The sequence below is a fragment of the Marinobacter salsuginis genome, assembly GCF_009617755.1.
Taxonomy (GTDB): domain Bacteria; phylum Pseudomonadota; class Gammaproteobacteria; order Pseudomonadales; family Oleiphilaceae; genus Marinobacter; species Marinobacter salsuginis.
Genome location: NZ_BGZH01000001.1, coordinates 1,481,119 through 1,595,979, shown reverse-complemented (window position 1 = coordinate 1,595,979; position 114,861 = coordinate 1,481,119). Strand labels below are relative to the sequence as shown.

Annotated in this window: 105 protein-coding genes (2 of these 105 cut by a window edge); 44 read left to right on the top strand and 61 right to left on the bottom strand. The window is 59.3% G+C overall.

The window, feature by feature from the left end; translation table 11 throughout:
* Together GJU83_RS07385 and GJU83_RS07380 are read right to left on the bottom strand one after the other, a co-directional pair.
* Positions 1–694, bottom strand: the 5' portion of a protein-coding gene (locus GJU83_RS07385) for an ABC transporter permease (RefSeq protein ID WP_069182102.1). The gene continues 341 nt to the left of window position 1, outside the view; 694 of the gene's 1,035 nt are visible here — the first part of the coding sequence; its start codon is at positions 692–694; the stop codon falls past the left edge of the window.
* A 96-nt stretch (positions 695–790) separates the two neighbouring features.
* Complete coding sequence (locus GJU83_RS07380; protein WP_069182101.1) at positions 791–1,756, bottom strand: ABC transporter substrate-binding protein; 966 nt, start codon at positions 1,754–1,756, stop codon at positions 791–793.
* Positions 1,757–2,055: 299 nt separating this feature from the next.
* Here GJU83_RS07380 and GJU83_RS07375 point away from each other — a divergent pair, with 299 nt between their 5' ends.
* From GJU83_RS07375 to GJU83_RS07325, 11 genes are all read left to right on the top strand, one after another.
* A complete protein-coding gene (locus GJU83_RS07375) occupies positions 2,056–3,156 on the top strand; it encodes a M14 family zinc carboxypeptidase (RefSeq protein WP_069182100.1) in 1,101 nt (366 codons plus the stop codon).
* A gap of 41 nt (positions 3,157–3,197) precedes the next feature.
* Positions 3,198–3,932: an alpha/beta fold hydrolase gene (locus GJU83_RS07370; protein WP_069182099.1), complete on the top strand. Its 735-nt coding sequence runs from the start codon at positions 3,198–3,200 to the stop codon at positions 3,930–3,932.
* A gap of 91 nt (positions 3,933–4,023) precedes the next feature.
* Complete coding sequence (locus tag GJU83_RS07365; protein WP_069182098.1) at positions 4,024–4,641, top strand: glutathione S-transferase family protein; 618 nt, start codon at positions 4,024–4,026, stop codon at positions 4,639–4,641.
* A gap of 36 nt (positions 4,642–4,677) precedes the next feature.
* Complete coding sequence (locus tag GJU83_RS07360; protein ID WP_069182097.1) at positions 4,678–5,316, top strand: DUF4202 domain-containing protein; 639 nt, start codon at positions 4,678–4,680, stop codon at positions 5,314–5,316.
* 93 nt (positions 5,317–5,409) lie between these two features.
* Positions 5,410–6,114: a response regulator transcription factor gene (locus GJU83_RS07355; protein WP_153633983.1), complete on the top strand. Its 705-nt coding sequence runs from the start codon at positions 5,410–5,412 to the stop codon at positions 6,112–6,114.
* A complete protein-coding gene (locus tag GJU83_RS07350) occupies positions 6,111–7,463 on the top strand; it encodes a sensor histidine kinase (protein WP_069182095.1) in 1,353 nt (450 codons plus the stop codon). The genes GJU83_RS07355 and GJU83_RS07350 overlap by 4 nt, the downstream gene beginning before the upstream one ends.
* Positions 7,464–7,559: 96 nt before the next feature.
* Positions 7,560–9,545, top strand: coding sequence for a TonB-dependent receptor domain-containing protein (locus GJU83_RS07345; RefSeq protein WP_217352214.1), 1,986 nt, complete (start codon positions 7,560–7,562; stop codon positions 9,543–9,545).
* A 7-nt stretch (positions 9,546–9,552) separates the two neighbouring features.
* Positions 9,553–10,701 (top strand): ABC transporter substrate-binding protein, encoded by a 1,149-nt coding sequence (locus GJU83_RS07340; protein WP_069182799.1) that lies wholly within the window; start codon positions 9,553–9,555, stop codon positions 10,699–10,701.
* Positions 10,698–11,789, top strand: coding sequence for a FecCD family ABC transporter permease (locus GJU83_RS07335; RefSeq protein ID WP_069182093.1), 1,092 nt, complete (start codon positions 10,698–10,700; stop codon positions 11,787–11,789). The genes GJU83_RS07340 and GJU83_RS07335 overlap by 4 nt, the downstream gene beginning before the upstream one ends.
* Positions 11,786–12,577 carry an ABC transporter ATP-binding protein gene (locus tag GJU83_RS07330; RefSeq protein ID WP_069182092.1) on the top strand — a complete coding sequence of 264 codons (792 nt, stop codon included), beginning with the start codon at positions 11,786–11,788 and terminating at the stop codon, positions 12,575–12,577. Before GJU83_RS07335 ends, GJU83_RS07330 begins: the two co-directional genes overlap by 4 nt.
* 35 nt (positions 12,578–12,612) lie before the next feature.
* The gene (locus GJU83_RS07325; RefSeq protein ID WP_069182091.1) at positions 12,613–12,903 is read left to right on the top strand and encodes a DUF2218 domain-containing protein; all 291 of its coding nucleotides are present in this window, start codon (positions 12,613–12,615) and stop codon (positions 12,901–12,903) included.
* On the opposite strand, the gene GJU83_RS07320 is transcribed toward GJU83_RS07325, so the two are convergent.
* The 13 genes from GJU83_RS07320 to rpe form a co-directional block, all read right to left on the bottom strand.
* Positions 12,879–13,748: a sugar phosphate isomerase/epimerase family protein gene (locus tag GJU83_RS07320; RefSeq protein WP_069182090.1), complete on the bottom strand. Its 870-nt coding sequence runs from the start codon at positions 13,746–13,748 to the stop codon at positions 12,879–12,881. The two genes, GJU83_RS07325 and GJU83_RS07320, sit on opposite strands and share 25 nt — an antisense overlap.
* Positions 13,745–14,761, bottom strand: a complete 1,017-nt coding sequence (locus GJU83_RS07315) for a DUF6005 family protein (RefSeq protein WP_069182089.1) — start codon at positions 14,759–14,761, stop codon at positions 13,745–13,747. The genes GJU83_RS07320 and GJU83_RS07315 overlap by 4 nt, the downstream gene beginning before the upstream one ends.
* On the bottom strand, positions 14,758–15,018 hold the full coding sequence (locus GJU83_RS07310) for a phosphopantetheine-binding protein (protein ID WP_069182088.1): 261 nt from the start codon (positions 15,016–15,018) through the stop codon (positions 14,758–14,760). Before GJU83_RS07310 ends, GJU83_RS07315 begins: the two co-directional genes overlap by 4 nt.
* Positions 15,015–16,319 (bottom strand): AMP-binding protein, encoded by a 1,305-nt coding sequence (locus tag GJU83_RS07305; protein WP_069182087.1) that lies wholly within the window; start codon positions 16,317–16,319, stop codon positions 15,015–15,017. The genes GJU83_RS07310 and GJU83_RS07305 overlap by 4 nt, the downstream gene beginning before the upstream one ends.
* The gene (locus GJU83_RS07300; RefSeq protein WP_069182086.1) at positions 16,316–18,151 is read right to left on the bottom strand and encodes an IucA/IucC family protein; all 1,836 of its coding nucleotides are present in this window, start codon (positions 18,149–18,151) and stop codon (positions 16,316–16,318) included. The genes GJU83_RS07305 and GJU83_RS07300 overlap by 4 nt, the downstream gene beginning before the upstream one ends.
* On the bottom strand, positions 18,138–19,988 hold the full coding sequence (locus GJU83_RS07295) for an IucA/IucC family protein (RefSeq protein ID WP_069182085.1): 1,851 nt from the start codon (positions 19,986–19,988) through the stop codon (positions 18,138–18,140). Before GJU83_RS07295 ends, GJU83_RS07300 begins: the two co-directional genes overlap by 14 nt.
* 80 nt (positions 19,989–20,068) lie before the next feature.
* Positions 20,069–21,436 carry an MATE family efflux transporter gene (locus GJU83_RS07290; RefSeq protein WP_069182084.1) on the bottom strand — a complete coding sequence of 456 codons (1,368 nt, stop codon included), beginning with the start codon at positions 21,434–21,436 and terminating at the stop codon, positions 20,069–20,071.
* Positions 21,437–21,463: 27 nt separating this feature from the next.
* Entirely contained in the window at positions 21,464–22,276 is an 813-nt protein-coding gene (trpC, locus tag GJU83_RS07285; RefSeq protein ID WP_069182083.1) for an indole-3-glycerol phosphate synthase TrpC, read from the bottom strand.
* Positions 22,277–22,440: 164 nt separating this feature from the next.
* A complete protein-coding gene (gene trpD, locus GJU83_RS07280; protein ID WP_153633982.1) occupies positions 22,441–23,469 on the bottom strand; it encodes an anthranilate phosphoribosyltransferase in 1,029 nt (342 codons plus the stop codon).
* Positions 23,470–23,480: 11 nt separating this feature from the next.
* Positions 23,481–24,062, bottom strand: a complete 582-nt coding sequence (locus GJU83_RS07275) for an aminodeoxychorismate/anthranilate synthase component II (RefSeq protein ID WP_136630036.1) — start codon at positions 24,060–24,062, stop codon at positions 23,481–23,483.
* Positions 24,063–24,078: 16 nt separating this feature from the next.
* Positions 24,079–25,566: an anthranilate synthase component I gene (gene trpE, locus GJU83_RS07270; protein WP_153633981.1), complete on the bottom strand. Its 1,488-nt coding sequence runs from the start codon at positions 25,564–25,566 to the stop codon at positions 24,079–24,081.
* Positions 25,567–25,798: 232 nt separating this feature from the next.
* Positions 25,799–26,488, bottom strand: coding sequence for a phosphoglycolate phosphatase (locus GJU83_RS07265; protein WP_069182080.1), 690 nt, complete (start codon positions 26,486–26,488; stop codon positions 25,799–25,801).
* Positions 26,485–27,171, bottom strand: a complete 687-nt coding sequence (gene rpe / locus GJU83_RS07260) for a ribulose-phosphate 3-epimerase (RefSeq protein WP_153633980.1) — start codon at positions 27,169–27,171, stop codon at positions 26,485–26,487. The genes GJU83_RS07265 and rpe overlap by 4 nt, the downstream gene beginning before the upstream one ends.
* Before the next feature lie 117 nt (positions 27,172–27,288).
* Between rpe and GJU83_RS07255 the strand changes: the two genes are divergently transcribed.
* Positions 27,289–28,242 (top strand): DUF3530 family protein, encoded by a 954-nt coding sequence (locus GJU83_RS07255; RefSeq protein WP_153633979.1) that lies wholly within the window; start codon positions 27,289–27,291, stop codon positions 28,240–28,242.
* Between the two features lie 7 nt (positions 28,243–28,249).
* Here GJU83_RS07255 and GJU83_RS07250 read toward each other — a convergent pair whose 3' ends face one another.
* The 3 genes from GJU83_RS07250 to GJU83_RS07240 are packed head-to-tail and all read right to left on the bottom strand — an operon-like array spanning position 28,250 to position 30,742.
* Positions 28,250–29,002 carry a DnaJ domain-containing protein gene (locus GJU83_RS07250; RefSeq protein ID WP_153633978.1) on the bottom strand — a complete coding sequence of 251 codons (753 nt, stop codon included), beginning with the start codon at positions 29,000–29,002 and terminating at the stop codon, positions 28,250–28,252.
* Positions 28,989–29,687 carry an N-acetylmuramate alpha-1-phosphate uridylyltransferase MurU gene (murU, locus tag GJU83_RS07245; protein ID WP_153633977.1) on the bottom strand — a complete coding sequence of 233 codons (699 nt, stop codon included), beginning with the start codon at positions 29,685–29,687 and terminating at the stop codon, positions 28,989–28,991. Before murU ends, GJU83_RS07250 begins: the two co-directional genes overlap by 14 nt.
* Positions 29,684–30,742 carry an aminoglycoside phosphotransferase family protein gene (locus GJU83_RS07240; protein WP_153633976.1) on the bottom strand — a complete coding sequence of 353 codons (1,059 nt, stop codon included), beginning with the start codon at positions 30,740–30,742 and terminating at the stop codon, positions 29,684–29,686. The genes murU and GJU83_RS07240 overlap by 4 nt, the downstream gene beginning before the upstream one ends.
* A 244-nt stretch (positions 30,743–30,986) precedes the next feature.
* Between GJU83_RS07240 and GJU83_RS07235 the strand changes: the two genes are divergently transcribed.
* From GJU83_RS07235 to slmA, 9 genes are all read left to right on the top strand, one after another.
* Complete coding sequence (locus GJU83_RS07235; protein ID WP_153634416.1) at positions 30,987–33,308, top strand: LPS-assembly protein LptD; 2,322 nt, start codon at positions 30,987–30,989, stop codon at positions 33,306–33,308.
* A gap of 64 nt (positions 33,309–33,372) precedes the next feature.
* Entirely contained in the window at positions 33,373–34,713 is a 1,341-nt protein-coding gene (locus tag GJU83_RS07230; RefSeq protein WP_136630043.1) for a peptidylprolyl isomerase, read from the top strand.
* Entirely contained in the window at positions 34,713–35,723 is a 1,011-nt protein-coding gene (gene pdxA, locus GJU83_RS07225) for a 4-hydroxythreonine-4-phosphate dehydrogenase PdxA (protein ID WP_153633975.1), read from the top strand. Before GJU83_RS07230 ends, pdxA begins: the two co-directional genes overlap by 1 nt.
* On the top strand, positions 35,720–36,550 hold the full coding sequence (rsmA, locus tag GJU83_RS07220) for a 16S rRNA (adenine(1518)-N(6)/adenine(1519)-N(6))-dimethyltransferase RsmA (protein ID WP_069182072.1): 831 nt from the start codon (positions 35,720–35,722) through the stop codon (positions 36,548–36,550). The genes pdxA and rsmA overlap by 4 nt, the downstream gene beginning before the upstream one ends.
* Positions 36,543–37,343 (top strand): symmetrical bis(5'-nucleosyl)-tetraphosphatase, encoded by an 801-nt coding sequence (locus GJU83_RS07215; protein ID WP_069182071.1) that lies wholly within the window; start codon positions 36,543–36,545, stop codon positions 37,341–37,343. The genes rsmA and GJU83_RS07215 overlap by 8 nt, the downstream gene beginning before the upstream one ends.
* A gap of 76 nt (positions 37,344–37,419) precedes the next feature.
* The gene (locus GJU83_RS07210; RefSeq protein WP_153634415.1) at positions 37,420–37,746 is read left to right on the top strand and encodes a DUF423 domain-containing protein; all 327 of its coding nucleotides are present in this window, start codon (positions 37,420–37,422) and stop codon (positions 37,744–37,746) included.
* 25 nt (positions 37,747–37,771) lie between these two features.
* Complete coding sequence (gene thiS / locus GJU83_RS07205) at positions 37,772–37,972, top strand: sulfur carrier protein ThiS (protein ID WP_153633974.1); 201 nt, start codon at positions 37,772–37,774, stop codon at positions 37,970–37,972.
* A 71-nt stretch (positions 37,973–38,043) separates the two neighbouring features.
* On the top strand, positions 38,044–38,853 hold the full coding sequence (locus GJU83_RS07200) for a thiazole synthase (protein WP_069182068.1): 810 nt from the start codon (positions 38,044–38,046) through the stop codon (positions 38,851–38,853).
* A gap of 90 nt (positions 38,854–38,943) precedes the next feature.
* On the top strand, positions 38,944–39,531 hold the full coding sequence (gene slmA / locus GJU83_RS07195) for a nucleoid occlusion factor SlmA (protein ID WP_069182067.1): 588 nt from the start codon (positions 38,944–38,946) through the stop codon (positions 39,529–39,531).
* A 203-nt stretch (positions 39,532–39,734) separates the two neighbouring features.
* Here the strand turns inward: slmA and GJU83_RS07190 are convergent, their stop codons facing one another.
* The 3 genes from GJU83_RS07190 to GJU83_RS07180 all read right to left on the bottom strand — a co-directional run bounded on the left by GJU83_RS07190 (position 39,735) and on the right by GJU83_RS07180 (position 43,321).
* Positions 39,735–40,559 carry an inositol monophosphatase family protein gene (locus GJU83_RS07190; protein ID WP_069182066.1) on the bottom strand — a complete coding sequence of 275 codons (825 nt, stop codon included), beginning with the start codon at positions 40,557–40,559 and terminating at the stop codon, positions 39,735–39,737.
* Positions 40,560–40,613: 54 nt separating this feature from the next.
* Positions 40,614–41,909 (bottom strand): pyridoxal phosphate-dependent aminotransferase, encoded by a 1,296-nt coding sequence (locus GJU83_RS07185; protein ID WP_069182065.1) that lies wholly within the window; start codon positions 41,907–41,909, stop codon positions 40,614–40,616.
* 113 nt (positions 41,910–42,022) lie between these two features.
* Positions 42,023–43,321, bottom strand: coding sequence for a substrate-binding domain-containing protein (locus GJU83_RS07180; protein ID WP_227514418.1), 1,299 nt, complete (start codon positions 43,319–43,321; stop codon positions 42,023–42,025).
* A gap of 228 nt (positions 43,322–43,549) precedes the next feature.
* Between GJU83_RS07180 and GJU83_RS07175 the strand changes: the two genes are divergently transcribed.
* Positions 43,550–44,209: a response regulator transcription factor gene (locus GJU83_RS07175; RefSeq protein ID WP_069182063.1), complete on the top strand. Its 660-nt coding sequence runs from the start codon at positions 43,550–43,552 to the stop codon at positions 44,207–44,209.
* Here the strand turns inward: GJU83_RS07175 and GJU83_RS07170 are convergent.
* From GJU83_RS07170 to GJU83_RS07150, 5 genes are all read right to left on the bottom strand, one after another.
* Positions 44,142–45,575: a sensor histidine kinase gene (locus GJU83_RS07170; RefSeq protein WP_228715156.1), complete on the bottom strand. Its 1,434-nt coding sequence runs from the start codon at positions 45,573–45,575 to the stop codon at positions 44,142–44,144. The two genes, GJU83_RS07175 and GJU83_RS07170, sit on opposite strands and share 68 nt — an antisense overlap.
* 27 nt (positions 45,576–45,602) lie before the next feature.
* Complete coding sequence (locus tag GJU83_RS07165; RefSeq protein WP_069182061.1) at positions 45,603–46,706, bottom strand: lipase secretion chaperone; 1,104 nt, start codon at positions 46,704–46,706, stop codon at positions 45,603–45,605.
* 7 nt (positions 46,707–46,713) lie between these two features.
* A complete protein-coding gene (locus tag GJU83_RS07160; protein WP_069182060.1) occupies positions 46,714–47,640 on the bottom strand; it encodes an esterase/lipase family protein in 927 nt (308 codons plus the stop codon).
* 129 nt (positions 47,641–47,769) lie between these two features.
* Positions 47,770–48,084: a DUF3301 domain-containing protein gene (locus GJU83_RS07155; RefSeq protein ID WP_069182059.1), complete on the bottom strand. Its 315-nt coding sequence runs from the start codon at positions 48,082–48,084 to the stop codon at positions 47,770–47,772.
* A 50-nt stretch (positions 48,085–48,134) separates the two neighbouring features.
* The gene (locus GJU83_RS07150; protein WP_069182058.1) at positions 48,135–49,766 is read right to left on the bottom strand and encodes a methyl-accepting chemotaxis protein; all 1,632 of its coding nucleotides are present in this window, start codon (positions 49,764–49,766) and stop codon (positions 48,135–48,137) included.
* A 236-nt stretch (positions 49,767–50,002) separates the two neighbouring features.
* Between GJU83_RS07150 and GJU83_RS07145 the strand changes: the two genes are divergently transcribed.
* Together GJU83_RS07145 and GJU83_RS07140 are read left to right on the top strand one after the other, a co-directional pair.
* A complete protein-coding gene (locus GJU83_RS07145; protein ID WP_069182057.1) occupies positions 50,003–51,682 on the top strand; it encodes a putative bifunctional diguanylate cyclase/phosphodiesterase in 1,680 nt (559 codons plus the stop codon).
* Positions 51,683–51,779: 97 nt separating this feature from the next.
* A complete protein-coding gene (locus GJU83_RS07140; RefSeq protein ID WP_069182056.1) occupies positions 51,780–52,757 on the top strand; it encodes an AraC family transcriptional regulator in 978 nt (325 codons plus the stop codon).
* Between the two features lie 61 nt (positions 52,758–52,818).
* On the opposite strand, the gene GJU83_RS07135 is transcribed toward GJU83_RS07140, so the two are convergent.
* Together GJU83_RS07135 and GJU83_RS07130 are read right to left on the bottom strand one after the other, a co-directional pair.
* Positions 52,819–55,908, bottom strand: coding sequence for an efflux RND transporter permease subunit (locus tag GJU83_RS07135; protein WP_069182055.1), 3,090 nt, complete (start codon positions 55,906–55,908; stop codon positions 52,819–52,821).
* On the bottom strand, positions 55,908–57,008 hold the full coding sequence (locus tag GJU83_RS07130; RefSeq protein ID WP_069182054.1) for an efflux RND transporter periplasmic adaptor subunit: 1,101 nt from the start codon (positions 57,006–57,008) through the stop codon (positions 55,908–55,910). The genes GJU83_RS07135 and GJU83_RS07130 overlap by 1 nt, the downstream gene beginning before the upstream one ends.
* Positions 57,009–57,243: 235 nt before the next feature.
* Between GJU83_RS07130 and GJU83_RS07125 the strand changes: the two genes are divergently transcribed.
* Positions 57,244–57,750: a DnaJ domain-containing protein gene (locus GJU83_RS07125; protein WP_069182053.1), complete on the top strand. Its 507-nt coding sequence runs from the start codon at positions 57,244–57,246 to the stop codon at positions 57,748–57,750.
* 1 nt (position 57,751) lies between these two features.
* Here the strand turns inward: GJU83_RS07125 and GJU83_RS07120 are convergent, their stop codons facing one another.
* Positions 57,752–58,540 carry a secretin N-terminal domain-containing protein gene (locus GJU83_RS07120; RefSeq protein ID WP_069182052.1) on the bottom strand — a complete coding sequence of 263 codons (789 nt, stop codon included), beginning with the start codon at positions 58,538–58,540 and terminating at the stop codon, positions 57,752–57,754.
* 357 nt (positions 58,541–58,897) lie between these two features.
* Here GJU83_RS07120 and GJU83_RS07115 point away from each other — a divergent pair, with 357 nt between their 5' ends.
* A complete protein-coding gene (locus GJU83_RS07115; RefSeq protein WP_069182051.1) occupies positions 58,898–59,950 on the top strand; it encodes a 3-deoxy-7-phosphoheptulonate synthase in 1,053 nt (350 codons plus the stop codon).
* Here GJU83_RS07115 and GJU83_RS07110 read toward each other — a convergent pair.
* Positions 59,895–60,566 carry a LysE family translocator gene (locus GJU83_RS07110; protein ID WP_069182050.1) on the bottom strand — a complete coding sequence of 224 codons (672 nt, stop codon included), beginning with the start codon at positions 60,564–60,566 and terminating at the stop codon, positions 59,895–59,897. The genes GJU83_RS07115 and GJU83_RS07110 overlap by 56 nt on opposite strands.
* Positions 60,567–60,739: 173 nt before the next feature.
* Between GJU83_RS07110 and GJU83_RS07105 the strand changes: the two genes are divergently transcribed.
* Entirely contained in the window at positions 60,740–62,182 is a 1,443-nt protein-coding gene (locus GJU83_RS07105; protein WP_069182049.1) for a dihydrolipoyl dehydrogenase, read from the top strand.
* 18 nt (positions 62,183–62,200) lie between these two features.
* Here the strand turns inward: GJU83_RS07105 and GJU83_RS07100 are convergent, their stop codons facing one another.
* Positions 62,201–62,476, bottom strand: coding sequence for a DUF2061 domain-containing protein (locus GJU83_RS07100; protein ID WP_069182048.1), 276 nt, complete (start codon positions 62,474–62,476; stop codon positions 62,201–62,203).
* A gap of 229 nt (positions 62,477–62,705) precedes the next feature.
* Here GJU83_RS07100 and GJU83_RS07095 point away from each other — a divergent pair, with 229 nt between their 5' ends.
* The gene (locus GJU83_RS07095) at positions 62,706–63,179 is read left to right on the top strand and encodes a Dps family protein (protein ID WP_069182047.1); all 474 of its coding nucleotides are present in this window, start codon (positions 62,706–62,708) and stop codon (positions 63,177–63,179) included.
* Positions 63,180–63,339: 160 nt separating this feature from the next.
* Complete coding sequence (locus tag GJU83_RS07090) at positions 63,340–65,010, top strand: choice-of-anchor I family protein (protein ID WP_069182046.1); 1,671 nt, start codon at positions 63,340–63,342, stop codon at positions 65,008–65,010.
* 65 nt (positions 65,011–65,075) lie between these two features.
* On the opposite strand, the gene GJU83_RS07085 is transcribed toward GJU83_RS07090, so the two are convergent.
* From GJU83_RS07085 to GJU83_RS07060, 6 genes are all read right to left on the bottom strand, one after another.
* Complete coding sequence (locus GJU83_RS07085) at positions 65,076–66,200, bottom strand: NAD(P)/FAD-dependent oxidoreductase (protein WP_069182045.1); 1,125 nt, start codon at positions 66,198–66,200, stop codon at positions 65,076–65,078.
* Positions 66,200–67,513 carry an SAM-dependent methyltransferase gene (locus GJU83_RS07080; RefSeq protein WP_069182044.1) on the bottom strand — a complete coding sequence of 438 codons (1,314 nt, stop codon included), beginning with the start codon at positions 67,511–67,513 and terminating at the stop codon, positions 66,200–66,202. The genes GJU83_RS07085 and GJU83_RS07080 overlap by 1 nt, the downstream gene beginning before the upstream one ends.
* 227 nt (positions 67,514–67,740) lie before the next feature.
* A complete protein-coding gene (locus GJU83_RS07075; RefSeq protein WP_069182043.1) occupies positions 67,741–69,036 on the bottom strand; it encodes a TRAP transporter large permease in 1,296 nt (431 codons plus the stop codon).
* Entirely contained in the window at positions 69,033–69,578 is a 546-nt protein-coding gene (locus tag GJU83_RS07070) for a TRAP transporter small permease subunit (protein WP_069182042.1), read from the bottom strand. The genes GJU83_RS07075 and GJU83_RS07070 overlap by 4 nt, the downstream gene beginning before the upstream one ends.
* Positions 69,579–69,679: 101 nt before the next feature.
* Complete coding sequence (locus tag GJU83_RS07065) at positions 69,680–70,756, bottom strand: TRAP transporter substrate-binding protein (protein ID WP_069182041.1); 1,077 nt, start codon at positions 70,754–70,756, stop codon at positions 69,680–69,682.
* A gap of 146 nt (positions 70,757–70,902) precedes the next feature.
* Positions 70,903–71,367, bottom strand: coding sequence for an ATPase (locus GJU83_RS07060; protein WP_069182040.1), 465 nt, complete (start codon positions 71,365–71,367; stop codon positions 70,903–70,905).
* 117 nt (positions 71,368–71,484) lie between these two features.
* Between GJU83_RS07060 and GJU83_RS07055 the strand changes: the two genes are divergently transcribed.
* On the top strand, positions 71,485–72,552 hold the full coding sequence (locus GJU83_RS07055; protein ID WP_069182039.1) for a beta-N-acetylglucosaminidase domain-containing protein: 1,068 nt from the start codon (positions 71,485–71,487) through the stop codon (positions 72,550–72,552).
* A gap of 9 nt (positions 72,553–72,561) precedes the next feature.
* Here the strand turns inward: GJU83_RS07055 and GJU83_RS07050 are convergent, their stop codons facing one another.
* Positions 72,562–73,272 carry an SIMPL domain-containing protein gene (locus tag GJU83_RS07050; RefSeq protein WP_069182038.1) on the bottom strand — a complete coding sequence of 237 codons (711 nt, stop codon included), beginning with the start codon at positions 73,270–73,272 and terminating at the stop codon, positions 72,562–72,564.
* A gap of 126 nt (positions 73,273–73,398) precedes the next feature.
* Between GJU83_RS07050 and GJU83_RS07045 the strand changes: the two genes are divergently transcribed.
* Positions 73,399–73,932, top strand: a complete 534-nt coding sequence (locus tag GJU83_RS07045; RefSeq protein WP_069182037.1) for a macro domain-containing protein — start codon at positions 73,399–73,401, stop codon at positions 73,930–73,932.
* Positions 73,933–73,940: 8 nt separating this feature from the next.
* Here the strand turns inward: GJU83_RS07045 and GJU83_RS07040 are convergent, their stop codons facing one another.
* Complete coding sequence (locus tag GJU83_RS07040; RefSeq protein ID WP_083231725.1) at positions 73,941–74,948, bottom strand: ChaN family lipoprotein; 1,008 nt, start codon at positions 74,946–74,948, stop codon at positions 73,941–73,943.
* A 25-nt stretch (positions 74,949–74,973) separates the two neighbouring features.
* On the bottom strand, positions 74,974–75,153 hold the full coding sequence (locus GJU83_RS07035; RefSeq protein WP_069182795.1) for a ribbon-helix-helix protein: 180 nt from the start codon (positions 75,151–75,153) through the stop codon (positions 74,974–74,976).
* Positions 75,154–75,265: 112 nt separating this feature from the next.
* On the opposite strand from GJU83_RS07035, the gene dauA reads away from it, so the two are divergent.
* Both dauA and GJU83_RS07025 read left to right on the top strand, forming a co-directional pair.
* Positions 75,266–77,017: a C4-dicarboxylic acid transporter DauA gene (gene dauA, locus GJU83_RS07030; protein WP_069182036.1), complete on the top strand. Its 1,752-nt coding sequence runs from the start codon at positions 75,266–75,268 to the stop codon at positions 77,015–77,017.
* Between the two features lie 71 nt (positions 77,018–77,088).
* Positions 77,089–79,035 (top strand): CASTOR/POLLUX-related putative ion channel, encoded by a 1,947-nt coding sequence (locus GJU83_RS07025; RefSeq protein WP_069182035.1) that lies wholly within the window; start codon positions 77,089–77,091, stop codon positions 79,033–79,035.
* A gap of 6 nt (positions 79,036–79,041) precedes the next feature.
* Here GJU83_RS07025 and GJU83_RS07020 read toward each other — a convergent pair whose 3' ends face one another.
* From GJU83_RS07020 to GJU83_RS07010, 3 genes are read right to left on the bottom strand one after another with little or no spacing between them, the layout of a single operon-like run.
* Positions 79,042–79,431: a CBS domain-containing protein gene (locus GJU83_RS07020; RefSeq protein ID WP_069182034.1), complete on the bottom strand. Its 390-nt coding sequence runs from the start codon at positions 79,429–79,431 to the stop codon at positions 79,042–79,044.
* Positions 79,432–79,444: 13 nt separating this feature from the next.
* Complete coding sequence (locus GJU83_RS07015; protein ID WP_069182033.1) at positions 79,445–79,795, bottom strand: transcriptional regulator; 351 nt, start codon at positions 79,793–79,795, stop codon at positions 79,445–79,447.
* Positions 79,792–81,285 (bottom strand): DUF1538 domain-containing protein, encoded by a 1,494-nt coding sequence (locus GJU83_RS07010; RefSeq protein ID WP_069182032.1) that lies wholly within the window; start codon positions 81,283–81,285, stop codon positions 79,792–79,794. The genes GJU83_RS07015 and GJU83_RS07010 overlap by 4 nt, the downstream gene beginning before the upstream one ends.
* A 278-nt stretch (positions 81,286–81,563) precedes the next feature.
* Between GJU83_RS07010 and GJU83_RS07005 the strand changes: the two genes are divergently transcribed.
* The 5 genes from GJU83_RS07005 (at position 81,564) to GJU83_RS06985 (ending at position 86,140) form a co-directional block, all read left to right on the top strand.
* Positions 81,564–83,156 carry an isocitrate lyase gene (locus GJU83_RS07005; RefSeq protein ID WP_069182031.1) on the top strand — a complete coding sequence of 531 codons (1,593 nt, stop codon included), beginning with the start codon at positions 81,564–81,566 and terminating at the stop codon, positions 83,154–83,156.
* Between the two features lie 375 nt (positions 83,157–83,531).
* Positions 83,532–84,533, top strand: coding sequence for a hypothetical protein (locus tag GJU83_RS07000; RefSeq protein ID WP_069182030.1), 1,002 nt, complete (start codon positions 83,532–83,534; stop codon positions 84,531–84,533).
* 54 nt (positions 84,534–84,587) lie between these two features.
* Positions 84,588–84,938 (top strand): hypothetical protein, encoded by a 351-nt coding sequence (locus tag GJU83_RS06995; protein ID WP_069182029.1) that lies wholly within the window; start codon positions 84,588–84,590, stop codon positions 84,936–84,938.
* Positions 84,939–84,950: 12 nt separating this feature from the next.
* Positions 84,951–85,643 (top strand): C39 family peptidase, encoded by a 693-nt coding sequence (locus GJU83_RS06990; RefSeq protein ID WP_083231724.1) that lies wholly within the window; start codon positions 84,951–84,953, stop codon positions 85,641–85,643.
* A gap of 5 nt (positions 85,644–85,648) precedes the next feature.
* A complete protein-coding gene (locus GJU83_RS06985; RefSeq protein WP_227514417.1) occupies positions 85,649–86,140 on the top strand; it encodes a hypothetical protein in 492 nt (163 codons plus the stop codon).
* A gap of 18 nt (positions 86,141–86,158) precedes the next feature.
* Here GJU83_RS06985 and GJU83_RS06980 read toward each other — a convergent pair whose 3' ends face one another.
* Positions 86,159–87,232, bottom strand: coding sequence for a transporter family protein (locus GJU83_RS06980; RefSeq protein WP_069182028.1), 1,074 nt, complete (start codon positions 87,230–87,232; stop codon positions 86,159–86,161).
* Between the two features lie 11 nt (positions 87,233–87,243).
* A complete protein-coding gene (locus GJU83_RS06975; protein WP_153633973.1) occupies positions 87,244–88,620 on the bottom strand; it encodes a sigma-54 dependent transcriptional regulator in 1,377 nt (458 codons plus the stop codon).
* 286 nt (positions 88,621–88,906) lie between these two features.
* Between GJU83_RS06975 and GJU83_RS06970 the strand changes: the two genes are divergently transcribed.
* Both GJU83_RS06970 and senA read left to right on the top strand, forming a co-directional pair.
* Entirely contained in the window at positions 88,907–90,721 is a 1,815-nt protein-coding gene (locus tag GJU83_RS06970) for an SLC13 family permease (protein WP_153633972.1), read from the top strand.
* 68 nt (positions 90,722–90,789) lie between these two features.
* Complete coding sequence (senA, locus tag GJU83_RS06965) at positions 90,790–92,157, top strand: selenoneine synthase SenA (RefSeq protein ID WP_153633971.1); 1,368 nt, start codon at positions 90,790–90,792, stop codon at positions 92,155–92,157.
* Positions 92,158–92,182: 25 nt separating this feature from the next.
* Here senA and GJU83_RS06960 read toward each other — a convergent pair whose 3' ends face one another.
* From GJU83_RS06960 to GJU83_RS06905, 12 genes are all read right to left on the bottom strand, one after another.
* Entirely contained in the window at positions 92,183–93,757 is a 1,575-nt protein-coding gene (locus GJU83_RS06960; RefSeq protein WP_069182024.1) for a cation:proton antiporter domain-containing protein, read from the bottom strand.
* A gap of 109 nt (positions 93,758–93,866) precedes the next feature.
* The gene (locus tag GJU83_RS06955; RefSeq protein ID WP_153633970.1) at positions 93,867–94,805 is read right to left on the bottom strand and encodes an alpha/beta fold hydrolase; all 939 of its coding nucleotides are present in this window, start codon (positions 94,803–94,805) and stop codon (positions 93,867–93,869) included.
* Positions 94,806–94,919: 114 nt separating this feature from the next.
* On the bottom strand, positions 94,920–96,206 hold the full coding sequence (gene purD / locus GJU83_RS06950) for a phosphoribosylamine--glycine ligase (RefSeq protein WP_153633969.1): 1,287 nt from the start codon (positions 96,204–96,206) through the stop codon (positions 94,920–94,922).
* A gap of 12 nt (positions 96,207–96,218) precedes the next feature.
* Positions 96,219–97,799: a bifunctional phosphoribosylaminoimidazolecarboxamide formyltransferase/IMP cyclohydrolase gene (gene purH, locus GJU83_RS06945; RefSeq protein WP_136631362.1), complete on the bottom strand. Its 1,581-nt coding sequence runs from the start codon at positions 97,797–97,799 to the stop codon at positions 96,219–96,221.
* A gap of 84 nt (positions 97,800–97,883) precedes the next feature.
* A complete protein-coding gene (gene fis, locus GJU83_RS06940; protein ID WP_008170934.1) occupies positions 97,884–98,201 on the bottom strand; it encodes a DNA-binding transcriptional regulator Fis in 318 nt (105 codons plus the stop codon).
* Complete coding sequence (gene dusB, locus GJU83_RS06935; protein ID WP_069182020.1) at positions 98,198–99,196, bottom strand: tRNA dihydrouridine synthase DusB; 999 nt, start codon at positions 99,194–99,196, stop codon at positions 98,198–98,200. Before dusB ends, fis begins: the two co-directional genes overlap by 4 nt.
* Positions 99,197–99,420: 224 nt before the next feature.
* Positions 99,421–100,668: a DUF3426 domain-containing protein gene (locus tag GJU83_RS06930; RefSeq protein ID WP_069182019.1), complete on the bottom strand. Its 1,248-nt coding sequence runs from the start codon at positions 100,666–100,668 to the stop codon at positions 99,421–99,423.
* Between the two features lie 61 nt (positions 100,669–100,729).
* Positions 100,730–101,626, bottom strand: a complete 897-nt coding sequence (prmA, locus tag GJU83_RS06925; RefSeq protein ID WP_069182018.1) for a 50S ribosomal protein L11 methyltransferase — start codon at positions 101,624–101,626, stop codon at positions 100,730–100,732.
* A gap of 2 nt (positions 101,627–101,628) precedes the next feature.
* A complete protein-coding gene (gene accC, locus GJU83_RS06920; protein ID WP_069182017.1) occupies positions 101,629–102,975 on the bottom strand; it encodes an acetyl-CoA carboxylase biotin carboxylase subunit in 1,347 nt (448 codons plus the stop codon).
* An 18-nt stretch (positions 102,976–102,993) separates the two neighbouring features.
* Positions 102,994–103,461, bottom strand: coding sequence for an acetyl-CoA carboxylase biotin carboxyl carrier protein (accB, locus tag GJU83_RS06915; protein ID WP_069182016.1), 468 nt, complete (start codon positions 103,459–103,461; stop codon positions 102,994–102,996).
* A gap of 27 nt (positions 103,462–103,488) precedes the next feature.
* On the bottom strand, positions 103,489–103,929 hold the full coding sequence (gene aroQ / locus GJU83_RS06910; protein WP_069182015.1) for a type II 3-dehydroquinate dehydratase: 441 nt from the start codon (positions 103,927–103,929) through the stop codon (positions 103,489–103,491).
* Positions 103,930–104,246: 317 nt separating this feature from the next.
* Complete coding sequence (locus GJU83_RS06905) at positions 104,247–105,860, bottom strand: diguanylate cyclase (RefSeq protein ID WP_069182014.1); 1,614 nt, start codon at positions 105,858–105,860, stop codon at positions 104,247–104,249.
* Between the two features lie 198 nt (positions 105,861–106,058).
* Between GJU83_RS06905 and GJU83_RS06900 the strand changes: the two genes are divergently transcribed.
* Positions 106,059–108,059, top strand: coding sequence for a bifunctional diguanylate cyclase/phosphodiesterase (locus GJU83_RS06900; RefSeq protein ID WP_069182013.1), 2,001 nt, complete (start codon positions 106,059–106,061; stop codon positions 108,057–108,059).
* A 7-nt stretch (positions 108,060–108,066) separates the two neighbouring features.
* Positions 108,067–109,119 carry a DUF2333 family protein gene (locus GJU83_RS06895; protein ID WP_069182012.1) on the top strand — a complete coding sequence of 351 codons (1,053 nt, stop codon included), beginning with the start codon at positions 108,067–108,069 and terminating at the stop codon, positions 109,117–109,119.
* Between the two features lie 75 nt (positions 109,120–109,194).
* On the opposite strand, the gene ppa is transcribed toward GJU83_RS06895, so the two are convergent.
* From ppa to rpiA, 3 genes are all read right to left on the bottom strand, one after another.
* Entirely contained in the window at positions 109,195–109,722 is a 528-nt protein-coding gene (ppa, locus tag GJU83_RS06890; RefSeq protein WP_069182011.1) for an inorganic diphosphatase, read from the bottom strand.
* A gap of 503 nt (positions 109,723–110,225) precedes the next feature.
* Positions 110,226–111,365, bottom strand: a complete 1,140-nt coding sequence (locus GJU83_RS06885; protein WP_069182010.1) for an acyl-CoA dehydrogenase family protein — start codon at positions 111,363–111,365, stop codon at positions 110,226–110,228.
* A 146-nt stretch (positions 111,366–111,511) separates the two neighbouring features.
* Positions 111,512–112,192, bottom strand: coding sequence for a ribose-5-phosphate isomerase RpiA (gene rpiA / locus GJU83_RS06880; RefSeq protein ID WP_069182009.1), 681 nt, complete (start codon positions 112,190–112,192; stop codon positions 111,512–111,514).
* 147 nt (positions 112,193–112,339) lie between these two features.
* On the opposite strand from rpiA, the gene ilvA reads away from it, so the two are divergent.
* Positions 112,340–113,875, top strand: coding sequence for a threonine ammonia-lyase, biosynthetic (gene ilvA, locus GJU83_RS06875; protein ID WP_069182008.1), 1,536 nt, complete (start codon positions 112,340–112,342; stop codon positions 113,873–113,875).
* A gap of 351 nt (positions 113,876–114,226) precedes the next feature.
* Positions 114,227–114,388, top strand: coding sequence for a hypothetical protein (locus GJU83_RS18960; protein ID WP_008170953.1), 162 nt, complete (start codon positions 114,227–114,229; stop codon positions 114,386–114,388).
* On the opposite strand, the gene GJU83_RS06870 is transcribed toward GJU83_RS18960, so the two are convergent.
* Positions 114,370–114,861, bottom strand: partial view of a 5-formyltetrahydrofolate cyclo-ligase gene (locus tag GJU83_RS06870; RefSeq protein WP_153633968.1) — the 3' portion only. It continues 144 nt past the right edge of the window; only the last 492 of its 636 coding nucleotides appear in the window; the start codon falls outside the window, past its right edge — the gene reads right to left on this strand; the stop codon is at positions 114,370–114,372. The genes GJU83_RS18960 and GJU83_RS06870 overlap by 19 nt on opposite strands.

Here is a 114,861-nt window from a genome sequence, read left to right as displayed (position 1 = left end):
GCCGGATTACCGGAACTATGGCGTAGAGGATGATGGCGATACCGTACAGCTTCGATTCGGTGACACTGAACAGGAAGATAAGCGGGATCAGGTACACGAAAGGTGGCAGTGTCTGCAGCATGTCCAGAATCGGCACGATCATGCGCTGCAAGGTGTTGCTTCGTGCCATGGCAATGCCTATGGGAACACCCAGTAATACGCACAGGAAGGCGCATACAAAGATGATCGCGAGGGTTTGCATGGCGTAATCATAATGGTCGATAAACGCCAGCAACACGATACTGCCGCCGACGAAGAGCATCAATTTCCAGGATTTTGTGACCAGGTAAACAACCGCCAGTAACAGTGGAATCACGATCCACCAGGGCGTGTTCAGCATGGCGTAAAGCGCCCCGTCCAGGAACCAGCTGAGTGGCTGGGTTATTGGATCTAGAACCAGGCTCAGACTGTCCTTTACGGCCAGAAATCCCTGCTCCAGACCCTTGGTGAGTTCCCGGGACTGGGGAAAAGCGGCACAGGATTCGTTCAGTGCGTCCATGGATGGAAACGGGAGTTCCCATATTGAGGCCGGCTCGGCGCTCTCTCCCTTGTTTTTATTCAGCAAATCGGCCATCGACATAGGGCCGCTGCTCTGGCCTTCCGAACACCACTGCTCGAGGCCCAGTGATGAAAAAAGTGAATCGTAGGTTGCCATGGGCAGTCAGTCTCTCCTGCGCGCGTCTGCAATCAGAACGGTTGTCGGGAAACGGCCCGGGACATCCCAGCGGGTGTCCCGGGCGGGGCAGGTCGATCAGTTAAGAACGTTGGCCAACCGCTCTCTCGCAGAGTCGTTGAGCCAGGTTGACCACTCGTCGCTGTTATTGGTGAGGTAGTAAACTGCAGCTTCTTCGCCGGAGGCGTTGTTCGCGTCCATCCAGGCCAGAATGCCGCTCATGGTCTCGGTTTTGAAGGTCAGCTTGCTGAGCATCTCGGCCACTTCCGGCTCGCGGTCTTTGAAGTCAGTGGTTACTGACGTCAGGATTGTGGCCGCAGGGAAGTCTGAAACACCCGGGTTATCGACATCCGGTGTCTGGTTTTTCTGGTGCACGTCCGGTTTGATCTCGCCCAGGTCAACCCGGGTCATGTCGTACTTGCCGAGAGGAACGGTGGGGCCCCAGTAGTAGCCGAACCAGGGTTCCTCATTCTGGACAGCAGACGCCATGGAGGATGCGAGGGTCTCGCCGGAACCATGGTTGAATACCTCAATGCCGGACTCTTCCAGATCCAGGGCGCGGATCAGGTTGTCGCTGACAACACGGCAGCCCCAGCCGTCCGGGCAGTTGTTGAAACGGCCGCCAACGAGCTCGGGGTTGGCCATCACGCCTTCGATGGTTTTCAGTTCCGGGTGCTCTTCCGCAAGGTAAGTCGGAATCCACCAGCCTTCAACGCCGCCCGGATCCAGGACTTTGCCGAGGCGCTCGACCTTGCCCTGCTCTTCAAGGCGCAGGTAGGCCTCGCCCGCGGAGTTGAGCCACAGCTCGGTGACGATGTCGGGCTCGCCATTCTCGGCAACCGAGGTGACAGCCGGGACGGTATCGGAAGGGACAATGGTGACGTCACAACCGTAACCCTGCTCCATGATAAAGGTGGCCACGTTGGTGACGACCGTGTTGGATGCCCAGCCCATTTCGGTGATGGATACTTCGCCGCAATCAGCCTGGGCGGCGACGGGTACGGATAGCGCGCAAAGCAGTGCAGCAGACTTTAGCTTTCGCATAGTCACTTCTCCTTCTTCAGGGTTTGTGATTTTTGAAGGGTGTGGTCGGTGTTAGTTCCGATACAGGGGTGCCGCGATCCGGACGGAACGGGAGAACAGCCGTTTTATGGTCGCTGTTATGGTCGAACAAATCAGAACATCTCGGTTAATACCTAATATTAGGATAACGAACCTCAGCTTAGTTACAAGGGCGTATTCCAAATGTATCTATAAAACAGACAGATTATGCGCTCCGATAGCTGTCAATAAGCTGTAGCAATCAGCGGCTACACTCCGCGGATCTGATACCGGAGATTGCCATGACAGAGCTGCGCGACCTGACGCCTCACACGTCGATTACCCAGGAGCAGGGCAGCCGTGATGGTCGCCAGCGGAGACTGTTACGAACCTTTCTCCCGGAGCTGATCGGCCTTGAACGTCTGCTGGCAGAGGCACCGGAACTCGTAACCACGCAAGTGCTTGATTGCATTGCCCTGAAGGATTTGTCGCTACCCATCTACCGGGTCGACATCGGCTCATCCCGAGCGGATGTGCCGGCGGTATTGATTGTGGGGGGCGTGCATGGGCTGGAGCGAATTGGCAGTCAGGTGGTGATGGCGTGGCTGAAGTCGCTGCTCGCCCGGGTAACCTGGGACGAGCATCTGGCCGGATTGCTGCAGAAAGTACGCATTACCCTTTTGCCGATTCTCAATCCGGGCGGCATGTACCTGAACCAGCGCAGTAATCCCAATGGTGTGGATCTGATGCGCAACGCGCCGATTACTGCCCAGGACCGCAGTGCGTTCCTGATCGGGGGGCAGCGCATCTCCCCCCGCCTGCCGTGGTACACCGGCGATCCGGAGCAGGGCATGGAGCCTGAAAACCAGGCGCTGGAGGCCGTGATAGAGGAATTATTGCCCGGCCGACCGTTTAGCGTGGCGCTGGACTGTCATTCCGGTTTCGGTATGCAGGACCAGATCTGGTTTCCTTATGCCTACCGGCGGCGACCGATGCGCCGGATTGCTTCGGTCATGGCGCTGAAACTGATCTGGGAGCAGGCTTATCCCAACCACGATTACCGGTTTGAGCCCCAGTCCCGGCATTACCTGACACACGGTGATTTATGGGACTACTTCTACAAGCAGGTCAATCGTGAAAATGCCGGGGTTTTTCTGCCTCTCACCCTGGAAATGGGGTCCTGGCGATGGATCCGCAAGCGCCCGCGCCAGTTGCTTCGACTGGATGGCTTTTTCAACCCCCTGGTTCCCCATCGCCACAAGCGGGTTTTACGCAGCCACCTGGCCTGGATGGATTTTCTGGTTAACGCCGCGGCCAGCCATGAGAACTGGTTGCCGGTTCGCGAAGAGGAGTCCATGCTGAGGGAAGCCGCGATCATGCACTGGTATCGCGATTCGAATTAGCGATTCGGTGGGCCCGGGCACTCATCAAACGGAACACTTGTATGCACTGGATTCTGTTGCGGGGGCTGACGCGGGAACACGCGCACTGGGGAAACTTTCCGTCCCGTCTGCGTGAGGCGTTTCCCGATCAACTTTTCCATACGGTCGATCTGCCCGGAACGGGAGTGCACTATCTGGAAAACAGCCCGTCAACCGTGGCCGCCATCCGGCAGAAGGTCTCCAGGCAGGTCAGCCATATTCCCGGTCCATTCAGTATCCTGGCACTCTCGATGGGCGGCATGGTGGCCCTTGATTGGGCCCAGCATGTCCCAGAGGGTCAGATTCAGAACCTGGTGCTGATCAATACCAGTTCGGGTTTTAGTCCACCCTGGCAGCGCATGCGGCCGGGCGCCTGGCCTCGGGTGCTACGACTCCTGGGGCGCAGAGAGCTGTTTGATCGCGAGCGGGACATCCTCAGACTTACTTCCAATCGAGAGGTCCCCTTGTCGCTGGCAAAGCAGTGGTACAGCATTCAGCGACGACGCCCTGTCAATCCCAGGAACGCCCTCAACCAGTTGACGGCGGCCGCCCGCTACAAGCCTGATGAAAAACGACCGATGCCAGACGCTCTTTTGCTGGCCAGTCGGGGTGATCGCATTGTTCACTGGCGCTGCAGTGCCGCGCTGGAAGAACGCTGGCAATGGACCATGAAACTGCATCCTGATGCCGGGCATGATCTTCCGCTGGACGACCCGGAGTGGATTATCCAGCAGCTCCGCAACTGGCTGCCCCGGTAACGCCGGTTGCTTGACGCAACTCTTCTTTCCCGTCAGTCTTCTCGTTTTGAACCACCAAAGCCGTCATTGATAAGGAACGGAGCCCATAATAATGAAAATCTTCGAAACCAAAACCGCCCCCAACCCGCGTCGTGTCCGTATGTTCATGGCTGAGAAGGGGTTGCTGGACAAGGCCGAATTCATCGAAATCGACCTGCAGAAGGGTGAAAACCTGACCCCCGAATTTGTTGCTCGAAACCCGATGAAGAAAGTGCCGGTAATGGAGCTCGATGACGGCACCTGCATCGCCGAGACCATGGCCATCTGCCGTTATTTCGAGGAAAGCTACCCGGATACACCGAGCCTTCTCGGTGATACTCCGCTCGAAAAGGCGCAGCTTGAGCAATGGCTGCGGTGGATTGAGCTGTTCTTCTTCATGCCTACCGGCATGTGCTTCCAGCACACCACCGGCTACTTCAAGGACCGGATGAACCCGATCAAGGAGTGGGGCGAAGAGTGCGGCAAGAGCGTCGAGAAGTTCATGCATTTCCTCGACAAGCAGCTCGAGGGTAAAGAGTACATCTGCTGCGATCGGTTCACGGCCGCCGACATCAATGCCTTTACCACTGTGGCCTTTGCCCGCGTCGTCGGTATCCGCATCCAGCCCGAGCAGACCAACCTACAGGCCTGGTATGACCGCATCAAGGCCCGTCCGTCTGCCCAGGCCTGAGGCCGGGGCTATCCGGTAACCGCAAGAGAGAGATTAATGACCACAACGGATTCAAGACTCCAGTGCGCGCTGGCGGCGATCGACGCGGCGAACCAGGCCGATCCCAACCTGGAACCTTTTGGCGACGAACGCCTGCCCAAGGAATACGCCTACAGCCTGCACATGACCCGCTGGCTGTTCGAGCTTGAATCCGACCCTTCCGAACGCATGCAGATCGCCTGCCGCGCCCAGCACATCGAGCGCTGGACCATGCCCCGCAAGGACTATCCGGAGGGCCGAAAAGCCTATTACCAGTGGCGCCAGGCCTGTGGCCGGATGCACGGCCGCCGGGCCGCCGAGATCATGGCGAGCTGTGGCTATCCGCCGGCGGAGTGCGAGCGGGTGGAGACCATCCTGACCAAACGTGAATTGCGCAAGGATGCCGACACTCAGCTCCTGGAGGACGTGGCCTGCATGGTCTTCCTGGAGAAGTACTTTGCGGATTTCTATGAAGAGAAAGCCGAGTACGACCGGGATAAATGGCTGCGCATCGTGCGCCGGACCTGGGGCAAGATGTCGCCCCGCGCCCACGAAGCCGCGCTGAGATTGGCCGAAGGCATGCCCGCACATTTGCTGGCCCTGTTGCAGGAGGCTCTGGCCGGCGGCAGCGAAAGCGCCTCGGGTTCGACCGCCTGAGCCGTTTTTCGGGCCTACCGGGAATAACCGGGGGTTGCTGTCATGATTACTCTTTTCATATGATAACGATTCTCATATGAAAAGAGCAGCGCAATGCGTGTCAGTGACCGAAACAAACCCCGGGTTCTGATTGTCGAAGACGATCCCACCCTCAATCACCAGATCACCAGCCTCCTGGTATCCAGAGGGTACAGTGCCCACCCCTGCTACGAGGGCGAGGGCGGGCTGATGTCGGCGCTCAGCCAGCGCTTTGATCTGATCCTGCTGGATGTTCTTCTGCCCCGGCTTGATGGTTTCGAGGTTCTCAATCGCCTGCGCAAAACCCATCAGACGCCGGTGATCATGTTGACTGCCTGCGGCGCCGAGGAGGAACGTATTCTCGGCTACAGCAGCGGTGCCGATGACTATGTGCCCAAGCCCTTCAGCTTCACCGAGCTGATGCTGCGAATTGAGGCCCTGCTCAAACGCACGATGGGCAACAGGGACCAGCGCGCAGACCCGGATACCCTCACCATGGGGCCGCTGACATTGAATCGCCCGGCCCTGTCGGTGCATTTTGGCCAGACCCCGGTGACGCTCACCCAGATCCAGTTCCGCCTGCTGTGGATCCTGCTCCGGCATCAGGGTGAGACCCTCAGCAAACCCTATCTGTACCAGGTTGTGCTCGAGCGGGAATTCAGCCGGTACGATCGCAGCCTGGACATGCATCTGAGCCGGGTGCGGCGCAAGCTGGTGGAAGCCGGAATGCAGCCTGACCGCCTGCAAACCCAGCACGGCAAAGGATACTGCTTCCAGTGAACCGCCGCCTGTTGTGGAAGCTCTGCGCCACGGTTGCCCTGGGAACCCTGGCTTTGTTCTGGACCATTTCGTTCCTGGGCGCCGAGACGGAACAGAAGATGAGTTTCATCGCCGAGGAGCACCAGCAAACCATTGAGTCCTGGGGCCGGACCGCCGAGCGGCTCTATCAGTCCGGGGACGAACAGGCGCTTTCGCGTTGGCTGGAAGAACTTCAGACGCAGGAACAGACCTGGGCCGCGGTGGTTCGCTCGGATATCCAGCCCCTGGCCGGGAGCCGCCTGACCGATCGCTTCCGGGAGGGGTTCCGGCTAGGGCGGAGCGTGGAGTGGAAAATCCACCTGTACTTCTCCGAAAACCCCATCATGGAAGTGACCTTCGCCGACCCGGCTATCCACTTCCTGGTGTTATTGCCGGACCGGATGCGTCCGGGGACCTACCTGCCGCAAGTCAAGCTGATGCTTAAGGTGGCCCTGCCGCTGGCGGTGCTGGTGATCCTTTGCCTGGTGATCTATCGACACCTGATGTCGCCCCTGCGCCAGCTTGAAATCGCCACCCGCCAGTTTACCGAGGGTAACCTGGGCGTGCGGGTGAGGGCGCTGCTGGGCAACCGCAATGATGAACTCGCGGCGCTGGCAGAGACCTTCGACCGCATGGCCGAGCGTACCGGTAATCTGATTCTGACCCAACGACGGTTGATCGCCGATCTTTCCCACGAGCTGCGTACACCGCTTGCCCGGATCGAAATGGCGGTGAGTTGCGTGCAGGAAGGCATCGACACCCAGCATCTCTTACCGCGTATCCAGCGGGAGTGCGGCATCATGCGCAATCTGGTTGAGGATACCCTCACGCTGGCCTGGCTGGAGAACGAAAAACCCAGTCTGGGTGAAGAGACCCTGGACCTGACGGACCTTCTGGACAGCATCCTGGACGATGCCCGATACGAATTTCCGGACCATACCCTGGTGGCCGAGCTGCCGGACAAAGCCGAGCTCCGGGGCAGCAGCCATCGTGCCCTGGCCCAGGCCATAGAAAACGTAGTCCGCAACGCCTGCAATTACACGCCCGTGGGCGGCACAGTCCGAATCACTCTGCGGGCCGACCAACGAGGCTACACCCTGGAGGTGGCAGACCAGGGGCCCGGTGTGTCCGCTGACCAGCTGGAACTCATTTTCAAACCTTTTTTCCGTGCGGTGAAGGCGCGGGGCTATCGGCCGTCCGGGCACGGTCTCGGCCTTTCGCTGGCAAGACGTCAGGTTGAGGCCACCGGTGGCTGGATCCAGGCCGAGAATCGTGCCGCTGGTGGGCTGCTGATGCGGCTTTGGTTACCTATGAATAGAATTGAGAATTAGTAACAAATGTAAAAGTTCTTCACATTAACAAAGCTTCAAACAAGAATGTGCGCCAAATAGGAATTAATCGCATTATCTGCATTGAACGGAGCGCACATGAGCACCCAGAAAACCCTGACCAAGGCCCGTCCCGACGTCCGCTGCAAGCCCCTCTGCCTGGCGATCGCTGCCCTGATGGCGAGCCCCCTGGCGCTGGCCCAGAGTGAGGCCGAGTCCCTCAAGCCGATCGAAGTGACCGCCGAACGCACGTCTGACAGTGATGCGGTGGTCACTGAAGAGCGAATCGAGCAGTACCAGGCCAGCGATCTGGAGGATGTATTTGCCGGTCAGCCCGAGGTAGCGGTTGGTGGCTCCGTCGGCATCGCCCAGAAAGTCTATGTTCGGGGTATCGAGGATCCGCTGTTGAACGTCACCATCGACGGTGCGACCCAGGCCGGCGCCCTGTTCCATCACACCGGCCGTCTGGCAGTGGAGCCGGAACTGCTCAAGCGGGTTGAGGTGGAAGCCGGCGCGGGCCGGGCCACCTCCGGCGCCGGAGCTCTAGGGGGTGCCATCCGGTTTGTCACCAAGGATCCGGAAGACCTGCTGCGCCCGGGCGAGCAGGTAGGCGCCCTGGTGAAGCTTGGTTCCTTCTCGAACACCGACGGTTACCGGGCCAGCACCACGCTGTTTGGTCGCCTGAGTGACCGCTGGAGCACCCTGGTGTCACTTAACCAGAGTGATCACGAGCGCTTCGAGGACGGCGACGGCAATGAAATTCCGGGCACCGATGCCCGTCAGCAGCTCGGCTTCGCCAAGATCGTCGGCCAGCTCCCGGGCGACCAGACACTGAAACTGAGTCATGAGGTTCGCACCGATGAGGGCGAGCGACCGCAGCGCCCCCAGTGGCAGATCAGTGGGTTCAACCCGCTGTATGACCTGGACGGTCGCCGCGACACCACCACCGTGAACTATGGCTTTGCACCGGCGGCCAACCCGCTCGTGGACCTGGGCCTGACCGTGTACTACACCGAGTCCGAGCTGGAGCAGAACGTGGTCAATCGCTGGGGGCGCTATTTTGGCTTTACCCGCAGCATCGGTGGGGATCTTCGCAACAGCTCCGAGCTGGGCAGCCATACTCTGACCTACGGGGTGGACTATCGCGAGGACAGGGTCAATGCTGGCGGTGCCGACAATCGTCGGGCCGAGGAAGAGAACGGAACCGTTACTGGCGTTTACCTGCAGGATGATTACCGAGTCACTGACCATCTTCTGCTGAGCGCCGGCGTGCGATACGACGACTACCAGCTCGACGACAACAACGACCAGAGTTTCAGTGAAAACGACGTCAGCCCCAACGCCAACGTTGCCTGGGAAGTGATCGATGGCCTGACCCTGAAGGCCGGCTATGCGGAAGCCTTCCGAGGCCCGAGCACCCACGACACCTTCAAGATCGATCGCGCCCAGAACGATCCGGACCTAAAGGGCGAGAAGGCGAAGAACCGGGAAGTGGGTTTTGATTACATCTACCGCAACTTTACGCTCTCCGGCGAGGTCTATCGCTCGGAAATCCAGGATGCCATTGCCGATCCACTTTTCGGGCCGGTGATCTACCAGAACATCGGTGACCTGGAATCCGATGGCTACCGCATCGGCACCACCTATCACTGGCAGGGTCTGCAGGCCGGGCTGAGCTTTCACAGCAACGAGGCCGAGGTCAACGGCGAGCCGCTGACCGTCTATGTGCACAACCTGCTGGGCAACAGCATTGGCGACACCTGGGTGGCGGATCTGTCCTACCGCTGGGACCGCAACCTGGAGTTCGGCTGGCAGGGCCGCTTTGTCCAGAGTATCGACGATCTTGAAACCTCCGTCGGCACCATCGACAAGCCCGGTTATGGCGTTCACGACCTGTTCGTGCACTGGCTGCCCACCGGCAACGAAGACCTGCGCCTGACACTGACCGTCAAGAACGTGGGCGACAAGCAGTACATCGACCACGCCAGCAACGCGGACTACGAAAGCATTCCCGGCTACGAGGGCGTGATTGGCCTGCCCGAACCCGGCCGGGATATCCGGCTTGGTCTGGCCCTGCGGTTCTGAGGTCCCGATGCTTCTGAACCCATTGCATGCCGCCCTGTTGGGCGGCGCTTTGCTGTTGTCTGCATCCCTGGCCCAGGCGGCGAGAACGGTGATCGACCTGGCCGGACGCTCGGTCACCGTGCCCGATCAGGTCCAGCGGTTGGTGCTGGGAGAAAGTCGATACATACCGGCGCTGGCGATTCTCGAGGGCGATCAGGTGGTGGATCGCCTGGCTGGCCTGCTGCCGGATTTTGAAAAAACCGATCCCGCCGGCTATGCCCAGTATCTCGACCGTTTTCCGGCCCTGGCCGAGGTGCCAAGGGTGGGTCATGCCTCGGCCGACAGCTTCAGCCTGGAGAGTGTCCTTGCCATGGGCGCAGATCTGGCCATCTTCAGTATTGAGGGCCATGGCCCGGGTGCGCACAACCGGGCGCTGATCGACCGGCTGGAGCGGGCCGGTGTGGCAGTGGTGTTCGTGGACTTTCGACAGGATCCGCTGGTGAATACCCCCAAAAGCATGAGAGTGCTGGGCGAGGTTCTGGGCCGGGAGGCTGAAGCACGGCGCTTTAACGTTTTCTACCAACGCGAGCTGGCGCTGGTTACCGACGTGGTGAAAACGATTTCCCGAGACCAATGGCCGACGGTGTTCCTGCACAGCCGCGTGGGCCTGCATGACAGCTGCTGCGAAACCATGGTCCACGGCATGATGGGTTTATTTCTGGAAGCTGCTGGCGGCCGGAATGTCGCCGCCGACCGAATCCCCGGTGTCAGCGGCGTGTTGAACCTGGAATACCTGATCGCCGATCAACCGGATCGCTACGTGGCGACTGCCATCGGATCCGGTGGTCTGGCCACACCGATCAGTCAGCAGCCCTACGTGGTATTGGGCGCCGGCGTGTCGGAAACCACTGCCCGGCAATCCCTGCAACGCATCACCAACCGCCCGGGATTGTCGGTGCTCGAGGCGGTGCAGGAGCAGCGGGCCTTTGCGATCTGGCATCATTTCTACAACACCCCGTTGAATGTAGTGGCCGTGCAGGCCCTGGCGCGCTGGTTCCACCCGGAGCAGCTGGGCCACCTGGCACCGGAGCAGACCCTGGCGGCATTCTACGAGCAGTTTCAGCCCGTGCCCCTGAACGGCACCTATTGGGTAGACGCCGAGGGAGAGCCGCAATGACAACGGTCTCCAGGGCGGAATATCCGCCAGCCGCGGGCGATCCCGGTGAGGGCCTCGCTGATCAGTATCGTCGTTTTGTCGTGCGCCGGGTGATCTGTCTACTGGCTTTGGCCCTCGCTTGTCTGGTGGCGCTGCTGGTGGATGTGGCATCCGGCCCGGCCATGCTTGGCCTGGTGGATGTGGTTCATGGCCTCCTGAACCCGGATGCGCTGGATGCCGGTACCCGGGTGATTATCCAGGATATCCGCCTGCCCTATGCCCTGATGGCGGTGGTAGTCGGGGCCTGCCTGGGTCTGGCCGGCGCCGAAATGCAGACAGTCCTCAACAACCCGCTGGCCAGTCCCTACACCCTGGGCGTGGGCGCCGCGGCGACTCTCGGGGCGTCGCTGGTGATCGTGTTCAACCTGTCGCTATTCGGGCTGGCCGCTCATATCCTGCTACCCCTGTCGGCGTTTGTCTTCGCCGCGGCCGCCTCGCTGCTGATTCTGCTGCTGTCGAAAACCCTGGGCGCCTCTGTACACGCGGTGGTGCTGTTCGGTATCGCCCTTCTGTTCGGGATTAACGCCATCGTGGGCCTGATCCAGTTTGTCGCCGATGCCGAATCGGTGCAGCAGATCGTGTTCTGGACCATGGGCAGCCTGGCCCGGGCGTCCCTGGACAAGGTGATGATTGTCGCTGTTGTTCTGGCCGCCTGCCTGCCGTTTTCCCTGCGCAATGCCTGGGCCATGACCCTGCTGCGCAGCGGCGAGGAGCAGGCCCGCAGTCTGGGCATCCGGGTGGAGCGGATGCGACTGCTAGTGTTGCTGCGGGTCAGTCTGCTGACCGCCGCGGCCATGGCGTTTGTGGGGGAAATCGGCTTCATCGGCCTGGTGGCGCCCCACATTGCCCGGCTGATGCTGGGGGAGGATCACCGCTTCCTGCTGCCGGGCAGCGCCCTGGCCGGGGCGTTGCTGCTGTCACTGTCCTCCATTGCCAGCAAGCTGCTGGTGCCCGGTGTGGTGTTGCCGGTGGGCATTGTCACCGCCCTGGTGGGTATTCCCCTGTTCATTGCCCTGATTGTCGGGCGCAGCCGGAGACTGGCCCTGTGAGCCTGAAGCTGACAAACGTGACCGCCGGTTATCGCCGCCACCCGGTCTACCGTGACCTCTCGCTGCCGGCCATCGCGCCCGGTTCCCTGGTCGCGGTCGTCGGGCCGAACGCGGTGGGTAAATCCACCCTGCTCAAATCCCTGGCCGGCGTTCTGCCGGCCCGCGGTTCGATTGCCCTGGGCGGACAGGAACTGGACTGCCAGAGCCCCGGCGACCGGGTCCGCCAGATTGGCTACCTGCCACAACCGCTGCCCCAGGCCATTCCCCTGGTGGCCTACGAAACCGTATTCAGCGCCTGCCGGTCGGCCCGGAGTGACTGGAACCGGCGGGAAACCGAGCGAGCCATTGAGGCAGTCTTTGACACCCTGGGTATACGCGAACTGGCGCTGAAGCGCCTGTCGGAGATGTCGGGCGGCCAGCGCCAGATGGTGGGGTTGGCCCAGGTGCTGGTGCGCCAGACGCCACTGTTGCTGCTGGACGAGCCAACAAGCGCCCTGGACCTGCACTGGCAGCTCAATGTGTTGAACGCGGTCCGCGCGGCAACTACGGATGACCGGGCGATTGCCCTGGTAGCCAGTCACGACCTGAACCTCGCCCTGCGCTTTTGCGACCAGGTTCTGGTGCTGTCGCCCGGGGGCCGGGCGGAGCTCGGAGCGCCAGAGCGGGTCCTGACCCCGGGGCTGCTGGCGGCCACTTACGGCATCGAAGCCCGTATCGAGCGCTGCTCACGGGGTCACCCCATTGTCCTGGCAGACAATCCGCTCTCTGCCGCCCGCCCATCCGTTTGAGGTTTTGAAAAACCATCCAAGCAAAGGAGTTCGCCATGCCAGCCATGAATGCCTGCGTGACCAGTGCCAATCCCGGTCGCCTGATCAACCGTTTGGGCAAGCATTTCCGCCACAAGATCGAGGCGGAGTGGACCGAAACGGACGGCGTCCTGACGTTTTCGATCGGCGTGTGCCGGTTGACGGCGATGGATAACGAGTTGCAGTTGGCGTGTCAGTCGAACACGGACAACGAGCTGAAAGAGCTGGGTCAGGTCGTGGCCTCCCACCTCATCCGTTTTTCCGGGGATGAGGTGGTGGAGGTTTACTGGCAGGCGGTGAGCGCCTGAGATCGGCGAGCGTCGCCGAGCCGATGCCGCAACCGGCGAAGGTCGGTTGCCAGTACCTGGTAACTGTCCGGACCGAACCATTCCAGGGAAACATCCAGCGGATCGGTCCCTGACCGGCGTCGCCAGTTGGCCAGGGCGGTGAGCAGCGGCCGATAGTCGCAGGCGCCTTCCAGAACCGGCACCATGCCCTCGCGACAGCCGGCCGGTGAATAGACGTTGGCGGGCGCGAACACGTCCAGCTGCTGAAAGTGGCTGATATTCTTGAAGTGACAGTGCCGCACCCAGGGCGCCAGCTGGTCCAGGGCCGTGCAGGGGTCAGCGCCGGATTCCCATACGTGCAGGACATCGAAGTTGATGCCGAGGGCCGGATGGTCGGCATCGGCCAGCAGTGCCAGCGTGGAATCCACGGTGTCCGCGAGGGTCCCGGGATGGGTCTCCAGCATCAGGGAAAGGCCCTCGTCGGCCACGCATTGGGCCAGCACCCCAAGTCGCCGGGTCACCTTGCGGCGCTGGTCTTCCGACATCCCGGCGCTGGCCTGTTGTCCGGCAAAGGTCCGTACCTTGGGAGCGCGCCAGTGCCTGGCCAGTCGGCACAGGTCCCGGGTGTGGCGGATCGCATCGGCTTCGTTGCCCTCCAGGGGCAGGTAGTCACTGATCATGGGCACCGTCAGCCCCCGGGCCTGAAGCCACTGTCCATCCAGTGACGGCTGGTCGGCAAGGTGGCGGGCATGCACGCCCCACAGCTCAATGCCGTCGAACCCCTGGGCACCGGCCCAGCCGGCGAGCTCCGGCAGCGACACCAAATGGTGGCGAAAGGAAATGGTGCACAGGTGCAAGCGGATCATGGCAACACCTCTGCGGTCATCCCATGGCCCGCTACAGCGCCTGCGCCGGGCTGTGCCTGGCGCTGCCAGTCCCGGAACAGATTCAGCAGCTGCGCCTTGATGGCGAACTCCCGTTCATCCTGCTCATCCAGCAACTGCTCCACACCGGCGATCAGCGCTGCGTTTCCGGAAATCGCCAGTTTCAGGGCCCGGTACTGGATCTGGGTGTAGGTTTTCACCAGCCGATCAATGTCCTCGCACACGTCCTCGAACCAGGGGTCGCCTTCAGCGGTCTGACCCTGGTCCTCAAGCAGCCAGGCAAAGGCATGTTCGTAGGCGTACTTGCGAATCGCCATCACCGGGATTTCCCGGAACGCATCGGGCAACTGATCAAGCGGGCGGATCGCCCCGGTGCCGGCGTGGGCCCGGAGGATCTGGCGAAGGGCGTCGGTAAACGGGTTAGTGTCCGGCTTCATGCACTGGGCAAAGTAGGCGGCCACGGTTTCCGCCGGGGTGTGGCGAATGTCCAGCCCGTCGAACCAGAACCCGCCGGCCGCGGCCGGCGAACGCACCGAATCCAGGATCCGGTCCTTCGGCAGGGCGCCCTCCCAGCGGAAGTCGGGGTCGGACATGAACCACTGGTCCGGGTCGTCGGTGGCCTCCAGCAGCACGTAGTGGGGGAAGGGGTTCTGGTGAAACTTGTTCTCCCGCTCCGGTAAACGGTACAGGTCCAGCATCACCATCACCTGACGATCCGCGGGTCGGTTCTCCACCAGCGACACCAGTTGCCGGATGTTGGCCTCCTTGGATTGGTCATGGTCGTACCAGGGCTCGATGCGGACGCCGTACAGCAGGCGATACCATTCCCGGAACTGGTCATGGCGGGTATGGGGCGAGTGGTAGGACAGCACGAACTGGCTGTCGACGGAAAAGTCGGCATCCCAGACGCCAAAGTAGAAGGGGCGATGATCCACCCCCGGGGTGCGTTTGATCAGCTCGCAAACGCAACTGACGAAACAGTGGACCTTGATCATCGAGACACCTCCATGTTGTCGCAGCGTACCAGCAGGGCTTCCAGGTCTGTCACTGTCTCCGGCGGGCTGGCCAGCAACGCCTCCTCGGGAAGAGAGAGGCCGTGGTCCAGTTCCAGATGCACAATCAGTTGCAGCAGCATGATCGAGTCCAGGGCCAGGTCGGCGTTCAGCCGGGCGCTGTCGTTGAACGCCGAGAGTCGGGCGCCGGGCAGGTGTTTTTCGATGGCGGTCTTGATCGCGTCGCGGGCAGTCGTCACGCCGGTACCTCCTGAGTGCGCTCTGCCGGTTGCCCGGTTTTGCTCAGCAACCGGCGGCTGACCTTGCCGTTGGCAAGGCGGGGAATAGCCTCTACCTGTTCCAGCAGCGCCGGCACCTGGTGGGGCGCCAGTCGATCCCGGCACCACTGCCGCAGGTGATCGATGTCCAACTCCGCTTCTGCCACGAACCGCAGGCAAACCCGCTCCCCGGCAAAGCTGTCAGGCTGCTTGAACGCCACCGCGTCGGTGATGCCCGGGTAGGTGAGAAAGACGTCCTCGACGGCACCGGGGTAGACGTTGATGCCGGCAACGTTGATGGTGTCGTCGGTGCGGGCCAGGAAATGCAGGTCCCCCCGAGTATCGAAATACCCAAGGTCATGGCTGTGAATCTCCTGTCCGGTGGCTTCCACCGTGATCCGGATTTCGTCCGGGCACTGGGCGGAAATCCCCGCCTGCACCGCCAGGTGTCGCAGCGGCTGGCCCAGCTGGCCGGGTTCGTGCAACTCCGTTGCCAGGGCGACACAACCGGCTTCCGAGCATCCGTACTGTTGGCACAGGCGCTGGCAGCGGCTTTGAACCCGGCGCAGCAGCGGCGCCGGCAGCGGCGCTCCGGAGAGCATGACGGTATGCAGCCGCTCGGATTCGGGCAGCATCTGAATCAGCAGGCTCACCAGTGTGGGGGAGGCGTACAGCAGGTGCTCCGGCGCCGCTTTCAGCCCGGCCAGGATGAAGCGGGGATTCAGGCTGGTGACCACGCGGGGTGCTGAATCCCTCGCGAGGCCCGCCAGAACACCACAGATCAGGCCGTAGGAATGGGTGACCGGGCAGGCTACCACGGGTGTTAATCCCTGGGCTTCGGTGAACTGGGTGACGTAGGCGTCCACCTCCCGGTCTATGTCCGACCAGGAGCGGGCAATGGCCTTGGGCTTGCCGGTGGTGCCGGAGCTGAGCTGAATCAGCTCTCCGCCGTCGGCGGATCTCATCGAACTGGCACCGGCAATGTCTTCAACACGGGCGTTTTGCAGGCTGTCTGTGAACAGCAGGTGGTTGCAGCCGGTGTCCCGGGCAAGCGCTCGGGCAGCCTCTTGTGGAGTACCGGGATGGATGGGCAACACGCTCGCACCATGACGTTTCAACCACAGACAAAGCGCCAGCCATTCAGCCGTGTTTTGCATACAGACAGCGAGGCGGATTGCGGCGGGCTCCCGGAGCAGTGCCGAGTTCGCCAGGGGTTGGACCAGCCGGTCGCAGTCCGACCGGCGATACGGGGTGTTGTCCACATAGAACAGGGGCGCAGTCACGATAACCTCTCCTGATGGTGATCAATGGTGGGTTTGGGCGATAACGAGGCGCCGGCCAGCAGCGCATTGGGCACAAGGTGGCCGGTCGAGGCCGCGTCGGCTTGCAGCTTTTGCCGCAGCAACGATTCAGTCCGAATCCAGGGCTGGTCCCAGGCAAGCTGCGTCAGTCGTGATTGGAGCTCCGGGTGGTGCGCGCCGTAGCCACCAAGAAGCCGGCGGACCTCTCGCCAGAACCGGCGCTCCTCAAAGCCATAGGCTTCTTCCAGAACAAGCGCCAGCTCGCTGAGGTTGTAGATAAACAGGGTGTCCATCACCAGCTCCCGAAGCGCCTCCGGCCCGGACATCCGGTAGAACTGATTGTCCGGGGCTTGCTCGTACAGCGTTCGGCGCGGGCCGAAGTCCGGCTCCGGCGTGGTCAGAGGCAGAAAGCTCCGGGCGTATTCCACGCTGTCATGGAAATCCCGCAACATCAGCGCCTGGGGCCAGCCATTGCGGACTACCAGCAGACTGTTCTGGCCGTGGGCCTCAAGGCCGACGCCGTGGGCTGCCAGCATGTGCCAGACTGGCAGAATCACAGTGCCCAGTGTCGCCTGAAGCCAGGGCAGCAACCCGTAGTGCTCAACCCAGGGGTGGATGAAGGGCAGTCCGTCCGGCTCCCACAGTGCCAGTGCATTGAGCGGTATGGCCTGTTCACCCTCGACCAGCCGCGCGGCAATGGCGGAGCGCCAGATGGCTGCCAGTTCGCCTTCGAGGGCATGCATCTCTGGTGTGAACGGTTCGCCCGCGGAGAAGGCCAGGCTGGCATACTCCGGCAGCAGCCTGAGCGGGTAGGCCCGGGCAAATCGTGAGTCGGCATCGACCACAGACTGCAGCCATCGGGTGATGACCGGCGCCGAGGGCACGGAATGGGGCTCGAGGTGCCGGCGGGCTGAGGTGTTGCGGATGCCGAGGGGGAGCTTCAGGCACGCTCGGGCTGAATGACTTATGTTGAACAGTGATCGCAAGGACTGGCCAGGCCGGTAACGATCCCCCATCGCTCCCAGACTCTGTATATCGAGATGCGTCAGCAGGGATGCCAGTCGGCCCTGAAGGAGGGACTGCCAGTGCCACGGGTGGGCGGGCAGTGGCGCATAGTGTTGCCAGTCCAGTCCCGCCCGATGGAAGGCCGCTCGCAACAGGTAGGCGCTCTCGTGGCCCAGCTCGGCCTGCCAGAAGTCCATCTCCGGCACGGAGAAATGGCGATTCAGATGACCCCGTGGCACTGCGAGCCAGTGTAGCCGAAAGCCGGTGCTGGTCTCGGGGCTGTAACGAAGCAGGTCGTTCTCGTCTTGATGCAGCCCCAGACGGCTCTTGTAGCAGGGGTGGTACGGGTGCCCCTCGTGGAGGGCCCGATCCAGCTCCTCGCCGTGCAACTGGCGCCGATCCGGCGAGCGACAGGACTGGCGCATGGCGTCAAGCCGCTGGGTGTTGGCGACCGTAGCCAGCAGCTCCTGCAGCAGGGCGTTACGCCGGTCCCGGGAGGTCGGGAGGTGATCAACCAGGGTCGGCAGGTCCGTGGCCACCCGGCGGCCGCCCATCGTCAGGATCAGCGTCGCCAGATCCAGACGCAGGCGACCAAACCCCCGGACGCGACCCAGGCAGCGCCCCTCCAGCTGGCCCACCCTGAAGCTCAGCCACTGCCAGCCGGAAGCACCTCGTCTGGCCAGGCCACCGCCAATGACACCCTCGAACATCAAGGCCTCCAGCAGCTGGCGCGTGACTCGCTGGCCGGGTGATTCGCTCAGGGCCACCACCGGACCCAGCCCGGCAGTGTCGGCATCAGGCGACACCATGTCCCACCTCGGCCATGGTGCCCGCTTCCGTCATTGCGCTCGCTAGATTGGGCAACTGTTCCGTCTGGTCCAGCCGGTAGAGCGGATTGGCGATGCTGGTGTAAACCGCCATTTCAAGGTCGGCATTGAGCTCATCAACATCGTGCACACGGGTCAGAAGATTGCCCTTGTAAGGCAGACGGCTGTCCTCCAGCACCATGCTGACCAGGGCCAGGGCCGGTCCGCTGAGCGTGGCTCGCAGCGAGCGTAGGAAGTTACGGAGCTGCCGAAGCAGTTGGGCCTCCGGGAGCGCGCCGTCAACGCCGAGCCGCGCAACGACCGAAAACAGCTGGTTCACGACAAGGTAGTAACAGAAGCGATCCCGGATCATGGCATCCCGGTAAAACAGCTCCGGGGTCTCCCGCAGATCCGGGCACAGAGATAGCAGTTCCTCCCGCCGGCATTCCGACAGGTAGTACCCCTGGTTGTCCCGGTAAAAACAGCGCCGGGGGTAGCCTGCGCTGATATCCAGAAGGCTGTTTTGTTGATGGGCCTCCAGGGCGATGCCGTGGTCGTCATACAGTCTCAGGGCCGGGGCCACCGCGCAGGTGAGGTACTGCTGGAACCAGTCCCGGGCCACCGCGGAGAGGCTGCGGTTCTCGTTCAGGGCCATGCCCTCGATCAGCCCGAGAAGCCGGGAGTGACGGCCGGGCAGCGGATCCTGGGTCAACGCCGCCAGGCTGACAATGCCGCCATCCTGGCTCGGGGGGAACGGGTTGTTCCGGAAAATCATCTCGAAGCCGCTCTCACGCTGTCCTGGCAGGTTCACGGTCAGGTACGCCGGGTCTTCGATGATCCGAAACCTTGATTCGCTGTCGGCAAAGCCGGTTCTGCGGATCAGCCGGCTCATAGCCACGCCGGCTTTCAACTCGTGGCGTTTGCTCACCCGCAGCGAATTGGTGACTTTCACCGGAATCGAGAATTTCAGCATCCATTCTGACTGTTCGCTGTAGAGAGTGCGGACCGAGGACGTTGCGGAGAACGCCGGCCCCAGTGCACCCAGGGGCTGGATTAACCCCTGGGCGATCGCTGCCATGACCGCCGGCTGGGTTTGAAGGTATTGCGCCTGCAGCGGGTGAGCGGGAACCAGGTAATGGTCTGGTGGCAGGTTCAGCGAACCGTGCCCATCGCTGAGCAGGGTTTCTGCCATGGCGTGGGCGGCAAGCGGGCCGTCAGAGTCCTCGTCCACGCCGTCGCTGCGGACCAGGAAATAGTGAAGCCGGAAACGCCCGGCCAGTTCTGGCGCATAGGCTTCCTGCTGCCAGGCCGACATGCCCTGGCGGCTCTTCGGCGTGGGGTGGGTGGCATGGCCAAACAGCAGTGACTGTTCCGAGGCGATAAACCGGTTGTCGCTGAGTGCCGGGTCGGCCCGTCGATGTTCCACGCAACGGGTCATGACACCGTAGCTGTCGGTCAGACGGTGCAGAAACTCCAGTTCCCGCAGTTTCCGAAGCTCGGGCACCATACCGACAGAGCGTGAATAGAGTTCCCGCACCATCAGGCAAAGTGCCTGGAAGGGTTCGATATCGGACCAGCAGTGACGCGCCGCCAGCCACTGCCGGACCCGGCCGTACCGATGCCGGCCCACGGCGGACCGGTACAGCACATCAACGGCCAGCCGCGAGCTCTGGCTTCCGAGGTCAAGCTCACAGACCCAGGGTCCGACGAAGCGCCCGGCTACGTCACCGGTTCGGACGCGTTCCGCCTGCCACTGCCCGGAATCCACTTCGTGCAGATAACAGTGCAGGAAGGCCTGAAAACTGGCGTGTTCGGCAATGGCCCGGGCAGACGGTCCCATGTCTTCTCTCCAAATCCGATCTTTGGAGAGAATCTAAATGAGAATCGAATGCATGTGAAACGGTTTTACATTTTTTACATTCAGGCGCTGGCGGCCACCACGCGATGCGGACGAAAACGCAGGAACAGTGTCATGGCCAGGCCGAAGGTGAGCCATTCCGCCAGGGGCAGCGCCAGCAGCAGAGGCCAGTCCGGTGCGAAATGGGCAATGGCCACCAGCAACAGCGCCGGGAGCACCAGGCTCCGGGAAAAGGCGACCATCGCCGAGGGCAGGGCCTTGTGCATGGCGGTCAGGTAGACCGACAGCAGTACATTCATGCCGTTGACCAGGAACAGTGGCCAGAGAATGCCGAGAAACTGGTCGGCCAGCCGGGCCGTGGCCGGGTCGGCAGTGGTATCCAGGAACAGCCGGACCACCTGGTTGCCGAACAGCCAGGCAATTAGCACCAGGCTGATCGCAAGACCGAGGATGACGGTAGCACCGCGCTCCATGAAGCCGCGGATCCGCCCGGCATTGCCGGCACCCAGGTTGTGGCTGATCAGTACGTGCATGGCATCGGAGATGCCGTAGAACATCATCAGGCTCAGGAAAATCAGATAGTTCACGACGGTGAACGCAGCGACTCCGGCCACACCCTGAGTGGTCATGAGCAGCCAGTTGATCAGGAGCATCACCAGGCCCACCGAGAGCTCGTTGATCCACTCCGAGACGCCATTGCCAAAGGCCCTCGGGACTTCACGCCAGTTGGTCTGGCGAAGCCCGAACACCAGTTTGCGACTGGCCTTGCGGAAATAGCGGGCCAGAACAGCGAACTGGAGTATCTGCGCCAGGCCCGTGGCCACGGCAGCACCGCGAAGCCCGTAATCGAGATAACCCACCAGCAGGGCATCCAGCAGGATGTTCGCACCGGCCCCGACCACCAGTGCCGTGGTCGCCAACCCTGGGAAGCCGTCCACCCGCACAAAGTAATACAGCACCATGGTCACAAGCTGGGGCACCAGCACCCAGATGATGACCAGGAAATACTCGGACATCAGTGAATAGAGGTCGGGAGAAGCACCCAGCAGGCGGTAGATGGCCTCATGGAACAGCAACCCGGCCACGGCCCCGATCAGCGACAGGGCCAGGGTGGCCAGCAGGCATTTGCTGAACATCGACGACGCAGCGTCGGGCCGGCCTTCACCCAGATACCGGCCGGCGCGCACGGTGCCGCCAATGGCCAGCGCCAGGGCAATGCCGAAGAGGAAGGTAAACCAGGGAATGAGCAGGTTCAGGGCCGCCAAGGCATCCGCTCCGGCGAAATTGCCGATGAAGATGCCATCGACAATATTGGCCGTGGTCAGTGCCAGCAGCCCGGCCACCGAGGGCAGGGCATACCGGAAAAACACCGGCCAATAGGGGCCGATCAGAATAGGGTTATCGGATTCCCTGCTGCTGACATCATCCATGAAACATCTGCCTGTTGTCGCCCAGAATCAGTAAAACAGTTCCCTGAGTTTTTCCCCGGGCTCCGGCGCCCGCATGAACGACTCACCCACCAGGAATCCGAAGATGCCACGGCCGGTCATGGCCTCAACATCGCTGCGTGTCATGATGCCGCTCTCGGTGATGGTCAGTCGATCCTCTGAAATCCGCTCGTGCAGGTCAAAGGTGGTGTCCAGTGACACTTCGAAGGTGTGCAGATTGCGGTTGTTGATGCCCACCAGAGGCGTCGTCAGCGTCAACGCATCATCCAGTTCCTCACCATCATGCACTTCGACTAACACATCCAGGCCAATCTCATGGGCAATGCCTTCTAACTCCTGCATCTGGTCTTTGGTCAGGCAGGCTGCAATCAGGAGGATGCAGTCGGCGCCTATGGCCCGGCTTTCGTAGACCTGGTAGGGCGCCACCATGAAATCCTTGCGGATTACCGGCAGACTGCAGGCATTGCGGGCGGCAACCAGATAATCCTCATGCCCTTGGAAGAAGTCGTGATCGGTGAGCACGGACAGGCAGGCCGCTCCGCCGTTTTCATAGCTCTCGGCGATCACTGCCGGCTCGAACGGATCCCGCAAAATACCTTTGCTTGGTGAGGCTTTCTTGATCTCGGCGATAACAGCGGGAGTCTGCTGTTCAATCCGGCTGCGCAAAGCGTTGGCAAAACCTCTGGCTGCCGGTTGATCCCCAGCCATGGCCTTAAGGTCAGCAAGCGAAACTTTTGGTTTCCGCTCGTCAATTTCTTCCCACTTACGGTCAACGATCTTGCGAAGAATGGTGGGAGTCTTGTCCAAATGTCGTTCAGTCATAACGGGCCTGTACAAAGTTAGCGAGAGTCGGAGCGGAGGGAGCTTCCAAAACTGTCTGCAGCCATGGATGGCTGCAGCCAAGCCCTACATGGACGTATTCACGGGCGTGTTTTGGAAGCTCCCTCCGCTCCGGCTCGTCCGGCTGCGAAGTCAGCAGACCAGGATCAAAAGCACTGAGAAAAATCAGCCAGCTCCGACATCTTGCCGGCAGCGAGGCCAGAGCCCATGGCGTCCAGGGCCATATCGACACCTTCTTTCGGCGTCTTGGCCAAGCCAGCGACGTAGATGGCTGCGCCGGCGTTCAGGGCAATCAGGTCCCGGGCTTTCTCGGCCATTTCATCGTGGCCACGACCGAAAGCTGCCTTGATCAGCTTTAAGGAATCGTCGGCGGTGTCCACGGTCAGGCCCACCAGAGCCTGGCTCTTGATGCCAAGATCCTCCGGGGTGATGTCGTATTCGGTGACCTTGCCGTCTTTCAGTTCCGCCACGTGGGTGGCGCTGGCCAGGCTGATCTCATCCAGGCCGTCTCTGGAGCAAACCACCATGATGTGCTCGGCCCCAAGGCGATGCAGCACCTCCGCCATGGGGCGGCAGAGTTCCCGGTTGAACACGCCCACCAGTTGGCGCTTGACGCCCGCCGGGTTGGTCATGGGTCCCAGGATGTTGAAAATGGTCCGGCAACCCAACTCTTTGCGGGGGCCGATGGCGTGTTTCATGGCGCCGTGGTGAGCCGGAGCGAACATGAAGCCGACACCGATTTCCTCGACACAGCGGGCCACCTCTTCCGGTTTCATGCTCAGGTTGATACCCAGCTTCTCCAGCAAGTCGGCACTGCCGCTCTTGGACGAGACCGCCCGGTTACCATGCTTGGCCACAAAGCCGCCGGCAGCGGCTACCACAAACGAGGCGGCGGAAGACACGTTGAACAGGTTGGCGCCGTCGCCGCCGGTGCCGACGATATCGATCAGCGGCTCAGCCTTCACCGTTACTCCGGTGGCCAGCTCGCGCATCACCTCGGTGGCGCCAGTGATTTCATCAATGGTTTCGCTCTTCAGGCGCAACCCCATGAGAAACGCGCCAATCTGGGCGTCGGTGGCCTCGCCCTTCATGACGATGCGCATCACGTCCTTCATTTCCTCCCGGGACAGGTCCAGGTTGGAGGCAATGCGGTTGAGAGCTTCTTTCATGTCCATGTGTCGGCCTCTTATTGTGATCTCAGAAAGTTGCGCAGCAGTTCGTGCCCCTGTTCCGTCATAATAGACTCCGGATGGAACTGCACCCCTTCAATCGGCAGTGTCTTGTGGCGAACCCCCATGATTTCCTCGATGGAGCCGTCGTCGTTGCGGGTCCAGGCGGTCACTTCCAGGCAGTCCGGCAGGGTGGTCTTGTCGATGACCAGGCTGTGGTAGCGGGTGGCCTGCAGCGGGTTGCTCAAGCCCCGAAATACGCCGGTGTCCTTGTGGAAGACCGGGGACACCTTCCCGTGCATGACCCGGCCGGCCCGGATAACGTCACCGCCGTAGACCTGGCCGATAGCCTGGTGGCCCAGGCAAATGCCCAGGATCGGCAGCTTGCCGGCGAAATGCCGGATGGCCTCCATGGAGATGCCGGCCTCGTTCGGAGTACAGGGGCCAGGGGAAATCACCAGCCGTTCCGGGTTCAGTTCCTCGATCTGTTCTATGGTAATTTCATCGTTCCGGTACACCTGCACATCGGCGCCCAACTCGGCCAGATACTGCACCACGTTGTAGGTGAAGGAATCGTAGTTATCGATCATCAGCAACATAATCCGTTCCTCCGCCTCAGTGGTCGAAATCGTTGTAAGTCATGGCCACTGCCCGGAAAATGGCGCGGCCCTTGTTCATGGTTTCCTTCCACTCGAGGCGGGGTACCGAATCGGCCACTACGCCGGCGCCGGCCTGGATGTGCAGGGTGTTGTCCTTGATTACGGCGGTACGGATGGCAATGGCCGTATCCATGTTGCCGTTGAACGACAGGTAACCCACGGCGCCACCGTAGACCCCACGCTTGACCGGCTCCAGTTCATCGATGATTTCCATGGCCCGGATCTTGGGCGCGCCACTGAGGGTGCCGGCGGGCAGGGTGGCCCGAAGCACGTCCAGGCAGCTGGTGTTGTCTTTCAGCCGGCCGGTGACGTTCGAAACAATGTGCATCACGTGGGAGTAACGCTCGACAATCATTTTATCGGTGAGCCGGACCGTGCCAGTTTCCGATACCCGGCCGGCGTCGTTGCGGCCCAGGTCGATCAGCATCAGGTGCTCGGCAATCTCTTTCGGGTCGGCCAGCAGTTCCGCTTCCAGGGCCTTGTCCTCGGCGTCGGTGGCGCCGCGCTTGCGGGTGCCGGCAATGGGCCTAACGGTGACTTCCTCGTCCTCCACACGGGCCAGGATTTCCGGGGAGGAGCCAACGATGTGGAAGTCCTCCAGATCCAGGAAGTACATGTACGGTGACGGGTTCAGCACCCGAAGTGAGCGGTACAGGTTGAGCGGCGGTGCTTCGAAGGGAATCGACATGCGCTGGGAAATCACCGTCTGCATGACATCGCCGTCGAGCACGTAGCCCTTGATCTTGTCCACGGCCGCTTCGAATTTGTCCTGGGTAAAGCCGGAGATGAAGTCGCTCTCGTCCACGGCTTTGCCGCGAAGGTGTAGAGGCGTGCGCGGCGCGTCGGCGGTTTGCCGATGCAGGTGCTTCTCCAGCTCATCAATGCGGCTGTGTGCCTTCTCGAAGGCGCCCTCAACGGCCGGGTCAGCATGGACAATCAGGTGCAGTTTGCCACGCAGGTTGTCGAACACGACGATCTCGTTGGACACCATCAGCAGAATGTCCGGCGTGCCGATCTTGTCCGGTGGACAACTTTGGCGCAGGCGCTTTTCGATGTAGCGCACGGTGTCGTAGCCGAAGTAGCCCACCAGGCCACCGTTGAACCTGGGTAGTTCGTCTAGGTCGGGCGCGTGGAAGCGCTCCTGGTAGGCCTCGACAAACGCCAGAGGGTCTTCGACTTCTTCGGTTTCGACGATCTCGCCGCCGCGGCTGATCTCCACCCGGTGGTCAAAAACCTTTAGCACTTCATGACTGGGCAGGCCGATGATGGAATAACGGCCCCATTTCTCGCCGCCCTGAACGGACTCGAACAGATAGGAATACGGCCCGCTGGCGAGCTTGAGGTAGGTGCTCAGAGGCGTATCGAGGTCGGCCAGCACCTCGCGGTACACAGGGATGCGGTTAAAGCCGGCGTTGGCGAGCTCGGAGAATTGCTCGGGTTTCATGGTACGGTTTCCTGAAATCTGATCTGCATTGTGGACGGAAGCCAGTGCTTCCATCAGGTGCTGCGGGCTCGACGGGCAGGAGCCGGTCGGCCGCCGGGCTTGCTCAGCCGGTGCGCCATCGCCACCATCGTGTTGCGCGGGTTGTCAGGATGCCTCGCGCTGCAGTCAGATTCAGTCCCTGCACGGCAGGAATCTCCCGTAAAGAAGTGCTCAATGTAAGTTCCTTATGAGATTACAAAAGCTCGGCCAGCGAATCAACAACCGCATCGGCGCCCAGGGTATCTACGGCTGGCCCATAATTGTAGCCGTAGCGGACCGCCACGCAGGGAATGCCCGCTGCCAGTGCGGCGTTAATATCCGCCCCGGAGTCGCCCACCATTACCGTGGTTCCCCGGGTACCCCCCAGCGTCTCCATGGCATGAAGCAGGGGCGTCGGGTCTGGTTTCTTGACCGGCAGGGTGTCACCACCCACGGTCAGATCAAACCAGTGGTCCAGCCCCATCTGTTCAAGCAGCGGCGCCACAAACTGTTCCGGCTTGTTCGTGACAATGCCCAGCCGGCAGCCCTGGTTTTTCAGATGTGTGAGACAGGCCTCGACGCCGGCATAGACCACCGAATGCCGGCCATTGATGGTGCCATAGGCGTGATAGAAGATTGCCAGGGCATCGTTGAACAGGGCGTCGTCTTTCGGCCGCGCCGGTTCCCAGTCCACCTGGCCAGCCAGCGCCCGGCGGACCAGAACGCTGGCGCCGTTGCCGACCCAATTCCGCACCCGGTCAATCCCGGCGGGGGAGCGGCCAAGATGCTCGAGCATCTGATCAATCGCTGCCGCAAGATCCGGCGCGCTGTCCACCAGGGTGCCGTCCAGATCGAACAGGGCAACCCCTGGCCAGCGGGCGTTGAACAAACCCGCCAGGCTCATTGGCTGATCACCCTGCGGGCCTGCTCTAGCTCTTCGCGCATGGCGTCGATGGTGGCCTTGTAGTCGTCCGTATTGAAGATGGCGGAACCGGCCACGAAGGTGTCGGCACCGGCCTCGGCGATTTCCCGAATGTTCTCGGTCTTCACGCCGCCGTCGATTTCCAGGCGGATGTTGTAGTTGCTGGCATCGATGCGTTTGCGGGCTTCCCGGAGCTTGTCGAGGGTGCCCGGTATAAACTTCTGGCCGCCGAAACCGGGGTTCACGGACATCAGCAGTACCATGTCCAGCTTGTCCATCACATGATCCATGTAATGCAGGGGCGTGGCCGGGTTGAACACCAGGCCGGCCTGGCAGCCACCATCGCGGATCAGTTGCAGTGACCGGTCAATGTGGTTGGTCGCTTCCGGATGAAAGGTAATGTAACTGGCGCCGGCGTCGATAAACATACGGATCAGGTCGTCCACCGGCGATACCATCAGGTGGACATCGATGGGGGCGGTCACGCCATGCTTGCGCAGGGCCTCGCAGACCATGGGGCCAATGGTGAGATTGGGCACGTAGTGATTGTCCATGACATCGAAGTGCACAACATCCGCGCCAGCGGCCAGCACGTTGTCGACTTCCTCGCCAAGGCGGGCAAAATCGGCGGACAGGATGGATGGGGCAATCAGGTAAGGGTTCATGACGGCTCTCTCACAACAATGGATAATGGCGTGGTCAGCGGTCCCTGCCGCACATTCAGGATGGCTGCTAGTCTAACAGCTCAGTCGCGTTTTTTCGCAGTCAAAGGATCAGTATCTGTGCAGAGATTCGAGTTTTACCGGCCGGTCGTGTTCCGGTCTCTCATCCTGGCCCTGATGTTTACCGTGCCCTCGGCTGTCTTCGGCCAGGAAGAGGGTGATCAGGCCGCCGAGCCTGGAGATTCGGCGGCGCCGGCTGCGGAGTCTGCAAGCCGGGCCCTGGTCTGGACGGGCACCGGGGAGCGCTCCCTTAACCAGAGCTTTCCCGAGGCGGCGGTATGGCTGGAGCTTGAGGAGGGCGACCGGGCGCTGGGGCTGTTCTATCCGGAAGCCCGGTTACCGGCCCGCGGCGCCGTGCTGGTTCTGTCGGACGAGGGCGAAACCGCCGCCTCCGGCGTGACCGGAGCGCTGGCGGCGGGGCTGGCTTCGCGGGGATGGGCCGTGCTCACGCTGGGCCTGGAATCGCCTTCACCGGTACTGAGTGAGATCCTGATGCAGCCGGTGTCAGAGAAACCGGCGGCTGAAGCGGATGCAGAGGAGCAGCAAGCATCAGAATCGGTCATGATTGACGTCATGGCCTCAGAGAGCGCCGACGATCTCGAGGCGCGCTACAGAAGTCGAATCAACCAGATGCTCGCGGCCGGACTGGCTCTTCTGGTGGAGCGGGGCTATGAGGCTCCGGCTGTTCTGGGAGTCGGGCGGGCCAGCATACACGTGACCAACCAGGTGTTGGAGGGTGGCAATGCTTCTGCGCTTGTCTGGGTGGCTCCGCAGTTTTACCCGGTCGACAGGCCAGATCTGCCGGAACGTCTCGAGTCGCTGGGCACGGAATTGCTGGAGTTGTATCCCTCCGGAGACGTTGATGATCGATCAGGTTGGAGTGTTGGCATGAGGTTGCGTCGGGCCGGGATGAGTGGCTTTGAGCGACAGCCGGTGCCCTGGCTCACACCCGCACCCGGAACTCTGGGCGATACGGTCGCCAGCCGCGTTGCCGCCTGGCTTGAGTCCCGCTAGGCGTGGCCTAGGTGTTGTGACGCTTGATCAGCTCCCAGGCCTGCTGATAGTAGAGCAGACGTTCTTTGGCGAGGTTCTGGTCACGGGCGCTTATCTGCTGCTGGGCCAGTTTGTCCGGATGGCACTCGGATACCTTCTTGCGGTAGGCCCGTTTTATCACCTCCAGAGAATCCCGTCGGGTAACCCCTAGAATCTCACAGGCTTGCTGATAACTGGTAGGTCTGGAGAGATTCTCGCTGTGCCGGGTCCAGACTTTGCTGGCATAGCTGTCAAAGATGTCTTCGGTGACGCTGACCGGCAGACCAATCTGATCAATAGCATCTTCGCAGCGGTAGCGTCTGGGCTTGCCGGGCCGACCGTTAAGCTGACTGGCGTGGCACAGGCAGATGGCGGTTTTCAGGGCCGGTGCTGGCCACAGGCGGCGGGACAGGCGCATGGCCAGGCCGCGGATGAAGGGCAGTTGCCCGGCTGACTTGCCGTCCTGGAACCAGCCAATGGCGCGTCGTCGTTGACGCTTCGACAGCTTCATGGCCTTTATCAGGGATTCGGCATAACCGATGTCGGCTTCGGTCACACGACCCTCTGATTTGGCGATGTAGCCCAGAAAGAAAAACAGGGGGCGTCTGCACCAGCGGGGCAGGCGGGCGCGCTCGATCAGCGCTGGAGCCTGGTGGCCGCACGCCGAGAGTTCCCGCATCAGGCTGGAAAACTCGGCTTCCATCCGGGCCGGCAACACCGGTTGTCTGTTACTGCCTGCCATGGCTTTCGGATTCCGTTCTGCCAAGTTGGCTGTCCAGCGCTTGCAGGCGTTCCGGGGTGCCCACGTCTACCCATCGTCCCGGATGGTAAAGGCCTCTCACACGGCCATCGCTCATGGCGTTGCGCAGCAACGGCCCTAGCTTTCCCGCCCGGTCTGTCAGGCCTTTGAACAGGCACCGGCGCAGCAGGCTGATGCCAGTGAAGGTCACCTTGTCCGGCCCGTTGTCCATGAGCAATCCCTGGTCGGTCAGGTGAAAGTCTCCCTCGGGATGGTGTGGCGGGTTGTGGGTAACCACCAGCAGCGCGTCGGCGTCGGCCGGCGGTATCAGTTGGGCCAGGTCGAAATCGCTCCAGATGTCGCCATTGATCACCAGGAACCAGTCTGATTCATCATCGGCCAGCAGGGGCAGGGCGCGCACTATGCCGCCGGCAGTCTCCAGGGGCTCGCCCTCGCGGGAGTATTGAATTGACAGGCCGAACTGATCGCCATTGCCCAGCGTTTCCTCAATCTGGTCGCCCAGCCACGCGTGGTTGATGACCACCTCGCGGAATCCCGCTCGCCGCAGGTGGTCCAGGTGATAGCTGATCAGAGGCTTGCCGGCGGCCTTGAGCAGGGGCTTTGGTGTGGCCAGGGTCAGCGGCCGCATGCGTTCACCTTTGCCGGCGGCGAGAATCATGGCTTTCACTGGTGCGAATGCTCCTGGCCGGGGGTCGGGCCAATGCTCGCCTCGATGCGCGGCATAACCGTATCGCTGAGCCATTCGTGGAAATGGCGCAGGGCCGGCTGCCGGCTGCTGGCAACGATCAGGTACTGCACGGTGCGCGGAATGTCCTTGAGGTAACCGTGTTTGCCATCGCGGATCGACAGCCGGGCGAAAATCCCGGCGGCCTTCAGGTGGCGCTGCATGCCCATCAGTTCAAACCACTGACGGAAGGTTTCCGGATCGGCCCGATGCAGCCCTGCGTCCCGGCTGCTCTGTCGAAACACCTCCAGCCAGTCGCAGATCCGTGCCTCCGGCCACTGGATGTAGCAATCTTTCAGCAGGGACACGACGTCGTAGGTGACCGGCCCGGTGACGGCATCCTGGAAATCGATGACACCGGGGCGTGGTTCGCCGGGGCGGACCAGCAGGTTGCGGGAATGGTAGTCCCGGTGAACCGTTACTTCCGGTTGCGCCAGCGCACTTTCCCGAAGCATGGAAAACGTGGTGTCCAGCAGCGCCCGCTCACTGTTTTCCAGCTGCATGCCCAGATGCTGTTCCAGTAGCCAGTCCGGAAACAGCGCCATCTCTCGCTCCAGGAGGGTGGCGTCGTAGGGAGGCAGTGGGTACGCCTCGGGAGAGGGCTGGCGGGCAATGAGAGTGAGTTCCTCAAGGGCGTTCCGGTACAGCCGGTCGGCGGACTCCTCGTTCAGTTCGCCAAGCATCAGCTGGTCGCCAAAATCTTCCAGCAACAGGAAGCCCTGTTCCAGATCAGCCTGGATGATTTCGGGCACGGCAATGCCCTGCTGATGCCAGTGCCGTGCGATGGCCACGAAGGGCTCGCAGTCTTCGTGTTCCGGGGGCGCATCCATAACAATAAACGGAACATCGCCGCCGTTGGTCTTCGCCTGACCGGCGTGCTGCCAGACCCGAAAATAGCGGCGAAAACTGGCATCGCCGGAGACCGGTTCGGCTTCGCTCTGTTCGAAGCCGGGGAACTGTCTGACCCAGTTGGTCAGCAACTGCAGGCGGGTATCCATAACTCGGGTTGCGATCCTGAAAATAAGTTGTCGCTGACAGCGAAAGTTAGCAGAGGAGTATAAAGAGGGTAAATCGGTTTTGCAGCGGAGTTTCCGTTAACAACCCCGGAGGGCACGTGTAAACTAGTCGGCGGTTATTATCGCCCGTCCTCCAATTCACCCGGAACAGGATCCAGCCACCGTGCCATGTCCCGAACGCCCACTGCAATCACCGCAAAGCCGGTGGCAGAGCCGGTATGGCCATTTGCTGCTGGCCGCGTTTCTGGGGGGTGGAAGTTCCGCAGGTTATGCCCAGGCAGCGCCGTCGGCGGCGGAAATTGACTGGCGCCCCAGGGCGGAACTGCCAGATGAGGTTCGGTCTTCGCTGCCTTTGTTCTGCGAAGGGGGCTACTTGCCTTCTGGTGGTGCCGACGGCGTTGGCGGTGCGTTTGCCAATGGCAGCGATGCCGAACAACCGCTGGAAGCCAGTGGCCTGAATGCGCGGTATGAGATCGATCGAGAGCTGTTTCTCCAGGGCGATGTCCGGATTCGCCAGGGAGGCTTCCAGGTAACCGGTTCGGAAGCCCGCTACAGTCAGGAGCGCGGCGCTGTCTCGGTCCAGGGGCCTCTGGTCAGTCGCGGTGAAGGCTTTTTACTGACTGGTGAGGACGCCAATTATGATGTGGAAACCGGTCGCCTAGACATCAATACGGCGACCTTTCTGCTGCATGGGCCGGAAATGCGTGGCAATGCCGGCAGCCTGTCGCGTATCAGCGAGGAGCAGGTGGTCATTCAAGGTGGTTTGCTCACCACCTGCGGCCCCAGACAGAATGACTGGGCCATCGTCGCCTCGGACATTCGCCTGGATCGGGCGGAGGGGTTTGGCACTGCCAAGCATGTTCGGCTGGAAGTCCTGGATGTACCGGTTTTTTACTGGCCCTGGGCCAGCTTCCCCATTGATGATCGCCGCAAATCCGGCTTCCTGTACCCTCAGTTCGGCTCCTCCAGTGCTGGCAGTGGCGCTTTCATCGCTGTTCCCTACTACTTCAATCTGGCACCCCACTACGATGCAACCCTGACGCCCCAGTACATTCATGGCCGGGGTCTGTTCAACGAAGTTGAAGGTCGGTACCTCAGTTCGCTCGGGGAAACCACCCTGCAGCTTGGATATATCGGCAATGATTCGGCGTTCGAGGAGGAGAATCCCGGTGAGTCCGGAGAGCGCTGGGCCCTGGATGCCACCACCCGGGCTGCCTTTGGCGGTGGCTGGCGAGGCTACGGGGATTTTTCCGTGGTAAGCGACGAGGACTATCTCAGCGACCTCAACCGCAGCCTGGAGATCAACCAGGCCACCCACCTGCAGAGAAAGGGCGGGGTGACTTTCCGGAGCGACCAGCAGTACTTTGACGCCTACCTCAATGACTACCAGACCATCAGCGACCGCATCGCCGATGTTGACAAGCCCTATGCCCAGCTGCCTGAAATTATCTATGCGGGGCAGACCGATGCCGGTGTTGTGGAAGCCAGTGTGGAAAGCCAGTACACGGTCTTCTATCGGGATAACGAGGCCCTGACCGGTCTCGATCGTGCCAACGGCCAGCGCTTCCGGGCGCGACCGGAGCTGGCGTTGCCGATGCGGGCCTTGTGGGGATTCAGCCGGCCCTCGGTGAGCCTGGATTACACTCGCTACGATCTGGATGACTACACCCTGGGCGATGGCGCCTTCGATCGCACCGTGCCAGTTGCCGAATGGGATAACGGGTTGTATTTCGACCGGCAGAGCAGCCTGTTCGATGTGCCCTATAACCAGACCCTTGAGCCCCGCCTTTATTACGCCTGGGCCGATGCCGATCCGGACCAGAACGACATCCCGGATTTCGACACCGACCTCCAGACCTTTCGCTTCGAGCAGTTGTTTCGTCCGGACCGTTTCACCGGCGGTGACCGCGTCGGTGATGCCAATCAGTTGACCGTTGCCCTGACCAGCCGTTTCAATGATCTGCTTACCGGCGCCGAGCGCGCCCGGTTCAGTATTGGCCAGGTTCAGTATTTTGAGGATCGGGAGGTGACCCTGTTTGGTGAGGGTGCCGGTACCCGGAGTCGTTCTCCCCTGGCGGGCGAGGTGGTGCTAAACCCGCTGGATACCCTCGAGATCCGTTCTTCCGGGCTGTGGGATCCGGATACGGGTAACACGGAGGAAGGCCGGAGTCAGTTGCTCTTTCACTCCAGTGATTATCGCTACCTGGCCAGTGTGGGGCACACCTACAGCCGGGACGAACTGGAACAGTCGGACATTGCGGCGGTTTTCCCGGTATCGGACCGTGTTAGTCTGATCGGCCGCTGGGTCTATGATTCCGACCTTGACCGGACCGTCGGATCCCTGGCCGGACTGGAATACAATAACTGCTGCTGGAGTGTTCAGGTTGTTCACCAGAACTATCTGACCGACGACCGGGAGCTCGATAGCCGTATACTGTTCCAGATCCAGCTGAAGGGCCTTGGTGGCAGTGATGGGGCTTCATCGAGTATTTCCGAGGCCATTTACGGTTTCGATGAAAGGGAGCGTCGTCGTTTTGGAACTCCCTGAGTGGATCCCGGACTAAGGCCCCCAAAACGCCAGAAAAGCTCAAATTCTATTTGCAGAGGTGATTATGAAGGCGACCCTTCGCCATGGTGTACAAGCGTTACTGGTTCTTCTTGCCGTTCTGGCTCCGCTGTCTGTTCAGGCCGAGCGCAAGCTGCTGGATCAGGTGGTGGCCATTGTCGACGAGGATGTCATCCTGCAGACCGAGCTGGAAGCGCGAATCAGTACCATCACCAGTCGTCTCAGCGCCCAGGGCACGGCGTTGCCGCCGCGGCAGATCCTGGAAGAGCGGGTGCTTGATCAACTGATCACCGAATCTATCCAGATGCAGATGGCGGATCGCGCAGGTATGCGTATCAGCGATAACGAGCTGAACGAAACCATGGCCAACATTGCCGAGCGCAACGGCATGAGCCTGGCCCAGTTTGAAAACCAGCTGGCGGCCGAAGGCGTGAGCTACAACCAGGCCCGCGAGCAGATTCGAAGGGAGATGCTGACCAGCCGCGTTCAGCAGCGCCAGGTTGGCAACCGGGTGCGGGTAACCGACAGGGAAGTGGAAAACTATCTGGAGAGCCTGGAGGCCCGTGGTGGCAATAACGCCCAGTACCGGCTGGCGTATATTTTTGTCAGCGTTGATGATCCGTCCGACGAGGCGGAGGTCGATGCGGCCCGGGAAAAGGCCCAGCGTCTGCGCAATGAGATTGCCAGCGGCCGTGATTTCCGCGAGGTGGCTGTTGCCGAGTCCGATGCCAGTAACGCCCTGGAAGGCGGCGATATGGGCTGGCGTGCCGAAGGCCAGCTGCCATCTCTCGTTGCCCCGGTGGTGCCGGAGCTGCCGGTGGGTCAACCGTCGGAAGTTCTTGAAAACAACAGCGGCTTCCATCTGGTGATGGTCATGGATAAACGCGGGGGCGAGCAGCAGCAATTGATCCAGCAGCATCGCGTTCGCCATATTCTGGTGCGGCCTTCCGAAGCAACCACCGACAGCCAGGCGGAAACCATGATCCGGGATCTATATCAGCAACTGCAGAATGGTGCCAGCTTCAGTGCCCTGGCCAAGGAGTATTCGGATGACCCGGTGTCCGGTTCCGATGGCGGCAATCTGGGCTGGGTGAGTCCCGGTCAGATGGTGCCCGCGTTCGAGCAGGCCATGCTGAATGCAGATATCGGTGAGTTCCAAGGGCCGTTCCGCTCCCAGTTTGGCTGGCACATCCTGCAGGTTCAGGAGCGCCGTCAGAAAGACATCAGCGGTGATGTGCGCGACGCCGAGGCGCGCCAGGCCATCTACCGGCGCAAGTTCGAGACCGAATTGCAAAACTGGCTTCAGGAGATCCGCGACGAGGCCTTTATCGAGTTCAAGGGCGAGTACGCGAAGGACGAACCTGCAGAACAAGAGCCGGTCTCCTGATGAGTAATCCTGTGGTTCTGGCGCTCACCGCCGGCGAGCCTGCCGGAATTGGTCCGGAGTTGTGCCTCCAGCTGGCGCTGGAGTCCAGAACCTGTGGTGTCGTGGTGGTTGCCAGCAGGCCGCTGCTGGAGGCCCGCGCGAAGCAAATGAATCTGGCGGTTGAACTGCGTCCCTGGCAGCCCGGAGAGGCGCCGGAAATGAAGGCGGGCCTGCTGTCGGTGCTGCACGTGGAAGGTTGCGCCAATGACCAGCCTGGCTCGCTGGATACCGGCAGCAGTGCCTATGTGGTCAGGACGCTGGAGGTTGCCGCCAATGGCTGCCTGGATGGCGAGTTTGATGGCATGGTAACGGCGCCTGTCCACAAAGGCGTGATCAATGATGCCGGCATTTTGTTCAGCGGCCACACCGAATTCCTGCAGGAGCTCTGCGGCGTGGAGCGAGTGGTTATGATGCTGGCGACCGAAGAGCTGCGCGTTGCGCTGGTAACCACCCACTTACCGCTCAAGGATGTTTCCGCCGCCATTACCCCCGAGCGCCTGACTCAGGTGACGCGGATTCTCGATACCGATCTGAAAAAGTTCTTTGGCATTGCGCGGCCCCGAATTCTGGTGGCCGGCCTGAATCCCCATGCCGGGGAAGGCGGCCACCTTGGCAGGGAAGAGATCGACACCATCGAGCCCACCCTGGAGAGTCTGCGCACGGAAGGCCTTTCGCTGACCGGACCGTTGCCGGCCGACACCCTCTTCACGCCGCACTGGCTGGACCAGGCCGACGCGGTTCTGGCCATGTACCATGATCAGGGACTGCCGGTACTGAAGTTTCAGGGCTTCGGGCGCGCCGTAAACATTACCCTGGGCCTGCCCATTGTCCGAACCTCGGTGGACCATGGCACGGCCCTGGATCTCGCTGGCACCGGCCGGGCTGATGCCGGCAGCCTGCATACGGCCTTGAAGGTGGGCGAGCAAATGGCTCGTTGTCGTAAATCTGCAATTGAAGAGACCCGTTTGTGAGCAACAAAGCCGGCCACCAGGCCAGAAAACGGTTTGGCCAGAATTTCCTCCATGATCCAGGGACCATCGAGCGGATCATCCGCGCGATCAATCCGAAACCCGATGACGCCATCGTGGAAATTGGTCCCGGTCTGGGCGCGCTGACCGAAGAGATACTGGCCGTGAATCCAAGGCTGCAGGTAGTGGAGCTGGATCGCGACCTGATTCCGGTGCTGCGCACCAAGTTCTTCAACTATCCCGAGTTCCGGATTCACGAAGCGGACGCGCTCAAGTTCGATTTCAGCCAGCTCATGGTGGATCGTCCCCTGCGGATCGTCGGTAACCTGCCGTACAATATATCCACGCCCCTGATTTTCCACCTGCTGTCCCAGGCCGGCGTGGTGCAGGACATGCACTTCATGCTGCAAAAAGAAGTGGTTCAGAGGATGGCCGCGGTGCCCGGCGACAACAATTACGGTCGCCTTGGTATCATGACCCAGTATTTTTGCAGGGTGCAGCCGCTGTTCGAGGTGGGACCCGGCGCGTTCCGCCCGGCGCCGAAAGTGGATTCTGCCATCGTCCGGCTGGTGCCTCATAAAACATTGCCCCATCCCGCGAAGGATCTGGCGACGCTCCAGGCAGTGGTTCGCACGGCCTTTAACGCGCGCCGTAAAACCCTGCGCAAGGCCCTGGGCGGTATGGTCTCGGTTGAACAGCTCCAGAGCCTGGGAATCAATGACGGTCTGCGCCCGGAGAATCTGGGGTTGGCCGATTACGTGGCCATCGCGGATCTGCTTTTTGAAGAGAAGGGGGCCGCCAGCCCCGCAAACGAGGTAAGTGATGACTGATTACGCCATTGGCGATATTCAGGGCTGTTACGAACGCCTGAGAGACGTCCTGGACAAGGTGGATTTCTCCCCCTCCCGAGACCGTTTGTGGGTGGCCGGCGACCTGATCAACCGTGGCCCGTCCTCACTGGCAACTCTCAGGTATATCGAGAGCCTCGGGGATTCTGCGGTTGTGGTGCTTGGCAACCACGATTTGCATCTGCTTGCGGTGTCGATGGGCGGCCACCAGACCCGTCGCAAAGACACCTTGTCGGATATCCTCGACGCGCCCGATCACGACCGGCTTGTTTATTGGCTAAGGCAACAGAAACTCTGTGTTCACGATGCGGCCCGGAATCTGGTGATGACCCACGCCGGTTTGCCCCATGTCTGGTCGGTCAGTCAGGCCATGGACTGCGCCCGTGAAGTGGAAGCTGTGATCCAGGGCGATGCCGCCGAGGAATACTTCACCCATATGTACGGCAACCAACCCGAGCGCTGGGACGATAGGTTGCAGGGTATGGATCGCTGGCGTGTTATTACCAACTATTTTACCCGCATGCGCTTCATTGCCGAGGACGGCACCCTGGAGCTGGCGGCCAAGGAAACCGTTGACAGTGCCCCGGAAGGCTTCGAGCCCTGGTTTTATTTTCCGCGCAATGACGATGTCCGAGTGGTGTTTGGCCACTGGGCAGCCCTGGAAGGAAAAACTGGCAGCGACCGGTTTATCGGCCTGGATACCGGCTGTGTCTGGGGCGGTGCCTTGACCATGATGAATCTGGATACCGGAGAAAAGATCCACTGTGACTGCTGAGCCCGTACATCAAACCCCGGGGCGGGTCCTTGTATGGCCCCTGGTCGCGGGAGCTTTTCTGGCGCTTCTGGCGGTAATGGCAGGCGCCTTCGGCGCACACGGCCTGCGCGGCCTGGTCAGTGACCGGGGACTTGAAGTTTTCCAGACCGCCGTCACATACCAGATGTATCATTCCATTGCGCTGGTTCTGTTGGCTTTGCTCAGCGGGCAGGGGCTTCCCCGGAAATGGCTTGGTTGGTCGGCAGGATTTTTCCTCGTCGGCATTCTGCTGTTCAGTGGCAGTCTTTACCTGTTGGTGCTTACGGACATCCGCTGGATCGGCCCGATTACGCCTCTGGGCGGCATGTCTTTCATGGTGGGCTGGGCGCTGTTAATAACCTCCGGTCTCCGCCGGAACAAGTGATGAATACAGAGGTGCAAGAGTCACGATGCAGGTTCAGGTAAATGGCGAAGCAATGGAGCTGCCGAAAGGCGCAACCGTTGCCACGCTGATTGAAAAGATGGCTCTCGCGGGCAAGCGGCTGGCGGTCGAGGTAAACGAGGACATCGTGCCACGCAGCCAACACCCGGAATTTACCCTGAGCGATGGCGACCGTGTGGAAGTCGTTCACGCGATTGGCGGCGGTTAAACTGGCCGGTCCACCCGACTCGGCAACCACAGCGGTTCCATCCTCCCGTATTCAAATTATTCAGGAACTTTATGACAGAGACATCCGAAATCCAGCTTCCAGAAGACAGACCGCTAGAAATTGCCGGGCGGGTTTACCAGTCCCGTCTGCTCGTTGGCACCGGCAAATACCGTGACATGATGGAAACCGGTCATGCCATCGAGTCGAGCGGTGCAGAAATTGTTACCGTTGCCGTTCGCCGCACCAACCTCGGCCAGAATCCGGATGAGCCGAACCTGCTGGATGTGGTTTCCCCGGATCATTACACCATTTTGCCGAACACCGCCGGTTGCTACACCGCCAAGGATGCCGTGCGCACCTGTAAGCTGGCCCGGGAGCTCCTGGATGGCCATGATCTGGTGAAACTGGAAGTCCTCGGCGAGGAGAAGACCCTCTACCCGAACATGACCGAAACGCTGGTGGCCGCTGAGGAGCTGATCAAGGATGGCTTCAAGGTGATGGTCTACTGCTCGGACGACCCGCTGCTGGCCAAGCGCCTGGAAGATATGGGTTGCGTGGCCATCATGCCGCTGGGCGCGCCCATCGGTTCCGGACTGGGTATCCAGAACCGGTACAACATCCGGTTGATCGTGGAAAACGCGAAGGTACCCGTACTGGTCGACGCCGGCGTCGGCACTGCGTCAGATGCCACCATCGCTATGGAGCTGGGTTGCGACGGCGTATTGATGAATACCGCCATCGCCCAGGCCAAAGACCCGATCAAGATGGCCAATGCCATGCGCCTCGCCATCGAGGCTGGCCGGGAAGCCTACCTGGCAGGCCGAATGCCGAAGAAACTCTATGCCAGTGCGTCCTCGCCCATTGATGGCACCTTCTTCTGATCTCGGGCACAATCCTGACTAACGATAACTGAGGGCCGGCGCTGAACGACCGGCCCCGACAACGATAAATCAGAGCGCTGCTGTCCTGCCATGACTGATCAGAAACCCAGTCGCCGCGAGGCGATTCTTCATGCCCTTGTGGAACTCCTGGAGACGGATCCTGGAGCCCGCATCACCACCGCCGGCCTTGCCAAATCTGTTGGCGTTACCGAGGCGGCCCTGTACCGACACTTCCCCAGCAAGCGGAAGATGTTCGAGGCGCTCATTGAGTTCGCCGAGGAGGCAGTGTTCTCCCGCTGCCAGGTAATCCTGCAGGGGCAGGAGGATGTGCGGGTTCGCCTTCAACAGCTAGTACATCTGGTGCTGGTTTTCGCAGAACGTAATCCCGGCCTGTGCTGCGTGCTGACCGGAGACGCCCTGATGGGCGAAAACGACACTTTGCGCAAGCGTGCCTCCCAGTTCTTCGAACGCCTGGAAACCCAGGTGCGCCAAACCCTCAAGGAGGGTGAGATCCGCCAGGGGCTTCGGCCCCGTACGACGTCTGCTCGTGGCGCGGACTATGTTCTGGTGTTCGTTGAGGGCCGGATTCAGCGGTTTATCCGCTCCTCGTTCTCGCGGTTGCCTTCTACTGACTTCGACGAGAGTTGGGGTTTGGTTGCTGAGGGTGTTTGGGGCTGAATTTTTCGTTCGCCTCTTCAAGATTCCTAGCCTGCTTGGTCTGGAGTTTAGGCGAGGGCAGGAAGGGCTTTCCCGAAACCGCTACGAGCACGTCCATGTGCGCTTGGCGTCGGCCATCCATGGCCGCCGACATTTCGGGAAAGCCCTTCCTGCCCCCGCCTATCAGACTCTTGAGATATATCTCCTCAATCCTACCTGCACACTCAGTCGTACCCAGAGGCAGACCGGAGAATAGACCGAACAGGCTCCCAGACAGCCGGCGCCGAGATCAGGATATCGCGGCCCCAGAGGTCAGCAGGATAGCCTTCAGGCACCTCGCCGAAGTGGCCAGCTGTGGCGCCTGCTTCCAGGGCGATCAGGCGGGCGGCGGCGAAGTCCCAGGGGCTGACGTTCTCGTAGTAGATATCCAGTCGGCCACAGGCCACCCAGCAGATATCCAGGGCCGCCGAGCCAATACGGCGCAGGTCGCGGCATTGGTGAATCATCGCATCCAGGCGTTTGACCAACGGCTCGAGGGCGTCCTTGGTATAGGGAAAGCCGGTGGCGAACAGGGAGTCACGCGGAACGGTTGCTCCGCTGTGCCGGATGGGGCGGCCATTCAGCGTCGCGCCTTCTGAGCGGGTCGCCCGGAAGGTTTCGCCGGGGAAAGGCGCATGCACGACACCCACCTGAACGCGACCTTTTTCGGCGTAGGCAATTGAGACGGCTACCTGGGGATGGCCGTAGGCATAGTTCACTGTGCCGTCGATGGGGTCGACTATCCAGAGCGGAGTGTCCAGTTCTTCCGCCTGGCTCAGGTCCGGCATGGTTTCTTCGGAGAGGATTCGATGGTCTGGGAAACGCTTGCGGATGGCGCCGGTAATGAATTCGTCGGCCATCACGTCGGCGTGGGTGACCAGTTCGGTCTGGTGTTTGTAGTCGGTTCGCAGGGCGTTGTTGTCCCGCTCGCGGCGAATCAGCTCGCCGGCTTCGCGGGCCAGGTTTTCGGCAAAGTCGGTAATCTCGAGCAGAGAAACAGAATCAGACATGGCGCCCCCGTTGATATCCCCTAGGAATGAGGACGCCAGTCTAACACGGCAGAATCAGAGGCTGTTCAGCCACTGCTCCATCTTGTCCATGGCCAGAACCAGTCTTGGACACGCCTGCTTGACGAAATCGTCGCCCAGCTCCTGTTCGGCATAGTCACTGCCGGCGAGGTGCAGGGATTCGGTTCCATCGAAGTCAACAAAGGCCAGTCGGGCCCCAAGATGATCCGGCACAAAGCCGAAGTCGCTGGCGGGCAGGATGGCGACGCCGGTGTTTTCCAGCAGGGCCTGGCAGAAGGCCTGGCTGGTCTTTATGTCTTTCCTGGAAAGTTGCTCCCGGAACCCGGAGAAGTCGGGGAACAGGTAGAACGCACCTTCCGGTTTCTGGACCACGGCGCCCATCTCGGTCAGGCGGCGATGCATGTACTCGCCCACAACCTTCAACACACGGCGGGACTGTTTCAGGTATTCATCAATGTCCTCACCGCCGTTGAACGCCGCTATCGCTGCGTGCTGGATTGGTGCGCTGGTGGCGGTATAGGTCTCGCTGGCGATGATCGCCATGGCGTCCTGCAGCGGCCTCAGTTCCCGGGGGAAAATAAATGTGCCCAGGCGCCAGCCACCGGCACCGGCCCACTTGCTCAGACCCGTACTGATGATGGTGCCTTCGGGGTAATAGCGGGCGATGGATTTGTGCTTGCCCTCGAAATGCACTTCGCCGTAGATTTCGTCCGACAGCAGAATCAGCTTGTATTTGCGGGCCACGTTGGCGATGGCCAGCAGCTGGTCGTCGGTGTAGGTGCAACCCGTGGGGTTGGACGGGTAGTTCAGGATCAGGATCCGGGGCCGCGAGGGATCATCGCGACAGATGATATCCAGCTCTTCGGCGGTCAGTTGCCAGTTGTTTTCGGCATGGGTCGGCAGCCAGTGTACGGAGCGCCCGATGATCCGGGCTTGCGGCGCATAAGAAACCCAGCTCGGGCGGGGGATCAGGAGGTCCCCGTAGTAGGCCAGCTGGAGCATGAACAGCAGCTCCTTGGAACCCGGGCCGATGAGCACGTCCTCCCAGGTACAGTGCATGCGTTCGCTCCGGCGGATGTAACCGGCGATGGCCTCACGCAGGCCTTTGAGGCCCTTGACCGGCAGGTAGTCCTTTTCGTGGGCGTGCTCTTTCAGCGCCTCCACCACGCGATCGGGCACCGGGAAGGGGGATTGCCCCAGCCCGAGTTTGATAATGTCCTTGCCTTCGGATTTGAGGTGATTGCTCAGCTCATTGATGCGAAGGGTGGCTGAGGGCTGAATGCCCCGAACGTTCAGGTTGATCGCGTAACGGTGGTCGTTTTGGATGTCCATTGTCCCTGTCTGTTGGTTGGAAATGACCTCGTTAGTATAGAAAACCCAAACATAGGTGTGATGCCGCAGCGGATAGGTGATTGCCGCAGCTTGGCATCAGACTTTGGTCGCGGCTAACGGGATTTGATCCAGACTTCCACGCGCCCGTTGCGAGAGTTGCCGCTGCCGCCCACTGGCATGTACTGGCCATAACCCGTGTAGGCAACATCCGGCACGTTCACTTCCTGCAGGGCCTTGCGGACCGACAGGGCCCGAAGCTCGGAGATCATCTGGGCTCGCAGCTCGTGGCTCTGGGTGTCGGCAAACCCGATCAATAACAGGTCATCAGCGGATCGACCGTTCTGGAGCAGGTACTGCTGAACCCGCAGCAGGTCGCGGCGCGCCTTGTTATCGAGCTTGGTTCGGCCTTCGGAGAAGCGGAAATTGACGGTCAGACGATGGTAATTACCGGTCAGTCGGCGAAAGCTTTCGGGCGTCGAGTCGTCGAACTCCGGCTTCACCGCGATGGGGTTCTGTGAAATGAACCCGGATTCGGCCACCAGTGCCTGCCCCTGCTGGCCGAGGGCGAATCCGATCAGGCCGGCGGAGAGCGGCGGGACATCACTTCCCGGCGTGTACATGAACAATCGACGTGACAGCGGGTAGTCCTCACTGGCGACGGTGAGCTGATTGGGGCGCAGAGCTGGCGCATTGCCTTCCGAGATGGCCAGCAGTTTGCTGTCTCGAACAGAGGCCAGGCCGGAGAAGCCGATGCCGGAGGGGTCCCGGCTAACGTCATCGGATAGCTGGTCGTTGGATTCGTAGCGCCTGGCGTTGTTGTCCAGTTCGAACTCTTTCCCCAGTACCAGGGATTTGAAGGTGTCCCAGGTCCCGGAACGGTCGTCCCTGGCATAGAGTTGAATGGGGCGATCCGGGCCGCCCAGCTCCGACCAGTTCCGGATCTGTCCGGAGAATACCCGGCCCAGGGTCTCGATACTCATTTTACTGATGGGGTTGGACGGATGAACCAGAATCGCCAGTCCATCGATGGCAATGACGTGCTCGCTCTCTGGCGCATTGAGGTCGGCCCTGGCACGAAATTGCTCGGCTTCCTGTGGTTTTACCGGCCGGGAAGAGGCCCAGATGTTGGCTTTGCCGGCGGCCAGGGCCTTGAAGCCGGTGCTTGAACCGTGCGCTGCCACCAGCACCTCCGTCGCCCGGTTGTTCACCGGTGCGCGTAGAACTTTTTCGTTCTCCACGCCCGTGCCCCTGGACGTAACCTGCCCGCCGCCGTGCTCTTCCAGGTAGCCGGTGACCAGCATGGGTGCCAGGGTAGCGCCGACGGTATTGGAACCATGAATTTCCAGATCATAGGCCTGGGCCTGGAACGCCATTATCGTTGGCAGTAGCAGCCCCGGCAGTTTTGAAGTCATCCGTGTAAATCGCGGCATTTTGATAAAAGCCTTTACCAGTCAGTTGGTTGGAGCCGAGAAGGATGCTTCAGGAATATGACAGTTGTGTTTCATTGGTCCCACACAATGGAGGTACCCGGGCGGGGGTTGTAGAAAAATGTTAAGCAGTACGCGGAGAGCAAGGGCGCGCTGGCCTATAGTGAGTCATCCGCCGTAACAAAAATAAACACAGCGGGCAGAGGCTCATCCATGGATGCCATCACATCAGAAACGGGGCAGTCTGTTGCCTGTCCCACTCAGCCGCTTCCTCTGAACAAGGTGTTGCTGGTTGATGATCATGCCCTGTTTGCCCAGGGGTTGGCCGGTTTAATCCGGCAGGAGGGGCTGGCCGAATCTGTTATAACGGCCAGCTCGGTTGAGGTTGCCTCAAGTCTCCTGGCCCGCCAGGACGATTTTCAGCTTATCCTGCTCGATATTGCACTCCAGGGCGAGACGGGGCTGGCCTTGTTACCGAGACTGGCAGTCCACCGGGACCCACCTCCGGTGGTTATCATTTCAAGTAGTGAAGATGAGGCGACGGTGCGGGCAGCAAGGGCGGCCGGTGCCAGTGGTTTTCTGGCGAAATCTGCCGGTCGGTCGGCTCTGGTGAGTATGGTTCGGTCTGTGAGTCGTGGTGAGGGTTATTTCCCGGGCGGTGTTCAACCGTTGGCTCAGGATCTGGCGTTAACACCGCGGCAAATGGAGGTGCTTCTCCTCCTGGCGCAGGGCTTCCCCAATAAACGCATCTGCCAGAGTCTGAACCTGACGGAACACACGGTAAAAACCCACCTCAAGGCCATCTTCACCCAGCTTGGTGTTCATAACCGGACGGAGTGCGTGAATCTGGCTCGTGCACGCGGTTGGCTGTGAGGGCCGCCGGTAGCCGCACCCAAAACACAGACCCCCGTCCGGTCCCTGTTTCGACGCCACAGGTTCCCTGCATCAGGACAACGAATTCCTTTACGATAGTCAGGCCCAGACCCAGGCCGGGGTAGTCTGTCTGGCCCTGGCCCCTGACGTAGGGTGAGAACAGGGAATCGTTCAGCTCGGGGGGCACGCCGGTTCCGTTATCCGAGACCTCCAACAGAACTTGCGTACCCACGCTGCGTGCAGACAGGTGAATACGATTGCCACCGCTATGTTGCACCGCATTGAACAGCAGATTCTGGAGGACCCGGGACAGCAGGGACGGATCGGCCATGACCTTGAGGTTGCCAGTGCCCTGGTCGATTTTCACTGTCACGTCACTGTTGCCCGATGAATCAGCCATCAGATCATTCAGATCCCGGAAAATCGGCGCCAGTGAGGTGGGCCGGATATCAGCCTGCACCATGCCCTCATTCAGTCTGGCGCTGTCAAAGACGGTGCCGAGAAGGCGGCGAAGATGTCGGACCATATCCTTCAACTGCCGGGTGGTGGAGCCGTCCTGGCCAGGCGAAAGGTTCTCCAGCGTTATGTCGATCACGTTCAGGGGCTGGCGAAGGTCATGGCTGGCCGCGGTGATCAGTTCGGTTTTTCGCCGGCTTTCATCCCTGGTTGCCTGGTGCAGTCGATCCAGCAGTTGACGATCCAGGAAGTGTGCACGGTGACGGTACTCGCTGGTCCAGGCGCCCACCATGCCAATGATGTTGGCCGTGGTCAGAAAGAACAGATTGGTGGCCAGGGCGGCGCCGGACATGCCGTTTAACAGCTCGATCATCAGGTAGCTGATCACCAGCACCAGTGACACCAGGGACGCGCTGAAAAACGGCAGCCCCATGGCGAAGTATCCGAACATGAGCATCAGGATCATGCCCTCGTAGGGCAGTGGATACCCGGCCTGCCGCGCCGCCGCGATGATCGCCACCACGCTCAGGCCGCCCATGAGATAGGCGAGGGTATAGATGCGTTCGAAGTTGATGTCGGAAGGAACTGGACGGTAGGCGAGCCAGATCACAATGGCAATTACAGGGCAGGTAATCGCGAGCCGGATGGACACCGTGACCTGGGCCAGCTCGGCAGGGAGGGTCAGTGCATCCATCACCGCGTAGATCAAAAACAGGATCAGCCCGGCGATCGAGACTGGCCTGGCCCGATGCCTGATCAGGCCGGCCCGTGATCGCCGGAAGGCCTCTTCGAGGTCTGGCGTGAAGCGCAGGTTGCGGAATCCGGCGGCCTGCTGCTGTTCGATCTGCTCGGTCGTCATGGCCGTGTCCAGTATCGCGTAGGTCTCCGGATTGTATCTGGCACGGCCCACGTGTTCGGGAACCCGAGCACATTCTGGTCAGCCGTTGCCCAGCATTTTCAGTCGTGCCCAGGTTCTGTCTTGCGGCTGCGGGAAATGTCGCTCCAGTAATGCCTCCCGCTGTTTCTCCAGATCAGCTTCGGCCAGTCCTGACGAGGCCTCCCGGTCTACCGCTTCCCGGAAGTCTTCGAAACGCTGGTCAAAGTGTTCCCGCTGCTTCAGGTAATTCACGACGCTCTCGACGCCTTGCTGGTTCACGCCCAGCTCGGCCAGTTGCCGTCCGGCTTCCTCGGGCGAAGACGCCGATTCGATGGCTGCAGTTCGGGCCTGCTGCTGCCGGGTGCTGGCATGCAGGTGTTGTTCCGTCGTTCTCAGTTGCTCCGGCAGCTGGTTGCGGTGCCATTGGACGAGCGCCTGTTTGCCCTGCTCGCTGAGGTCCGTGCGTTGCTGAATGGCAAGGGTCGCCAGGGTGTATTCACTGTAGGCCTCTTCGAGCCCGAAGAAAGCCCGGTGGGCCTCGGAACTGAAGGTGGCAGACCGCAGCTGCTTGAGCTGTGCCAGAGCGTCGCCCAGCGCAGCCAGCTGATAGGCCGGCTCGCCTGCCCGGGCAGGATCGAGGCGCGTCTGCATGACCTGAAGGGATGCCTGCTTATAGGCGAGGTATTCGTCCAGCAACGCCATTGCCTGAGCAGATGCGGGCTCTGGCAAGTGAGTCCTGGCCATCGTCTCGATCTGTTGAATGGCTGTCTCCGGAGCGACTTCGCCGACTGTGCTCAGGAAGTAATCGAAGAAGTCGCGGACCTGGAGGTTGATGACAAGCTCACCGTTGTCATCGGCGGTCAGCGCACCGTCGATTTCCGTGCCTGACAGTGAGGCGGCAAAGGGTTGCGGTCCGAGCGAATCGGGCGTCGTGGCAGGCCCGGACTCCTGGGCGAGGTTTTCTAAGCCCCGTTGCTCGCCAGACTCCTGCGAAGGTCTTGTTGAGTCGGCCAGGATGGCGGATTGCGTTGGCTTTGAAACCGCGCTGCTGGCTTGTGATGGTGCGTTATCGGTGAGGCCGTACCAGAGACCACTGCCGGCCAGAATGGCCGACAGGGCACCGGGAAACAGCCATCGACGGGCTTCGATGGATGTTCGTTTCATGGTTACCTCACAGACCGCGGTTTTTAAGCCGGTTGGCCTGGGTGCGGTAAAGGGTGACCGGGTTGGTCCACAGAGAACGCGCACCCAGGAGGTGGTTGATGGCATCCACATGGTTCATGTCGTAGTGGGTGCCGATCACCCGGCCCATCATGGTGGAGCAGACGCCCACAAGACCGTCGTTGGGCTCGCTACCGAAAGCCAGGGCGGTCACGCCCAGGAAGGGGTCGGTAATGTCGAACACATTGGTCCACACGCCCCGTCCGGTCCAGGAAAAGAACTTGATGCGGTTGCCGTCGATCCAGACATCTTCACTGGTGCCGGCGCAGCTATTCCTGTTGACGCCTTTCCAGCCAAGGGCGTCGTTGAGGCTGGTTGTTCCGGGTGTGGTGAGGGTTTCCAGAGCTGCCAGCCCGTTCTGCGGATTGTCCGCACCGGACAATGCATTCACCAGGTCCCCCAGGGCGTTGGCTATGGCATTGGCGCCGCCCTCGACGTAGCTGCCGGGTGGCAGGATGCCCCGAACCACATCGGCTACTTTGGAGCCCTTGTTGACGCCATCGATGGAGGTGATCGAGGCAATACGGTGAGGAATCAGGGCTGCGGTTACCCGGGAGGTTGGCGCGCCCTGGCTGTGGGCCATCAGGTTGACTTTTGAATGCCCGAGGCTGTTCACGTAGTTCGCCAGTTGCTGGCCGCGCTGTTCACTGCTGTTGACGAAAGAAACGCTGGCGGAATAGACCCGTGCGCCACTGCGCTCAAGATTCCAGGGGATGGTATGGAAATAGTTTACAAGACCGCCAATGGTGTTGAACCCGGTGACACCATGAACCAGAACGATCGGATGGCGGGTCTGGGTATAGCCGGCGAAGCTTGTGAACGAGGCGGACAGCAAGGCCAGCCCCAGCAGAACTGCTGTGGTAAATCGAATACGCATGTGTGACTCCTGTTGTTTTTGTTGACGGCTGCATCAGGCAGCCGACGGTCGTCGATGCGTTGTCGATTATTGGTGTCTAAGGAACGATCAGGAATCGCCCAAATGGGTGAGGACAGGGAGGCTGCGTATTCAGGAAAACCGGTGGGGTTCCAGTTCCATATGCTGGATGCGTTGGCCCAGCATGATGATACGCCCGGTGTAGCGTTCCTCGCCGGTAGACGTGAAATCGAACAGGAAACGGCGCCACACGCGGATCTTTCCCTGGTCGTCGCGCTTGAACCAGAGACCACGGAGGAATACCGCATCATCCAGCAGCATCACGTCCATGCTTTTGCAGTAGCGATGCGCCGCCTGCAGCACGAAATCCTTGATGGCTTTGGCGCGCCACCAGTACCAGACAGCGAATCCGGCCACGAACAGCCAGAACAGGGTTCCAAGGGTCACGGTTGCAGCGATCTTCCACGGTTGGTCAGAGGGTTGATCGCCAGCCTACCCTATTGTGTCGGCTCGGGGAATCGCTTACCGCTTTCAGACACGGGTGCCGGTAACAGTCGATCGACCAGCATCTGCAGGAAATGGCTGGTAAGTAGCTGGGCCTGATCCACGTTATTGCCCAGGTTTTCGGATTCTTCCCGGGCGTTTTCACTGCTCTGGACCGAGCGGTTACCCAGCTCCAGCAGTCGTGCCGCCTGGCGTTCCACCTGAACGCTCAACGCGGCCTGTTGCTCGGTGGCACCCGCCACTTCGTGGGTGCAGGTGGTTATGACATCGACATCTTTCAGTGTTGCCTCCAGGGTTTCACTGGCTTCACTGGCGATGCCCGCCGTCTGCTGGCAGCAGTGGGTGCCGCTGTTGATCACCTCGACCACTTCGTGGGTTTCGGTTTGCAGGGCGCCGATCATCTCTTCGATCTTTCGGGTGGATTCGTGGGTTCTCTGGGCCAGGCCTCGCACCTCATCGGCAACGACGGCAAAGCCGCGTCCTGACTCGCCAGCGCGGGCGGCCTCGATGGCGGCATTCAATGCCAGCAGATTGGTTTGCTCGGCGATGTCCGAGATGACGTCCAGAACCATGCCGATGGCGTCGCTTTTTTCAGACAGCGTCTTCATGCGTCCATTGGCAACGGTGAGCTGTTCCTTCAAATCCGACAATGACTGGTTCATGGAGGTCATCTGACCACGACACTGGCCCGCTGACTGGTGTGCATCGTCTGTTGCCTCGTGAGTACGGGCGGTCAGCTCACTGACCCGACGAACGCTCTCTGCCAGTTCCTCGAAGGCCCGGGTTATGTCCTGGATATCATCCTGCTGGCTGCGAATGCTGGCCACCGAGTTGGCAACCCACTCGACGGTGCGCTGTTTCCGGCCATGGAGCTTGCCGACGTTGGCATGCATGCGGGCGGAAACCGCCCTGAGTACCGCGTCCCGTTTCTGACGATCGAATTCGATCCATGCGCCTTCATCCCGACGGCCGGTATAGACCCAGGGCATGGCCGGATGCGCTTCGCAGCAGGCCGCCCTGGCACTGCGCATCATCGGTAGCGCCAGCCAGAAAAAGACAATGAATACCGACAACACGAGCCCTTGCAACAACAGCAGGTGAGGCAGCGTCAGCTCGGACAGGCCAAACCAGGCAAGCGCGAAAGCGAGCAGTCCATAGAGACAGCCGATTTTCAGTGACAACGGCGGGCTGATCGCCAGGTATCGGCGTGGCACCTTGCCCCGGTTCCAGGCTGCGTACAGTTTTTCGGCCCGGGCAATCTGGTCTGGCCGGGGACGGGTGCGAACCGACTGGAATTCAACAATTTCACCGTCTTTGCGGATCGGGGTGACAAAGGCGTCCACCCAGTAATGATCGCCATTCTTGCAGCGGTTTTTAACCATACCCCGCCAGGATTCACCGGATTTTATGGTCTGCCAGAGATTCTTGAAGGCGCCCGGTGGCATGTCCGGATGCCGTATCAGGTTGTGGGGCTGGCCGACCAGTTCGTCCACTGTGTAGCCGGCCACTTCGGCGAACTCTTCATTGGCGGCGGTGATCTTGCCGCGAAGGTCGGTGGTGGTGATCAGGTGATAGTGGTCCGGGTATCCCCGTTCTTTTTGGCTGACGGGTTCGTTGATTCGCATGAAGTATTCTTGCCTCGGTATCGGTTCTCGTGACGTTGACTAACTATCGGCCGCCTTCTGTCTGTTCGATATCCGGTTATTGCAAAAATTGAACGTTTCTTCATGTTTTCTCCTGCTTTGGTCGTAGCAATTGTGTTTTTGCAATATGTGGCTAGGTTGGCGACAGATACTGATTATGCTGGTGACTGCAACTGGTCTGACCAGGTTCAGGGCTGCACGAAGGGAGTGAGCAGTGCATGCAGGTATTACAACAACAAGATTTCAGGGCGCTGGTGGATAACCACCCCAGGGCAATCATGCTGTCGACGACGGAGCCCAGAATTGCCTATGTGAATCGGATGTTCCGGTCTGTAACCGGGTACCAGGCGGAGGAGGTGGTTGGTCAGGCGCCGTCCATGCTCAGCTCCGGGCTTCATTCGCCGGAGTTCTATCAGGCCATGTGGAAAAGCCTGAGTGATTACGGGCGTTGGGAAGGGGTGATCTGGAATCGTCGCAAGAATGGCGAGACTTACCCCCAATGGTTGACGATTTATCCTGTGATCCGCGACGGGCGACAGTTCTTTGCCGGTGTCTTTACCGATGTTGGCGACATTGCTGCCGGCGATGAACGTCTAGCCTCGCTGGCCTATTACGATCCGCTGACGGAGCTGCCCAACCGTTCGCTGTTCCAGGAGTTTCTCAAAGCTCGTGTGGCTCAGCGGGAGCGTGACGGCGGATGTTTTGCGGTGCTGTACGTCGATCTCGATTTCTTCAAGTCTATTAACGACTTGCACGGACATGAATGTGGCGATCAGGTGCTGCAGCAAGCTGCCCAGTGTATAAAGAGCGTTCTGCGAAAGGGCGATGTGGTTGCACGGCTTTCCGGCGATGAGTTCGCGGTTATCATCGAACTGCAGAATGATGAGGACCTGGAGAGTGTATGTCAGCGCATGACGCAGATTTTCCAGGCGCCGATCATCGTAGGTGCGCGGGAGTACTTTCTGTCGGCATCGGTTGGCGCTGCCGTCTACCCGGGTCATGGCCGAACCGGTGCTGAGCTGTTGCAAAATGCAGATCGGGCAATGTACTCGGCCAAGATGGCGGGGCGGTCCTGCTACCGGATTTACAGTGCTGTGGATACCGAAAGGGGGCGGTACAGGCAGCGTCTTTCCGAGGCGTTGATCGCATCGGTGAAGACCGCCCCGGAGGAATTCAGTGTGGTCTATCAACCCCAGTACCACCTCGCGACTGGTGAGGTCGCTGTGGTGGAGGCGCTGCTGCGCTGGAATCATCCGGAGTTCGGCCCGGTATCACCGGGGGATTTTGTTGCCATTGCCGAACAGCGGGGCCACATCCATGAGCTGACCGAACATCTGGTGCGGTGTGTGTTAGCCGATCTCTCAGACAAGACGGCAAGGTTACCTGAAGGGCTCGGCCTGGCGATCAATATTTCGGCGCGTCAGATTACCGATTCCCGGTTGGAGGCCTTGCTGACGCCGCTGTTTGAACGCATTCGTGGTGTGGGTTGGGTACCGGAAATCGAGATAACCGAAACCCATCTGATGAATTTGTCGCGACAATGTCTGAACCGGCTGCAGGAATTCGGCGAGCAGGGCGTGGTGGTTGCGATCGACGATTTCGGGACCGGCTACTCTTCTCTCGCCTATTTGCATGCGCTTCCTGTGCAAGTCTTGAAGATTGATCGTCAGTTTATATGGCGTCTTGGCGGAAAATCCCGCGATTCCCGAATCGTCTCTGCGATCCTTGGAATTGCCGAGGCCCTCGATCTGGAAGTGGTTGCCGAAGGTATCGAGACCGAGGAGCAGCACAACAAACTGCGGGAGTTGAACTGCCACCGTGGGCAGGGTTTCCTGATGGCCAGGCCAGCGCCCTGGCAGGAACTGATTCCCTTATTTTTTGATCGAAATCAAGATTAGATCAGTTCGATGCCTTTCCACGGGCATTTTGCAAGATTTGGCTAGGTCGGATACCCCGATTGTTTTAATAAGGGGCAAACTCTCATCCCGGATCTCTATGCCAAATACTGCGCCAGAACTGGAACTCGATGCCTATCTTCGACTTAATCGTGCCTCCATCGCTGAGTGGCTGGCCGCGATTCGCGAGTTGTCCGGGTGTGACGACATCGACTGCTCCCTGTTTGAGGGCAGTGGCCACCAGGTAGGTGCCTTGTCGACGCTGACCACCGAGCGTGGCCGCCTGATCTGTCTGTATGCCGCGGAGGGCATGGAAATTACAGGCTGCCGGGCGACTGAGCCTGTTTTCCTGTTACCGAGGGCCGGCAACCCCGAGATCGCAACACGTGATGAACCCTGGCAATACCTGAGCGGGCTGGCCCTTGCATGGCCGGAAGACCGGTTTCGATTGCGTCTGACGCCGAGATCGAGGGTATTGATTGTCAGGCTGGAACCGGACTTTTCGGCCCCGGTTGTTCCCGATGCAAGTGACGTCTCTCTGTCAAACTACGAAGAGCTCATCACCTGTTATCTTCATCGGGCACCCTTCTTTCGGGATGATTCGGATGCCATCAGGCTCACGAATGACCTTTTCCTCAACCTGACACGTTCCCCGGTGAAATCGGATTTTACCTGTCAGTGCCCGAAACTCGATCGCCGGTTACTCCGGGCCATCGAAAAAATCAGATACGAGCCGGGTTGGGACTTCAACCTTCAGGAACTGGCCAGCCATTCCGGCGTCAGCGAACGTAACCTCTACTATCTGATGAAACGGGAAACTGGTATGACACCTTACCGGTTGTACCAGCGAAACCGGCTGCTAAGGGTGCGTCAGCGTCTGGTGGACTGCCAGTGCGACGTGCCGCACATCTCATGGTATGCCGCCGATGCAGGTTTTTCCCACCTGGGGCGGTTCGCGGCCCTGTACCGGGAACATTTCGGGGAATTGCCCAGCGAAACGGTTCAATGGCGGCGAAACCTTCAGGGCAGTGGAGCTGGCAAACAGATCGTGGAAGAGCCGGATCTGATGCTGTCCTGAGGCGATTCACAAAAAAGCCCGGCTCACGTTGCCGTGGCCGGGCCTGATGTCTTACTCCGGGTCAGTGGACGGGGGCCGATTTACCCTCGGATTCGGACCCGTTGCCGTACTCATCGGAGGCTGAACCGTGATGATCACGGCCCAGCAGGATGTAGAACGCCGGCAAGACAAAGATAGTAAACAGGGTGCCGATACCAAGACCTGCACTGATCGTCAGGCCGATGGCAAAGCGGCTTTCCGCGCCCGGGCCAATGGCAATCAGCAGCGGCACCATGGCAAAGATCAGCGCCAGTGATGTCATGATGATTGGCCGCAGGCGAATCGCCGCCGCCTCGATCACTGCATCCACCTTGTTAAGTCCGCGTTCCTTCTGCAACTGGTTGGCAAACTCGACAATCAGGATGCCGTTCTTGGAGACCACCCCGATCAGCGTTATCAGCCCCACCTGGGTGTAGATGTTCATGGTGGCGAAGCCAAGCACGATGAACGCCATGGCGCCGGCAACCGACATGGGCACCGAAACCAGGATGATGAACGGATCCCGCCAGCTTTCGAACTGGGCCGCCAGCACCAGGTAAATCACCAGCAGCGACAGGAAGAAGGTCACCATCAGGGCGCTACCCTGGGTCGCCAACTGGCGACTCTGACCGGTGTAGTCGTAGCTGAAGCCCTGGGGGAAAACCTCAGCTGCGGTCTGCTCCATGAAGTCCATGGCAGTGCCGGCGGCAATCCCCGGCATAACCACGCCCTGAAGTGTCAGAGAGTTCTGCTGGTTGAACTGAGTCCGGTTGGACGGTTCAACATCCTGGCTGAAGCTCACCACGCTGCCCAGTGGTACCAGTTCGCCATTGTCGGCACGAATGTAGTACTCATTGAGCGCCTGGGCGTCCAGCCGGAACTGCTGGTCAACCTGTGGAATCACCTGGTAGGAACGACCTTCCATGCTGAACCGGTTGATGTAGCCGCCACCAAGCATGCTCGACAGGCTCTGGCCAACGTCCTGCATGGACAGGCCCAGGTCGGCAACCCGGTCCCGGTCAACGTTGATGCGGGTAATTGGTCGATCGAAGTTGATGGACTTCTGCAGGAACATGAAGTTGCCGCTGCCCATGGCTTTACCCAGCATCTCATCCGCTACCTGATCCAGCTGCTCGTAGCTGCTGCCGGTGGTGATTACGAACTGGAACGGCAGGCCGCCGCCCGAGCCGGGCAGCGAAGGCCGCGGGAACACCGCGGTTTGCAGTCCGGTGACATTCTTGAGCTCGGCATCCAGCTTCGGCTGTACTTCAAACTGACTGATCTCCCGCTCACTCCAGGGCGCCAGCTTGAAGCCACCGAAGACCGCGTTGGGCCCGGTAATACCGATGATCATGAAGTCCTCGTTGTAGCCCGGGACCGTCGACATCCGCTCCTGGATTTCATCACCGTGCTCCAGCAGGTAATCCAGGGTGGAGGTCTGGGGGCCAAGCCCCTGATAGAAGAGAATGCCCTGATCCTCGGTAGGGGCGAGCTCATTCTGGCTCATGGAGACCATGAAGTAGATGGAGCCGAGTACAACGACGGCGAAGAAGACCACCACCGATTTGGTCTGCATCAGTGAGCTCAAAGCAGACTTGTAGCTTGCGGCCAGGCCGTTGAAGGTTTTCTCAACCACCTGCTCGAATCTGCCGGGGTTGCCGTGGGGTTTCAGCACCTTGCCCGATAGCATGGGAGAAAGCGTCAGGGCAACAATGCCGGAAATAACCACGGTCCCTGCCAGCGTGAACGCAAACTCGGTGAAGAGCGAGCCGACCAGCCCGCCCATGAAACCGATGGGGGCGTATACGGCCACCAGGGTGGTGGTCATGGCGATGATGGGAACCGCCATTTCGCGCGCACCGTTTATGGCAGCATCGAAGCGCGATTCGCCCTGTTCAATGTGTCGGTGCACGTTCTCTACCATGATGATGGCGTCATCCACCACCAGGCCGATGGCCAGCACCATGGAGAGCAGGGTGAGCAGGTTCAGCGAGAAACCAAACATCAGCATGATGAACGCACCGCCAACCAGCGACAGTGGCACGGCGACGGAGGGAACAATCGACGCCCGGATGGAACCGAGGCACAGGAATACCACCACCAGAACAATGATCATGGCTTCCAGCAGTGTCTGGATAACCTCGTTGATGGAATCCTCGATAAAGTCTGAGGCATCGTACGCCAGGCGCACATCCAGACCGGAAGGCAACTGGCTTTCGATATCCGGTAACTGGTCTTTTACCAGACCGGCGACCGTCAGAGGGTTGGCCCCGGGAGCCAGCTCAATAGCGACATAGGTGGCCGGCTGGCCTTTGTACAGAGCCAGTTGATCGTAGGTTTCAGAACCCAGCTCAACCCGGGCGATGTCCTGCAGGCGGATCTGGGTGCCATTGGATTGCTTGACCACCAGATTGCGGAACGCATCCGGATCACCCACATCGGTGTCGCTGGTCATACTGATTTCGGTGTAGGTGCCCTTGGTGTTACCGACGGCAGCCTGGTAGTTATTGGCCCTGAGTCTGGCCACCACCTCCTGGGGTGTCATGTCCACCGCCGCCAGGCGTTCCGGATCCAGCCACACCCGCAGGGCGAATTTGCGGCCCAGCAGTTCCGCTTTGCCCACTCCTGAGAGCGCCTGGAGTCTGGGCTGGACCACGCGGGTGAGGTAATCGGTGATCTGGGGTACGGCCAGCTCGTTACTGTAAAAGGCAATGTACATCAGCGCCGTCGAATCACCGGTGGTGGAGGTTATCACCGGATCCTGGGCTTCGGCCGGCAGGACGTTCCGCTGGCTTGCCACCTTGGCCTGTATTTCCGCCAGGGCCGCGTTGGCGTCATAATTCAGCACCATCTTTGCTTCGATGGTGGAGGTGCCCTGGGAACTGGTGGATGTCAGATAGTCGATGCCGCTGGCTTCAGCGATTGCCTGCTGCAGCGGCGTGGTGATAAAGCCCTTGATCAGGTCTGAGCTGGCACCGGGGTAGGCCGTAGTGACCGTCACGGTGGTGCTCTCGAGCTCGGGGTATTGCCGGATCTCCATTTCCATGGCCGCCCGGGCGCCCAGGAGCAGGATCAGCAGGCTGACCACCGTCGCCAGGACGGGACGGTGAATAAATATGTCAGTGAAGCGCATTACTCAGACGCCCCCTGCTTCTGGTCTTCTTCCTGTATGGCCACCTGCTGGCCAGCGCGCAGACGCAGCAAACCCTTCTCGACGACGGTTTCGCCGGCCTCCAGGCCGGACAGAACGGCAACACGGGTGTTACGGGTTTCGCCGGTGGTTACCGTGCGGCGGCTAACGACCAGATTGCCCTCGTCGTTCTCCTCAACCACAAACACGAAATCGCCATAGGTGTTGTAGGAGATTGCAGTGCGTGGCACGGTCACAACCTCGTTGTCTTCCGGCTGCTGTGTCAGAACGGTGGCAAACATGCCGGGGCGCAGCAGGTTGTCCGGGTTGGAGAGCGTGGCGCGGACACGGACCGTCCGGGTTTCCGGGTTGACCGAGGTGTTGATGGCGCTGACGGACCCTTCAAAATCCTGCTCCGGAACGGCAGCGACAGTGGCGACTACCGGATAGCTGGTCTTCACGTTCGGCAGGTTTTTCTCGGAAAGGGTATAGTCGACGTAGATCGGATCCAGCATGTTGATCTCGACAATCGGGGTGCCGGTGGCAATATACTCACCCTGGTCGACCATCCGGATACCCAGCGTGCCATCAAAGGGCGCCCGAATGATTTTTTTGCTCAGTTGTGCTTCGGCTTCATTCACCCTTGCGCGGGCCGCGTCGAAATTGGCCTTGGCTTCATCGTACTGGGACTGGGATACTGCGCGCTTGGGGAGCAGGTCGGACACCCGCTTGAACTCCTGCTCGGCCAACTGTGCCTCGGCGCGACGTGTGCGCAGGGCGGCTTCATCGATTGCTGAATCAATCCGGATCAATACATCACCACGGCTGACCTGGTCACCGGATTCGAAATTGATGGTCTCAATGACGCCGGGCACTTCGTTGGCCACCTGGATGCCGTTGATGGCTTCAACACTGCCGACAGCCTTGATGGCGGGCGTCCAGGCTTCTTTCTGGGCCTCAACCGCGGAAATCTGGGCGGGTGGCTGAGGCTGGGACATCTGCTCTTGCATCTGGCCAAACTGGTAGAACTTGTAGCCGAAGATGCCTCCGAGCACTACGCCGAGAAAAATAATGACGATTATAAAGCGGGAAGCAGTGCGCATGGTTCGGGTCCTGGGGAACTGTGTCAGATTTTGGGAAGCATAGCATCCTACAAAATCAGGGTCGCTATTGTCACTGGGTTGTAAGTATTTCTATCTAGACTCCGGGTTTGCCGGATTTGACAAGCATCAAGGCTGTCTGGGTGTTTTCATGAGGGGCGGCTTTCCCTGCAGGGTGCTGGTAATGTAGCTCGCGTCGATGACAGAATTACGACGGTATTCAGGGTGAGGATCAATAATGCAGTGGATTCTGGGGCTTGCGTTGGCAGCCGCCGTTTTTGTGATTCTGAAACAGTGGGGCGCGTTGTCCGCGGAAAAGAAAAAGGCGGCCACCTGGAAGGTGATCCTCGTGGTCGGTGGAGCCTTGCTGGTGTTCATGGTCCTGACCGGACGCGTGCATGTGCTCACAGCGGCAGTTGCGGCTGTGATTCCCCTCTTGCGCAAGCTTCCCGCCTTGTTGAAATTTGCTCCGGAAATCAACCGGTTCATGGGGAGGAAGCCGGGGCAAGAAAGCCGTGAGCAGGCGAGTGATCATTCTGGCTCGGGCACTGATCTGGCTGGGCAGATGTCAGAACGAGAGGCCTGCGATATTCTCGGGGTAAAAGCCGGCTGCTCTGAAGAGGAAATCGTGATGGCGCATCGCCGGCTCATGCAGAAACTTCACCCCGACCGGGGCGGAAACGATTACCTGGCAGCCAAACTGAACGAAGCCAAACAGGTACTTCTCGGCAAGCGACAGGCCTGATTCAGGGCAGAATATCGACTCGGACTTCAAAACTGCGATTGTCGGAGCGGCTACTGTTCACCTGATAGGTAATTCCACTGCGCTCCTGGCTGGAATGGGTTGTTGTGCTACCCAGTGACACCCACTGTCCCGGCTCAACTCGGCGAATGGTAACGACCGCTTCCGTTTCATATCCGTCCATATTTGCCGGTTCCTCCTCGAACGAGACAATGCTCAGTTCCACCGCCTGATCGGAAATGACCTGGGGACTGACCAGAAACCCGCTGCGGGTTTCGACCTGTTGCAGGAAAGCCGCGGGATTACGACCGCCGCGAATGGCGACTGGAATCGTCCGGACCTGGCCTGACGTAATATGTGCCGACTGGCCATCCTGCATCACCAGGGTCCGCTCCTGGGCGCTGCCGGTAGTGGTAACGCGACGTTCGGCAGAGAGTTCGGCGCGGCCGTTAGACGCGGAAATGCCGGCACCTGAGCGTTTGCCGCCGCTATCCGTTCTGGACCGAACAGTGATCCTGACCTGAACGGGCGCTACATCAAGCGTTTCGACAAGCCGTCCGATTTCGTCCAGCAGGTCGGGTTCACCGCGTACCACCAGTTGTTGGCCCCGGGCGGTCACGGTTACCGGCGAGCCCTGGTAAAGCTCGCGGATCTGCACCGCCACATCGTCGCCTGGTCGGTTATTGAGCTGGTACACGCGAGATTCCGCCTGGGCCAGAGCCTGGCTGGAACAAAGTCCCAGCAGCAGAACAAGAAAAAGCTGCAGGGGGTATCCTCGGACAAAAACGACCATTCAGTGCTCCAATCCTTCTGTCGGAGTCGAAAAAAACTCCGACACACGGGTTGCCAAGGTGAAAACCAGGGGTATATATTGAAAAGCATGAAGACGACACACGCGACCTGTCAATTGAATGTTTTGCAAGCTTTCGGCGCCAAGCCGGCGGCTGCCGTCGCTGCTGTGTTTTTCTGGTGGTTTGGTTATGGCTTTTATTTTAGCCAGAGCCGGGGCCGCCCATAGGATCTTCATCGAACGAATAACGAGGAAGGCAGCCCGGCAGAAAACCCAGGCTGCCACAGGACTCAAAAAGCCCCGACTGGTAGCCCAGCCGGGGCTTTTTTGATTCTGACGCAGGGAAACGGGAACACTGACATGAACATGCCCTTGAACACTGAACTGACACACCAGGATGCGGAGACTCAGGCGCGGCACCGACAGGAAGTGGTTCTGCCGACGCCCGCGGAGCTGAGACTTGAGATGCCGGCCAGTGCCGCTGTCGTCCAACAGGTAGAGGAGCAGAGGCAGGCCATCCGGGACATTCTACAGGGCGAGGACAGCAGAACCCTGATCGTAATGGGGCCGTGTTCCATACACGATGAGGTGGCGGCCCTGGAATACGGGAAGAAGCTGAAGGCCCTGGCGGACGACGTCAGCGACCGCTTCCTCATCGTTATGCGGGCGTATCTGGAGAAGCCCCGGACTACGGTCGGCTGGAAAGGGCTGCTGTACGACCCGGAGCGCACAGGAGAAGGCGATCTGAATGAGGGGCTGCGCCGCTCCCGCCGCCTGCTGTTGAATCTGGCGGCCATGGGTTTGCCGCTGGCCACCGAGGCCCTGAGCCCGTTCGCCATGGATTACCTGGGTGATCTGGTAAGTTGGACTGCCATTGGTGCCCGAACCACCGAATCCCAGGTACATCGTGAAATGGTCAGTGGCCTGCCGATGCCCACCGGCTTCAAGAACGGCACCGATGGCGGTATTGCCGTGGCAACCAACGCCATGAAGTCGGCATCCCATCCTCATCACCACCTTGGGGTGTCCGCGACCGGGGCGCCGGTCATGATTACCACCCGGGGCAACCCTGATACCCATCTGGTGTTGCGCGGTGGCCGAGGTATTACCAACTATGATGCTGCAAGTATTGAGCAGGCCGTTGGGGCCCTGGCAGAAGCCGGATTGTCGACTGCGGTGATGGTGGACTGCAGCCATGACAATGCCTGCAAGCAGGCCGAACGACAGCTGGATATCGCCCGGGAAGTAATGGCCCAGCGCCGTGCCGGCAACCAGCATATCCGTGGTTTGATGCTGGAAAGTTTCCTGGAACCGGGCCGCCAGGACGATGGTGAAGACCTGCGCTACGGCTGCTCGATTACCGATCCTTGTCTGGGATGGGCGCAGACGGAGGCTCTGATCCGCTCACTGTAGACAGTAGCAGCTGGCCTGCCAGTAACATCAGAACACCGCCCATCAGCCGGTCCAGCCAGTGGCCAAACCGGTTAAACCCGCGGCGGATCCGGGGCAGGGTGAAGAAAACAGCGACCATGGCAAACCACAGCCCCGTGGCCAAAGCCATGTAAATGCCGTAGCCGGCCTGGAGCGCAATGGGCGTGCCCGGGCTGATCACAACAGAGAACAGGGAGACAAAAAACAGCGTTGCCTTGGGATTCAGGGCATTGGTCAGGAAACCCAACCGCAGGGCGGCAAGACCGGATTGCCCTCCCGTCGGGGCCTGTTCTACATGAACGCCACCGGCCCGGGCCCTCAAACACTGAACGGCAATCCAGGCAAGGTAGAGTGCCCCCAGCACCTTGAGAACATTGAAAAGCATGATCGATTGCTGGATCAGCAGGCCGATTCCGAGCAAGGAATAGCAGACATGCACCAGAATGCCCCCGCCGATACCGATGGCTGTCAGCAGCGCGTTCCTTCGGCTCTGGCAGAGCGCCTGTCTGAGCATCACGGCAAAATCCGGACCGGGGCTTGCCACTGCCAGCAAGTGGACGAGGGCCACCGTCAGAAATTCCGGCCAGTAACTCTGCATAGTTCCAACTCCTCTCCTGAGCCTGCCAAGGTCTGAAAAGTCTGACAGCATAGGCCGAATCAGGTCTTTTTTCACGGTATGGGTGAAACTTGCCATGGCTTCTATACTGAGGTCTCACCCGTTCCAACCTTCCGTGTTCCCCGATGCCGGGAACGCCTGTCAGGAGACCTTGTATGGAAAAGCGAGCCGTAGACGTTGCCATTATCGGAGCCGGTACCGCAGGAATGGTGGCGTATCAGCGTGTGCGCAAGGCGACCGACAGAGTAGTACTGATTGAGGGCGACCAGTACGGAACCACCTGCGCCAGGGTCGGGTGTATGCCCAGCAAGCTTTTGATTGCGGCCGCCGAAAATGCCCATCAGATGCAGCTTGGCGACCTGTTTGGTGTGTCTGCCGGAGCGATCAGAGTTGATGGTAAACGGGTTATGGAACGGGTGCGAACCGAGCGGGACCGTTTCGTTTCTGGCGTGATTAACTCGGTCGAGAAGTTTCCGGAGGCGCACCAGTTGAGAGGTCACGCCCGGTTTGTCGGCCCGAATCATCTGGTGGTTGGCAACAACCTTGAGGTGCAGGCCGGCCGGATCATTATCGCTACCGGTTCACGGCCCAACATTCCCGGGTTTCTGAAAGAGGCCAAAGACCGGCTGGTGGTGAATGATGATATTTTCGAGTGGCAGGATCTGCCGGACTCGGTGGCGGTATTTGGGCCGGGCGTTATTGGTCTGGAGCTAGGGCAGGCCTTGAGCCGGCTTGGGGTCCGGGTTCGCATGTTCGGCGTTGGCGGGGCTGTCGGTCCCATCCAGGATGACTCCATCCGGGACTACGCCCTTAAAACCTTTAATGAAGAATTCCCGCTGGATCCCGATTCGGAGGTCAAAAACGTTGAGCGGGTTGATAACGGTGTTGCCATTACGTTTGTGGATGGGGATGCCGGTGAAAAGACCGAAACCTTTGATTACCTGTTAGCAGCTACCGGCCGTCGTCCGAATGTGGACGGGCTGGATATCCAGAACGCCGGTATTGAGCTCGATGACAAGGGCCTCCCCCTGTTTGATCCCCATACCCAGCGATGTGGCGACAGCCACATATTCATCGCCGGCGATGCCAATAACAGCCTGCCGCTGTTGCATGAGGCGGCCGACGAGGGCCGTATCGCGGGCGACAACGCGGCGTCCTACCCGGATGTTCGGACGGGACTTCGCCGTACCCCGTTGGCGGTGGTATTCACCGATCCGCAGATTGCGACCGTAGGCCTGACCATTCAGCAGGTGGACGAGCGGTGTCGCGGTTGTTTCGCCGTGGGCGAGGTATCGTTCGAGGATCAGGGGCGCAGTCGGGTCATTGGCAAAAACCGGGGGCTACTGAGGGTTTATGGTGAGCATGGCAGTGGCCTGTTCATGGGAGCCGAGATGTTCGGCCCTGCGGCGGAGCATATTGCCCATCTGCTCGCATGGTCGGCCCAGCGACGACTGACCGTCAGCGAAATGCTGGAAATGCCATTTTACCATCCGGTTATCGAGGAAGGGTTGCGGACGGCCCTGAAAGACCTCAACCGAAATCTCAGTATCGGACCGGCGCCAGAAGAGGGCTGCACCGATTGTGGGCCGGGTGTTTGAGCCGGTCCTTGATCAGAATCAACAGGTGTGGGGCTGAGTCTGGGATAAAGTTCCGGTTGTTGTCCTTGCGTTACGCTGGCGACGGGCCCAGATCTTTTCATGGAAGAAATAGGCAACGGTGTTGATGGCTGGCTCAACCATGGCGATCAAACTGCCAATCAGGATGTCACCCGTGAGCAGATAAGCCACGGTGAAGGCCACTGTAAAATGGGTGAGGGCGAACGTTACCGTTTTGATCAGCGACTGGTCGCCATTCGTGCCATGGTTATGTACAAACAGTTTTAACGTGCTCATGGTCATCTCCGGTTTCGCTCGTGGTTCATTGCTTATTTAAGACCGGGTGAGAATGATTGTTAAATGAATTGTATTGAGAATGAGGATAGCCTCGGGCTATTTATTTGACTTCTTTCATAGCATTATTCAGCGTCGCTATTAACGAGATTAGCAAACTAAACTTCCCGACCGTGTTTGGTCGGTCGTATACTTTCTGAAACGTCATACATAACTGCCAAGGAGATGCGTTATGGGTAAGAACTTTATTGGTCTTGATACTGAGAAAACAGCGCAGCTTGCTGATTCCCTGAATGATCTTTTGTCCAACTATCAGATCTTCTACATGAATGTCCGTGGCTACCACTGGAATATCAAGGGCGACAACTTCTTCGAGCTTCACGTCAAATTCGAAGAGCTGTACGATGATCTGTTGCTCAAGATTGATGAGATTGCAGAGCGCGTGCTGACGCTTGGCCATCGGCCGGCTCACGCCTACAGCACCTATATTGAACGGTCTGAAGTGCCCGAGCGTAAAGATGTTTCGGATGGCAAGGAAGCGATGGAGAACATCGTGGAAAGCTTTGCCAAACTGATCGGCAAACAGCGTGCGTTGCTCAGTCTGGCGGGTGACGCGGAAGATGAGGGCACCGTTGCCCTTATGAGTGACTACATCTCTCAGCAGGAAAAGACTGTCTGGATGTATCGGAGTTACCTCGGCCATTGAGTCGATTGAAGTTACGGAATGGCGACCTTCGGGTCGCCATTTTTTGTTCCTGTCACTAATTCGTCATGGTAATGACTCGGAATTGACGCTGAACTGTCACGCCCGTGGCCTAGCGTGTGTAGGAATTCCCTACACCAAGCAATGCCAGAGGCACAATGTCATGTTCCGTAAGACCCTGCTTTCCGCAACCATCCTGTCTTCCCTGTTGGGCCTGAGCGCCTGTACCGATGATGGTGACGATGGCGCTGATGGTATCAACGGCACCAGTAAATCACTGATCGAACTTAATGTCCTGGGCACCTATCAGGCCCCGGGCGATGTGTTCGACGTGGGAGCTGCCGAAATTGTTGCCCACGATGCTGCCAACCAGCGATTGTTCGTTGTAAACGCCGGTGCCTCCACGGTAGACGTGCTTGATATCCAGGACCCCTCCCAACCGGTTCTCTTGCAGACCATCGATGCGACCGCCGAGGGTGCATCCGCCAACAGTGTGGCTGTCTTCGGCAGCCTGGTGGCGGTGGCCATCGAAGCCGACGTCAAGCAGGACAACGGCAAGGTCGTTTTCTACAACACCACTGACCTTGGCAAGGTTGGTGAAGTTACGGTAGGGGCGCTGCCCGATATGGTTGCCTTTACCCGGGACGGCATGAAAGTGCTGGTCGCCAACGAGGGTGAACCCAGCGACGACTACACCAACGATCCGGTGGGATCCGTCAGCATTATTGATCTGTCAGCGGGCGTTGCCGGCGCAACGGTAACCACCGCAGGGTTCGAAGCCTTCAATGCCGATGAGGCGGCCCTGAAAGCCAGCGGTGTGCGGGTGTTTGGGCCGGGAGCAACCGTCGCCCAGGATATGGAGCCGGAGTACATTGCGGTCTCCCTCGACAACAAGACCGCCTGGGTCGCCCTGCAGGAGAACAACGCCGTAGCCGAGCTGGATATCGAGGCCGGGGTGATCAATGCGATCCTGCCCCTCGGTTTCAAGGACCACAGCGTGATAGGAAACGAGCTGGACGTCAGCAATCGGGATAGCGGCATCAACATTCGCAACTGGCCGGTAAAAGGTATGTATATGCCGGACGCGATCACCAGCTACGGCTACAACGGCAAGACGTACTACATCACCGCCAACGAGGGTGATTCCCGGGACTACGATGGCTTCTCCGAAGAGTTCCGGCTTGGGGATCTGACCCTGGATGCCACGGCCTTCCCAAATGCGGCCGATCTACAGCTGGAGGAGAACCTGGGTCGGATCAACGTGACCTCGACCCTGGGCGTCAGCAATGGCTGCGATCCCTCTGACCCGGCGACAGATCCGGAAGTAGACTGCGAATACAGCGAAATCTACACCTACGGCGCACGATCCTTCTCTATCTGGTCTGCCGATGGCCAGAGGGTCTTTGACAGCGGCAGCGAATTCGAGCGGATCACCGCCAGTCTGTTGCCTGAGAACTTCAATGCCACCAATGACGAGAACAATTTCGACAACCGATCTGATGACAAAGGTCCTGAGCCGGAAGCCGTCACGGTTGGCACAATCAACGGCCAGACCTTCGCGTTTATCGGTCTTGAGCGAATTGGCGGAATCATGGTTTACGACGTGACCAATCCCCAGAATCCGGAATTCGTCCAGTACCTGAATAATCGGGATTTCTCAGTGTCGGATGCAGACCTGCAGGCCGGTATGGCCAAAGATTCTGGGCCGGAGGGCATTGCCTTCATCGCCGCCGAGGACAGCCCGAATGGGCAGCCCTTGCTGGCAGTGGGAAATGAAATCAGCGGAACCACCACCCTGTACGGTATTGACGTGATTGAACTGACGGCGAACTGAGTTCAGGGCCTGAAAGAAACCCGGGGGCATCGTTATAGATTCTCCCGGGTTTTTTGTTTTCCGTCTCAGACAGCGGCTTTCAGCGGCGGCACTTCCTGATGGAGGAACCACTTCTCCGTAACCACCTTTCTTGTAAACCAGTGCGAGCGCATCAGGCTGCTGGCCAGTGGCGTCTTGATCCAGTCCGGAACCTGCCAGCCCTGATCCGTGTCTGCCGCCCGATTGCCAAAGCGTCCGGCAATGGCATCGCCGTAGATCTGCAATGAGGAGGCCGAATAATCCGGCGCGTCCCGTATCACATCTGCCGCCAGCAGCGCCGATTCGATGGCGGGCCGGATGCCTTCACCGCTCTGGGTGTAAGCCAGGCCGGCGGAATCGCCAATCAACAGAATACCGTCGTCCACCAGTGGCCTCTCGGCATGGGCATAAAGCAGATAGGCGTGGCCTTTGAAACGCCCGGGCAGGTCCTCCGGAATGCGCCCGGCGGACTTCATTTCATCGACAAAAGCCTCTAGATGACCGCTCAGCTTGTGGTTATCCTCCCGGCCCAGCCCGATATTCAGGTAATTGCCCTTGCGAAACACCCAGGCATAACCCTTGAGATCGCGGCAGAACCAGAGCTCCGGGGTGTCGCCCCGGGCCTCGCAGGCGGAAGCCTGCTCGGGTGTCATTTCGAATTCCACCTCCTTGGCGGCGACAACGGTCTCGTGGCTACCCGGGCCTTCGCCAAGCAACCGTGCAACCGGGCAGAAGTGCCCGCCGGCGCCCACGACAAGCGGGGCCTCCCAGGTGTCGTTGATGACCCAGTTGCCGTCTTTCCGGACGATGGACTTGACCGGCGTGGCGAGCTGTTTCGGACCGGTGACGCGGCTGAGCAGATAATCGTCGAATTCACACCGGCGAATGCCATAGCTGACCACATCGCCGTGGTCGTTTTCCACGGCCGGCTGCCCCATCATGCCGATGCGAAACCGGCGAATAGGCTGGAATGTCCGTCCGTTGGCGTACTCGTCGAGATCAATCTTCAGGGTTTTCATGACGGCAGGAGTCACCCAGCCCGCGCAGGTTTTATCCCGGGGAAAATCCTGTTTGTCGATGGTCAGTACTTTTTTGCCGCTGGTCTCAAGGGCACTGGCCAGGGTGGAGCCGGCTGGGCCGGCACCGACGATGATCAGGTCGTAATAATCCATCAGGCCTCCTCTGGTGCCGCTGGAAACGCATACAGATCCCGGCGGTTCTGCGCCAGACTATTGTTGTCGCCGTGGGTGAAAACCACCTGGAACAGCTGGAGGGAGCCGGCGCGGAACGCAGCGATGGAGCCCGCCAGATACATGCGCCAGGCCCGGGTAAAGTGGCCATCGTACATAGCCGTTACCTTGTCTTCGTTCTCGTTGAAACGATCCATCCAGTGGCTGAGGGTCTGGGCGTAATGCAGGCGCAGGTTCTCCACATCCAGTACCGAGAAATCGCCGTGTTCGCAGATTTCCATGAATTCGCCGATGCTGGGCGGATAGGCGCCGGGGAAGATGCGTTTTTCGATCCAGGCGTTCATCAGCATCGGGCGATTGCGGCCAATACTGTGGAGCAGGGCAATCCCGTCGGGTTTCAGGCTCCGCTTGATGAGTTCGGACAACGCCTCGTAGTTTTCCTTTCCCACGTGTTCCAGCATGCCGATGGAGACAAAGGCATCGTACTGACCGCTGATGTTTCGGTAGTCGTCCTCGACGTATTCCACCAGATGATTCAGCCCCTGCTTGCGGGCCTCCTCCCGGGCAAAGGCCAGCTGCTCTTTTGAGATGTTGTAGGAGTGCACCTTGACGCCGTAGTTGCGGGCCATGTAACGGGCCAGCCCACCCCAGCCGCAGCCGGCCTCGACCACGGTCATGCCGGGTTTGAGACGGAGCTTGCGGCAGACATGCTCCAGCTTGGCCAGTTGAGCCTGTTCCAGGGTCAGCTCGGGGCTCTCGTAATAGGCGCAGGTGTACTGCATTTCAGCGCTGTCCAGCCAGAGCCGGTAGAACTCGTTGCCCAGGTCGTAGTGATGGTTAATGTTTTCTTTGGCTTCGGAGATCCCGGTGGACCGGGGGTTGTGATTGCGCCAGAGTGCTTCCAGCCATTTCGGCCACTTCTGGCGCGCCTGATGAACTGAGCGGTAGAGGGTTTCCATCAGGTCAGGAAGGTCGCCTTCTACCTCCAGGCGACCTGCGCTGTAGAGATCGCCGAACGCCAGGTTGGGGTTGGTCACCAGTGCGTACAGGGCCTTGGGGTCGGTGAGGTGCAGAGCGAATTGTGACTGTTGGCCATCCGGTTCGATGACATCGCCGTTCCAGAGCCGGAACCGGAGCGGCGGTGAGCCGGCCATGCGCATCAGCTTGGCAATCAGCCAGCGTTCGTACGTGTGCGGTGACCGGTCCACGTGGGTGCTTTCCAGTGGCAGGGTCAGAACATGGCTTTTGGATTCTTGCCCGTGGTCACGGGGTTTCTGGGCAGTGCTCTGATTCATGGACTCCACTCTCCCTTCCTAACCTCAACATCAATGTTTTGTCGACGTGCGTTTTCCAGGGTTCCCGAATACCAGTCTGAGAATCACCGCTTGTCCGTTCAGTATAGAAAACAGTCAGATTTTGTCAGGTGAGGCGTATGAAGAAGAAAACTATCGTGAGAATAGAGTCGCAGGAAATGAGAGGGACTGAAAAAAATACCGGGCCCTCAGGCCCGGTATTCTTCGAATCAGTATGAGGAACTCATACCAAACCATTCTGGGAAAATGACTATCAGTGCCAGCACAAACATCTGTATCAGGATGAAGGGCAGCACGCCTTTGTAGATGTCCGTTGTTCGCACCTCGGGCGGTGCTACCCCCTTCAGATAGAACAACGAAAACCCGAATGGTGGCGTCAGGAAGCTGGTTTGCAGGTTCATTGCAATCAGAATCGCGAACCAGAGCATGTTGATGCCCATGGCCTCGGCCACCGGCGCAAGGATCGGCACGATGATGAAGGAAATCTCCACGAAATCGATGAAGAAACCCAGTACCAGGATGACCACCATGGCCAGGATGATGAAGCCCCACTTTTCACCGGGCAGCTGGAGCAGCCACTCTTCCAGCAGGTAGTCGCCGCCGGTGTAGCTGAACACCATGGAGAAAGCGGTGGCACCAATCAGGATCGCGAAGACCATGGCAGTTACCTTCACCGTGTCCTTGGATGCATCCCATACCATCTTGAACGAGAACTGACGGTAAATGATGGCCAGAACAACAGCGCCGACGCCACCCAGAGCAGATGACTCCGTAGGCGTGGCAATGCCGGTGAAGATCGAGCCCAGAACCACCACAATCAATGCCAGCGGCGGAATGATTGCCAGCAGCGCATTGAAGATTTCCTTCTTGCGCGATACGCCTGGCTCATCCGGCATGGCCGGAGCCGTCTCGGGCCGCAGCCTGGTCAGAACCAGGATGTACACGATATAGAGCCCCACCAGTACGATGCCGGGCCAGACGGCGGCCTTGAACAGGTCCCCGACCGGAAGGCCAAGCACGTCACCCAGGATGATCAGGATGATCGAGGGCGGGACGATCTGGCCGAGCGTACCGGATGCACAGATGGTGCCTGTAGCGAGCCGTTTGTCGTATTTGTGGGCCAGCATCACCGGTAAGGAAATCAGGCCCATGGCCACCACACTGGCGCCCACGACGCCGGTGGATGCGGCCAACAGGGCACCAACCAGGATGGTCGAAATCGCCAGACCGCCTGGAAGGCCACCAAAAAGTCGACCCATGGAGGTCAATAGCTGCTCTGCCAGCCGGGTGCGCTGAAGCACCACGCCCATGAAAATGAACAGGGGCACCGCCATCAGAACGGTATTCTGCATCACGCTCATGATGCGATAGGGCATGAAGGCAAAGAGATCCATGCCCTCGGCGAAGATTCCGAAGAACAATGCCACGCCACCGAAGGTGAATGCTACCGGGAAGCCCAGCATCAGCATCAGCAGGGCGACACCGAACATAATCATACCGATCATGCGAGGCCTCCTGCGCTATGCTCACCTTCGTATTCTTTCTCGCCCGACATAACCCGTATCGCATAGGTGGCCATATTCAGGCCTGCAATGCCGATGAAGACTGCGCTGATAGGGATGACGGACTTAATGATCCAGCGGTGGGGCAGACCGCCGGGGTCGCCACTGCCTTCACCCATGTTGTAGGAGTCCACGGCAAAATCGTAACCATAGACGCCGATCAGGTAGGCAAAGGGAATAACGAAAATGAATGCACCCACCAGATTTACCCAGGCCTTGGCCTTGTTGTTCCAGCGAGTGTAGAAAACGTCGACCCGAACATGACCATCCGTGCGCAATGCGTAGGGAATACCCAGCAGGAACACCACCGAATAGAGGTGCCACTCCATTTCCTGCATGCCGATTGAAACGTTGTTGAAAGCGTAGCGGGCCACGACGTCGTAAAAGACGTTGGCTGCCATCAGTATCATCGCGACACAGGCAACCCAGCCACAGAATGTGGACAAGCGCGAAAGCCCCTCGTCCAGTTTGATAATCCACCGCATTGATGATCCCCCGCCAGGAGAGCTGGCGCTTTTTCAGTTGCTATAAACGACAAAACCGGGATCACTCGTAGAGCGATCCCGGCTCCGTTACAGCCTATATCTTACTCGACTTCGGCCATGGTGTTGAGGTAAGCGCGCTCGGAAATGTTGGTATAAGCGCGGCTCTGCTCAAGGTAGTTCTCCTGGGAGTCGATAATCTTGGCAGCCATGTCGCTCTCAGCAGCGGCTTCTTTCAGCAGCTTGTTGTTGGCTTCATACATGGCATCAAAGATTTCGTCCGGAAAACGTTTGATCTGGACATTCGGATATTCCTCGCGAATGTTGGCCCAGGCTTCGGCGTTGGCGTGCTGGGAATGAACCAGCATGTCGTAGGAAGCGGTGCGCATGGCAACACGCATGATTTCCTGCAGGTCAGCCGGGAGCTTGTCCCAGACGCGCTTGTTCACCAGGAACTGCAGCTCGGTGGCCGGCTCGTGCCAACCGGTGTAGTAGTAGTCGGCAATCTGCTGGAAGCCAAGACGGAGATCCAGTGCCGGGCCTACCCACTCAACGGCATCGATGGTGTTGCGTTCCAGAGCGGTGTAAAGCTCGCCGGGAGCGATATTGGTCGGGTTAACGCCGACTTCCGCGAATACCTCACCGGCGAAACCGGGGATGCGCATTTTCAGACCCTGAAGGTCTTCCAGAGAGTTGATTTCCTCGCGGAACCAACCGCCCATCTGAACGCCGGTGTTACCGCCCGGGAAGGACAGCATGTTGTGGGGCTCGTAGACTTCCTGCATCAGCTCCATGCCGCCACCGTGGTAGAACCACGCATATTGTTCCATCGCATTCATGCCAAACGGCATGCTGGTGAAGAACAGGGTCTCGGGAACCTTGCCTTTCCAGTAGTAGGAAGCAGAGTGGCCCATGTCGTATTGTCCGGCCTTGACCATGTCAAACACGCCCAGCGGGGCCTTGTGCTTATTGGCAGAGTCGATGCGGATTTTCAGGCGTCCGTCGGACATTTTCTCGACGTTCTCGGCGAAGCGCTTGGTGGTGTCACCGAAAATCGGAAAGTTTGGTCCCCAGGTTTCCGCAAGGCGAAGGGTGAATGTGTCTTGGGCGAGCGCCTGCGAGGAGGCAAAGGTAGTTGCCACAGCCAGCACAGCCGCGGAAAGAACAGAACGGATCTTCATTGCTCTTCTATCCTCTTATCTTTTTTGTGGGTCGAGCGTCCCCCCTTTTGGGGGAAAACTACTCTTGATGCTAGTTCACGTTAGCAATTATCGTTAACAAACGAAATCAAAAACCGGTTCATGTACGACCTTGGTCGTAAGGTGGATCAGAGGTCTTGCATCCTGCCAATCTGGCTGGCGAGACGCATCGCCTCGTGTTCTTCCAGCGCCAGGAGGTCTTCCAGCAGCGACTTGGCTTCGGGGATTTCCGCCTTGCCGATCAGTGAATCGTAGAGGTCCATGACCTGGTCGTGAAACTGGAAGACCTCCCGGGCGATGTCCTCGAACGACATGGACGCATAATGGGTGTAGGAGTCGGCGCTGGGCCCAATCGGCTTGTGCTGGTTGTTCAGGTAATCGTAGAGGCGTGTGCTCATGGCCTTGGGTTCGGCCTGGTTCTCGAATTCACGCACGGCTTTCTCCAGCAGCGACTCATGGCGCGACAGGTAATCGAGCAACGCGGAGGCTTTCTCGTCATTGTTCAGTTTGGCCGATTCATGAAGGCTACGGGACAGATGCGCGTGTAGCTGACGTGTCCAGTCAATCAGGTCCTCGAAAGTTGTTATCTCCATTGCTTTGCTCCTTACCGGGGCGGATCGTTTGTAGTTGGCATTACAGATAAGTCTAGTCAAAATTGAGGGTTATGGGGTACCCGCCGGGCTCCGGCATCAGCGAAACGGAAATTGGCCATGACAACGACATTAGGCATCATTGAAGGATTCTACGGCCCCATGTGGACCTGGCAGGAACGTCGACACCTGGTCCGTACCCTGGCCCCCCACGGTTACGGGTTTTATCTCTATGCTCCCAAGGCCGATGCCTTCCTCCGGCGAAAATGGCAGCAGCCACACCCGCCAGCTATGGCCTCGGAGCTGGCCGAATTTTCCCGTTTCTGTCGTCACGAGGGGGTGCGCTTCGGCATAGGGCTGAGCCCGTTCGAGATATTCAACCGGTTCGACGACGAGGTCCGCACGGCGTTGGCACACAAGCTCGCGCTGCTGGAGCGTATCGGCATTGACGAACTGGCGATCCTGTTTGACGACATGCGTTCCGATACCCCGGACCTTGCCGGTACTCAGGCTGACATAGTGCACTGGGTTCGTGAGCACACAGCCATCAACTTTCTGAGCGTCTGTCCCAGTTACTATTCTGACGACCCCGTACTGGATCGGGTGTTTGGAGAGCGTCCGGCAGATTATCTGGAGACTCTCGGGCGCAAACTGGACCATTCGGTGAATATCTTCTGGACCGGGGAGGAGGTGTGCTCTAGGGAAGTATCGCCCGGGCACCTGAAGCGGATCGGGGACCTGCTCGGGCGCAAGCCAGTACTCTGGGACAATTACCCGGTCAATGACGGTGACCGGATGTCGCAGCATCTGCACTTGCGCGCGTTCACCGGGCGACCGGCGGCCAATGCCGCGCATCTGGCAGCCCACGGGATCAATCCGGCACTGCAGCCGACGTTAACGGCAGTTCCGGCCATCACGCTGGCAGAATCCTATCGCCTGGGACCCTCCTATCAATACGGCCAGGCGTTCCGCCACGCGGCCCGGGAAGTGCTGGGCCGGGAGTTGGCGGCGCAGCTGCAGGCGGATTTGCTGGTACTGCAGGACGCCGGCCTGGGCCGGATCAGTGCTGAAAAGCGGCAGAGTCTGCAGCACACCTACGATGCCTTCGACCACCCTGCAGCCAACGAGGTTCTGCGCTGGCTGGCGGGTGAATATCAGGTTACCGATGAGATGGTGGCTACCCAGTAACCCGCGCGGCTAGCGAAGGTAATATTCAACGGTCGAGACCACGCGAACGGTTTTGACGGGTTGCTGTCCTTCCATGATGCCCGGTGCCTGATCCCGGGCCAGAATCTGGAACACACCCTGATTGGCGCGTCGCAGACCCCCGAGTTCCGCCTTGGCATCCTGGGCAAACTGGGCTGCCGCTTCCCGCGCTGATGCCGTGGCTTCGGCGATCATCTCGGGCTTGATATCGTTGAGTCCGTTAAACAGATAGGTAGGCCCCGATGGGCCGTAGTCCGAAGAGAGCACCACTCCCGAGTCCACCAGTTCACTGACCCCCTGTGCGGCCTGGCGGATCCGGGCGATATCGGTGCTACGGACCATCAGGGTCTGGCTGATGATGAATTTCTGCTCGCCGTTATTGGCCTGGTAGGGGTTGGCCCGGGTATCGGTGACATCCAGGCGCTGGAGTTCGACCGCATCCTGGTCAATGGCCTGCAGTTTCAGGAAGGCAATGATTGCATCCCGGCTGCTTCTGGCCTTGTCCTGGGCCTCACTCAGCGACGCCCCTGTTGCAACAAAGCGAATGGGCCACAAGGCAAGATCTGCAGTTACTTGCCGTTCAGCCACACCCTTGACGGTGACATAGCGGTCGCCGGTTTTCAGGTCAGTCAGGCCGTCACTGATCAGGGCGGCGGAGATGATGGCGCTGATGCCGAGAATCAGCGAGGCAAGAAGCTTCATGGAGTGTCCCTGTTGGCATCACCGGAGAGTTCCGGAAAGTCCCGGAAATCGTCCGGTTGATGGCTGCTATCCTGAATATCAGGAACAAGATTAGCGCTTCACCCCAAAAGCTGGAAGGGAGGAATCATGACGGCTGTGAAAGTTGAGTGCGTCAAAGGCAATATTGCCGCACAACCGGATATCGATGTCATCGTGAATGCGGCCAATGCCGAACTTCTGCCCGGCAGTGGTGTGGCCGGTGCCATTCACGGTGCCGCAGGCCCCGGTCTGGCAGAGGAGTGCCGGACTTTGGCGCCCATCAGTCCTGGCGAGGCGGTGATCAGCTCCGCCCACAACCTGCCTAACGGGCATGTCATCCATTGCCTGGGCCCGGTTTATGGGGTGGATGAGCCGTCAGACCGTCTGCTGGCGGACTGTTTCCGGAACGCGCTGCGCCTGGCGGACCAGCGCGACCTGTCGTCCATTGCCTTTCCCGCCATTTCTACCGGGGTTTTCGGTTATCCGTTGAGAGACGCAGCGGCTGTGGCCATGAAAACGGTCGCCGACACCCTGGCAGATCTCAACTCTGTTCGCCTGGTCCGGTTTGTTCTTTTCAGCGATCAGGATCTTTCCATATTCGATGAGGCCCTCAAGCTGGAACCGGACCTTTCCGGTAGGTAGAGGTCACCTTAGTCACAGGACCTGTCGGTTGATCGGCTGAAACGGGCCCTCATGGCTTCGCGTTCCCGCTCGGCATCCCGGAATTCCTCGGGCAGGGGCTGGATAAAGTAAACGAAGTCACCTTTCGGGCGATTGCTGTCCAGTGGTGGTTGGTTGATGTCCGATGGCCAGAACACCGGACTGATTACTGCGACAGACAGCTCCGGCGCACGTTGCTTCAACAGCGCCACGGTTCCCAGGCCGTCTTCACTGTGAAACGTGCCGGTCAGGTGCAGCACCTGGTGCCCCGGATGCTCTGCCCGGGCCTGCAGAATGCGGGCAGCCATGGTGTTGTCGCGAAGTAGCTGAGCCTTGTAGGTTTTTTCCATGCGCTCGCTCATGGTGTCGTCTGCCTGATGGCTCGCACCAATGGCTGCCATGAACTTTTCCCGGTAGGCCGGGGTGTCCATGAAGGGGGCGGAGGGCAACTTCTGTTTCAGGCTGTCCGAGACACCCTCGAGGTATTCCGGACCTTTCCGGCCGACACAGCGCACGACGTCTGCCGGCGCATTCGCCGCGATCACCGGCAGATTATGCCGGCGGGCAAATTCCACCAGTGGCCGGTAGGAGGCCCGGTAGTTATCCCAGGCATCGGCATCCTCAATCATTTCGGTTTCGCCGGTCTCTCCCTTCAGGTAGCGGTTCAGCTGGCCCTGACGGTCCAGGTTGAACTGTTCCATGCTGAGAATCTGCTCTGGCCGTTGCTGGAACAGGGTGGTCTGAAGCCGGGATTGAAGAAGATGTGAGCCGTGGTGCCCATGGTATTCGCCAACAATGACCACATCTGTGTCGATCAGCTTCTGCGCCAGCTGTTCATGCGTCAGAACGGTGTTGTTTTCAGGCTGAATGATGCGGGCATCGTACTGGGTCTGTGGTGCTGTCAGAACCGCATCAGGGTCTTTTGATGAAGGCATGGCAGTACATCCGTTCAGGGCGGACAGTGTGGCAATGAGCAGGGCTGGCGCAAAAACGTTCATGACAGTCCTTACGTTTTGATCACATTCAGGATCTTTTTTCGCGTTCTTCTCGCCAGTCGGGGCCCAGCCTTTCTTCCACGTATTCCCGGATGAATTGGCGCACCCTCTGGGAAGGGGTTACGTCTTCCTGCTTGCACAGTTCTTCAAAGGCGGCCTTTTTTTCCGGGTCGATCAGTAACGTCAGACGGGCAGTGCGTTTTTCCATGGAGTTGTTCATAACCTTTGGTGATTGCTAAGTATGTTAATCATCTTAACATTGAATGAATATTTTATGAGCATATAATTTGCAGGCATCAGTTGCAATCAACGAGTCTTTCATGCCGCATCGCGCCCACCTGTTTTCACTCCGGATAGCCCACGCATTCCGAGAAGCCTGCATCGATGAGCCCTATCGCGGAAGGCGATTTCTACGGGATCTGATGGCCGGTGTAACGGTGGGCATTATTGCCATACCTCTGGCCATGGCGTTGGCGATTGCCAGTGGTGTTGCGCCACAGTACGGGCTCTACACTGCCATTATTGCCGGGTTTGTAATTGCACTGACTGGTGGCAGCCGGTTCAGTATCTCCGGGCCTACGGCTGCCTTCGTTGTTATTCTCTATCCGATCGCCCAGAGCTATGGTCTGGGTGGTTTGCTGCTGGCTACCCTGATGTCCGGCGTTTTGCTGATGATCATGGCTCTGATGCGGCTGGGGCGATTCATCGAGTACATTCCGGAGTCTGTCACCCTGGGGTTCACCGGAGGCATTGCGGTGGTGATTGCCACTCTGCAGGTCCGGGATTTTCTGGGTCTGCCGGTTGGCGATATGCCCGAGCACTACTGGGATAAACTGGCGTTGCTGGCAAGCGCGTTGCCGGAGTTTGATGCCATGAGCACGCTCGTGGCCGGTGTCACCCTGGCTGTAATGTTGCTCTGGCCAAGACTTAAAACCCCGTTGCCTCCGCATCTGCCGGCTGTGGTGATCGGGAGTCTTCTGGCACTGTGGTTGAATACACAGGGCGCTGCTGTCGAAACCATTGGTTCAAGGTTCAGCTATCTGCTGCCCGATGGCTCGATGGGGGCGGGTATTCCGCCTTTCCTGCCAGAGTTTGCCTGGCCCTGGCAGCAGGCGGGGGCATCGGGCGAGCCAATTGGCTTGTCATGGTTGCTGGTTCGTGACCTGCTACCTGCCGCGTTTGCCATTGCGATGCTCGGCGCCATCGAATCCCTGCTCTGTGCCGTGGTACTGGATGGCATGACCGGAAAACGCCACAGCGCCAACAGCGAGTTGATGGGGCAGGGGCTTGGCAACATCATCACGCCGTTTTTCGGCGGCATTACCGCGACCGCAGCTATTGCCCGCTCTGCCGCCAATTACCGCGCTGGCGCCGAGTCACCCGTATCGGCCATGGTGCATTCGCTGGTAGTGCTGCTTGCCCTGGTTTCACTGGCGGGCCTTCTGGCCTATCTGCCGATGCCGGCCATGGCGGCCCTGCTGGTGATGGTGGCCTGGAACATGAGTGAGGCGCCCAAGTCACTGCATCTGCTGAAAACCGCGCCGCGCAGCGATATCCTGGTTTTTATCACCTGCTTTTCGCTTACGGTGCTGCTGGACATGGTAATTGCCATCACCACCGGAGTCTTGTTGGCGGCCGTCCTGTTCATGCGGGAAATGGCCCAGATGACCAAGGTCACGGATATCACACTGAGTAAACGGATTGCGGAAGCTCGACTGCCCGAGGGCTGGCAGGTCTTCAAGATCAATGGTCCCTTGTTCTTTGCCGCTGCAGACCGGATTTTCGGCGAGCTGGCGCTGATGGCCAGAAACGCGCGCGGGTTCGTCCTCTATATGGACGGCGTCACCATTCTCGATGCCGGAGGGCTGTCTGCCCTGAACAAACTGATTGCCACCTGTGAGCGGGACGGTACGCAAATTGTGATTGCCGACCTCCAGTTCCAGCCGTTGCGAACCCTATCTCGCGCCGGTGTCGTCCCGGTGCCCGGCGTAAGCCGCTACATGTCCTCCCTGGACGAAGCCTTGCGGCTGATTGCTGAACCCGGCGCTGCATCCGGCCAGCCCGCCGGATAAAACATTGATTCCCGAAGTCCCGGAATGGTTTACCCTTAGGCGATAAGACTACGCGCAAAAGAAGGAATGCCATGCTGCCTTTCCGGCTGATCGACCGAGTGAAATTCATACTGGAACGCCAACTGGTAAAGGGGGCGGGCTTCCAGCTTCTTGTGGTCGGTGTGTTCATCGGCCTGATTTCCCTGATTGGCGGCCTTCTGGTGGTCCCCCAGGGCGGAGACTTCGAGGAGCCGGGCTCGGCCATCTGGTGGGCTTTCCTTCGGCTGACCGACCCCGGATATCTGGGGGATGATGTCGGCACCTGGCAGCGAATCGTCTCGACGCTGCTGACAGTTCTGGGGTACGTGGTGTTCATGGGCACCCTGGTGGCCATCCTGACCCGATGGCTGATAGCCAAGATGGCGGACCTGGAACGCGGTCTCACACCGGTAACGCTTAAAAACCATGTGGTGGTGCTGGGCTGGACCAGCCAGACCCTGCCCTTGCTTTCTGAATTGCTGGGCTCCAGTGGCCGGATGCGCCGCTTTCTGGAAAAGCACGATGCCCAGAAACTGAATCTTGTTGTGCTGTCGGAGGAGGCTTCGGCGGCCCAGGTTCACGAGCTGCGGAGTGAACCGGGCATCGGCCGCAGGGCCCGCCAGATCATCCTGCGCTCAGGGTCGGCGATCCAGCCGGATGCCCTGCATCGGGTGGCCTGTCTGGATGCCGCGGCGGTTATCGTCCCCAGTGCCGCCCATGAGGCCGGAAGCCTGGTGACCTCGGATGTGGAAACCGTCAAGGCACTGCTCTCCATTGCGGCCCAGGCCAGGCAGCTCAAGTCTTCCTTGCCTTTCGTTGTGGCCGAGATCCAGGACGTTCGCAAGCTCCCGGTGATTGAGCGGGCCTATCCAGGCGCGGTGGAAGTGGTAGCGGGCGATGCCACGATCAGTCGTCTGATGGTTCAGAATATTCTTCATCCCGGGCTATCGGAGGTATACAACGAATTGCTCACTGCCGGTGAGGGCAACGAGATTTACATCCGGGGCGGAGAGTCGTTGGGCGGAATAACGCTTGGTGAGCTGGCCGCGGCCCGGCCCGAGGTTATCGTGCTGGGCCTGTTGAAACAGCGCGGTTCAGGCTGGGACGTGCAACTGCTGGCACCCTCAGACTCACGAATTGATCCGGCCGATCGGGTAGTGATCATGGCCCGGGACTACTCCGAGACCGAACCCGATCCCAAAAAGACACCTTTGCCGGAGCTGGAAAGAGGGCAGGCGGTGCGCGTCGACCGGCCTTCTGACCAGGCCAACCACCGGGTTCTGGTGCTGGGCTGGAACCGGCGGGTGCCCAGTCTGATTGCGGAATTCCTCAGTTACGGACACCGTCATTTCGAGGTGGACCTGGTATCCGTGGTTCCGAAAGCCGAGCGGGAACAGGCGATTGCCCAGTACGTGGAGAATGCCGATCGCCTGACCTGCCGGCATATCGAGGCGGATTATATGGTGGAGGGAGAACTGCGCCGGATCGGGCCAGCGGGCTACGATACGGTGATCCTGCTCAGTAGCGACCGACTGGCCTCCGGCGAAGAGGCCGATGCCCGTGCAATGGTGGGGTATCTTCAGCTCGAGGACATCCTGGCCGATTTTGCCCGACGGCCCCAGCTGATCATGGAGTTGAGTGACCCGGACAACCGCCACCTCTTGTATGGGCACCAGAGTGAAATGTTGATCAGTCCCATGATTCTGAGTCACGTACTGGCCCAGGTGGCCCTGCGGCGGGAGCTTCGGATCGTGCTGGATGAACTGTTTACCGTGGGCGGTGCCGAGATCCAGTTCCGGGACCCGGCGGATTACCCCTTGCCCGCCAGTGCGACCTTTCAGGTGCTGGAGAAGACGGTTGCCGCTGAGGGTGAGCTTGCCCTCGGTGTCTTTCGCAAAAAGGCCAATGAACGTGGGCGTCACCTGCAGCTGAATCCGTCCCGGAAGGAGTACCTGGAGTTGCAGCCGGGCGACCGTCTGGTGGTGTTGTGCCTGACCTGAGCGTCCTCAGTCGATGCTGTCGAGCAGGGCCGCCATGATGTCGTCCATGACCACAAAGCCCTTGAGGTCGTTATCCGCCAGCACCAGGAGACGCTTTACCCGGTACTTGCTCATCAGGCTTGCCGCATGCCGAACGTTCAGGTTCTCGCCGACGCTGATCACCGGCTTGGCGCAGGCGTCATACACGTTGAGGAGATCGATATCGCCGTCTTCGGCGATGACGGTTTTCAGTACATTGGTGTAGGTGATCAGGCCCCAGGCATCGTGTTCGCTTGTCTTTTCCACCACCAGCGACTTCAAGGAATGCTGCTTCATCTTTGATAGCGCCTCGCGGATGCTGGCAAACGGAGAGATGGTGATCACGTCCCGAACCATCACATCTTTGACCAGTTTCATGGGTGTTCTCCGGTTACAGTGAATCTTTCAGGTGTTGTTCGAATTTTTCGACTTGTGACATGTCGATCCCACCCAGATGTTCCAGGGGAAGTGTGAATACAAGCCCCTTCGAATCGCTAAGGTCAGGCATGAGTATCTTCTGGATGGCTTTGAGAATATCGAGCGAAAGGCTCTTTTCCAGGACCATCAGCAGAATGCTCTGGCTGCCATCGTAGGTCAGACCGAAGAAGGTTTTCTTGGCGGTATTGCTGATACCGCGACCAGAAAGCACCGTGATGCCGCCGGCACCAAGATCCCTTGCGGCATCAACGCAGTCTTGCTCCTGATCCTCGGGAACGATTGCTACCAGTACCGAAAATTTCATGGGTCTGTCTTCCTCTGCTTTGCGAGCATTTCAACAATGATGGCGTAGCTCATCACCGTCACAATCGGAAAGATGGAGGCGAAGGCGATCAGGCCGAAACCGTCGATGAGCACGTTGCGGCCTTCGATGCTGCTTGCCAGGCCAATACCCAGAGAGGTCACCAGAGGTACGGTCACCTCTGAGGTGGTTACCCCACCAAGATCGTATGCCAGGGGGATGATGTACCTGGGGGCCAGCGCGGTCAGGACGATGACCAGAATATAGCCGCCAATGATGTAATGGTGAATGGAATCGCCACTGATAATCCGGTGAACGCCAAGGGTAATACCCATCGCGACGCCAACTGCCACAATGAGTCTGATGGCGTTGCCGTTGATGGTGCCGGCGGCCGCCTGCTCCGCCTGGTGTCCGATCGCGATCAACGCGGGTTCGGCCATGGTGGTGGAAAAGCCGATCATGAAGGCGAAGAGGTAGACGAACAGATACTCCTCCATCCCCATCAACTGTCGGGCCATGCTTGTTCCGATGGGAAACAGGCCAAGCTTGAGCCCGACTACGAAGGCATACAGCCCCAGCACCACCAGCGCAAATCCGAACAGGATCTTGCGGGGATTGGTCAGCCCACGGCACAGAACCAGATACTGGAAAAACAGGATGGTAATGATGATGGGAAGGACGTCGCGGACCATCCCGGCAAGATCGAGCAGCATGCCCAGCACAACGGGTGTCTGGTCGACTGTTCCATTCTGGGCCGCCGTTGGCAAAGCGACCGGGTCTGCGGGGGCACCGGAATACACAACAATCCCGTACAGCTGAACGGTGATCATCGGAACCATGACGGCGAGGGCTACCAGACCGAAGCCGTCCAGTAGCGGATTGCGCCCCCGAATGGAGGCTGCCAGGCCAATACCCAGAGCGGCAATCAGGGGAACGGTAACGATGTTGGTGGTAACGCCACCGGAATCGTAGGCAAGGCCAACAATCTCGGGCGGTGCGAACCAGGTGATGATCACCACAACGATGTAGCCGATGATCATGAACCACTGCAGCGGGTAACCGAAGATGGTTCTGAACACGCCCAGGGCCACCACCAGCCCGACAGAAACGGCCACCAGTATCCTGAGTGTCAGGGCCTTGATCTTGCCCTCGCTGATTTCCTCGGCCTGCTGGGCTACCGCAATGAGCGCCGGCTCGGCGACCACGGCGGAAAAACCCATGGCGAAGCCGAACGACAACAGCACGGGTACCGAGCCCTTTCGGGCAAACTGATTGGACAGGCTTTTCCCGACCGGAAAAATGCTTAGCTCCAGACCCTGAAGAAACAGGGCGACACCCACTGCCACAATCAGCAGGCCTGCCGCCATCACGAAGATGTTCTCGGGTATTTGCTGGAGAATCAGAAGCTGGAAGAAGACAACGACGGCGATGATCGGAAACAGATTTTTCAGGGCATGCAGCAAGGAATGACTGAAAGCTTGCAGATAGAACACTGTTTGCGCCTGGTGGGTTCCGGTTAAAAGTGCTGGTTGGACACCGTAACAATAGCCATGGTTCCCGTGTTGATCCAGCTCAAGACCGGCGTCAATTCACCATTCACCAGGAAAATGCCGAAAATAGATCATATAAATTTCAATTATAAATTTGAAACCACTAAAGTAACCCTCAACGTCATCGCTTTGCTCAAAAAGTGAGCAGGTTGTTGGCTTCGGAAGTTGCTGTACGCTTCTCCCTAACGACTTAGAAAACCAACGTAGAAAGGATTGAGACCATGCCCTACGCACAAGACGTTGACCAGATTGCTTCCCTGTTGAAGCAGCACCCGACCTGGAACGCTATCAACCCGAAGCACGCCGCTCGCATGCGCGCCCAGAACAAGTTCAAGACTGGTCTGGACATCGCCAAGTACACCGCCAAGATCATGCGCGAAGACATGGCGAACTACGACAAGGACACGTCCCAGTACACCCAGTCCCTGGGCTGCTGGCACGGCTTCATCGGTCAGCAGAAGCTGCTGTCCATCAAGAAGCACTTCGGTACCACCAAGCGTCGTTACCTGTACCTCTCCGGCTGGATGGTTGCCGCCCTGCGCTCCGAGTTTGGTCCGCTGCCTGACCAGTCCATGCACGAGAAGACGGCTGTATCCGGCCTGATCGAAGAGCTGTACACCTTCCTGCGTCAGGCAGATGCCTGGGAACTGAACCACCTGTTCCGTGCTCTGGAAGAAGCCGAGAAAGCTGGTGACAACGCCAAGGCTGAAGAGCTGATCAAACAGATCGACAACCACGAAACTCACGTTGTGCCGATCATTGCCGACATCGACGCCGGTTTTGGTAACGCCGAAGCCACTTACCTGCTGGCCAAGCAGATGATCGAAGCCGGTGCCTGCTGCATCCAGATCGAGAACCAGGTGTCTGACGAGAAGCAGTGTGGCCACCAGGACGGCAAGGTTACCGTTCCGCACGCCGACTTCCTGTCCAAGATCAACGCCGTTCGTCTGGCGTTCCTCGAGCTGGGCGTGGATGACGGTGTTATCGTAGCCCGTACCGACTCCCTGGGCGCTGGCCTGACCCAGAAGCTGGCTGTTACCGACGAGCCGGGCGACCTGGGCGACCAGTACAACAGCTTCCTCGACGGCGACTACATCGAGGACGCTTCCGAGATCAACAACGGCGACGTGGTCATCAAGTCTGACGGCAAGCTGATGAAGCCCAAGCGTTTGGCCTCCGGTCTGTTCCAGTTCCGTCCGGGCACTGGCGAAGACCGTGTTGTTCTGGACTGCATCACCAGCCTGCAGAACGGCGCTGACCTGCTGTGGATTGAAACCGAGAAGCCGCACGTTGGCCAGATCGCCGGCATGGTTAACCGCATCCGTGAAGTAGTGCCCGATGCCAAGCTGGTCTACAACAACAGCCCGTCCTTCAACTGGACCCTGAACTTCCGTCAGCAGGTATTCGACGCCTGGAAGGAAGAAGGCAAGGACGTATCTGCCTACGACCGTGACAAGCTGATGAGCGAAGAGTACGACAACACTGAGCTGGGTCAGCTGGCTGACCAGTGGTGCCAGAACTTCCAGCGTGACGCGTCTCGCGAAGCGGGTATCTTCCACCACCTGATCACCCTGCCGACTTACCACACTGCGGCCCTGTCTACCGACAACCTGGCCAAGGGCTACTTCGGTGACGAAGGCATGCTGGCTTACGTTGCCGGTGTACAGCGCAAGGAAATCCGTCAGGGTATCGCTACCGTTAAGCACCAGGACATGGCTGGTTCCAACATCGGTGACGACCACAAGGAATTCTTCGCTGGTGATGCGGCCCTGAAGGCCGGTGGTAAAGACAACACCATGAACCAGTTCGGTTAATCGACGGTTCGGATGTTGCTGAGGCGGGCCTGACCGGTTCGCTTCAAACCACAAAACCCCGCCTTGTGCGGGGTTTTGTTTTTCTGACACCTCATTTCTTCTGTATGTGTCTGAAACGACCGTATAAACTTCCCATATCCCCCTTTTCATTTGCACTCGCTGTTTCATCGCTGAAACAGTTTCGTCATCACCAAGACCGGATGGATTTCAGGCGCTCAAAGGAAAAACCATTAAAAACAATGCTATGAATGCGAATTTTCGGTATTGGCACGGGAATCGCTCCTTTGTTCTGGCGGGTCTGAACCTTGGCTTACCCGAAGGCTAGCGGGTTGGGTCGGATCCCTTAAAAGCCAACAACTCAAAGGAAATGACATCATGAATACTAAAAAAACACTGCTAGCAGCTGCCATCGCGATGGCAATGGGCGTTTCCGGTTTTGCCTATGCCGATCAGGGCGGGGACGGTGATCCGAATACCAATGCGGACAACACCTCCACCGCTAACAACGACCAATCCGGCAATACTGACTCCGGTAACGACAATTCCACTGACAGCTCGGACAACAGCACCAACGTGGCTGATTCGTTCAAGATTGCCGACAGTGGCAACGACAACTCCACGGACAGTTCCGATAACTCAACCAATGTTGCGGACAGTGGCAACGACAATTCCGACAACAGCACCGACGTGGCCGATTCGTTCAAGATTTCCGACAGTGGAAATGACAATTCGGACAATTCCACCAACGTAGCTGACAGCGGAAATACAGCTGTGGCCGATAGCGGAAATGATAACTCCGACAATTCCACTAATGTGGCAGACAGCGCAAACGACAGTTCCGATAATTCCATCAATGTCGCGGACAGCGGCAATGACAGTTCGGACAACTCCACCAATGTCGCCGACAGTGGAAATGACAGTTCCGACAATTCCACCAATGTTGCGGACAGCGGAAACGACAATTCCGACAACTCTACCAATGTGGCAGACAGCGGGAATGACAGTTCCGATAACTCCACCAACGTTGCGGATAGCGGCAATGACAGTTCCGACAACTCCACCAACATTGCCGATAGCGGAAATACCACTATCTCCGACAGCGGTAACGACAGTTCGGATAACTCATTGGCACTCGATCTGGACGTGTTCCTGAACAACGCTGATCTGGACGGCAGTGTATCGGGCTCTTCAACCTCCTATGGCGATGCCAACGGCAGAGCGTCCTACACCGAGGCTCGCAACCGCAACGAAATCTCCGGCGGCTCGGCGAACTACACCGGCGTTGGCGCCTTTGCCCAGAATGCCGGCAACGGCAGCGTTACACAGGCAAATGTCAGTGTAATGTCCAACCTGTCCACCGGTGGTGGCGGCCAGTAAGGAATCCAGGCCGCACCTTGGCGGGTGCGGCCCGGTTATTCCGGGAGAACTGCCATGGGTTACGTCATCAGATGGAAACTGAAGGCTGCCTTGCTGGCGCTATTGGTTACAGGAGCGGGATATGCTTCGGCCGAGGAGTGGATGGACGCCCATTCCCTGTCGGAAGATCAACTGGAAGATGCCAGCGGTCGCCAGGGAATCCCGCTGCAATGGCAGATCAACAATAACCAGCAGAATGCGAACGTCTCCGATAACCTGCTGTCCGGAAACGTTGTCACTGGCAATAACAGTATTTCCGACAACGCCTTCGGCAACATGAGCGGAGTCGCCACGGTTATCCAGAACACGGGTAATCAGGTGGTCATTCAGGACAGTACCCAGATCAACATACTGATCAATCACTGACGGAGGTGGGCCATGACCAGGAAGGTTCTTGTCGCGGTTTGCGCGAGTGCCGGGCTGCTGTGGTCCACCGCATTTGCCGGATCGGTCATGGTTCCCGGTATAGGCGGGGATTTTCGTCTTACCGTAAAGAGTTTTGAAAGCCGTCGCTTCGACAGTGTCCTGCGCCAGCAGTACGACTTCAGTTGCGGCTCTGCGGCAGTGGCCTCGTTATTGTCGTTTCATTACGAGGATCAGGTCACCGAGCACGAAGTCTTTATCGACATGTTGGCCTTGGCAGATGAAGAGAAGGTGCGCCGGCATGGGTTCTCCATGCTGGATATGAAACGTTACCTGGGGTCCAGAGGGTATCGGGCCGATGGGTTTCGCTTGCCATTGGAAGGGCTAAGGGAGAAGGTGCGCCTGCCGATGATTGTCTTGCTGAACATCGAGGGTTTCCGTCATTTTGTGTTGATCAAGGGCATCAGCGATGACGAGGTACTGATAGGCGATCCTGCCCGGGGTCTGAAAGTCTATCCCCACGAAACATTCAGCGAATACTGGGATGGCACTGCCTTCGTTATCCGCAGTCACCTTGATCAGGGGCGTGACCACTTTCTTGACGACGGCCATTGGCCACAGGTGGCCAGGGCCCCTTTGCAAAAAGGGCTCGGGGGGCCATCTCTCGGTCACACGCTGCCCTACTGGCCCTCCACGAGGGAATGGTGATGATCATGAAGGGCAGGATGCCTGCGGTCGCATTACTCGTTTTTGCCTGTTCGGCCCTGACGCCAGTGGCTCGCGCGGAAATGAACCCCGGAGTTGAGCCCATCAGTGACGGGGAGCTTTCGGAGTACCGGGGCGGCTTCCTGATGGATAATCTGGAGATCAGTATTGGCCTGGAACAGGTTGTTAGTATTAATGGTGACACCCTGGTAATCAACCGATTGACTATTCCCAACCTCAACCAGCCCGTTAATGACCGTTTGCTGGACCACCAGATGGAAACAGTACTGGAAGTGATCAGTGCCAACCGTAGTGGTGGTGCGCGGGTGGCCAGCCATATGGCAGGTCCCAGTGGCTGGATGACGGTGGTTCAGAACAGCCTGGACAGCACTGTCATACAGAATATGCATCAGTTGAATATCGAGCTGAATAACCTGGGTGCGGGAAATCAGTTCCCGGCCCGATTCAGTGATCAACTGATTCAGTTGCTTGGCCGCTGAAAGAACCCCGATCCCACGCTAGAGACTGATTGGAAGCTTGAGTGTAATCTCGCTGTTGGGCGCGTTTTCCGTAACGCCAATACTTACCGTCAGGTTAAGAGATGTGGATCGCGACAGGCGCTGGGACAGCCCGAATGAAAGAGACCCGATCTGAATTCGGTCGAAATTGGATTCGAAGAGATCAATGTCTCTCTCGAATGTGGTTTTTCGAATGATCGAGTGATCGTAGCCGAGGCTGAATGATGTGCGATCGTTAAACGCGAATCCCATCCCGAAGCCGAAGCGCACGATGTCGCCGGGGTCAACGGTGCCGCCATTTTCAAAGCCCTGCTCCTCTTTGAGGGTCCAGACATAGCTCAGATTGCCGAACAACACGGCCGGGTCTGTGGGGTAGATGAAAGAGAGTCCGGGTTCGAATGCCCAGAAGCCTGAACCTGTTGGCCGGCTCTCCAGCTCGACGCCAATCGGGTTGCCCTGATTATCCTCGATGACCCGCTGGTCAACATCATAGGGGCCTTCACCGGTTGGCGCCCTGACACGCAGCGCGCCGATTACGTAGGGCCAGCCCCCGAGGCCATCAGTCAGTTGATAGCGAGCTGATACTTCAACATCACCGAGACCCTCGCCAGAAGACTCACGCAGGGTATCCACCGGAGTGCCCTGGAAAACCTCACGCTCTCTCAGGTCCTCGTTGATGCTCAGGTAAGGCACCCGGACCGCCGCTTCAAACTTGCTGGTAAATCCGTATTTGAGTGACACGGCGCCGACGAAAATATCGCGCTGGATTTCTGAAATATTGATCAGTCCGATCAACAGCGCAGGGATGACGGTGTAGCCTTCGATCGCGACTGCCGTCGAGTTGCTATGGGCATGGGAAAAGGATGGCTCAATGGAAAACCGGCCCGGCCGGGTGACGATACCGCGATCGGCGGTTATGGAGGCGATATCGGTCGCCGGGTCGTGACCCGCGTCAGAGGTTGTCCGGATTTCGGTGGCCAGGGGGGCGTCATCCCGGTCTGCCTGAGCGGCTTCAACCAGCATCGCCGGACCCAGAGAAACAAGCGGGATGAGCCATAGTGTGTTTTTATTCATGCGAAACTCCTTCAGCTGTCTTTCTGAAGCCGGGTTGAGGGGCCGTGGGGCACGTGGTGCTTGTCCATCAGCCGGTAGAACGAAACCCGTGAAATATTCAGCAGCCGGGCAGCTGCCGACACGTTGTTGTGGGCAAGCGCGAGACTTACCGAGATCGCCTGCCGATCGGCTCTGGAGCGGAAAGCGTCCAGTGAGAGGTCTCGGTTGCGGTCGTGGTTATCCGCCGGGTTAGTGGAAAACCCCATGTCTTCGGCCCCGATCTGTGGGCTTTCTCCCAGCAATAATGCCTGACGCAAACGGTTCTGCAGTTCCCTGAGGTTGCCGGGCCAGGGGTGCCCGGCCAGGCAAATCATTGCATCGTCCGTGAGGCGCCTGGTGCCTCGGGCTGAGGGTGTGGCCGACAGTATCCGGCTGGCCAGGATGGGAATGTCTTCCTTGCGTTCCCGCAACGGTGGTAACAACACATGCAGGCTTCCAAGCCGGTAAAACACGTCGCTGCGGAAGGCCCCGGTCTTGACCAGCTGTTCAAGCGGCTTCGTGCTTGTTGCAATTAGTCGAGTGTCGACACTGATGGGATGGTTGGAGCCCAGGCGCTCGATCAGGCCCTCCTGGAGGAAGCGCAGAATGGCGGATTGTTGCTCTGATTCAAGCTCGTCGACACCGATCAATAGCAAAGTGCCGCCATTGGCGGCTTCAATGCGCCCTTTCTGGACGCTCATGGCATGGGTAAAAGCGCCTTTTTCGTGGCCGAAGAGCTCGTTTTGGGTCAGAGAGCGGGGCAGGGCTGCACAGTTCACGGCGATCAGTGGCTTGTTTTTACGTGGTGAATGATCGTGTATGAAACGGGCTGCGGCTTCTTTGCCGGTCCCGTTCTCGCCATAGATCAGTACGGATTCCTCCGTGCGGGCAAATTTCTGCAATAACGCTCTGACATGCCGGATCGCCACCGAGTCACCCTCGAGAGCAACGTCGTGATAACAGGCGGGCTTGGTCCGAGACGCCTCCGCCTGAAGTTCAGACATACCCCAAAGGTGGCCAAGAATGGCATTGAGGCGTTCGGCCTGCAGAGGCATCGTGTGATAGTCCGTGCAGTAACGGTTAATGAGGGCACAGGCGTCCGGGTTCTGGATCTGGTGAGGCTCCAGCGTGGCAATCCAGTGCTGGATCGGAATCGTGTCCAGCCACTCGGGCAGGTGGGTCAGTTGATCGGCGCTCAACGAGCCAAGATCAAACACGCCGACTCTGGCCCCATCGACGGGCGTCTCTCCTGCCGCGGGTTTGTCTGAAATGGGAATGTGAACAAGCTGCCAGTCCCTGAGCAAGGGTCCGATGGCAGAAGGGCACGGGTACACCGCCGACAACCAAACGAGCGGTCGTTTTTCCTTCATGGCGACTCTCCCTGAGACTTTGCCTGGAAAACGAACTGCTGGACGTTCAGTAAATGTTGGTAATACCGGAACTGCTGGATCCGATCACTGCCCTGTGACCGCATACGGCTGGGGGAAACAGGCAAACAACTCCTGCTGGCGGACATTCAGTTTGTATGCCAGTTTATACACTTGTAGGCCTTTCAGGAGCTTAAAGAGAGAGGGTTCTGTCATTCCTGGCTCCCTGTAAAGTTTGCCGACACAGACTGCAAACCAGACGGGCAGGGACTGAAAGCATGGAGTTACAGTGAGCGTCAGTCAGGCTATTGTTTTTTCGATACTGGGCATCGCCCTGGTGCTGTTCGTCTGGAATCGAATCCGGTTTGACCTGGTCGCCCTGATGGCGCTTCTCGCCGTTGCCATCGCCGGGATCGTGCCGGCAGATCAGCTATTCGATGGCTTCGGCCATCCGGCTGTTGTGACCGTGGCTGCGGTTCTTGTGATCAGCCAGGGGCTGGTCAATGGCGGCGTTGTTGACCGCCTGGCGCGCCTGCTCGGTAAGGTGGGGCACCGGCCGACCCTGCAGGTGCTGATGCTGACGTCTGTGGTGGCCCTGTGCTCGGGCTTCATCAACAACGTCGGTGCGCTTGCGCTTCTTATGCCGGTGGCAATCTGGATGTCCCGGGAAGCGGGGCGCTCTCCGTCGCTGCTGCTCATGCCACTGGCATTTGGTTCTCTGCTGGGGGGAACCATGACGCTGATTGGCACGCCCCCGAACATCATCATTGCCAGTTATCGGGAAACGGGGTCCTTTGGCATGTTTGATTTCGCGCCGGTGGGCCTGGCGATTACCCTGGCAGGCATTGCCTTTATCACGCTGGTCGGGTGGCGCCTGACGCCAAGACGAGGCAAACCCGATGATGGCGGCAAGCTGTTCAGTGTCGGGGATTATGTGACCGAACTCCGGGTTCCCGACGATTCCTCGCATGTTGGCGCCACACTCCATGGCCTGCTGACCCGGGCTGACGCCGACAAGGATGTGGTGGTGCTGGCGTTGATCCGGGATGACAAGCGGTCTCTGGCACCATCGACGTTTTCCGTTTTGCGTGGTGGCGATCTGCTATTGGTGGAGGCGGATACCGATGCTTTGCAGGAATTTCTCGACAGCACTGGTCTTGAATTGGCGAATGTAGAGGAGTCCTCCTCCAAAGAGTCTGAAGATCAGGAGAGTGCACCGGAAAAACCGCGCGAAAAGTCTCTGTCCGAGGGTGATGTCCGATTGCTGGAAGCGGTCATCACGCCGGAATCAGGCCTGATCGGGAAAACCGCCAACAGGCTGAATCTTCGCGAGCAGAATGGCCTCAATATTGTGGCGGTTGCACGCCAGGGGCAGCGGTTGCAGCGCCGCCTGGGGGACATTCGCTTTCAGGCTGGTGATATTCTCCTGGTGCAAGGTGAGGAGGACACCCTGCGCGTTACCCTTCAGGAACTCGGGTGCCTTCCGCTGGCAGAACGAGGACTCCGGTTCGGCCGCGAACGCAACGCCTTACTGGCCGGTGGGCTGTTTGTGGCTGCCATCGCAGGCATCGTTGTGGGCTGGTTGTCGCCGCCTGTTGCCCTGGTTGCCTGTGCCGTCGCCATGGTTCTCAGTGGCGTGCTCAGCAATCAGGAAGCCTACCGTGCGATCGACTGGCCGGTCATCGTTTTGCTGGCGGCTATGATTCCGGTGGGTCAGGCCCTCGAAAACACCGGTGGAGCGGAGCTGATAGCGTCCTGGATGCTGATGCTTGGCTCCGGGGGCGAGGCCTGGGTGGTCGTTACGATTGTACTGATGGGGACCATGCTGCTGTCGAACGTCGTGAACAATGCGGCGGCGGCCATTCTGGTCGCCCCCATCGCACTGAGTCTTTCGGGCCAGTTGGGCATTGCCGCAGACGCCATGTTGATGGCAGTGGCTATTGGCGCCTCCTGCGCCTTCCTGACGCCCGTGGGGCACCAGTCCAACGCGCTCGTTATGGAACCCGGTGGCTACCGGTTTGGCGATTACTGGCGCCTGGGACTTCCGCTGTCTTTACTGGTGGCCCTGGTGGCAGTCCCTGTCATTCTGACAGTCTGGGGGTGAGTCTGTTTAACGCCGTTTGGCACTCTCTGGTATGCTGACAAAACCGTTGATGATAAGTGGTTGGCCAGATGACAGCGATTGAGCAAATCGATGCGGCAAAGGCGGAATTGCTGGATCAGCTTGAATGGACACGCAAGCGTACCGAAACCCTTGTAGGTTCTCTGCCGGAAAGCGCGCTGGATGTTCCCTACCATCCGGGCGTGAATCCACCGCTCTGGGAGATGGGGCATGCTGCCTTCTTCTACGAGGTGTTTGTATTCAATCTGCTGGATGGCACGCCCAGCCACGATCCATCCATGGACGATCTCTGGGATTCGTTCCATATCGAGCACCGGGATCGCTGGAACCGGGAGCTGTTTCCCGGGCGCCAGAAGACCCTCGACTACTTCAATCTCATCTATGACCGCGTGGCCGAACGGATCGAAAAGGAGCCATTAACCGACCAGGCCGTTTACCTTTACCGCTACGCGATCTACCACCAGAACATGCACATCGAGTCGATGATCTGGTGCCGTCAGACCGTCGGTTATCCGGCGCCTCCAGACACAGATCTGTACCGGCCTGCACCGGGTGAACCGCATCACGGAGATGCGTTGGTTCCGGCAGGAGAGTGGCTGATCGGGATGCCGGGCGAATCCCAAAGTTTTGCCAGTGACGACTTCGCCTTTGACAATGAAAAGCCGCGCTTCAGCGTGAAGCTGGATGCTTTCGCCATTTCGAAATGCCTGGTCAGTAACCGCCAGTTCCAGGAGTTCGTGGAAGACGGCGGCTATCGGCGCCCTGACCTCTGGTCATTTGGTGGACGCAAATGGCTTCAGACCGAAACCGACGTGGCCCTTGTACATGGCAGTCGGGAACCCCTGTTCCGTGCTCCACGTCACCCGCTGTACTGGCGCTGGCATGATGAGCAGTGGCAGGAGCGAGTGTTCGACCGGTGGCAGCCCCTGAATCCGGACGCTCCGGTTACCCATGTGACGTTCTGGGAAGCAGAGGCGTATTGTCGTTGGGCAGGGCGTCGGCTGCCGACAGAACACGAATGGGAAGTTGCCGCTCTGGGGAATCGTCCGGGCGAGCCGTTCCGGCGTTTCCCATGGGGGAATGAGGCGCCGACCAGTCAGCTCGCGGATCTGGACGGGAGAGCCATGGCCCAGAACCCGGTGTTTGATTTTCCTGAGGGCGACAGTCCCTTTGGCTGCCGCCAGATGACCGGAACGGTCTGGGAGTGGACCAGTGATCAGTTCCTCCCTTACGACGGCTTCAAGGTGGACATGTACCCTTTCATGTCCACCTTGCAGTTCGGCGATCACAAGGTCACCAAAGGCGGCGGGTGCGCGACATCATCCTGTCTGATCCGCGGCACCTATCGTCAGGCTTATCTGCCCCAGCGCAATGATGTCTATACCGGCTTCAGGACCTGTGCACTTGAGCGAGAGTAAACGTTAAGCGTTCGGGCCGATTCCACTACTCCGGATTGCCCGTCACCAGGGACGGTTTCGCCGGTGTCTCGTCGATCAGGTGGCTGGCCAGCGCAACGCCGGTCTCGCTCATGGTCAGATAGGCCTCGTCGGCGCCAGCTTCCCGGATCTGCTTTGCTTCGTCCTCATACATGGTGTGTGCCACGATAAAACCCTTGAACCCCAGCTTACGAAGCATACGCGCGGCGATGAGCTTGCCCTCGATATCACCCATGGCAAGGATCACCGATTGCACCGCCGGCATGTGCAAACCATTCCAGAAAGAAGCGTCCTCCGCGTCAGCAAAGACCACGTTGCGGCCCTCTTTCTGGTGTTGTTGGGCCTTAGCCGGGTCGGAGTCGAGCCCCATCAGTTTGGGCTGGTCATCGATCAGCCAGTCGTAGGCAGCGGTGCCTGTCCGCCCCATGCCCATGATCAGCACCCGGGTGTCGCCCAATGACAGCGGTTGTTCGTCCGGATGATGCTTGCTGCCCTCATACCGGCTGAGCCCCTGGGCGTAGCGTTCGTAGAGGCCGTGCGCGAACCGGTTGATGGGCGCTGATACCAGGAACGACAGAGACACCGAAATGGCCAGAGGTACCAGCCATTCAGGCAAGGCAACGCTGGCGACAATGAGGCCGAATTCGCTGTAGTTGGTCAGTGCCAGCGCACTCAGGAAGCCGCTGCGGGCCCGCAGGCGGAAGGCCAGTAGCAGGAAAAAGAACAGAATGCCTTTCAGCGGAAGGACCAGGCCGGCAATCACGGCAAAGAGGAGCGCGTCGCCATCGGGCAGCCCGCCAATGCCGATTTGCAGGAAGAAGCCCACGAGGAACACTTCCTTGACGCTCCAGAGCGATTTGGAAAGCTCCTGGGAGCGAGGGTGATTGGCCAGCATGGCGCCGAAAACAAGTGCGCCAAGCTCGGAACTCAGACCAACCGCTTCGAAGCCAAGTCCGCCGACAACAAGCGCAAGCAGCAGTCCCAGGAGAACCAACAGTTCGTCGTGGCCGCTGGCATCCAACAGTCGGAACAGAAGAGGTCGAAGTAGCGGCAACCCGAACACAATCAGCGCCCACTCGGAAGGTGTCTTCCCGGCCGCGAGACTCATGACGACCAGCGCAATCAGGTCCTGCATGATGAGGATGCCGATGGCGACCCGACCGTGGAATGCCCGTAGCTCCCGTTTGGATTCGAGCACCTTCGCCGCCAGTACGGTGCTCGAGAAGGACAGGGCAATGGCCAGCATCAAGGCTGTCGACCATTCGATATCCATGAGCAGGTACAGCCCGGGCGTAAAGACCGCGCAGGTAATTCCGAAATGCAGCAAACTGCCGCCAATCACTTCCGGGCTGACGATGGAACGGAGCTTCAGTTTAAGCCCGACAGTGAATAGCAGCAGGAGTACCCCAAGGTGCGCGATGTGTTGGAGAACGTTGGTCTCCTCGATCACAACACCGGTTGCCTCGGCGATGCCACTGAGCACGAAGCCTGCGGCCAGATAGCCAACAAGCGGAGGGAGTCCAACAAGCTTGACCAGCAGGCCAAGGCCGAAGGCAAAGGTAATCCAGATCGCTTCAGGCATGGGGTATCAATTCGGATGTCAAAAACACAATAGTTGCTAGGCTACCCTGTTTTCCTCTGCTCGTGTACTCGCAGAAGGTGGAAGGCAGGCAAAGTAACCCCCAAAGGCTTCATTCTGCTGGTTGCCCGATAAAGGTTCGGAACAGTTCTGCCGATTCTGCGGGGGCCTCCACCATGGGTGCGTGACCAATGCCTTCCATTAGCTCCAGGCGGCTACCCGGTATTGCTTCCGCAAACACCTCGCCGTTGCGGTAGTTTATAACCCGGTCCTCTTTGCCCCAGATGATCAGGACCGGCGCCTGAATCTCTGTGATGGCGTCGCGGAAGTCCGACTCGAAACCGGCGTCCCGGATGGCCGCAAAAATTACTTCGTTCACTTCCCGATTGGCAATGGCCCGCTCTTCCATTACACCCATGATCGGCCAGGGCACAAAGGGCTCTTTCTCAAGTGCAAATTCCATGAGTCGCTCGAAATCACCGGGTTTCCTGGGGATCAGGGGGTTGTCTCCCTCCATCACCAAATCCACCAGCTCGCTTTCATACTCGAGAATACCCGCCGGGTCGAACAGCACCGCCGATTTTACTTTACCGGGATGGTTGGCGGCATAGAGAGCCGTAATCGCACCCCCCATGGAGTTGCCCATAATGTGGGCGTTATCGACGGAAAGCGCGTCGAGAATCTGTGCGACGTAACCGGCCTGGTCTTCCAGGCGATAGCCGATATCGATGGGTTTGCTGCTCTCACCATGCCCGGGCAGATCGATCGCGTAGACATTGAAATCGCCGGTCAGGTGGCCGGCGAGGCGGGTCCAGTTGTCTTTGTTGGCCCCGAACCCGTGGATCATAACGATGGTGTCGCCATCCACCGCCTTGTGATTCCGCAGATAGGCGATATCCAGGCTATCGACAGTCACGGTATCTGCTTCCAGGCCCGCCGAGGACCGTTCGAGCCCGATGGCCGTCTCGTAAATGCCCTGGCGTGAGCAGGCGCTCAGAAGCAGAGAGACGGTCAGAATCAAAAACAGGTTACGGGTTAGCGGGCGTGGCATCAGGGGCTCCTTTCGGTTGGCTTGTCGGCATCCGTTGCGAGGCGTTTACATTACTCCATAAAAAAGCCCGGTCAATGACCGGGCTGTGTTTTCGCCGACTGGTTCTGCCAGGGCTCAGGGCTGTTCGCGGGCAATGGCCCGAAAAGCGATGTCCTTGCGATAGAAAGCGCCGTCCCACTGGATCCGTGAGGCCAGTTCATAAGCCCGTTTCTGAGCCTCGGTAACGGTGTTGCCAAGTGCGGTGGCGCAAAGTACACGGCCACCGTTGGTGACGACCTGGTCTCCGTTCAGGCGAGTGCCGGCGTGAAACACCTTCTCGCCCTCGGTTTCGGTTTCCGGCAGACCGGAGATGGCATCGCCCTTGTTATAGCTGCCCGGGTAACCACCGGCTGCCAGTACGATACCGACGGAGGCCCGCTCGTCCCACTCCGAGGGGCACTGGTCCAGCTTGCCGTCGATAGCGGCATCGCATAGTTCCACCAGATCGGACTTCATCCGCAGCATGATCGGCTGGGTTTCCGGGTCGCCAAAGCGGCAGTTGAATTCGATCACTTTCGGGGCGCCGCTGTTGTCGATCATCAGGCCAGCGTAAAGGAAACCCTTGTAGGGGTGGCCCTCAGATGCCATGCCGCGCACAGTCGGGTAAATGACCTCATCCATGATGCGCTGGTGAACGTCGGCGGTAACCACCGGAGCGGGTGAGTAAGCGCCCATGCCCCCGGTATTGGGGCCGGAGTCGCCATCGCCCACCCGTTTATGATCCTGGGAGGTGGCCATGGCCAGTACGTGCTCGCCATCCACCATCACGATAAAGCTGGCTTCCTCGCCTTCAAGTAATTCCTCGATGACCACGCGGCTACCGGCATCACCGAACGCGTTGCCGGCCAACATGTCGCGAATGGCGTCCTCGGCTTCTTCCAGGGTCATGGCCACGATCACGCCCTTGCCGGCGGCCAGGCCGTCAGCCTTGACCACGATAGGGGCGCCCTGCTGACGGACATAGGCCAGAGCTTCATCCACGTCGGTGAAGTTGCCATAGCCGGCCGTCGGAATCTTGTGGCGTGCCAGAAAATCCTTGGTAAAGGCCTTGGAGCCTTCCAACTGCGCGGCGCCGGCAGTCGGGCCGAACACCCGCAGGCCACGCTGTTCGAACTTGTCCACGATGCCTGCCACCAGCGGTGCTTCCGGGCCGACGATGGTCAGTCCAACGTGGTTGGTGGCGGCGAAGTTGGCCAGTCCGTCCAGGTCCATCACGTCGATGTCGACATTTTCCAGGCCGCCTTCCCGTGCCGTGCCGGCGTTGCCGGGCGCTACAAAAACACGGTCTGCCTTGGGTGACTGGGCGGCTTTCCAGGCCAGGGCATGTTCGCGGCCGCCGGAGCCAATAACGAGAATATTCATGTTGCGTATCCCTCAGTGCCGGAAGTGGCGCATGCCGGTGAAGACCATGGCGATGCCGTGTTCGTTGGCCGCATCAATGACTTCCTGATCGCGCATGGAGCCACCAGGCTGGATCACAGCGGTAATGCCGGCTGCTGCGGCCGCGTCGATGCCGTCGCGGAACGGGAAGAAGGCGTCAGAGGCCATCACCGACCCTTTCACTTCCAGACCTTCATCCGCGGCCTTGATGCCGGCAATCTTGGCACTGTAGACCCGGCTCATCTGGCCGGCGCCCACGCCAATGGTACGGCCGGCCTTGGCGTAGACAATGGCGTTGGATTTTACGTACTTGGCTACTTCCCAGGCAAACAGCAGGTCGTTCAGTTCCTGTTCGGAAGGCTGGCGTTCAGTGACCACTTTGACGTCTTCCATGGCCACCATGCCCAGATCCCGGTCCTGGACCAACAGTCCGCCGGTTACCCGTTTGTAGTCCATGGAACGGGCGCGTTCACCATCAAACTCGCCGCAGGCCAGCAGGCGCACGTTCTTCTTGGCGGCGACCAGTTCCACCGCTTCCGGAGCGACGGTGGGGGCGATGATCACTTCCACAAACTGGCGGTCAATGATGGCTTTGGCGGTCTCTGCATCGAGCTCCCGGTTGAAGGCAATGATGCCGCCAAACGCCGAGGTGGGGTCGGTGGCGAAGGCCAGGTCGTAGGCCTGACGGATATCTGCACCGATGGCTACGCCACAGGGGTTGGCGTGTTTGACGATCACACAGGCCGGGTCGGCGAAGGGCTTCACGCATTCCAGGGCGGCATCGGTGTCGGCTACGTTGTTGTAGCTGAGCTCTTTGCCCTGGAGCTGTTTGGCCGTGGCTACGCAGGCTTCCTTCGGGTTACGCTCGGCGTAGAAGGCCGCGCGCTGATGCGGGTTTTCGCCATAGCGCATGTCCTGGACCTTCACGAACTGGGCGTTAAAGGTACGGGGGAAATCAGCGTTGTCGTTGTCCGGCGTGCGGCCACCCAGGTAGTTGGCAATGGCGCCATCGTAGCCCGCAGTGTGCTCAAATGCCTTGACCGCAAGATCAAACCGGGTGCTGTAGCTCAGTTGACCATCGTTGGCGTCCAGCTCTTTAAGGACCCGGCTGTAGTCAGAGGCGTTCACCACGATGGCAACGTCGTTGTGGTTCTTGGCCGCAGCGCGAACCATGGTCGGACCACCGATATCAATGTTCTCAATGGCAGTCGCCAGATCACAGTCGGGTTTGGCAACCGTCTCCTCGAAGGGGTAGAGATTGACCACGACCATGTCGATGGGGTTGATGCCATGCTCGGACATGACCGCATCATCAGTGCCCCGACGGCCAAGTATCCCGCCGTGAATCTTCGGGTGAAGGGTTTTTACCCGGCCATCCATCATCTCGGGAAAACCGGTGTAGTCGGAGACTTCGGTAACCGGGATGTTGTTTTCTTTCAGGAGCCGGAAGGTGCCACCGGTGGAGAGCAGCTCAACGCCGCGTTCGGTCAGGGCACGTCCGAAATCGACGATGCCGGTTTTATCACTCACGCTGATCAGGGCGCGACGGACGGAGGTGTTAGCCTGGTTTGCCATGGGTCACTTTCTTCGCTGGAGATGAACGAATAAGGGCCTCGCGAATGGTGTCCGGGAGGCCCTCGTCAAATCAGGGTGTCTGGATTATAGCAGACCGTACTGCTTCAGCTTCTTGCGCAGGGTGCCGCGGTTCAGGCCCAGCATGGTGGAGGCCTTGGTCTGGTTGTTGCGGGTGTATTTCATCACCTGCTCCAGCAGCGGAGCTTCCACCTCGGACAGTACCAGCTGGTAGACCTCGGTCACCGGAGCGCCGTCCAGTTGGGCGAAGTAGTTTTTCAGGGCAACCTCCACGCTGTCACGCAGGGTGACGGTGTTGCCGCTGCTGTTCACCGTCTGCAACTGATGGATATCATCGTTGGCCGGGGTGCTCAGGTTATCGTTTGCCAAAGTCTCAGCGCTCATGCTGCGAATACCTCTCCATTTCGTAAGCCTGCAAAATACCGTTGAATCGTGTCTCTCTGCTCCAGCGCATCGTCGATGGCGTTGAAGCGTTTGCGGAACTGTTTACCCGGATCGTGGGACTGCAGGTACCAGCCCACGTGTTTTCTGGCAATGCGCACACCCATGGTCTCGCCATAGAAGGCGTGCAGTGCCTGGAGGTGCTCGGTCAGAATATCTTCGACCTCGTCCAGCTCCGGTGCGGCCATGTGGCTGCCGGTTTCCAGGAAATGCCGGATTTCCCGAAAAATCCAGGGGCTACCCTGGGCGGCACGGCCTATCAGCAAGCCATCGGCACCGGTGTGTCGAAGCACGTCCCGGGCTTTCTCAGGAGATGTAATATCCCCGTTGGCAAACACCGGGATGCTGATGCGGGATTTCACATCGGCGATGGTGTCGTACTCGGCGTTGCCCTCGTACTTGTCCGCACGGGTCCGGCCATGAATGGCAACCGCCTGAATACCGGCATCCTCCGCCATTCGGGCAACGACCAGTGCATTGCGATTGTCCCGGTCCCATCCGGTACGCATCTTGAGGGTGACGGGAATATCAACCGCCTGAACCACCGCCTCAAGAATGTCGCGCACCAGGGCTTCATCTTTCATCAGGGCAGAGCCGGCGGCCTTGTTGCATACTTTCTTGGCCGGACAACCCATATTGATGTCGATGATCTGGGCACCGAATTCCGCATTCTGACGTGCGGCGTCGGCGAGCATCTGCGGATCACCGCCGGCGATTTGCACCGAACGGGGCTCCGGCTCACCCTGATGATTCAGACGTGTCCGGGATTTGCGCGTATGCCAGAGTTTGCTGTCCGCTATGACCATCTCCGACACCGCCAGACCGGCGCCCAATCTCCGGCAAAGCAGACGGAAAGGGCGGTCTGTTACGCCAGCCATGGGCGCAACAATCAAGGGGTTGGGCAAGGTGTACGGCCCGATTTTTGCCGTTGGCAGCATGATCTGAGTCCGTGTCACAGCGGGTTAAGCAAAGGTCGGGCTGAGCGGTTGTTCAATAAGTAACCGATCCAGCATCCGAAGGGCGGTAATGATACCGCCGGGTGGACCATGATTGAAGGGGCTAGGCGGTGAAAAAACTGATTATTTTTCGCCCTTTCTGGTTGACTTTTGTTCTGTGCGATGGCCGTCGGCCATCTCTGTCGAGTAAATACTTCCTGACTCGATCAGGGAGTGTGGGGGCGGAAGAGGATGTTGTAATTCACTGCGTCACGGCCCGGATCCCGAATGTTGATGGCGATGCGCACGGGGGTATCCGTGGGCATGGCTTCCAGCTCTCGACCCTCGCCGGCCAGGTATTCTTCGGGCGTGAACAGGCTTTGTGCAACAACATCGCCATTCAGGTTGGAAAAGGTCAGGGCAATGGCGGGGAACGGCTGCTCGAAGTCGGCCCGGTTGATGATCACGGCATCGACCACCAGTTGCGAGCGGTTATCCGGATCGGTCCGAACCACCAGTTTCCGGCTCTGTATCGCCTCAACATTGATCAGCGGTTTGAGCTCGCATCCGGCCAGTTCACACCCTTTTTCATAAAACGGCCGCAACTCGGGAATGGCCGACAGGCGGTCGAACTGGAACCAGGTGACCTGGGCGATCAGAACACCGATCAGGCCCAGCACAATAACACTCCATACGATGGTTCGAATGCCGCTCCCGCCCGAATCGACGGCAACGGGGTCCCGACGCAGGTCCCGGAAGGGCGGGTCGGCGTGGAAGGTGTCGGCCGGTCGATCCGGTTCGTCGAAATCGAAACCGGATTCCTCCACAAAGTCATCGAAAGGATCAGGCTCTTTGGCGGTCCGGTCGCCCCGGGAAGCGGGTGTTTGGGTCTGCTCGAACACCGGTTCTTCCTCGAGGCTTAACTCGCGGTCGGGCTCCTGTCTGGTTTCCGGCTCGAACGCTGGCTCTTCGGGCTCCGGCTCGGGTTCTGGCTCAGGTTCTGGCCGCTCTGCAACAGACGGTTTCCGTTGCGCTGGCTCGTCATCCTGCAGAATGGCTTCGGCCCAGCTCTCGTCCACATTCTCGTCGGAACTGTCAGTCTCAGCGTCCTTGTAGTCTGCTTCGTCGCGCTCGTCGAAGCTGCGGAAGCTGTCGCTGAGCTCGTCATCGGAAAAGGTCAGCTTTGTGCCGGCGTACCGGCCTTCCGCCGCATCTTCTTCCGGGTTGTCAGCAAAGACAAAATCTTCCTCGCTGACGCCGGAACCGGCCGGTGATTGGGTGCCCGCCGGTTGCTCGGGGCTGGGTTGGGTTCGTGGTTTATCGCCGCCGGGAATAACCTGGTGTTCGATGGCGTTGAACACTTTCATGCAGTTCCCGCAGCGTACCTTGCCCTTGGCAATGCCAAGCTGTTCTTCGGTTACCCGGAACCGGGTCTGGCAATTGGGGCACTGTGTCTGCAGGCTGCTCTGGGTCATGCTTCTTCCTGAAAGCGACTGGGCTACGAGTGTCGGAGTTTAGTCGTTAAGACCGGTTTCGTCATCTGTCGTTGCGCCGTCCTGTGAGGCGTATCCACTCTTCCCGCTGTTCGGGCTCGTCCATCACGAACCAGGGCTCGTAGGCGGCCATCACTTCCCGGGCCTGGCTGGACAAAATGCCCGATAGCACGAGGTCGCCGCCGGGTCTGGTCCGGGAAGCAAGGTGAGAGGCAAGGCCGATCAGAGGCTGGGCCAGGATATTGGCGAGCATGATGTCGGCTTGGGTCTCGGGTTCGTCTTCTGGCAGGAACAGGTCCAGCTTGCTGTCTTCGACACCATTACGCCGGGCGTTTTCCCGGCTGGCTTCCAGGGCCTGTGGGTCGGTATCAACGCCAATAACATGGTCGGCGCCAAGCAGCAGGGCTGCCAGGCCAAGAATGCCGGAGCCGCAGCCATAATCGATGACCTGCTTACCCTGGGCGTCCTGGCCATCGAGCCATTCCAGGCACAGGGCTGTGGTCGGATGGGTGCCAGTACCGAAGGCCAGGCCGGGGTCCAGCATCAGATTCGCGGCATCCGGGTCCGGAGCGTCATGCCAGCTGGGCACGATCCAGAGTCGCTCGCCGAATTTCAGGGGCTGAAAATCGTCCATCCAGGCCCGCTCCCAGTCCTTGTCCTCAACCAGCGTTACTTCGATTTCGGGAAGCGCCTGCTGGGTTCGCTGGTGCCAGGCATCCCGGATATCGGCGCAAAGCTGTTCGATATCCCGATCGGAGTCGAATAATCCGGTGACGGTGGTCTGGCTCCAGAGAGGGGTGGTGCCCGGGTCGGGCTCGTACAGGGGCTGGTCGGCGGCATCCTCCATGGAGACGGCGTCGGAGCCCATCTCCATGAGCAGATCTTCCAGCTGATCCGCGTTGTCCGGATCAGCCGGGATCTGGAGTTGTATCCAGGGCATGTTTAATCCCGCATCAGTTTCTCAAGGTAGTGGATGGTGAAGTCTACCTGTTTAAAGCCACCATCGCGTACCAGTTTCCGATGCAGAGGCTGGTTGGTCTTGATTCCCTCGACCACCAGTTCGTCCAGCGCGTTCTTCATCCGGCGCCGGGCAATGTCTCGGTCGTCGCCCCAGGTGATCAGTTTGGCCACCAGGGAATCGTAATAGGGCGGAACCGTGTAGCCGCTGTACAGGTGGGAATCCACCCGCACTCCATTCCCGCCAGGCGCATGGAAATGCTTGACCTTTCCAGGGCTGGGGATGAAAGTTTTCGGATCTTCGGCGTTTATCCGGCACTCCATGGCGTGCCCGGAGATCCGGATGTCGTCCTGGGTGTACTGCAGTGGCAGGCCGCTGGCGATGCGCAGCTGCTCACGCACGATGTCCACGCCGGTGACCATCTCGGAGACGGGATGTTCCACCTGGACCCGGGTGTTCATTTCGATGAAATAGAACTCGCCGTCCTGGTACAGGAACTCGAAGGTGCCAGCGCCCACGTAGCCGATTTCCTTGCAGGCATCGACGCAGGCCTTCAGGGTGCGCTCCCGGGATTCCTGGTTGATGTTCGGGGCCGGGGCTTCTTCGATGACCTTCTGGTTCCGGCGCTGCATGGAGCAGTCGCGGTCGCCCAGATGGATGCAGTTGCCATGCATGTCGGCCAGAACTTGAACCTCCACGTGGCGCGGAGCTTCCAGGAATTTCTCGAGGTAAACGGTCGGGTCGCCGAAGGCATTCTTGGCTTCACTCTGGGTGATCTGGACACCTTTCAACAGGGCCGCCTCCGAGTGCACCACCTGCATGCCGCGTCCGCCGCCGCCAGAGGCGGCCTTGATCATCACTGGATAGCCGATTTCGCGGGCAATTCTCAGGGTCCGCTCTTCGTCGTCATCCAGCGGGCCATCCGATCCCGGCACAGTCGGAACACCGGCCTTGATCATGGCGTTGATGGCAGACACCTTGTTGCCCATCAGCCGAATGGTATCGGCCTTGGGGCCGATGAAGCGGAAGCCGCTCTTTTCCACCTGTTCGGCAAAATCGGCGTTCTCGGCAAGGAAGCCGTAGCCGGGGTGAATACCCACGGAATCGGTTACCTCGGCTGCGCTGATGATGGTCGGGATGTTCAGGTAGCTGTCGGTGGCGCTGTTGGGGCCAATGCAGACCGACTCGTCAGCGAGGCGCACATGCATCAGGTCGCGATCGACCTGGGAATGCACTGCCACGGTCTTGATACCCAACTCCTTGCACGCGCGCAGAATCCGGAGGGCAATTTCACCCCGGTTTGCGATCAGAACTTTCTCTAACATGGCCATGAGTAGCTATCACCGCGTTCAGGAAATGACGACCAGGGGCTGGTCAAACTCAACCGGCTGGCCATTCTCGACCAGGATGTCCTGGATTGTGCCGCTCTTGTCGGCCTCAATCTGGTTCATCATCTTCATGGCTTCCACTATGCAGATGACATCACCCACGTTGACCGTCTGGCCAACTTCCACGAACGCCTTGGCGGTGGGCGACGGCGAGCGATAGAACGTGCCGACCATGGGGGATTTTACAGTGTGTCCGGACGGACCCGCTGGCGCTGATGGCTCTTCAGTCTCCGGGGCCGCCGCCGCAGGGGCCGGAGCTGGCTGCTGTGCAGGCGCCGGGGCCGGGTAATGACTTACGTACTGGGCGCCGGCGGCCGGCTCGCGGCGGCGGGAGATACGCACCGAATCGTCCGCCTCGTGAATCTCCAGCTCCTCGACGTCGGATTCCTCGAGCAGCTCGATCAGTTTCTTGATTTTACGAATATCCATAGTCAGTCCAGTCCCGTTTTGTCAGGTCTATCGGTGAATGCGTGTCAGGGCCGCCTGGAGTGCAAGATCGTACCCCTGGCTACCCAGCCCACAGATAACGCCTTCGGCGATATCCGAGAAATAGGAGTGATGCCGGAACGGTTCCCGTGCATGCACGTTGGAAAGATGCACTTCAATAAAAGGAATTCCCGAAGCCAGCATGGCATCCCGAAGGGCAACGCTGGTGTGGGTGAAAGCGGCTGGATTGATGATGATAAAGTCCACGCCTTCTGCCCGGGCCTCGTGAACCCGTTCAATCAGTTCGTATTCGGCGTTCGATTGCAGATGCAGCAGATGGTGCCCGTGCTCCGCCGCCTGTGAACGCAACCGGTCGTCGATGTTTGCCAGCGTCTCGTAGCCATAGACCTCTGGCTCGCGTGTGCCGAGCATGTTCAGGTTGGGTCCATGGAGTACGAGAATTGTCGACATGGTTCTGTCTGCCTTCGTGTCTTTTTACAGGATCGCCGAATTTAACGGCATGTTCCCCCAATGGTGCGTGCTTGTTTTGTTCAGATCAACACTTTTTGACAATCTTCCCTGTTGTCCATTGGTCGTAAAAAAGACGGCAAATGAATCGAAACGGGATCTTTCCGCTGATGACAATCATTGTCGTGAACGGAGGATCTAACTTCTATACGACGTTGGTTTCATAAAAGGTAGCAGCCGGGCAGGGACTCAGCCATGCCCGACCGAAATTTGTTCTGGAAGGTCTGCGCCGGGGGGATGCGGGCCGGAAAGGCCCGGAATCAGGTGTCGGCCAGAGTCACGCAGTTGCGGCCCAGTTCCTTGGAGCTGTAGAGCGCCCGGTCTGCCCGCTCGCACAATGCCTGGGAAGTGTCGTCATCCCAGGCTGCGATTCCGCAACTGAAGGTGACGTTGAACTCCCGGTCGCCGGCGGGCTGCTGGAGCTCCGAGAACCGCTCCCGGATTTCATTGAGAACGTTCCGGGCATCGCTCGGGCGGGTGTTGGGCAGAATAATGGCGAATTCCTCACCGCCATACCGGCCGATGTGATCGGTTTTGCGCAGGCGCTGTTTGAGGAACATCGACAGGCTTCGCAACACACGGTCGCCGATCGGATGGCCAAAGGTGTCGTTTACCTTCTTGAAGTAATCGATGTCGATCATCGCAAAGCACAGTGGCTGCTCTTTCTGGCGAGCCCGCACAATCTCCTGGTCCAGCAGGTGGAGCGTGTGAGTGTGATTGAACAGGCCAGTCAGGCTGTCACGGATCATCAGTGCCAGTAGAGAGCGGGCACGGCGGCCACGGTTGTGGATGGTGGCTATCAGGTGTTTCGGGTCGATGGGCTTGGTCAGGAAATCGTCGCCCCCCAGACTCATGGCATGGAGCTGTTTGCTGACGTCTTCCTCTGCCGACAGGTAAATAATGGGGACGCTGTGGAAGCGATCCTGTTGACGGATGACACGGGCGATCTCCATCCCGGTGCAGCCCGGCATATACATGTCGAGGATGATGATCTCCGGGGAGAACTCTTCCAGCGCGTGGATGATCTGCATCGGGTCGGTGATGATGTGGGCGGTCATGCCCGCCTTTTTCAACACCGTTTCCATGTACTTGGCCTGGGCCCGGGAGTCGTCCAGAACAAGAACCTTGTAAGGCTCCACGGTATTGCCGTGGGTATAGGTTTCGATCTTCTCGATCAACTGGCCAGGATCGACGGCCGGATAGAAGAACTCTTCCCCGCCGCACCGTGAGGCCTGCAGTCGGGTTTCAATGGAGCCATCCTCATCGCTCATGAAGATGATCGGGATGGGCGTATCGTGACGTTCCTGCAGATGCTCGATGGTGGTAATGCCGGCGTTGGGAGAACCGCCGAAATTGACGTCCACCAGGATGGTCTCGGGCTTGTGGAGTGCACAGGCTTCGGTCAGTTCATCGGCGTTGGCAAAGGCCGAAGCCCGAAAGCCGAAAAACTCCAGTTGCCGGATGAGGCGGCTTGCCATTTCCTGGTTGGCCAGAGCAATGTAGACCGGGGTGCGGCGAAACTGGTGAGGCGCCTCGGAACTGTTGCGGTCCGTCCTGCGCAGGGTGCTCTGGGAGAGGGTTTCGATGGCATCCTGGAGCTGTCGCTCAAGGCCTTCGTCCAGTGCCGAACCCGGTTCCCACTGGTTGATCAGTTCCAGCGTGGTTTGCCCGGCCCTGGCGTGACTTTCCATTTCGAAGCGCTGGGCGTAACGCACCAGCTTGTCGGTGGCAGCGGCAAACTCATTGCGATGGGCGGCGGCCTTGTCCCGGTCTTCGTGAATTTTCTGCCAGGTGTCCAGAACAACCCGGGCCTGGGTTGTTACACGGCGTGCGAAATGCTGCCTGAGTTTTTCTTTCTGGCTTTCGTCGTTCATGTGGCTCGGGCCTGTCTCTTTTTCGTTATTGGTCGTCCTTCCCCGGTGCGGACGATTTTTCAACCTTAGTCCTTTTGCAGAGTCTATAGTGTTTAATGTTGTCGGCGTAGGTTGCGCTATGTAAATGTTTGTCAACTCTGCGGCGCAAGTCACAAACACCTGGCCGGCTGGCTCACAGCCAATCCGGAGAAGCTCCCCATGGCACGGAAGCAAATCCTCTTGAAACGCAGGCAGCAGGGTGCGGTTACTCTGCGAACAATGCTTCTGGTGTTGACCGGAGGTTTGCTGGTAACCCTGCTGGTTGCGGTTTTCGTTACCAGCTTCGGGTACTTCCGGAATTATGTCTCCGATCAGTTGGCCGGCCACGCCCGTGACGGGGCTACGGCCATCGGATTGTCACTCTCCAACGCCATTGATGGCCGTGACCCGGTGGCTTCCGCCTCATTGATTGATGCGGTGTTCGACAGTGGGCGATACCTGTCCGTCAGCTACCTGAATCATCAGGGTGAGCAGGTTGCCGGGCGCGCAATGACTCTGAACAAGGTCGCTGTGCCGGCCTGGTTCCGCACTTTTGCGGATCTTCCCCTGCCGATCGCCGAGGCAGAAGTGGTCCGCGGCTGGAGCCGACTTGGCACGGTTCAGGTAATCAGCCACCCCGGTCGGGCCTACGAAGACCTTTGGCGAATCACCATTGGTCTGACTGCCAGTACTGCGGTTATTGGCGGTATTGGACTATTTGCGGTTTTCCTGCTGCTTCGCCGGACCCTGCGGCCGCTGCATGCTCTTGAGGATCAGGCCAGGGCCCTGGGCCAGAGGGATTTCAGGAAGCGGGTGTCGATCAAGTCGACCCGTGAAATAAACCAGGTCACGGACGCCATGAACCAGATGGCGGGTGATCTGGGCCAGCTTTTCGAGGGCCAGGCCAAACTCATCCAGCACCTGCGCCGGGTCAATAACGAGGATTCGGTCACCGGGCTGGCCAGCCGGGGTGCCTTTGACCAGCGCCTGAAAGTCGAAGTGGAATCCGAGGAAAAGGCCGCGCCCGGGGTTCTCATACTGATTCAGCTGGCGGATTTTTCCGGGTATAACCAGGCCTATGGCCGGAGCGAAGCGGATCGGCTGCTGTTGAGAGTGGCCACCGTGATTGCAGAGTTCGTCAGGCAGCATGCCGGATCGTTTGCCGGTCGACGAACCGGTGCCGAGTTTGCCATTTTCCTGCCCGGTGTCATGCCGGCCGACGCCGGTGTCTGGTGTCGGCAACTGGTAAATGATCTCGACGGGGTGTATTCGGATCTTGCCTCACCCATGGATACAGCCGTGCATGCCGGGCTGGCGAGAACGCTTGAGGGTCGCGGGGGCCGGGATCTCATGGCTGCTGCGGACGAAGCCCTGCGGACCGCCCAGAGTAGCAACGGCACGGGCTGTCACCTGGCGGATCCGGAGAAGGATGGCCATCACAATCTGGAGACCTGGCGGGTAATCATCAGTGAGGCGATCCGTCGACAGACACTATCGCTCTGGCTCCAGCCCATGGTCCACGAAGGTCGTCTCATGCCGGTTTATCACCAGGTGTTCTCCCGCATTGATTCCGTTGAAGGGGCCTTGAAGGCTGGTACCTTTGTGCCCATGGCCGCGCGCTTCGGCCTGATTTCCGATATTGATCGACTGTTGGTCCAGCGGGTACTGGATCGTTTGAAAGACCTGCCCGATCAGCCACTGGCCGTCTCGCTTGGCAATGCGTCCGTGGCCAGCGAGGCGTTTCGTACGGACTTGCTTGAACAACTGGGGCAGGCCGGTTCTCTGGCCCGAAATCTCTGGATAGGTATCTCCGAACAGACCATTCACCATCACCGCACGGCAGTGGGCCTGCTGGTCAGGGCTCTGGGGCGCCTGGGGGTGCCGGTACTGGTAGACCGCTTCGGCGTTGGTGGCGTGCCATTCAGTTATCTCAGAAATCTGAGGTTTCAGGGCCTGCGTATCGATAACAGTTTCATCCATGACATCGACACCCACGAGGATAACCGCTTCTACATAGAGTCCGTTGTGGCCATCGCACACAGCCGCGGCGTGAAAGTGTTCGCTACAGGAGTGGAAACAGCCGCGGAATACTCGGTACTCTGTAAGCTGGGTGTCGACGGAGCCATGGGTTACCATCTTGGTCGGCCGTTTGCCGCTGATAATCAACAGACAGGGGATTAAGAGTCATATGCCAGGCAAAATCAGACAGTACTTCAAGGACAAGAAAGACGATGTTCAGGATTATGCCGGTGGCAGCGGCGTGATCGGCAAACTGATTCTGGCGCTGGTTGTGGTCTACCTGCTGGTGGCTTTGGTGCTTGGCATGTTCTGGAGCAGCGAGCCGGAAACTTTCTCGGTGCGCGAACATACCCGGTCGGTGGCCAACTCCATGGAAAGGGAACCCATCACCGGCTTCGCCACCACGGTGACCATGATTCGAATTGGCGAAACCCTGCTGGACAAGCCTGGTGGCTACATCTCCAACGACGTTTTCCCTCCCGGGCTTTGGCTGGACAACATGCCCAACTGGGAATATGGCGTGCTGGTTCAGCTCCGTGACCTTTCGCGTGCCATGCGCAAAGATATCAGCCGCTCCCAGAGTCAGTCGGCCGAGGATCAGGATCTGGTCATTGCCGAGCCCCAGTTCCACTTCGACAGCGAGAGCTGGGCCATTCCCTCAACAGAGGCTGAGTACCGCCGGGGTATCACCGCTCTGAAACGCTATCTTGATCGTCTGTCGAACCCGGAACAGGCTGATGCCCAGTTTTTCGCGCGTGCAGACAACCTGAGTAACTGGCTGGCAGACCTGGAAACCCGGTTGGGCAGCCTCTCCCGGACTCTGGGGGAAAGTGTGGGCAAAGCTTCCGTTTCTGATGCCGTGGTGAATATGGATGCGGGAGATCCTCTGGCTGAAGAAACCACGGGAGAAGATATCAAAACGCCATGGACCAAGATTGACGATGTGTTCTATGAGGCCCGAGGCAGTTCCTGGGCGCTCCTGCACATCTTCCGGGCGATCGAAGTGGATTTCCGCAAAGTTCTCCAGGACAAGAACGCCATGGCCAGCGTACGGCAGGTCATTATCGAGCTTGAGGGTGCCCAGGGCGAAATGTGGAGCCCGGTCATTCTGAATGGCAGTGGCTTCGGCGTGCTGGCCAATCACTCTCTGACAATGGCCGCTTACCTTTCACGGGCGAACTCGGCAATCAGTGATATGCGGGATCTGCTTTCCCGGGGTTGAGGTCAACGGGCTTTCAGCCAGACATTAAAAAACCGGGCACAAAGCCCGGTTTTTTAATGCCACGAAAAGTCCGGCTCAGCCTTTGTAGGCGTTCACGGAATCTACGATGGCTTTCCTGGCGGCTTCTGCGTTATCCCAGCCTTGCACCTTCACCCATTTGCCCGGCTCGAGAGTCTTGTAGTTCTCGAAGAAGTGCTTGATCTGGTCGCGCAGCAGCTCCGGCAGATCGGTGATTTCCTTCACATCGTGATAGGTAGTGGTCAGCTTGTCGTGGGGTACCGCTACCAGCTTGGCATCACCACCGGCTTCGTCTTCCATGTTCAGAACACCCACCGGACGGGCACGGATCACGGAGCCGGCCTGCACGGGGTAGGGTGTGACCACGAGTACGTCGAGGGGGTCACCGTCGTCGGCCAGGGTGTGCGGGATGAAGCCATAGTTGGCCGGGTAGAACATGGGGGTGGCCATGAAACGGTCTACCAGCAGGGCGCCCATGTCTTTGTCCAGTTCGTACTTCACCGGGGAGCTGTTGGCCGGGATTTCGATGGCAACGTAGATGTCTTCCGGCGGGTTCTTGCCTGCGGGGATGTTGTCGAATTGCATGTGCGATCCTTCCTGGTACGTTAACGGTACGTTTAACTGCGGTTAAAAAGTGGGCGCAATTATACGGGAGTATCCTGCAGTTCGAAACTAAACCTTGGTCGTTGGTTTTTGGCTTGGTTGCCGGTCTTGGTAGGTCTTTCATTCTGGTGCAAGCAGCTATCTGGAAGGGCCTTCCGAAAAACGCCCGTGAATACGTCCATGTAGGGCTCGGTCGCGCCATCCTTGGCGCTCCACGTTTTCGGAAGGCCCTTCCAGATAGCCGCCCGAGCCATTGAGCAACACTCAAAAGCGGAGCCTGATTAGAGAGGCCAACAAAAGGCGGATTGGACATTGTATGAACGGGGCCTGTCAGTGGCCTTTCCAAAACTGTAGAGGGCCAAGGATGGCCCGAAACAAGCGCACATGGATGTGCTCGTAGCGTGTTTTGGAAAGGCCACTGACAGGGCCCGTCCCCAAGCCAGGCAGGCTGGGGCAGGACAAGAGGGCGAACACCGAATCAGAACTCAGAGCTTGATCTGTTTGGCAATGAGCTCCTTCATGATCTCGGTGGTGCCGCCGCCGATGGAGAGAATCTTGGCGTCACGGTAGAGACGCTCGACGACGGTTTCTCGCATATACCCCATGCCACCGAACAACTGCACCGCTTCCCGGGTGACCTTTTCGCAGACATCCACCGAGAAATTCTTGGCCATCGCCACCTGCTTGATGGGGTTCTTGCCCGCCTGCATCAGGGCGGCGCAGCGGTAGGTGTATTCGCGGGCCACGTCGATCTGGGTGGCCATGTCCACCAGTTTGTGGCGGGTCACCTGGAAGCCGGCAATGTTGCGGCCGAACGCCTTGCGTTGCTGGGTGTACTCCAGTGCTGCCTCGTAGGCGAGCTGGGCGGTCATATAGGCCATGATGGCCAGGCTGAGACGCTCGAACAGGAAGTTGCTCATGATAGCGATGAAGCCGGCGTTCTCGGCGCCGATCAGGCGGTCTGCAGGGACCCGGCAGTCCTCGAAAAACAGCTCCGCGGTATCGCTGGCCCACCAGCCCATTTTGCGCAGTTTCTTGCCGGTGGAGAAACCGGGCATGTCGCGGTCGATCAGTAACAGGCTGATGCCACCGTGGCCCTCGCCTCCGGTGCGCACGGCAACGGTGTAGTGGTCGGCGCGCATGCCGCTGGTGATGAAGGTCTTGCTGCCGTTGACGGTGTAATGGTCACCATCGCGGACCGCTCGGGTTTTCAGGTTGGCGACATCGGAACCGCCGCCGGGTTCGGTCACTGCCAGGGCGGCGATTTTTTCGCCGCGCAGTACCGGCGGCACGATCTGTTCCCGGACTTCCTTTTTCGCCCATTTGGCGACCGGTGGCAGGCCGATATCCAGGGAGCCCAGGCCGGCCACCAGGCCGCCGGAGGTGGAGCGCATCAGTTCTTCGGAGACAGCCACTTTAAGGAAAATGTCGCCTTCCCCGATGCCGCCCAATGCTTCGGGAAAACCAATTCCAAGCAGGCCTGCATCCCCGGCTTTTTTGTAGAGATCCCGGGGAAATTCGCCCGCTTCTTCCCAGTCGTCGATGTGAGGCAGTACGTGGGTTTCGATGAACTTGCGGGCGGTGGCACGGACCTGCTGGTGGGTTTCGTTGAAGTAGTCGGACACGGTGGAGCTCCCTCTGATCGGAATCAATGCAGAGCAGTGTCGCCGAAAAACTGCTACCAAGCAAGCGCTTGGTTTGTGATTTTCCAGGCAATAAAAAAGCTGGCCCGAAAGGCCAGCTTCGACAATCGAGCAGCGATAGAAATCGGTCAGGCGCCCTCGCTGGAGATAGTTTTCACCCCGTCTTTGGTGCCGAGCAGTAACAGATCCGCGCGCCGGCGGGCGAACAGGCCGTTGGTGACCACGCCAACAATGTTGTTGAGCTGCTCTTCCACCCGGATCGGCTGGGAAATATCCATGTTGTGGACATCGATGATGATGTTGCCGTTATCGGTGACAACCCCCTCACGATAAACCGGGTCGCCGCCCAGTCTTACAATCTCCCGGCCAACATGGCTTCGGGCCATGGGGATGACCTCCACGGGCAGGGGAAAGGCGCCAAGGATACCAATCATTTTGGAGTCGTCGGCAATGCAGATGAACGTCTTGGCCACCGCTGCCACGATCTTTTCCCGGGTCAGTGCGGCGCCGCCACCCTTGATCAGTTCCAGGCGTTCGTTGGTTTCGTCAGCGCCATCCACGTAGAACTCCAGCCCACTGACGCTGTTGAGATCATAAACCGGGATTCCGTGGCTTTTCAGGCGCTCGGCGGTCGCTTCCGAGCTGGCGACGGCGCCGTCGAATTCGTTCTTCAGTTCCGCGAGCATGTCGATGAAGAAATTGGCCGTGCTGCCGGTGCCCACACCGATCACGCTGTCGCTATCCAGGCGAGGGGCAATGTAGTCAATGGCGGCTTTGGCGACGGCTTTTTTCAGTTCGTCCTGGGTCATCTGGGGCTCCGGCTGCAAATCAGGTTGGATTTAGGCGGATTATAACGCTTAAGCACCCTCTGCTTATAGACGGCTGCCGTGCAAACTTTCTACACTGTGGGTTTTTCTCAGCCAGCCATCACACACCAACCAAAAGCCGGAACTGCTATGCCGCAACGCTACATCAAGAAGATTCTCGATGCGCGCGTCTATGACGTGGCCATCGAAACACCCCTGACTGAAGCCCGTAGTCTGTCCAAGCGCTTTGGCAACAATATTCTGCTAAAGCGTGAAGATCTTCAGCCGGTGTTTTCCTTCAAGATTCGCGGTGCCTACAACCGGATTGCGCAGCTTTCCGAGGAGCAGAAGGCCAAGGGCGTGATCTGTGCCTCCGCCGGTAATCACGCCCAGGGTGTGGCGCTGGCGGCCAAGAACCTGGGTATCAAGGCGGTAATTGTAATGCCGCAGACCACGCCGGAGATCAAGGTGCGTTCGGTGCGTGATCATGGTGCCAAAGTGGTTCTCAAGGGTGATGCCTTCGATGAGGCCGCAGCCCATGCCCAGGAGCTGATCCAGAAACACGGCTACACCTACATCCCGCCCTACGATGATCCGGATGTCATTGCCGGTCAGGGTACGGTGGCCATGGAGATCATGTGGCAGTTCAGCAAGCCGATTCACGCGATCTTTATTTGCGTTGGTGGCGGCGGTCTCATCGCTGGCATGGCTGCTTACATCAAGTACCTGCGTCCGGAAATCAAGGTGATCGGCGTTGAGCCGGAGGACTCCAACTGTCTGCAGGCAGCCATGAAAGCCGGCAAGCGGGTAGTGCTGGACGAGGTGGGCATCTTTGCCGATGGCGTGGCGGTCAAGCAGATCGGCAAGCATCCCTGGGAAATCTGTAAAGACTACGTGGACGAGGTGATCACCGTATCCACCGACGAAATCTGCGCCGCCATCAAGGATGTGTTCGAGGACACCCGCTCCATTGCCGAGCCGGCCGGTGCCCTGGGTGTGGCGGGCATCAAGAAGTACATTGAGCGGGAGAAAGTGGAGGGCGAAAACCTGATTGCCACCCTCAGCGGTGCCAACATGAACTTTGACCGCCTTCGCTACATTTCCGAGCGTACGGAAGTGGGCGAGAAGCGCGAGGCAATTTTGGCAGTGACCATCCCGGAAAAGCCGGGTGCCTTCAAGACCTTTATCAACGCCCTGCACAAGCGCAGCATCACGGAATTCAATTACCGCTACGCGGACGCCACCAATGCCACGATTTTCGTGGGCATCCAGATCGCAGCGGGCGGCCACGGCCGTGAAGACCTGGTGCAGGATCTCCGGGAGAACGGCTACTCGGTCGTCGACCTGACTGACAGCGATCTGGCCAAGCAGCACATTCGCCACATGGTGGGCGGCCACGCGCCGACGATCACGAACGAAAAAGTGTTCCAGTTCGAATTCCCGGAGCGCCCGGGGGCGTTGCTGAAGTTCCTGATGTCGCTGGGTACCCGCTGGAATATCTCCATGTTCCACTACCGCAACCACGGGGCAGCCTACAGCCGTGTTCTGCTGGGAGCCCAGGTGGACGACGACGAGGTGCAGGATTTCGAGAAAATGCTGGATAAGGTCGGCTTCCGCTATGAAAACATGACGGATAATGAGGCTTATCAGCTGTTTCTTGGGCAAGGAAATGCCCGGTCGAATTAACGCAGAGTAGGCCGGGGTCTGGTGGAGCTTTCCAAAACTGTGCGGAGCCATGGGTGGAGCGCGAAAGCGCTTGACGGGTAGGCCATGGATGGCCTTCCCAGGACCCTCAGCGCGACGCAGGAGCAAGAAGCGCTGAGGGGCGGAGCCAAGCGTACATGGAGGTATTTACAGCGTGTTTTGGAAAGCTCCACCAGACCCTGGCCGGTCGCCGCACACAATGCTTACTGAATTTTAATCTGTCAAAAATTGTAAAAGTACAGATAGGTGTTAGTCTTTCTTCTGATTCTTGAAGTCAAGAATAGCTGACTGATTTTCCGACACTTTTAAACCGCATTTTGAGGAACTGAAGCCATGGGCGGCAAGCCTGACATCATCAAAGCCATTGTGCTGATTTTTGCCATCGGCCTTGTGATTACTGGTTTCACATCCATCCACGCCTCTGAAGACAAAGACGCAAGAGCGGCCAATCTGGTCGGCTCCGTTCAGGTCATGAATCAGCCGCTGAACCGGTAACGTCGCTTATCGGTCACCACGCTGTGCAGGGGCACGTCCCAGGGCTCTATTGGCAGCTTCTTAACCTTCTGGAAATCATGGGCGAGGCCAATCAGCTTCGGCGCCAGCCTTGGTCGTATCCGGCTGAAGGCGAACGTCCTGTCATAGAAGCCCCCACCCATTCCCAGTCTTCCGCCCTGTTCGTCAAATCCCACTAACGGAAACAGCACGGCATCCAATGCCCAGGCTGGGCGTCGCAGGCCTTTGCTGAACGCCGGCTCGGGTATGCCAAACCGGTTCGCAGTGAGCTCCACGCCGTGGTAATAGGGGCTGAAAACCAGCCTGCCTTCATGGATCGGATGCAGTACCGGGAGGTAGAAACGGATGCCTTTGCGGCGGGCAATATCCAGGTAGACGTGGGGATCAATCTCGCCGTCATTGGGCAGGTAAATGGCAATATGCCGGGCGCGGTGAAGGTCCGGATTACTCAGGAG

Bases quoted from the DNA above. Each gene is read 5' to 3' on its own strand.
- ppa (WP_069182011.1), bottom strand. From the start codon at position 109,722: ATGCAATTCGACAACATCCCCGCAGGCAAGAACCCGCCGGAAGACATC.
- GJU83_RS07360 (WP_069182097.1), top strand. From the start codon at position 4,678: ATGACCACAACGGATTCAAGACTCCAGTGCGCGCTGGCGGCGATCGAC.
- GJU83_RS06975 (WP_153633973.1), bottom strand. From the start codon at position 88,620: ATGAAGGAAAAACGACCGCTCGTTTGGTTGTCGGCGGTGTACCCGTGC.
- GJU83_RS07325 (WP_069182091.1), top strand. From the start codon at position 12,613: ATGCCAGCCATGAATGCCTGCGTGACCAGTGCCAATCCCGGTCGCCTG.
- GJU83_RS07035 (WP_069182795.1), bottom strand. From the start codon at position 75,153: ATGGAAAAACGCACTGCCCGTCTGACGTTACTGATCGACCCGGAAAAA.
- GJU83_RS06985 (WP_227514417.1), top strand. From the start codon at position 85,649: ATGAAGGGCAGGATGCCTGCGGTCGCATTACTCGTTTTTGCCTGTTCG.
- purH (WP_136631362.1), bottom strand. From the start codon at position 97,799: ATGGCAAACCAGGCTAACACCTCCGTCCGTCGCGCCCTGATCAGCGTG.
- ilvA (WP_069182008.1), top strand. From the start codon at position 112,340: ATGCCGCAACGCTACATCAAGAAGATTCTCGATGCGCGCGTCTATGAC.
- GJU83_RS07015 (WP_069182033.1), bottom strand. From the start codon at position 79,795: ATGAAATTTTCGGTACTGGTAGCAATCGTTCCCGAGGATCAGGAGCAA.
- GJU83_RS07095 (WP_069182047.1), top strand. From the start codon at position 62,706: ATGGGTAAGAACTTTATTGGTCTTGATACTGAGAAAACAGCGCAGCTT.
- dusB (WP_069182020.1), bottom strand. From the start codon at position 99,196: ATGCTGCCAACGGCAAAAATCGGGCCGTACACCTTGCCCAACCCCTTG.
- rpe (WP_153633980.1), bottom strand. From the start codon at position 27,171: ATGAACCCTTACCTGATTGCCCCATCCATCCTGTCCGCCGATTTTGCC.
- GJU83_RS07045 (WP_069182037.1), top strand. From the start codon at position 73,399: ATGACGGCTGTGAAAGTTGAGTGCGTCAAAGGCAATATTGCCGCACAA.
- GJU83_RS06980 (WP_069182028.1), bottom strand. From the start codon at position 87,232: ATGAATAAAAACACACTATGGCTCATCCCGCTTGTTTCTCTGGGTCCG.
- GJU83_RS06930 (WP_069182019.1), bottom strand. From the start codon at position 100,668: ATGACCCAGAGCAGCCTGCAGACACAGTGCCCCAATTGCCAGACCCGG.
- GJU83_RS07150 (WP_069182058.1), bottom strand. From the start codon at position 49,766: ATGCGAATCAACGAACCCGTCAGCCAAAAAGAACGGGGATACCCGGAC.
- GJU83_RS06995 (WP_069182029.1), top strand. From the start codon at position 84,588: ATGGGTTACGTCATCAGATGGAAACTGAAGGCTGCCTTGCTGGCGCTA.
- GJU83_RS07065 (WP_069182041.1), bottom strand. From the start codon at position 70,756: ATGAAGATCCGTTCTGTTCTTTCCGCGGCTGTGCTGGCTGTGGCAACT.
- GJU83_RS07340 (WP_069182799.1), top strand. From the start codon at position 9,553: ATGCTTCTGAACCCATTGCATGCCGCCCTGTTGGGCGGCGCTTTGCTG.
- GJU83_RS07230 (WP_136630043.1), top strand. From the start codon at position 33,373: ATGAAGGCGACCCTTCGCCATGGTGTACAAGCGTTACTGGTTCTTCTT.
- GJU83_RS07080 (WP_069182044.1), bottom strand. From the start codon at position 67,513: ATGAATCAGAGCACTGCCCAGAAACCCCGTGACCACGGGCAAGAATCC.
- GJU83_RS07050 (WP_069182038.1), bottom strand. From the start codon at position 73,272: ATGAAGCTTCTTGCCTCGCTGATTCTCGGCATCAGCGCCATCATCTCC.
- GJU83_RS06990 (WP_083231724.1), top strand. From the start codon at position 84,951: ATGACCAGGAAGGTTCTTGTCGCGGTTTGCGCGAGTGCCGGGCTGCTG.
- GJU83_RS06895 (WP_069182012.1), top strand. From the start codon at position 108,067: ATGCCAGGCAAAATCAGACAGTACTTCAAGGACAAGAAAGACGATGTT.
- GJU83_RS07300 (WP_069182086.1), bottom strand. From the start codon at position 18,151: ATGGTGTCGCCTGATGCCGACACTGCCGGGCTGGGTCCGGTGGTGGCC.
- trpC (WP_069182083.1), bottom strand. From the start codon at position 22,276: ATGACTGAACGACATTTGGACAAGACTCCCACCATTCTTCGCAAGATC.
- accC (WP_069182017.1), bottom strand. From the start codon at position 102,975: ATGGCCATGTTAGAGAAAGTTCTGATCGCAAACCGGGGTGAAATTGCC.
- GJU83_RS06960 (WP_069182024.1), bottom strand. From the start codon at position 93,757: ATGCCTGAAGCGATCTGGATTACCTTTGCCTTCGGCCTTGGCCTGCTG.
- GJU83_RS07380 (WP_069182101.1), bottom strand. From the start codon at position 1,756: ATGCGAAAGCTAAAGTCTGCTGCACTGCTTTGCGCGCTATCCGTACCC.
- GJU83_RS07140 (WP_069182056.1), top strand. From the start codon at position 51,780: ATGCCAAATACTGCGCCAGAACTGGAACTCGATGCCTATCTTCGACTT.
- GJU83_RS07110 (WP_069182050.1), bottom strand. From the start codon at position 60,566: ATGCAGAGTTACTGGCCGGAATTTCTGACGGTGGCCCTCGTCCACTTG.
- GJU83_RS07275 (WP_136630036.1), bottom strand. From the start codon at position 24,062: ATGTTGCTGATGATCGATAACTACGATTCCTTCACCTACAACGTGGTG.
- aroQ (WP_069182015.1), bottom strand. From the start codon at position 103,929: ATGTCGACAATTCTCGTACTCCATGGACCCAACCTGAACATGCTCGGC.
- GJU83_RS07120 (WP_069182052.1), bottom strand. From the start codon at position 58,540: ATGGTCGTTTTTGTCCGAGGATACCCCCTGCAGCTTTTTCTTGTTCTG.
- GJU83_RS07025 (WP_069182035.1), top strand. From the start codon at position 77,089: ATGCTGCCTTTCCGGCTGATCGACCGAGTGAAATTCATACTGGAACGC.
- prmA (WP_069182018.1), bottom strand. From the start codon at position 101,626: ATGCCCTGGATACAACTCCAGATCCCGGCTGATCCGGACAACGCGGAT.
- GJU83_RS07185 (WP_069182065.1), bottom strand. From the start codon at position 41,909: ATGGACATCCAAAACGACCACCGTTACGCGATCAACCTGAACGTTCGG.
- GJU83_RS06905 (WP_069182014.1), bottom strand. From the start codon at position 105,860: ATGAACGACGAAAGCCAGAAAGAAAAACTCAGGCAGCATTTCGCACGC.
- GJU83_RS07130 (WP_069182054.1), bottom strand. From the start codon at position 57,008: ATGCGCACTGCTTCCCGCTTTATAATCGTCATTATTTTTCTCGGCGTA.
- GJU83_RS07295 (WP_069182085.1), bottom strand. From the start codon at position 19,988: ATGGGACCGTCTGCCCGGGCCATTGCCGAACACGCCAGTTTTCAGGCC.
- GJU83_RS07290 (WP_069182084.1), bottom strand. From the start codon at position 21,436: ATGGATGATGTCAGCAGCAGGGAATCCGATAACCCTATTCTGATCGGC.
- trpD (WP_153633982.1), bottom strand. From the start codon at position 23,469: ATGGACATGAAAGAAGCTCTCAACCGCATTGCCTCCAACCTGGACCTG.
- GJU83_RS07100 (WP_069182048.1), bottom strand. From the start codon at position 62,476: ATGAGCACGTTAAAACTGTTTGTACATAACCATGGCACGAATGGCGAC.
- accB (WP_069182016.1), bottom strand. From the start codon at position 103,461: ATGGATATTCGTAAAATCAAGAAACTGATCGAGCTGCTCGAGGAATCC.
- GJU83_RS07000 (WP_069182030.1), top strand. From the start codon at position 83,532: ATGAATACTAAAAAAACACTGCTAGCAGCTGCCATCGCGATGGCAATG.
- rpiA (WP_069182009.1), bottom strand. From the start codon at position 112,192: ATGACCCAGGACGAACTGAAAAAAGCCGTCGCCAAAGCCGCCATTGAC.
- GJU83_RS07005 (WP_069182031.1), top strand. From the start codon at position 81,564: ATGCCCTACGCACAAGACGTTGACCAGATTGCTTCCCTGTTGAAGCAG.
- GJU83_RS06900 (WP_069182013.1), top strand. From the start codon at position 106,059: ATGGCACGGAAGCAAATCCTCTTGAAACGCAGGCAGCAGGGTGCGGTT.
- GJU83_RS07165 (WP_069182061.1), bottom strand. From the start codon at position 46,706: ATGAAACGAACATCCATCGAAGCCCGTCGATGGCTGTTTCCCGGTGCC.
- GJU83_RS07200 (WP_069182068.1), top strand. From the start codon at position 38,044: ATGACAGAGACATCCGAAATCCAGCTTCCAGAAGACAGACCGCTAGAA.
- GJU83_RS07060 (WP_069182040.1), bottom strand. From the start codon at position 71,367: ATGGAGATAACAACTTTCGAGGACCTGATTGACTGGACACGTCAGCTA.
- GJU83_RS07040 (WP_083231725.1), bottom strand. From the start codon at position 74,948: ATGAACGTTTTTGCGCCAGCCCTGCTCATTGCCACACTGTCCGCCCTG.
- GJU83_RS07355 (WP_153633983.1), top strand. From the start codon at position 5,410: ATGCGTGTCAGTGACCGAAACAAACCCCGGGTTCTGATTGTCGAAGAC.
- GJU83_RS07370 (WP_069182099.1), top strand. From the start codon at position 3,198: ATGCACTGGATTCTGTTGCGGGGGCTGACGCGGGAACACGCGCACTGG.
- GJU83_RS07135 (WP_069182055.1), bottom strand. From the start codon at position 55,908: ATGCGCTTCACTGACATATTTATTCACCGTCCCGTCCTGGCGACGGTG.
- GJU83_RS18960 (WP_008170953.1), top strand. From the start codon at position 114,227: ATGGGCGGCAAGCCTGACATCATCAAAGCCATTGTGCTGATTTTTGCC.
- GJU83_RS07335 (WP_069182093.1), top strand. From the start codon at position 10,698: ATGACAACGGTCTCCAGGGCGGAATATCCGCCAGCCGCGGGCGATCCC.
- GJU83_RS07210 (WP_153634415.1), top strand. From the start codon at position 37,420: ATGGCAGGCGCCTTCGGCGCACACGGCCTGCGCGGCCTGGTCAGTGAC.
- GJU83_RS07085 (WP_069182045.1), bottom strand. From the start codon at position 66,200: ATGGATTATTACGACCTGATCATCGTCGGTGCCGGCCCAGCCGGCTCC.
- purD (WP_153633969.1), bottom strand. From the start codon at position 96,206: ATGAATATTCTCGTTATTGGCTCCGGCGGCCGCGAACATGCCCTGGCC.
- GJU83_RS06955 (WP_153633970.1), bottom strand. From the start codon at position 94,805: ATGCCACGCCCGCTAACCCGTAACCTGTTTTTGATTCTGACCGTCTCT.
- pdxA (WP_153633975.1), top strand. From the start codon at position 34,713: ATGAGTAATCCTGTGGTTCTGGCGCTCACCGCCGGCGAGCCTGCCGGA.
- GJU83_RS07090 (WP_069182046.1), top strand. From the start codon at position 63,340: ATGTTCCGTAAGACCCTGCTTTCCGCAACCATCCTGTCTTCCCTGTTG.
- GJU83_RS07020 (WP_069182034.1), bottom strand. From the start codon at position 79,431: ATGAAACTGGTCAAAGATGTGATGGTTCGGGACGTGATCACCATCTCT.
- GJU83_RS07345 (WP_217352214.1), top strand. From the start codon at position 7,560: ATGAGCACCCAGAAAACCCTGACCAAGGCCCGTCCCGACGTCCGCTGC.
- thiS (WP_153633974.1), top strand. From the start codon at position 37,772: ATGCAGGTTCAGGTAAATGGCGAAGCAATGGAGCTGCCGAAAGGCGCA.
- GJU83_RS07180 (WP_227514418.1), bottom strand. From the start codon at position 43,321: ATGACTTCAAAACTGCCGGGGCTGCTACTGCCAACGATAATGGCGTTC.
- GJU83_RS07375 (WP_069182100.1), top strand. From the start codon at position 2,056: ATGACAGAGCTGCGCGACCTGACGCCTCACACGTCGATTACCCAGGAG.
- GJU83_RS07160 (WP_069182060.1), bottom strand. From the start codon at position 47,640: ATGCGTATTCGATTTACCACAGCAGTTCTGCTGGGGCTGGCCTTGCTG.
- senA (WP_153633971.1), top strand. From the start codon at position 90,790: ATGACAGCGATTGAGCAAATCGATGCGGCAAAGGCGGAATTGCTGGAT.
- GJU83_RS07055 (WP_069182039.1), top strand. From the start codon at position 71,485: ATGACAACGACATTAGGCATCATTGAAGGATTCTACGGCCCCATGTGG.
- GJU83_RS07075 (WP_069182043.1), bottom strand. From the start codon at position 69,036: ATGATCGGTATGATTATGTTCGGTGTCGCCCTGCTGATGCTGATGCTG.
- GJU83_RS07175 (WP_069182063.1), top strand. From the start codon at position 43,550: ATGGATGCCATCACATCAGAAACGGGGCAGTCTGTTGCCTGTCCCACT.
- GJU83_RS07105 (WP_069182049.1), top strand. From the start codon at position 60,740: ATGGAAAAGCGAGCCGTAGACGTTGCCATTATCGGAGCCGGTACCGCA.
- GJU83_RS07125 (WP_069182053.1), top strand. From the start codon at position 57,244: ATGCAGTGGATTCTGGGGCTTGCGTTGGCAGCCGCCGTTTTTGTGATT.
- GJU83_RS07145 (WP_069182057.1), top strand. From the start codon at position 50,003: ATGCAGGTATTACAACAACAAGATTTCAGGGCGCTGGTGGATAACCAC.
- GJU83_RS07365 (WP_069182098.1), top strand. From the start codon at position 4,024: ATGAAAATCTTCGAAACCAAAACCGCCCCCAACCCGCGTCGTGTCCGT.
- fis (WP_008170934.1), bottom strand. From the start codon at position 98,201: ATGAGCGCTGAGACTTTGGCAAACGATAACCTGAGCACCCCGGCCAAC.
- GJU83_RS07265 (WP_069182080.1), bottom strand. From the start codon at position 26,488: ATGAGCCTGGCGGGTTTGTTCAACGCCCGCTGGCCAGGGGTTGCCCTG.
- GJU83_RS07240 (WP_153633976.1), bottom strand. From the start codon at position 30,742: ATGGATACCCGCCTGCAGTTGCTGACCAACTGGGTCAGACAGTTCCCC.
- GJU83_RS07250 (WP_153633978.1), bottom strand. From the start codon at position 29,002: ATGGCAGGCAGTAACAGACAACCGGTGTTGCCGGCCCGGATGGAAGCC.
- GJU83_RS07115 (WP_069182051.1), top strand. From the start codon at position 58,898: ATGAACATGCCCTTGAACACTGAACTGACACACCAGGATGCGGAGACT.
- GJU83_RS07215 (WP_069182071.1), top strand. From the start codon at position 36,543: ATGACTGATTACGCCATTGGCGATATTCAGGGCTGTTACGAACGCCTG.
- GJU83_RS07190 (WP_069182066.1), bottom strand. From the start codon at position 40,559: ATGTCTGATTCTGTTTCTCTGCTCGAGATTACCGACTTTGCCGAAAAC.
- GJU83_RS07320 (WP_069182090.1), bottom strand. From the start codon at position 13,748: ATGATCCGCTTGCACCTGTGCACCATTTCCTTTCGCCACCATTTGGTG.
- trpE (WP_153633981.1), bottom strand. From the start codon at position 25,566: ATGAAACCCGAGCAATTCTCCGAGCTCGCCAACGCCGGCTTTAACCGC.
- GJU83_RS07315 (WP_069182089.1), bottom strand. From the start codon at position 14,761: ATGATCAAGGTCCACTGTTTCGTCAGTTGCGTTTGCGAGCTGATCAAA.
- GJU83_RS07070 (WP_069182042.1), bottom strand. From the start codon at position 69,578: ATGCGGTGGATTATCAAACTGGACGAGGGGCTTTCGCGCTTGTCCACA.
- slmA (WP_069182067.1), top strand. From the start codon at position 38,944: ATGACTGATCAGAAACCCAGTCGCCGCGAGGCGATTCTTCATGCCCTT.
- dauA (WP_069182036.1), top strand. From the start codon at position 75,266: ATGCCGCATCGCGCCCACCTGTTTTCACTCCGGATAGCCCACGCATTC.